Raw genomic sequence first — 113,098 nt, 5'->3', positions numbered from 1 at the left:
GGCGCACGACATGTGCAGTCCGACGCGGCACCCGTGCCGCTGCTCGACACGGTGCTCGCACCGGGCGACATGCTGCTGCTGCCTGCGGGCTATCGTCATCACTGCATGGTGGCGGGCGAGCGGTCGCTCCATATTGGGCTGCTCTTCTATCCGCTGACCGCGCCGCGCGTGCTGGACCTGATGATGCGCGATATGTTCGACTCAGCCTTGGCTCGACGCCCGATCCGCGGGGACGCTGAGAGGGAGCCCGACCAGGAAGCAGCGCTCAAGCGCCTGCTGCTGGAGCGGATCGAGCGGCTGTCGCTGGCCGAACTGCGCACCGCGCACCGGACGGTGGCTTTGCCCGCGGGACTGGCCTGAGGGCGGCCGGTCTCAGAGATAGCCGAAGCGGCGCATCACCGCTGCGTGGTCGCGCTCGATCGTCGCAGCCTGCTCGGCCGTCAATATGTCGCGCCAGCCACCCGCCCGACCCGACACGAAGAACTGCGATGCCGTGTCGGGGATCTCGGAAAAGCTGGTCTGCCGCTCTTGCGCTGCCAGGCGATCGAAGCGCGACGCCTCGATCGCGCCGGCGATCGCCTCGGGCGAAGTCGTCCAGCCGATATGCGCTGCCATACGCGCCAGGGTACCGGCGAGGTCGGCATGCATATCTTCATAGCGCACGACCAGCGGGGCCAGACCCGAATCGTCGACCCAGCCGGTGACATGCGCCGACCAATGGCCCAGCCGCTGGGCGATGCTGCTGACGCTTTTCGTACGACTGCTGGCCATTTTCGACGTCGCATCGGCGAGGTTGCCGATGCTCCAGTCAATCGACCTGCTGTTGAAGCGCGCCCAGGAAATGGCGACATCGCGGGGATCGCGGATGATGTAGATCGCGCCCCGCGTGTGGGAGCGATCGAAGATCGGACGCCCCGCGCTGTTGCGAAACCAGCAATCATGGACCTTGAGCAACTGGGGCTCGTCGCCCAGCGCGGCGATGGCATCGTGCAGGGCCGGGCGCAGGAACTCGAGCTCGTCGAGTGTCAGATTACCCGCCTCGACTTCGAGAACCTTGTCGAACATCAGGCGCGTGGTCGGCATCTTGAAAAAACCGACCACCTCGTTGAGATCGAGATGCGCGCCGCCTTCGCGCAGCGAAAGGAGCGCGATGCGCGCCCAGGTGTTGCCGGACTTGGGATAGGAAGCGAGCCAGTGCACGCCACCCCGTCGTCCTGCCGTCATCGCGCGGCCCGCACCGTCATGACGATCTCGTCGATCGATTCGTCGAGGCGGTCGAACGCAATGGGGCGTTCGAGGACGAAATGACCGGGAATGTTGCTCGCAGCGATTGCCGTGCGTGCGAGCGCGCCGGTCGGACCCGCCACGCCCACCAGCGACTTCCAGCGAAACACCTGGCGCTGGAGTTCGTCCACGGCGGGGCGCCCGCGAAGCCGCCGGAAGCGCGCGCCGCCGAGCTTCACCCACTGGCGACGGAGATGGAAGATGGCGCGCGGGGGCAGCGGCTTGACCGCCGGTTCGCCATGCAGCGACCTGCTGAATTTCTCGAGCCCGGCCCGGCAGCGTTCCAGATCGTCGGCATTCCAGCCGGCATTGTCGACAGCATCCTTCCACAAGCGAATGCGGCGCAGGCTCGGCAGGATGAGGGGGCCCTCGGCCGTGATCTGAATGGGCGAAACATCGTCGGAAAGGACGACATGACCACGCCGCGCAAACGCGTCGGCGAGGGTCGACTTGCCTGCGCCCGATGCGCCGGCGAAGATGACCGCTTCGCCGTCGATGTCGACCGTCGCGCCATGGATCGGCAGCACCCCGCGCTGATGGCATAGAAAACCAAGGCCGCTGCCGAGCAGGAACAGCCTGATGTCGGGCGAGTCCTTGGGGAGCACCGGCGCCACGGTAATGCGACAGCCATCTGTCACCAGATAGTCGGCCACCCCGTTGACGCTGAAATGGGCCGAACCGTTCGCATCGATCGAAACCAGGGGGGTGACCATGGTGGGAGAGGCGAGCGGCGCCACGTCTCCGATGTCGATGACGATATCCGCGGCACGATCGTCGCCGGCCCATATCGGCAGATCGGGCAAGGAAATCGCGCTGTCGACCCGCCAGCCGCACAGGTCGTAATCGCCACCACGGTTACTCATTCCCACCCTCATACCAGCGCAGGAACCCGCCAATCGATATGCCCCGCGCCAGCGCATAACCGTATACCTGTTTTTGCGACATCGCCGTCTCCGCGTCCGGCCAATCGTCGAGCAGCGCCTTCATGCGTGGCACGTCGACCACGCGGCTGGCGAGCGGGGAGCGCCCGATCCGTTCGACCGCTGCCGCCAGCCCCTCGCGACGCCGCGATGCCAGTTCGTACCATTCGGGGCATTGCACGCCGCGCCGTCGCTCCGACACCAGCTCCGCCGGCAACCGATCGGCCAGCACACGTCGCGCGAGCCAGCGATCTTCTCCGGCGTTCCAATACTGGCTGTTGGGAACGCCGAGGGTGAACTCGACCAGCCGCCGATCGGCATAGGGATCGACCGTCGCGACATCGCCGGCGCGGCGGTTGGCGGCGCGCTTGTCACGATTGCGCTGGTCCTGAAGCCCACGAAACCGGGCGACCTTGTCGGTGATCTTACCCTGAAACGGCACGTCGTGATCCGTCCCGCGAGTCAGCGCCGCGTAGTCGATCGACGCCAGAAAATCGTCGGAGACCATGCTGTAGAGCGCCCAGGGCGAACGATCCCCCGCCGCGCGCTGCGCGCGCCGAACCATCAGCGAGCGCGGAAGCAGCGGCTTGACGACGTGCCCGGCAAGAAAGCGATGCAAAGGCTGGCGACGCTGCGCCGCCGCCGTCGTCGCGCCACGCCATGCGAGTCCCCAATGTCCGGTCAGCATATCGGCGGCAAAGTGCGGTCGTCCACCCCAGGAGAGCGTCGCATTGCCGCAGCCGCCGGCGAACATCAGCGACACATGCGCTGCCCGCGCAGCTTCCTGGATCGGTTCAAACCAGCTGGCGTTGAGACCGCGCGCCCGCGGCACGACATATTTCGCGGCATCGATTTCCGGCTCGACATCGGCGGCATATTGCCGGTCGCCGTCAATCACGGTCAGCGCGATCGTCGGGTAGCGCGCCACCACCGCATCGACGAGCGCGCGTTCGTCCATCGTCTCGTAGAGATGCGGTGCGCCCGGCGTGCGGTGGTATGCATCGAATCCCGTATCGCCCAGCAGACGCGCAGCGGTCGCTGCCAGGCCCGCCGAATCGAGCCCGCCCGACAATTGCACGCCGAGGCGACCGTCCGTCGGCAGTCGGCACGCGACAGCCCGATCGAGCAGCGCGCGCCCGGCCGCCACATAATCGTCGTCGCGCTTGAAGCGTACCGGCGCGATGTGATCCACCGTCCAGTATAGCGATTTGCGTAACCGCCCGTGCTCGACCACCACCATGCCCCCCGGTGGCACCCGGCGGATGTGGCGATAAATCGTGGTTTCGTTGTCGGGCAACTGGATCGTCAGATATTGCGCCAGGACGACGTCGTCGATCTCGCGCGATACCTCGGGGAGCGCGAGCAACGTCTGCAGCGACGACGCAAAGATCAGATAATGCGGATGCTCGACGTAAAAGAGCGCGCGTGTGCCCAGCCCGTCGCGCGCGAGGACGAGCCGATCCGCGGCTTCGTCCCAATGCGCGAAAGCGAAGCTGCCGTTCAGGCGCTCGGCAGCGGCGAGACCCCAGCGCTCGCATGCTGCCGCCACCACGGAGGCGTCGTCGCGCCGCTGCCCGCCGAGCCCCAGCGCGGCAGCGATCTCGCCCGGCTCATCCAGGCGGCAATCGGCAACGACCAGCGCGTCGCCGCCGATCCGCAGCGGTTGCGTTGCAAGGCGCCGGTCATCGTGTCGCAAGGGCAGATGGCGCAAGGCGATGCCGCCGGAAACGATGCAGCGCCCCGCGCCACCGCCGGCAAGATTGCCCCCGAGACGCGCGATGATCGCGGGGTCTACTGCCCCGCGCCCCCACGGGAGGACCCCGACAAACTCGCTCACTGAACTACCAGAGCTCGACCACGGTCATGGGCGCGCGGGTTTCATCCCACACCGGGCGAAACTCTTTCACCCCATCATTCCCGAACATCGCGCGCTTCCCTGCAAAAAATCAGCGCGCCGGACCCGCATCGCAGGTCCGTGCGATCAGCTTACGCCCGTGGTAGGATGCGTTGGATCGGCGCCGTCGCTGCCGGCCGTCTGGATCGTGCCAAAGGTCACTTCGGAAATTCCCGCGTCGCTCAGGGTCGGCGTGCGCCATACCGGTCGCGGGGCCTGAGCGTCGATCCTTTCACGATTGTCGGTCATTAGTTCCCCCTTGAATCTGGTGCCACGGCTACTTGCGAGGCTTGTTCGAACCTCGCTGATATGGCGGAAAATCTTGCCTGAAACAATCGCAAATTCGCTTTGCGACTACTAGCGAAACGGACCTAATAAATTACTTGACGCGCCCCCCGGGGCGGTGGCTAAATCACCCGGCGCGGACGGTGTGGGGTTTTTCAGGCTCACATGGCGGCGCCTGTTATTCACGTTTTTCGTCATGATGCTTTCGTGCGCATGTTGTCGTTTGTCAGATGCGACGATCAGTGGCGAAGCGAGCCGTGCGAGCCGTCCCGCGGGACGTCAGCACATCTGTTGAAGGGGGAGAGCCGATGTCACAACCGTTTATGGGAGAAATTCGCGCCTTCGGCTTTGGGTTCGCGCCTAAGGCATGGGCAATGTGCAACGGCCAGCTTCTGTCGATTCAACAGAACCAGGCGCTGTTCTCGTTGCTGGGCACCAATTACGGCGGCAACGGCACGACCAACTTCGCGCTGCCCGACCTGCGCGGCCGCGCCGCTCTCTCCTACGGACAGGGCCCGGGTCTGAGCACCTATGTCATCGGCGAGCCGACCGGCACCGAGAATGTGACGTTGCTGTCGACCCAGATCCCGCAGCACACCCATTTATGGACCGCCAATTCGGCGGCGGGCGATGTCGCCACGCCGTTGGGCAATTTCCTCGCCGGCGCGATCGATACGGCAGGGCTGGCGCAAAAGACCTATGGCGCCGCCGGCGGCGCGACTGTGCCGCTCGCGACGGGGATGTTGGCCGCGATCGGCAACAATGTCGGGCACCAGAACATGCAGCCCTATCTCGTGGTGAATTATTGCATTGCGCTGCAGGGCATCTTCCCCTCGCGCAACTGATCGCCCGAAACCGCTTATTCGAAGGATTGGATAATGGCTCAACCTTTTCTTGGCGAGATCAAGCTGTTCGCCGGCAATTTCCAGATTCGCGGCTGGGCATATTGCAACGGCCAGCTGCTCTCGATCGCGCAGAATGATGCGCTCTACACGCTGCTCGGCACGACCTATGGCGGCGACGGCGTCAACACCTTCGCGCTGCCCAACCTGCAGAGCCGCGTCGCGCTGCACCAGGGGACGGGCGGCGGGTTGACCACCCGGGTGCTGGGCGAATCGTCGGGCGTGGAGAATGCCTCGGTGTCGCAGGCCCAGTTGCCGAACCACACGCACCAGACGATCGCGCTGACCGGGGCGGCAACCCTCACGAACCCGGCCAATGCACTGCCGGCGGCACCGGCGGCGCCCGCGCTGCTTTACCTGAGCGGCAGTTCGTCGGGCAACACCGACACGCCGCCGAACGCAGCCTCGGTCACATCGGCCGGCAACAGCGTGCCGCACAACAACATCATGCCCATCCTCGCGTTGAACTATCTCATCGCGCTCGAGGGCGTTTACCCGCAGCAGAACTAGGCTCGTAAGGGGGAGAAAATCCGTGTCTGATCCATATATCGGCGAAATCCGCCCCTTCGGGTTCAACTTCGCACCACGCAACTGGATGTTCTGCCGCGGGCAGCTTCTGGCGATCTCGTCGAACACCGCCTTGTTCTCGATCATCGGGACCTATTATGGCGGCAACGGCACGTCGAATTTCGCGCTGCCCAACCTGCAGAGCCGCCTCGCGCTCGGCATGGGGACGGGTTCAGGGCTGAGCACTTATGTGATCGGCGAGGAGACGGGCGAGGAGAATCATCTCCTGCTGTCGACCGAGATGGCGGCGCACAGCCACACGCCCGACACCAAGGTTCAGCCGCCGGCGGGCGCTGGCACCAACATGCACACCGTTCCGCAGGCCGGCGATTACCTAAGCCGGTACAACGGGGTCGCCACTACCATAAACAAGACCTGGAACAACCCGCCACTGCAAAATGCGACGACGCTGCACCCCAGCTTCATCGGCCTTGCGGGTGGCAACCAGACGCACCCCAACATCCAGCCCGTCCTGGCGATCAACTATTGCATCTGCACCCAGGGTGTCTTCCCGGCGCGCAACTGACGCCTGGCGCCATCACACTGAGACCCGAGACGGCGGAGGACGAAGCGTTCCTCCGCCGTCTTAATATTGCCGTGCGCTGGAACGAATTCGCGGCACTTCCGCTGCCCGCAGACCAGAAGGTCGCGCTGCTTCAACAGCAATATGACGCGCGCCATGCCGGATATCGCGCGGATTACCCCGATGCCGACTTTCAGGTCGTCGAACGCGACGGTGCGCCGATCGGGCGATTCTATGTCCAGCGCGGAAAGCGCGAGCATCGCCTGGTCGATATCGCGATCCTGCCCGAGCATCACGGACAAGGCATCGGTGCTGCCCTGATCGACATCTTGCTGGCAAGCGCTGCGCGCGCGGGGGCGACCGCCACGCTACGCGTCGATCACCGCAACCCGGCCAAGCGTCTCTACCTGCGCAAGGGTTTTGTCGATATCGAGGATCTCGGGCTCGACGCACTGATGCGCTGGACGGCACCCTCGGCTAGTTGAACAGCACCTCATAGCGGAAGCCGCCGGTCGGGCTGTGGCCGAGCGCAGACGGCGTCATCCACTGCGGCCCCATCACCGGGTGATCGAACTCGATGATGTTGGTGATCATCGCGTCGTCGCGAATGCCATCGAAGATCAGACTGAACGCGTGGCGATAGCCTTCGGGCGGCGCGCGGCGCGACGGCGTCGCCTCGACCAACGTCAGCCGGTCCTCGAAGTCGCCGGACCGGGCGATGAACTCGCTCCCGACATGCGGGGCGAAGTCCTCGACCGTCAGCATCACCCGCGGTGCGTTCTCATCATGGCTGGCGGACAATCTGGCCTCCCTTCATTACCCATCGCACCGCCCGGACGGCGGCAATATCACGTGTCGGATCACCTTGTACCGCGATGAGATCGGCGAACAAGCCGGGTTTCACCGCGCCAAGCCGATCGGCCACGTGAAAATAATGCGCATTGCCCGATGTGGCCGCGACCAGAACCTCGGCTGGCGGCATACCGGCCGCGACCATCAGCAGCATCTCGCGGGCATTGTCGCCATGCGCAAACACCCCGACATCGCCGCCCATGCAGATCGGCACCCCGGCCGCACGCGCCAGCGCGAAGCTGCCACGATTCTGCGCCACTGCTTCGGGCACCGGATCGCCGCCCTTCCAGCCGCGATAGCGCGAAACGGCATCCGACGCAGCGAGTGTCGGGCACAAGGCGATATGCTTCGCCGCCATCGCCGCGAAAATCTCGCGCGTGCCGCCATAGCCATGCTCGATGGTGTCGGCACCGGCGGCGATCGCACGGCGCATGCCCTCGGGCGTCGATGTGTGGACCGCGACGATGCGCCCCGCGTCATGCGCCGCCGCCACCGCCGCCTTCACCTCGTCGAGCGAGAGGGTCGGCATGCTCGGCTCACCGGGCCGCCAGCGATAGTCGCCATAGAGCTTTACCACATCCGCGCCTGCCGCAATCTGGCGCCGTACCGCCGCGACGATCGAATCGACTCCGCTGACTTCTTCCGCCCCCTGCGGAATCGCCACACCGGGCTCGAACCCCTTCGGGCCATAGGCACCGAGCGCGACGATGGCACGCGTCGCCACGAGCAAGCGCGGCCCGGGCACGATGCCCTGGTCGATCGCTGCCTTGAGCCCGACATCGGCATAGCCGGCGCCCTCGGTGCCGAGATCGCGTTCGGTGGTGAAGCCCGCCAGCAACGTCGCCCGCGCCTGCGCCACCGCCCGCGCGGTGCGCAGCGCGAGCGGTTCGTGCAGCACCTGGTCGTCCCAGCTGGTCTCGTCATAGGGATGGAGGAACAGATGGCCATGGCCCTCGATCATGCCCGGCATCAGCGTCTCGCCGGCCAGGTCGATCACGCGCGCATCGGCCGGCGCGCTGAGGTTCGGGCCGACCGCCACGATCCTGTCGCCCGCGACCAACACCTGCCAGCCGGGATGTGTCACAGGGTCGATGCCGTCGAACACCGCGGCCGGGCGCAACAGTGTCGCAGGCACCGGGTCGGCGTCGGCCGGCGTGGCGAGCAGCATGGCGAGCAGCGCGCAGATCTTCATGCCGTCATCCCCATGCTTGTCGCCCGCGCCCGCGCCCGATAGCGTCGGTGCCATGGATAGCTGTCACCACGCCGCGCGCAAGCTGCTGCTCGCCCTTGCCCTCACCCTGCCTGCTGCCGCGCGCGCCGACGACATGCCGCGCTGGCGCGCAGAAGCGGCGCGGGTGACCATCACGCGCGACGATTGGGGCATCGCGCATGTCCATGGCAAGAGCGACGCCGATGCCGTGTTCGGCGCGATCTACGCCCAGGCCGAGGACGATTTCGGGCGGATCGAGGCCAATTACCTGACCGCGCTCGGCCGCACCGCCGAGGCCGAGGGGCCGGCTGCGATCTGGAACGATTTGCGCCAGCGGCTCTATGTCGAGCCGGACGAGCTCAAGGCACAGTATCGCGCCAGCCCGGTGTGGTTGCGCGGGCTGATGAATGCCTGGGCCGATGGGCTGAACTTTTATCTCGCCACGCACCCCGCCGTACACCCCAAGGTGCTGACACATTTCGAACCGTGGATGGCACTGTCCTTCACCGAAGGCAGCATCGGCGGTGACATCGAGCGCATCTCGACCGCCGACCTTGCGGCTTTTTACGGCGAGCACATCGCGCTCAGCGATGAGGAAAGCGGACGCCGTCCGCGTGAACCGCGCGGCTCCAACGGCATCGCCATCGCGCCGAAGAACACCGTCGACGGCCGCGCGCTGCTGCTGATCAACCCGCATACCAGCTTCTATTTCCGGTCCGAGCTGCAGATGACCAGCGACGCCGGGCTCAACGCCTATGGCGCCTCGACCTGGGGCCAATTCTTCATCTACCAGGGTTTCAACGAGCGCGCCGGCTGGATGCACACCTCGTCGGGCGTCGACAATGTCGACCAGTTCGCCGAGACGATCGTGCCGCTGGCCGATGGCAAACATGGCTATCGCTATGGTGCGGAGGTGCGCCCCGTGCGCGAGCGCACCATCACCATCGCCTTTCGCCAGCCCGACGGCACGCTGGGCCAGCGAACCTTCACCACCTGGCGTACGCATCACGGCCCGATCGTCGCCACGCGCGGCGCGCAGTGGATCGCCGAGAGCCTGATGTGGAAGCCGATCCCCGCGCTCGAACAAAGCTGGCTGCGCACCCGAGCGCACGATCTCGCTTCCTATCTGCAGGTCGCGGCGCGCCAGGCAAACTCGTCCAACGACACGCTGTTTGCCGACAGCAAGGGCGAGATCGCCTATCTCCACCCGCAATTCGTGCCGATCCGCAGCGACCGCTTCGACTATACCAAACCGGTCGATGGCAGCGACCCGGCGACCGACTGGCACGGGCTGCACGGCGTTGCCAGCCTGCCCAATGCGATCAACCCCGCGATCGGCTGGGCCAAAAACACCAATGACTCGCCGTGGCAGGCCGCCGGGCCGGACAGCCCCAAAGCGAAGGACTTTCCGCGCTATATGGACGTGGCCGGCCCCAATGCGCGCGGGACACATGCCGATCTGATGCTGACGGGGCGCCACGACTTCAACCCCGAGCGCCTGATCGCCGCCGCCTATGACAGCTATCTTCCCGCCTTCGCCGCGCTGATCCCGCAGCTAACCGCCGATTTCGACGCCTTGCCCGCGAACGACCCACGCCGTGCGCGGCTGGCCGGCCCGATCGCCTTGCTCAAGGCGTGGGATTATCGTTGGGGCGTTGCCTCGGAAGCGACCTCGCTCGCGGTCTTCTGGGGCGACGGGCTGTGGCAGGAGGTCGGCAATTTCGCCCGCGACGAGCGGATGAACGTGCCCGACTATATCCTGAAGCGTGCCGGCGCCGATTCGCGACTCGGCGCGCTCGAGGAGGCGGTGGCACGGCTGACGCGCGATTTCGGCGCGTGGCGCGTGCCTTGGGGGCGAATCAACCGCTTCCAGCGACTCGACGATTCGATCACCGCACGTTTCGACGATGCGCAACCGAGCATCCCGGTCGGCTTCACCTCGGCACAATGGGGCAGCCTCGCCTCGTTCGGCGCGCACGCCTATCCCAATACGAAGAACTATTATGGGACCAGCGGCAACAGTTTCGTGGCGGTGGTTGAATTCGGGCCACGACTTAGCGCCTGGGCCGTGACAGCGGGGGGTGAAAGCGGGAACCCGACGGCAAAACACTTCAACGATCAGGCACCGCGCTATGCTACCGGCGCGCTCCGCCCGGTCTATTTCTATCCCGAACAGTTACAAGGTCATACCGAACGGCGTTATCGCCCGGGCGAATAGTTGGCGATACACGCCGAGATGGTCCACGAACCACAGCCCCGCGCTCGGTCGGCGGCGTGTGGCAAGTTTTCCGGAAATGGACCGATGCGCGATGCCCATGCCGCAATGCACCATGAATCACGCCGCTTTGGATTGATACCCGATTAAGCTTGTGTTAGCGCAGACCGGTACAAGGGTGAACCGATTCAAGGGGACTGATCATGGCTTTCGACAAAGACGCTGGCATGACCGCGAATAATTCCGAATCGCCCATCGCCCGCGACGCTTGGGTGAAGCCGGAGATTCTCTCGTTCGAGCCGGTTGCGGCAGCGCAGGGCTCGGGCTCGCTTACCGGCGAAGCGCTCAATAACGCCAGCTGACACTGGACTGTTACATCGTGGTAGAATTGGGCTGGATGCTAGCGCATCCAGCCCTTTTTGTGATGAGACCTTCCGCGATTCGACGCCGTCGAAGCGAGCGCCAGCATGACGAGTGACGTCGCGACCTTTGAAGGCCGCAAACTCTATGATCTTGCGACCGCGCAACATGATTATCCCGCGTGGGACGGCGCGCCGCGCAAAACCGTCCTGATCTGTACGCACCAGCGTTCGGGCAGCACCTTGCTTGGTGAGGCGATCCATTTCGCCGACGGCCTTGGCTGTCCGCTCGAATATTTCCATGGCGGTTTTCGCCCCTCGCTCGCCGATCGCTGGGGCACGCCCGATCTTGAGAGCTACACCCGCGCCGTTACCAGATTCCGCACGGACCCGAGCGGCACGCTGTCGGTCAAGATCTTCTGGCGCGACATGGTCGAACTCGCGAACGAACTGGACCCCATAGGATTTCCCGACCTGGCCGATCGCTCGCCGGCCGATACCGACCCCGAAACCTATCGTGGTCTTGCCGCATTGCTTGCGCCGATCTTCCCGGCACCAACCTACGTCCATCTGGCGCGCCGCGACCGGTTGCGGCAGGCGATCTCCGCCGTGGCGGCGAGCGAATCGGGGCTTTGGCGATCGATACCCAATGTCGGCGAGCAGGAACCGCGCGCCGAACCGCAGTTCGACCTCGACCGAATCGAGCGATTGATCGGCTATTCCGACTATTGCCATGGCCATTGGGACAATTTCTTTGCCGCGCTCGGGGTCGCGCCGCACCGCGTTACCTATGAGCAACTGGCAGCGGATTATCAGCTTACCGTCGCCAATGTGCTGCTTTATCTCGGCAGTGACGCGCCGCCGCCGCCGGTGCGCATGCGTCGCCAAGCCACCGACCGCAATGAAGCGGTCGTGATGCGGTATCTGCGGGAACGGGCGGCGCGCGCGGCCACGGTCCACGCGACCGAATCATGAAGCGCAACGCTATTTCATAGGCTTGCAGTTTTGCCTGTGATGCGCTCGCGAGGCGCACGATAGAGCGATGCGGTAGCGTTTCGATGGTTCGTTCAAAGTCGCTGGCGAGCCGAGGATTTCGGTTGAGCGCGCATGCTTGCCGGTTTGGGCCAGGGCAGCGCTTGTCGCCGGCATGGCCGCGATCGGCCCGCCGTGGCGCGAGCGCTTTTGGCCTGCCTTGCGCCAATTGGCCTGTCGCTCACGTCGATTGACCGCCCCGGCGATATTATGGCACATTAAATGCCAATTTATTGCAGTGTGCGTTATGGGAGTCGGGCATCGTGGCGCCAGTGTTGCCGACGATCGGTTTCGCGAGTTTCGCGCTATGAGCGCATTCCTGCCGCCGAGCACCAACGAGCAATATCGAGGCTCCCGCTTTGCAGCATGGTTCCTCGCGCTTTACGGCCTTGGCTGGATCATTCCGGGGATGATCCACAGCTTCCTTCCTGACGGCGGCGCGGGCGTGATCGCTGGGCTCGATCTCAGTCACAATCGGAACATGATTATCGGCATGTTCGCATGGGCCGGCGCGACGCAGATCGCGCATGGGACCGTGACGCTGATCATCGCCCTCCGCTACCGCGCGCTCGTGCCGCTCTTTCTGCTGGTGGGGCTGGTCGAGCGAGCGTTGCTCAGCTGGTCGGCCTGGGTGCGCAATGATCCGCCGTCCGGGCACCATCCGCCCGAACATTATGGCAGCCTGATCTTGCTGCCGCTGATCATGATCTTCCTCCGGCTCGCGCTTAAGCAGTCGCGCCCGACCGAGGCCGGAGACCTGCGCTGAACGCGCTGACGCGACGCGACGTTCGCGCAATAGTGACTCAAGAGGCACGTGTCGGCAGGGCCTCCGCCGGGCTCGCCGGCGCAGAGCAAGGCACAGCATGAGCGGCTATTGGCCCGGACCGTGGCCGGCCGAAGACGGCGGACCACAAAGGCTGGCGATTCCGGCACAGGGCGCGGGCTTCGCCGTCACGCCCGGCGAGCGGCTCGCCGTTACGACCCGCCGCACCATGATGTCGACGATGACGGTGCTCGGCGACCCCGGCGAGGTTTATCTGCTGACCCATTCGGCGCTGCGCGCGCGGATCGGTCTTTCGACGACGGCGCGGGTCGAACGGATCGATCCGCTGACGCTCAAGACCATCGCGCGATCGGCAAGGTTGCCCGGCGGACCGATGTGGCCCGGCGGTGTCGCCGTGCACGGCAATGGCGATCTTTATGTGGTTTACGGCCGCTGGGCGCATCGGCTCGACCGACATTGCCGGCTGAAGGGCTCGTTCGAGCTTCCCCACGACATGCCCTATAATTCCTTCGTCGTGCTCGACAACGGATTGCTCGTCACCAAGAACCTGTCGGACAGGGTGTGCGCGCGACTGACGGTCATCGATCCCGAAACGATGACCGCGGTGTGCGCCGGGGTCGAATGCCGGGAGCCGTCGATCGCGCGGCTGAGCGCCATCGGCGACCAGGTCTATGTCGTCGGCACGCGCTCGATCTTTCGCTATCGCTGGACCGGCCGGACGCTGGAGATCGATCCCGCGTGGCGCTTCGATTACACGAGCGGGACGCGGCAAAGCTATGGCTGGGACGTCGTGATCGATGGCGCCAATGCCTGGTTTATGGACAATGGCCGTCATCGCTACCGCACGAGCATGATCGGGCGCGGCGTCGTGCCCACGCCCAACCGGCTGATCCGCGTGTCGATGACCGACGCGGCAGATCATGACGCGATCGAGATCAGCGGCATTGCCGGCGGGAGCATCACCAATCCGCCGCTGGTCGATCATGCCAGGCAGATCGTCGTCGGTTACGACTCGGCCAATCGCGTCATGGCAGCGTGGCGGTTTGCCGACGGCCTCACCCCGCTGTGGCGCAAGGAGGGCATCGGCGCTGCAAGCCACATGCTGCTCGACCCTGGATCCGGCCAGATCGTCACCAACGACTTTGCCCGGAATACGGGCGAAGTCGTGGTCGTGCTCGATATCGCGACCGGCGCCGAACTGGCGCGCGCGGCGGTCGGCGGGCTGACGCAAGGCGTCGTCTTCCCCTCGATCGGCTGGGCGCGCGACATCTATTGGTGCTCGATGGGGAAACTCGCGCGAATCTTCATTGCCGATTGAGCACCGCGTTTCACGGCGCAGGCGGTACATGGCCGCGTCGCGTCGCGGCGATAGCCCCGCTCACCGCGCCGTCGTCATCGTCACCCGCAGGTCCGCCAGCCGCGGTAAAGCGGTCCCACACGCCGGGCGGCGCGCCACCATGATCACCGCCGGGCGCGCGGTGGCGATGCCGATCGCGGCGAGCTGGTGCTGGACGAACGCCTCGAGCGTCTTGCGCCGTCCCGGCGGCGTCGCCGACAGCGTGCCGCGATACAGATAGAAAGGTCGCCCGACGTCGCGCGCGACCTCTGCAAAGACGCGGTCGAAGCCCGCGCCGCCATCACCGTCGCGCAACTGCATCACGCAATCGCCCTTCGTCGCGGTCACCACGGCGCCGATAGGGCGGCGCTCGATCGTCGTTGTAAAGCCCGCAGTGCGCGCGCGCGCGTCGAGCGTCGCGACAAGCGTGGCATCATCGGTCGGCTTGAGGTGCCCGCGCACGGCGAATTTCACGCCAAGCGACAGCAGCAGCAGCAGGGCGAACGCGACGCTACGCACGTTCGTCACGCAGCAGCAGCAGGCCGGCCGCGATCACCAGTCCCGCCGCGACAAGGCTTGCCCAGCCGAACAGCTGCGCGCCGCCACCGACATGCAGCCAGTCGAACGACCCGTGATAATGCGCGATCGCCGCGAGCCGCACGCCGTTGACCAGCACCATTGTCGCCATCGCCGCGCCGCACAGCCCGATCAGCCGGGGTGTCACGCGAAAGCCGAGCAGCTGCGTCAGACTCGCCCACAGGATCACCGCCAACGAGACATTATGCACCGACGAGCATGGCACGGCGATGGCGAACAACCCGTCATGGCCGGTAAAGCGCACCGTCGTACCGCTCGACTCGACGCCGGCGAGCATCGCGACGAAGCGCGCGTCGAGCGTCAGCAGCGCCGGGCCCGCAAAGACGAGCAGCAGCTGCCCGACGACCAGCATGCCGCTCAGCGCGAACAGGATGACGGCGATCGGTCGCGCTCGCGGGTCGTCGCGGCGGGCGAGATACAGCGCGCAGATCAATACGCCGACCGCGCCGGCGCGGGCGCTGGGCCATAGCGCCAGCGAAACCACGAGCGCGGCGAGCCATCGATCGGCCGGACGTGCTTGCACCGCTGCGTCTGCGGTTGGCGTCGCACGCGACAGGGTCACCACGGCGTAGAGCGCGAACCAGTACACCGCGCTGACCCCGCTAAGGTCGAGCAACGCGCCGCGCCAGCCGAATCCCTCGAACGAGGCAAAGATCGTCGTCGACACGCCATTGATCGCGGCGAGCACTGCCGCGAAGGCGAGCAACCGGATCGGGTCGGCCGGCAGCGCCTGACGCGCTGCCGTCGCGACGGTCGTCACATCAGCGGTCGAGACGACGCTTCAGCGCGCGATAGCCAATCGCCACCACGGCGAAGGCGCCGATGCCCAGGCCGGCGATCGGGGCGGGGGTGATGGGCGCGCCAGCAAAGGCCGGCGTTGCGGCGAAGCCGATCAGGAGCGTGGTGGCGATGGTATAGAAACGTGCGGTCGTCATGATCTGCGCTCCCTTGACGGATACAGCCCGCCAGCATCGACGTATCGACGCCGTCGCCGCGAATGTAAACGGCCATTGGCAGGCGCGGCGGAATCGGCAACGGTGGCGTTGTGTCCTCTGTCGGTTTCCTTGCGGTGCTGATCGCGCTGTTCGCTCTGCTCGCGCTCGCCGAGGCGCGCTGGGCGGCCCGCCTCGGGCAGGACATTTCAGACCGGCGGCTCGCGTTCAATTTCTCGATCGGGCTGGTCAATCTGACGCTCGGCTCGATCTTGCCGATATCCGCCGTGGCGACCGCTGTCGTTGCCGAGCGGCACGGCTGGGGGCTGCTCGGTTTGCGTGCGGTGCCGCTGCCGCTTGCCGTGCTGGCGATGTACCTCGCACACAGCCTGGCCAATTACGGCCTGCACCGGGCGTCGCACCGCTTTGCGCTGCTTTGGCGTTTCCACCGCCTGCACCATGGCGATCGCGCGCTCGACCTGTCGACCGCGCTGCGCAACCACCCGGTCGAATTGGTGCTCGGCTTATTCGTCGCCAGCGGCACGGTGCTGCTGCTGGGTGTCTCGCCCATCGCGGTGGCGATAGCCGATACCATCCTGTTCGCGCAGAACATGTGTACCCACGTCAATGTCCGCTTGCCGGCCGAGCTGTCGCGGCGGCTCGAATGGGTCTTCGTCACCCCCGGCGCGCACTGCGTGCATCATTCCGACGAGCGCGCGCTGACCGACAGCAACTATGGCGAGAGCGTGTCGTGGTGGGACCGGTTGTTCGGCACATGGCGCGGCACGCAGCCGGTAGCACGGATCGGACTGGATACCGGCGCGCGGTAAGGTTCAGCGCGCCGGGCGCGCGACCCAGCGCAGCACCGCATACCCCGCGAGCGCCGACAGGCCCGATCCGATCAGCACGCCGATCTTGACCGCATTCATCTGCGCATCGTCGGCAAAGGCGAGCCCGCCGATGAACAGGCTCATCGTGAAGCCGATTCCCGCGAGCAGCAGCACGCCGTAAAGCTGCGTCCAGCTGACGCCGCGCGGGCGCGGCGCAATGCCGAACCGGTCGGCCAGCGCGATCCCGCCGAGCATCCCGGCCTGCTTGCCGACGAACAGTCCGGCGGCGACCGCGACAACCAGCGGCTCGCCCAGCGCATGCAGGCCGAGCCCAGCGAGCGACACCCCGGCATTGGCCAGCGCAAACAAGGGCACGATGGCGAAGGCGACCCACGGGCTCAGCGCATGTTCGAGCCGGTGGAGCGGCGAGGTCTTCTCGTCCGCGCCGACCGGGATCAGCGTGGCGGCCAGCACCCCGGCGACGGTTGCATGCACCCCCGACAGCAACAGCAACCACCACAACAGCGCGAAGCAGAGCAGATAGGGCGTCAGCGCGGTCACGCCGCGCCGGCCGAGCGCCCACATCACCGCCAGCATGCCGGTCGCGGCAAGCAACGCGCCCCCATCGAGCCCCTTGCTGTAGACCAGCGCGATGATCGCCACCGCGCCCATATCGTCGACGATCGCGACGGTGGTGAGGAAGAGTTTGAGCTGCGTGGGCACGCGCTTGCCGAGCAGCGCCAGCACGCCGACCGCAAAGGCGATGTCAGTCGCCGCAGGAATTGCCCAGCCGCCGCGCAGCGCCGGATGGTCCCAGGTCACGGCGAGATAGACCAGGGCCGGCGCCGCCATCCCTGCCGCGGCGGTGAGCAGCGGCAACCGGCGGTCGGCCGGGCGCGACAGTTCGCCGGCGACGATCTCGCGCTTGATCTCCAGTCCGACGAGCAGGAAGAAAATCGCCATCAGGCCGTCGTTGATCCACAGATGGACGGTCATCGGCCCAACCGCCGGCGCGAGCGTTGGGCCGGTCACGGCGTGCAGCAGGTGGAAATAATCCACGGCGAGCGGCGAGTTGGCGGCGAGCATCGCCAGCGCGGCGGCGGCGATCAGGACGATTCCGCCGGCGGCTTCGTCGGCGAGGAAACGGCGCAGGGCGGAGCGGGTACGGCGCATCATGCCTATTGGCACCAATCTGCCGCGCGCGTCACCTCGCTTCGCAACCAAATGCTGGGAATGGTTCCGAAATCGTGGCGGGCGAGGGAATCCGGGGTCAGTGCAGCGCCACTCCCGGCGGCGCGCACCGAGCGGGTATCAGGAAGCGGTGGCGAGCGGGGCTTGGCCGTCGACGCGCGGCACGACCCGGCTTTCGCGTTCGATCCGCGCCTTGGCGGTGCGCTCCTGGCGGTCAGCGATTTCTTCCCACGCCTGGGCGGCGCGCTCGCAGCGTGCCTTGACATTGTCGAGCGTCGAGGCGGCGCCGATGGCGCGCTCGGCGGCGGCGCGGGCGCGGCTGATGTCCGGTGTGTCCATAAGGGAGGCTCCTTCCGGTCTGAAGCGTGGTGGTCGACAGGCATTTCCCCGCGATCGACGATGCCAGAGCGCGGGGTAAAGGGTAGAAGGCGGCGCGGGCCCGAGGACCCACGCCGCCGCAATCCGATATTATTCGGCGTGCTGCAGGTTGACGGCGCTCATCTTGCCGCGCTTGTCCTGCTCCAACTCGTACGACACGCGGTCGTTCTGGGCCAGCGGGCCCATGCCCGAACGCTCGAGCGAAGAGATGTGCACGAAGGCGTCGTTCCCGCCGCCATCCGGCGAGATGAAGCCGAAGCCCTTTTCGGTGTTGAAGAATTTGACGGTGCCGATGGTCATGATGATTTCCTTCTTTCTGGGGGGACGCCCGAACGCCGGACGGCCCGGTGCCGTGGCAGCAGGGAAAGAAGGAGAAAGGAGCCGCAAAGCGCCGAAGACCGTCGATATGCGACTGAAGCATGCCCTATATAGCAGTTCGCGCGGAAATTGTAACCCACGCGGCATTTCACCACCGCGCGGGTCGTGCCGGCTACTTCGCCGCGAGCAGCGCCTCGACTGCCGCGAGGCCTTCGTCGCTTGCCACCGCGAGGTCGAGCGGGCGCCCGCCGAGCTTGGGGTGATCGTTGTTGAGGAACGCCGTCGCCGCGCCGGGCGCGGTCAGCATCTTGAGCGCGAGCTTGACCACCAGGCCCTGGCGCTCGGCGGCACGCGGGGTCAGCTTGACGCCGATGAAGCGGTTGCGTGGGCTTTCCGGCAATGGGCGCGGCGCGACGGTGACGACGGTCGGCTCGACCGGCTCATGCGGCTGGATCGCGGCGCGAACACGCTCGCTGGCTTTTCCGCCGCGGCTCAGACGCATCGGTCGATCCGGCAAAGGTCGCGATAGGGGCGGGTCATGCGCGCAACTCCGACTCGTAAGCGGGAGCACGCGTCTCTCAGCCGTCGACGCTTACATGCAGACTGTCGACGATCCGCGCATCCTAGGCGATCCGGGCCCGAATGGAAAGCGTAGCGTCTCCCGCGCGGCCCCGGCCCGGCTGTCGCAACCATCGCGGCGCCGGGGGGTTGTAGCCCGATCGATGACCAAGCCCTGCGCGTCACCGGCTGAGAGACACCGCGCTCCCGCTCGATCCCGGGAGCCGCCATGTCCCCTCTTCACATCCTGATCGTCGAGGACGAGGCGATCATCGCGCTCGGCCTCGAACTTGCCGCGCTCGATCTCGGCGCGATCGTCGCCGGCTCGGTCGGCAGCGCGGCGGCGGCGATGCAACTGCTCGACAGCACGCGGATCGATGCCGCGATCCTCGATGCCAATCTCGAGGACGGCGAGGCCAGCCCCGTCGCCGAACGGCTGATGGCGCAGTCGACCCCGTTCATCTTCCACTCCGCGACCGGCATCCCGGCTGCCTTGCGTGCCGGCTATCCCGACCTGACGATCGTGCGCAAGCCGGCCCGGCCCGAATGGGTGCTGTCGCGACTGCTTCAGGAAATCGCCGGTGCACGGCACTGACGCGCCGCGCTTTCGCGCCGGCTACGGGATTCACCGCTTGCGTTGGGCCGGTGATCGACACATCCATGTAACAAATCTCCGAACGAGACGGCGTGGCGTGCGGTGGTCGCGTCACGGGCTGGTGACAGAAGAGGCGGCGACGTGAGCGTGCTGACAATTCCCCATGCGATGCTGCTGGCGATGGCGCCGCTGCCGGCGGGCGCCGTGCCGATGGTCGTCGCGGACACGCAGGTAGCGCCGGCCGGGCAGCCGGTCCCGGCCGCCACGCCCCAGCAGACCGTCGATGCGCCAGCCTCGCCCGTACAGACGACCCCGCCGACGCCGAGGCCTGCCGACCCCGACAATCCCGAAAACGACGTCGTCGTTACCGCGCCGAAGCGTCCGCTGGCGCCAGACCCCTTTTCGAAGATCAACGAGGCCGGCTTTGCCGTCACCGACGCGGTCGACAAGGCATTCATCGGCCCGGTCGCGCTGGCCTATAAGCACAATGTGCCGGAGCAGATGCGCAGCGGCGTCCACAATTTCCTGTACAATCTGCGCGAGCCGGTCGTGTTCGTGAACTTCCTGCTCCAGCTCAAGATCGGCAAGGCGGTCGAGACGGTCGGCCGTTTCACGATCAATTCGACCGTCGGCGTCGCGGGGGTGATGGACATCGCCCGGCGCAAGCCGTTCCACTGGCGGCGGCGCGGCAACGGCTTTGCCGATACGCTCGGCTTTTACGGCGTGCCCAACGGCCCGTTCATGTTCCTGCCGATCGTCGGCCCGACCACGGTGCGCGACCTGTTTGGCGGGTTCGTCGATCGCCTGATCCTGCCGTTCGGCGTCGGCGCGCCGTTCAACAGCCTTACCTTCGGCGCGCCTTCCGGCGTGCTCGGCGCGCTCGATCACCGCGCGGATTTCGACGCGGAACTGCACATCCTGCACGACAATGTGCCCAGCCCCTATGAATCGTCGCGCGACTTCTACCTGCGTCGCCGCCAGGCCGAGATCGATTATCTCAAGGGCAGGACGACGATGGAGGCCGCGCCAATGTCGGAAAATCCGCTCGGTTACATCGCGCCGTCGCGGCCCGCGCCGACGGTCGCCCCGCCCGTCGGGCCGACGCTGCCCGCGCCAGGTACAGCCGCCCCGGTGGCGCCGGCCGAGTCCGCGCCAAGGCCCTAGCATCGCCCCCCAGATCCATCCGCTTCGCTATTGTTAATTGCCGCCGATGCGGCACTCTTCTGCCCTGAAAGCTCGTCCGGCGCGCGTCGCCGGCGGGTGCTGCGGGGGCGCGGCACAGGGGAGACGGATCATGACATCACGCCTGCACCATGACGGTGGTCGCGCCATGGCCACGCTGCTTGGCCTGTCGCTCGCCATGACCGGGCTCGCCGGCTGCAAGCCCGGTGCGCCGTCCGGCAACACCATTGCGGTGCAGACCCCGGTCGCCAATCCCTGCGGCACCTTCGCGCCGACCCAGACGCCGGTGCTGCCGGTCAACCCCGGCGGCAGCCAGACCGAGGTCGATTGCGCCGCCTGGGGTGCGTTCATCGCGCTCAACTGGCGCGCAGACCCTGCCAAACCCGGCTTCCCCGATCCTGCCGCGAGCTGGGACAGCTTCGGCACGCCGCGCGACACCCGCCCGATGGTATGGGAAAGCTATCTCGAGGCCGCCAATGTGTTCGGCGACAAGGCGCCGCTCAAGGGTCTCTGGCAGGCGAAGCGACCGGCGATCAAGCCGCTCAGCCGCATCTCGAAGCTCGGCAGCCTCGATTTGTCGGACATCGCCCAGGCCGGCGGCGGCGCGCATTGGCTGACCAACCAGCGCGGCGACGTTACCTATTACGAAGTGCTGATGAACCAGGACGAGTTCGAGTTCATCACGCAGGCCGGGTTTGACCTGACCACCGCCGCCGGCCAACTCGCCTGCGCGACGCAACCCGGCAAGCCGGTTTCTGATGGCGGCAAGCCGATCAAGCCGCGTTACCCCAAGGGCACGGTACTGCGCGGCGGGATCAACTTCCCCGCCGGCGAAGCCAATGGCTGGGACGATACCGACTGCACCGGCAGCACGCATGCGTTCGGCCAGGGCGTCGGCGCGATCGAGATCAAGGCGTCATGGACGCCGCTGCCGGCCGACCATAAACTCGATTATCGCTACAAGACCGCCCAGGCCGAGATCCTCGACCCGACCACCAAGAAGGTCCGCACCGTCACCGTCGGGCTGACCGGGCTGCACATCATCCGCAAGCGCTTCCCGCGCCTGCCCTGGGTGTGGGCGACCTTCGAGCAGATCGACAACAGCCCCGATGAGGCAAGCGGCGGCGGCTACAGCGCGCCGACATTGCCAGCCAATGCCAACCAGCAGCCCACGCCGGGCTACACCTTCTTCAACGCGGGCTGCACCGCGGGCAAGGACCCGGCCTATGGCTGCAAGCACAATGCCCCGCCGACGCCCTGCACCAAGCCCGGCGTGGCGTGCGACCCATATAACGCGCCGATGCAGATCACGCGCATCAACCCCGTCGGCACCACCGCCAACGGCGTCACCGCCTTTGTCTGGGGTATGCTGCCGGCCAAATCGGTGTTCAATTACTACCGGCTGGTCGATGTCCAATGGCCGCAGACCGGCATCGCCGACCCGACGCCTGGCCCGGGGCTCAAGGTGCCGCTGACGATGGGCAATCCGATGCCCAAGGGCAATGCCGGCGGCCCGACGCAGATCGTCGCCAACACCACGATGGAAAGCTTCCAGCAGACCTCGAACAGCTGCATGGACTGCCACGTCTTCGCCTCGATCGCGACAGCGCCTGCGGCGCACGGACTGCGCAAGGTGACCAAGCCGGGGGCGGGCGCGCCGGCGGCCTATGCGGCGGACTATTCGTTCCTCTTCCTTGCCGAGACCAAGCGCTAGACGCCGGTCCTGCGCCGCCACAAAAAGTCATGGGCCGCTTCTTGCGAAGTGACCCATGTCTCGTGATGCGATGTTACGACGACATCAGAAGCGGAAGCGGACGCCGGCGCGGCCGCCATAGCCCTCATAATCGCCGCCATTGGCATAACGGCCTTCGAAGAAGCCGCTGATCTTGCCCTGCTGCGACCCGATGTTCACGCCCAGCGTGCCTTCGCCATAATCGCGCAGCCGCTGGTTGGCGAAGGTCACGACCTGGCCGCCGCTGGTGAAGACGACCTGGTCCTGGCCCTTGAACTCATGAACATAGTTGCCGCCGCCATAGAAGGTCACCTTGGCGGTGCCGATCTCGCGGGTGTAGCCCAGCCGCGCGCCGCCCCGGCCACGAACGCCGTCCTGGTCGTTGAAGTTGAAGGTTCCCGACGACACCGCGAAATCATGGAAGTCGGAGTGGGTGTAGGACACGCTCGCCGCCGGCTCGATCCACAGGCTGTTGCCGAAGCGGAAGCCGGCCTCGGCCTTGCCGCCATAGACCGAACCCTTCAGCTTCTGCGTGTAGCGACCCGAGACGCTGACATTGTCGCCCCAATAATAGTCGTACTTGCCCAGCGCGTTGATGAAGAAGATCCCGGCATTGTAGCTGGCATAGACCCCGCCATTGACCGCGTCGAAGTTGATCCGGTCGGGCGAGTTGGCGAAGCTCAGGTCGGAATTGAGATAGCCGCCGGTGATGCCGAACGCGAACGCCCCGCTCCCCGCCGGACCACCAAAGTCGATTCCCATCTGACCGCCGAAATAATCCTGCTTATAGCCCATGTTGACCGGCGTGGTGACGCCGTTGAAGGCAAAGCTGCGGCTTCCGGTGCGCTGCTCAACCTGGCCGATTGCCTGGCCCCAGACGCGACCGCCGGCACCGCCCGGACCATTGGCCGCGACGTTGTCACGCAGTTCGCGCATATGGGCCGACCAGGCATCGCCCGACTGCAGCCACAAATTGCGCGCCCCTTCGGCGAACAACGCGGTGCGGTAGACGCCGGCACCCGGCGTGCCGACCAGGCTGAAGGCGAAGGTCGTCGGGTTGTAGACGATGCCGTACTGGATCAGCCCCTGGTCGACATTCGCGCCGTTGAGCGTGAAGGCCGAGGCGGTCGAGGCGGCGCCCGCCTGCACCAGCACCGTGCCCGCGCTGGTGCTGAGCACCGCCGGCGTGGTGTTGAGCGGGGTGATCGACACGACAGTCGCGCCGGTCGCCGCGCCGCCGATGCGCAGCTGGTCGCCGGTGAAGGTCGCGCTGCCGAGGTTGACGTCGAGCCCGAGCTGCGCCGTACCGCTGCCGGTATAGCTGCCCGGCAGGACCAGCACGTCGCCGACATGGCCGTTGCGCAGATCGACCAGGCCGCTGTTGTTGAACGCCTCCAGCCCGGTCAGCGTGACCGTGCCCGCCGTCGTCGCGGTGCCGAGGACACGTAGCGTGCCGCTGTTGTTGAACAGATCGTTGCCGGCGCCGAAATCGCTGCTGCTGTTGGCGTTGAAGGTGCCGCTGTTGTTCAGCGTGTCGCCATTGGCGGTCAGCAGGATGCGGCCGGTGATCGTGCCGCTATTGGCGATGGTCGCCGCGCCGCCGGTGATGGCGAGCGCGTAGTTGGCGCCATTGATGGTGCCGGCGTTGGTCACCGTCGTGCCGGTGCCCGAGACGATCGTCGCACCATTGTTGGTGCCGGCGAGCGTGCCCGAGGTGAGCGTGAGGTTGGCGGTGGTTGCCGCCGCGATGTTCGCGCCGTCGAGGCTGACCGAGTTGTTGGTGCCGCTCAGCGTGACGCCGACCGATCCGCCGGTGCTGGTCGCCGAGATAGCGTTGGCGTTGATGCCCGTGGTGGTCACGCCCGTTGCCGCGACGGTGACCGCGCCGCCGCCGTTGGCGACGATGCCGCGGCTGTTGGCGCCGGTCGTGGCGACCTGCCCGCCGCTGATGGCGATGCTGCCGGTCGTCGCGACGTTGATGCCATCGCTATTGGCGCCGGTGGTGGTGATCGTCCCCGTATTGGCGACGGTCACCGGGCCAGTGCCGGTGACGAGCACCGCCGTGCCCACCCCCGTCGTCGCCGCGCCGGCCAGCGTGGCGTTGATCGTGCCGGCACCGCCGGTGATGCGCAGCGCGTTCGCGCCATTGGCTGTCTGCTTGCCACCGGTGAAGGTGACCGCGCCGGTCGTGTTGACGACCGTGCCGGTCGCGCCGGCCTCGGTCGCGGTGACCGCGCCGGTCGTCAGCGTAACGGCATTGGTGCCGGCATTGACGATCACACCGTTGCCCGTCGTCGCGACGGTGCCGATGGTCAGGTTGACCGGTGCGGTCGAGGTGATGATCGCGCCCTGCGCGCCCAGCCCGGTCGTCGTGACATTGCCGAGATTGCCGGTGACGCCCGCGCCGGTGATGATCGCCGCGGTCGTGCCGGCGCCATTGGTGCGCAGCGTCGCGCCGCTGCCGCGCAGGTTGATCGTGCCAGTCGAGGCGAGGTCGAGCGCGCTGGCGCTGTTACCACCGACCGCGATACCCGAGGTCGTGATGTTGCCGTAACCCGCGTCGATCGCGCCCGTCCCGGCGCGGCTGAACAGGCCGGTCGCGCCGTTGCCCGTGGTGGTGATCACCCCGGCATTGGTCGTCACCGTGCCGGTGCCACCGGTGTTGGCGGTGACACCATAGGATCCGAGGCCCGACGTCGTCGCCGAGGTGATGTTGACGACCATGTTGCCGCCGGCGGACGTGGCGAACACGCCATTGCTGTTCCCGCCGGTGGTGGAAAGCGCCCCGCAATTGATCGTTACCGATCCCGTGCCCTGGGTCTGGGCGAAGATGGCGGTGGCATTGTCGCCGGTGGTGCTGACACTGGGGCAACCGCCGATGTCCGCCGAGCCGGTCGCATTGAAGACCTGCGCAAAGATGCCGTTGTTGTTGGTGCTCGTGACCGCACCCGTCTTGATGACGGCGGAACCAGTTGCGCCCAGAATGTTCGCCCCGACACCTGCGCCGTTGACCGAATTCACCGCGCCGGTCGTGACCGTTGCGTCGCCGCTGAAGGTTTGCGCAATGACGCCGTAACCGCCGGGGGTCGTGCCGCCATTGGTAGAGGTGGTGACGTTGCCGGCCGTGATCGACACCGTGCCGCCATTGGCGAGGATACCGCGGTCGCCGGTCACGAGATTGCCGACGACGGTGGTGTTGCTGCCGTTGGTGACCGAGTTGGTGCGGATGCCGCGGCCGGTCGAGGTGATGTCGCCCGCGACGATCGAGATGTTGCCGGTCTGGTTGCCCGCGTCAATCGCCGTGCTGCCCGCGCCGGTCGTCGTGATGTTGCCGGTGCGCAGCGTCAGGTCGCCGCCCGCGGTTGACAGCACACCGAACGAATTGGTGCCGCTGGTGGCAATGTTGCCGACCGTGACAGTGGCCGCCTGGCCGAGGGTGTTGAGCGTCAGCGCGTTGGCGGCGTTGCCGCCGGTCGTGGCGATGTTCAGCGCCGCGCCGCTGCCGGCGGGGGTGAAGCTCAGCGCGCCGCCGGTGGAGGTCATGGTGACCGCGCGTACGCCGGTCGTCGCGATCGTGCCGGTCGCGCTATAGGTCGTCGCCGCCGGGCCCGTCGTATCGACGGTGACCAGGCCTGCGCCGGGGACGGTCGCGTTGCTCGGCGTCGTCGTCGCGGTCAGCACCGTAGCGGCGCCATCGACGCAGGTGATGGTGGTGCCGGCCTGCGAACAGGTCGTCGCCTGGGCGGCGGCGCTGCCCGGCAGAAGGAAGATCGCTGCTGCGGTCGAGACGCTGCCGAGCAGCATCGCGCGTCGAATCGTCGAGTTAGTCATCGTTGAATTTCCCTGTCGTGGCTGCGCGCGCGGAGGCGCGCGGCTGCCTTATGGTGGCTTTCGCCGAGGTTGAGATGGGCGCCTGGAGGTTGGGACGGCTGGTGCCGTCAGGCGAAACGCAAATAGGAACCGGACTCCTGAAACAGGCCCCCCCGGTATATTTTCGCGACTAGATGGATCCTTTGGCCTAGGCTACTCGTATGAATACCAGTCGGAAATCAATGATTTCGGTGGCGTAATTAAAATGGCGTGCGCGACGCGCGGGGGGACGGAGCGGAATGATCGACGAGTTGGCCGAAGCGTCAGTGCCGGCGGAATTGCTTTGCGCGGCAGTCACGGAATCATCGATCGCCCTTGCCGTTTGCGATCACGACTTCGCCGTAATATTCTTCAACCCGGCCATTGCCCGGTTGCTCGTTTCCGTCGCGGGCGATTCGTCCGCTAACCGGCATGGTGTAGCGCTGCTGCAAGCGCTCGGCGTCTCCGTCGATGGCGCTTTGGCCGGCATCGCTGAACAAGGCACCTGGCAGGGCGTTGCCCGCCAGGCCCTGGATGGTGACTCGGCGTCGCGCCGTGACTTGCACGTCGTGGTCGAACCCTTTGGCGATTCCGGCACTGCGGCAGGCTGGTTGATTACCGCGCGCGAACAACCCGGTCGGATCGTCGCGCCATCATTGAGCGAACGCGATCTGATCGCGCGCTGCGCCCGGCTGACACCGCGCGAGCGTGAGGTGATGCTCGCGCTCCATGCCGGCTCGACCAACAAGGCCATCGCCCAGGCGCTGAAGATCAGCCCGCGCACCGTCGAATTCCACCGCGCCCGCATCATGCAACGCTTCGCCGCGACCTCGCTGGTCGATCTGGTGCGCAAGGTCGCGGCGGATGCTACCGCCCCAACGCCCCCTTGATCAGCCCGCGCGTATTCTCCGCCACGTACAGCGCGATGAAGCTCCCGGTCGAGTTCGGGGAAGCGCTCCGGCGTCGCATCGGTCACATAATTGCCGAGATAGCCCCACACCTGCTCCTTGGTTGCCTCGCCCATCACCCCGACCAGGTTGAGCACCAGGCCGAAGGTCATCCGCAGCTCGCCCGTCGGCAGCTTGCCGCGATGGATATGGTGCTCCGCGTTGCCGAGCTTCTTCTGCAGCTCCTGCCCGGCATAATTGCTGCGGAGCTGCCAATACTCGCTCGATCGCGCGCGGGATCACGCCCATGTGCAGCGACTTGGCCTTTTTCAGCTCGGGTTACGGTGCCTCGCGCAGAAACACCTAAACTCAAGGTGGTCTCGCGATGATTCAACGCTCACCAATTCATGCGACGATATGCCCTCGCGCATCGCGCCGCTGTTTCTCATCGTCGATCAAGATGTAATGCGCTCGCGGCGTGGCCATGCCCTGCTCCGCGCTGGAGCAGGACCTGCTGGCAGGCGGTCGGCCTCCTGCTCCACACCTGTTAAGTTGGATATCCGGAAGCGACATTTCTACCGGCAAGTCATTGCAACACCGCGAAACAGGCGCCTTGGAAATCCATCGCGCGCCGGCTGAAAAAAATGTTGCAGGCGGAACAGGTGGAGCAGGTGGCGCGGGATAGCCCGACGGGGCATCCCGGCTGGCGGGGGAGGGGTGAGCTTGCTTCCGCCCCTACCGCCCCAACGCCGCCTTGATCAGCCCGCGTGTATTCTCCACCCCGTACAGCGCGATGAAGCTCCCCATGCGCGGCCCCTGGCTCGTTCCCAGCAGCGTCTCGTACAGCGCCTTGAACCAGTCGCGCAGGCTCTCGAAGCCGCCAAGATCCCCGAACTGACTCTTGCCGATCTCATAGACGATGTTCTGGATCGTCTCGGCATCGGCATCCGCCGGCAGCGCGGCCAGTTCGGCATCGAGCTTCTCCAGCGCCGCCACCTCGACACCCTCGGGCGCGCGGCGCTTGAGCGTGGGGGTGACGAAGTCGCGGCCATAGGCCAGCGCGCGGTCGATCAGCCGGTCGAGTTCGGGGAAGCGCTCCGGCGTCGCATCGGCGACATAATTGCCGAGATAACCCCACACCTGTTCCTTGGTCGCCTCGCCCATCACTCCGACCAGGTTGAGCAGCAGGCCGAACGTCACCGGCAGCTCGCCCGTCGGCAGCTTGCCGTCATGGATATGGTGGACCGGGTTGCCGAGCTTTTCCTTCAGCTCCTGGGCCCCATAGCTGGCGCGAAACTGCCAGTAATCGTCCACCGCGCGCGGGATCACGCCCATGTGCAGCGACTTGGCCTTTTTCGGCTCGCGATAGGCGTAGAAGGCCAGGCTCTCCTCGGGGCCATAAGTGAGCCATTGCTCGAGGCTCAGCCCGTTGCCCTTCGACTTGGAGATCTTCTCGCCCCGTTCGTCGAGGAACATCTCATAGGTCAGCCCCTCGGGCGGGCGGGCGCCGAGCACGCGCGTGATCTTGGTTGCCTGGATGACGCTGTCGATCAAATCCTTGCCCGACATCTCGTAATCGACGCCGAGCGCGGTCCAGCGCATCGCCCAGTCGACCTTCCATTGCAGCTTGGCCAGCCCGCCAAAGACGCTCTGCTCGATCCGCTCGCCCTCATCCATGAAGGCGATCATGCCCGTCGCGGCATCGACCACCTGGACCGGCACCTGCAGCACGATCCCCGACTTGGGGCTCACCGGCAGCACCGGCGAATAGGTCGCGGCGCGCTCGGCGCGCAGCGTCGGCAGCATGACGTCCATGATCGCGGCGTAGCGTTCGAGGATCAGCCGCAGCGTGTCGTCGAACCGGCCCGAGGCATATTCGGTGGTCGAGGACAGGAACTCGTAGTCGAAGCCATAGCGATCGAGAAAGTCGCGCAGCACCGCATTGTTGTGCGCGGCAAAGCTCTCGAACTTGCCGAACGGGTCGGGGATGCGGCTCAGCGGCTTGCCGAGATGCTCGGTCAGCATCGCCTTGTTGGGGACATTGTCGGGCACCTTGCGCAACCCGTCCATATCGTCGCTGAACGCGATCAGCCGCGTCGGCGTGTCGCTCAGCGCATGATAGGCGTTGCGCACCATCGTCGTGCGCAGCACCTCGTTGAAGGTGCCGATATGCGGCAGCCCCGATGGGCCATAGCCGGTCTCGAAGATGATCGGCGCGCCGCCCGGCTTGCCGTCCGGGTAACGCTTCAACAGCTTGCGCGCCTCCTCATAAGGCCAGGCCTTGGAGTCGAGGGCGGCGGCGCGGAGGGTCGATGCGTCTTCCATGGGTGCTCGGGTCGATGCTGCTGGTTGGCGGATGCGATGCGACTGCGCGAAGGCGGGCGCATTTGCAACCTTGCACGCTTCTCCGCCCGATCATTGCGACCGGCGCGGGGTCAGGCGAAGGCGGGGGCCTTGCGCAGTTGCTGATAGGCGGCGATGACCTTTTGCAGCATCGCCTCATGGCTGCGGTCGCCGCCGTTGCGATCGGGGTGATAACGCCGCACCAGCTCGCTGTAACGCCGGCGCAAGGCTGCGCGATCGGCATCGTTGTCGAGCCCGAGCACACCGAGCGAGCGGCGGTCCTCGCCCGACAGCGGCTTGCCGTCCTTGCGTTCAGTCGCAGTGCGTTTGCCGAAACGCCCGGATATGGCGTCGAGCGGGTCGTTGAAATCGGCCCAGCGCGGCGGGCGATCGCCGGCCTGCGCGGTAAAGGCGCGCGTCTCGCGCTCCCATCCGGCAAGCGGGCGCTGCGCCGCGTTGATCTCGTCGATGCTCATGCCCGAGAAGAAATTGTAGCGCGCGTTGAAGGCGCGGACATGGTCGAGGCAGAACCAGCGATAGGGGCGCGGCCCCTCGCCGTCGAAGCCGACGCCTTCTTCGGGCGGCGCGCGGAATTCACCGGGTTCCTCGCACCCGGGTTCCGTGCACGCACGGCCCGCACCTTCGATGCGGCCGTGGAAGCGCGCATTGGGCCGGTCTTTCCTGTCATATTCCCGCGCCACGCGGCTCCCCGTTCTAGGGTTCGGACCTCATTTAAAGGGGGTCTGAACCCGGGCAAAGCGCGCTATATAGGCGCGATGACGCTCCCCGCCACCGCCCCGCTCGCCGATATCATCACCGCTCGCCTCAACGCGGCGCTCGCCCCGTCGCGGCTGGAGGTGATCAACGAGAGCCACCTCCATGCCGGGCATGGCGGCGACCCGGGCACGGGCGAATCGCATTTCGCGGTGACCGTGGAGAGCGCGGCGTTCGCCGGCATCAACCGCGTCCGGCGGCAGCGGCTGGTCAACAAGGCGCTGGCCGACCTGCTCGCGACGCGCATCCACGCGCTGTCGATCCGCGCGACGGCACCGGGAGAGGCATGATGCCCTATCATTTATGGTATTGGCCGACGATCCAGGGGCGCGGCGAGTTCGTCCGCCTGGCGCTCGAGGCGGCGGGCATCGCGTACGAGGATTGCGCGCGCAATGTCGGCGCGGGCGCGATGATCGCCGACATGAAGGCGCGCGGTGCCACGGGCCCCTTTGCGCCGCCCTATATCGAGGCCGAAGGCGGGACGATCGCGCAGGTCGCCAACATCCTGCTCTATCTCGGCGACAAGCATGGCCTCGCGCCGTCCGACCCGGCGGGGCGTTACTGGGTCAACCAGCTGCAGCTGACCGTGACCGACATGGTTGCCGAGGTGCATAATGTGCACCACCCGGTCGGCGGGTCGGATTATTATGAGGACCAGAAGCCCGAGGCAGCCCGCGCCGCCCGGCAGTTCCGCGAGGAGCGCATGCCCAAATTCCTCGGTTATTTCGAGGCGGCAACGACGGCGCATGACGGCGACTGGCTGGCCGGCGCGGACTGGAGCCATGCCGATACCTCGCTGTTCCAGATCGTCGCGGGGCTGCGCTACATGTTCCCGCAGCGCATGGCGGCGATCGAGCGCGACTATCCCGGCGTCATCGCGCTGCACGACCGCGTCGGTTTGCTGCCGGGGCTCATCGACTATCTCGCCAGCGACCGCCGGCTCGGCTTCAATGAGGAAGGCATCTTCCGCCATTATCCCGAGCTCGACGCGGCATGACGCGGGCGCAGCGCCCGGCGGCGCGGATCCTGCTGGTCGACGAGCGGAACCGCGTGCTGCTGTTCCGCTTCACCGCCGGCGACCGCCCGCCCTTCTGGGCGACGCCGGGCGGCGCGGTCGACCCCGGCGAAAGCTTCGAAGCCGCGGCGCGGCGCGAGCTGCGCGAGGAGACCGGGCTCGACCGGGATTGCGGCGCGGAGGTCCATGCCCGCACCGTGCGCTTCACCACGCTGGAGGATGTGCGGGTGATCGCCGACGAGCGCTATTTCCTCGTCCGCACCGCGGGATTCGATCTCGACACCAGCGCGCATACCGAACTCGAACGCCGCGTGATGCAGACGCATCGCTGGTTCGACCGCGGCGAGCTGGGCGGCTGGCCCGAACTGATCTTTCCCGAGGATATCGTCGACATCCTCGCGCTGGCGGAGGCCGAATATGCCTGACGACGTCGTGCTGCAGACCCTCACCCCGTCGACCCACGATCTCGGCGGGTTCAAGGTCCATCGCACCCTGCCCTCGAAACCGCGCACGATGGTCGGGCCGTTCCTGTTCTTCGACCAGATGGGACCGGCGCATCTCGCGGTCGGGGCCGGGATCGACGTGCGGCCGCACCCGCATATCAACCTCGCCACCGTCACCTATCTGTTCGAGGGCGCGATCGACCATCGCGATTCGCTCGGCACACTGGCGACGATCGAGCCCGGCGCGGTCAATTTGATGACCGCCGGCCACGGCATCGTCCATTCCGAGCGCTCGCCGTCCAGCCAGCGCGCGCAGGGCCCCGATCTGTCGGGCATCCAGACCTGGCTCGCCTTGCCCGAAGCGGACGAGGAAATGGACCCGGCGTTCGAGCATGTCGCGCGCGCCGACCTGCCGGTGATCGAAGCGCATGGTGCGCGCGCGCGGATCATCATGGGCAGGCTGTGGGGCGCGACCGCGCCGACCACGACCTATGCCGGGACGATCTATGCCGACATCGTGCTCGACCCCGGCGCCAGCGTGCCGATCGACGCGGCGGCCGAGGAGCGCGCGGTGTATCTCGCGATCGGCGAGGCGACGCTCGACGGCGTGCCGCTCGAACTGCACACGCTCTATGTGCTCAAGCCCGGCGTCGCGACCTCGCTGACATCGGGCAAGGGCGGCCGCGCGATGCTGTGCGGCGGCGACGCCTTCACCACGCCGCGCCATGTCTGGTGGAACTTCGTGTCGTCGCGCCGCGAGCGCATCCAGGAAGCCAAGCGCGCGTGGAAGGCGGGCGCGTTCCCGACCGTGCCGGGCGACGACAAGGAGTTCATCCCGCTGCCCGAGGTGCCGCTGACGGTGAGTTATCCGTAAAAATTGTTCCCCTCCCGCTCGCGGGAGGGGTTAGGGGTGGGCGCCCGCCAACTGCGAGCGATACCGCCGGGGGAGAACGGGAGCCCACCCCCGACCCCTCCCGCGAGCGGGAGGGGAGTAGAAATGAACGCCTTCACGCTGGAACCGATCGCCCTGCCCACCGGCGTCACGCTCGACGTCGCCGTCGCGGGCGACCCGGCCAATCCGCCAATCATCCTGCTCCACGGCTTTCCCGAATCGCACCGCACCTGGCGGCACATCATTCCCGATCTGGCGAAGGATCATTTCGTGCTCGCGCCCGACCAGCGCGGTTATGCGAAGTCGTCAAAGCCCGAAGGCGTGGCGAACTACACCCCCGACAAGATCGTCGGCGACCTGCTCGCGCTGGCCGACCATTTCGACATCAACCGCTTCACGCTGGTCGGGCATGACTGGGGCGGCGCGGTGGCGTGGATGGCGGCGCTGCAGCACCCCAACCGCGTGCGCAAGCTCGTCATCATCAACGCGCCGCACCCGTTCATCTTCCAGAAAACGATGTTCGACGACCCCGCGCAGCGCGAGGCGAGCCAGTATATCCGTGCCTTCCGCAACCCCGATCTCGAAAAGCATATCGCGGAGATCGGCCTGTCGAGCTTCTTCGACGGCAGCTTCCTGCGCCACACCGACTTCTCCAAGATCGCCGACGAAAAGCCGGTCTATCTCGAACAATGGGGCCAGCCCGGCGCGATGACCGCGATGCTCAACTGGTACCGCGCGAGCGCGATCCAGGTGCCGGCGATGGACGAGGCGCCGGCGCGCCCGGCCTTTCTCGACGCGCCCTTCCCCGCGCTGCACGTGCCGACTTTGGTCATCTGGGGGCTGGGCGACGCGGCGCTGCTGCCGAGCCAGCTCGACGGTCTCGACGCGCTGGTCCCCGGTGTGCGGATCGACAAGGTCGATGCCGGGCATTTCGTGCCGTGGGAAAATCCGGCGGCGGTGATCGCTGCGATGCGCGACTGGGGCGCCTGAGCCCCCGCAGGCGGGAGGTGCGGCGACCGGGCGGACCCGATCGCCGCGCCGGTCAGAACTTGTAGCCGATTTCCAGCCCGTAGGCGCGCCGTGCACCCGGCGAGTTGAACGACCCGCCGAACTCGATCGCCGGGATCACCTCGTTGAGGTAGCGCTTGTCGAGCGCATTGTTGGCGAACACAGCCGCCTTCCAGTTATGCCCCTCGAGCCCGAGCCGCAGGTCGAGCACGCCGAAGGCATCGCGCCGCGTGACGCTGTAATCGGCATTGCCGACAAAGGCCGGCAGGCCGAGCGCGGAAATCGGCAGCAGCGCGCTGAAGATCGTCGCCTTGGTCTGGTTCTGCACGGTATGGAACCAGGTCGGGCCGGTGATGCGGTAATTGGCACGGAACAGCAGGTTGATGCCGTTGGCGACGGGGAATTCCTGCTGCGACCCGAGGTTGATGGTATATTCCGGCGTGTAGGGCGACTTGTTGCCGACCGTGTCGGGGCGCGAGCTGTTCTTCTTGATCTTGGAATCGGTGTAGTTGAAGCCGCCGAACAGCGTCCAGCCCTGCACCAGCCGGACGTCGGTGTTGAACTCGACGCCCTTGAGATCGACCCGGTCGATGTTCGACACGACGCGCAGCAGGCCGAAGCTGCCGACGAAGAATTCGAAGAACTGCATGTCGCGGACTTGGGTATAATAACCGGCGAGATTATAGTTGATCGGGCCGAGCTTGCCCTTGATGCCGACCTCGTACGCGCTCGACCGTTCCTTGCGGAAATCGTCGGTGATCAGCACGCCGGCATTGATCGGCGCGACGTTGAAGTTCTGGTTGACGATCGCCGCCGAGCCCTGGTTGTTGAACCCGCCCGACTTGAAGCCGACGCCCCAGTTGGCGAACAGGTTGGTGTTCTCCGCGATCGTCCAGCGCGCGCTGATCTTGGGTTCGAGCTGCTTGAAGGTACGGCTCTTCGACGGGATCGCGCCGCCGACCTGGCCGGGGTTGATCGGCCCGCCGGTGAACGGGTCGGTCGCCACCGGGACCTGGTTGTCGACGTGGCGCTCTTCGACGTCATAGCGCAGCGCGACCGTGAGATCGATCGCCGGGGTCGGCTTCCAGTCGACCGACCCGAAACCGGCAAAGACGTTGGTGCGGAACTTGTCGGCGAACAACTGCGAGGTCGGGTTGGACGAGTTGGGCGCGTTGTAGATCTGGTGCGTCACCCCCGCGCCGGTGTCGCCGCCGAGGCTGACCGCGGTAAAACGATCGATATGCAGATAATAGCCGCCGACCTGCCAGCTGATCGGCCCGGCGCCGGTCGAGGCGAGGCGGATCTCGGTACTGAAATCCTTCTGGTTGCGGACCTGGTACTGCGTGCCGTCGCAGGTCGTCGGCGAATAGGCACCGAAGGTCGAGCCGGTGGCGGGCACGAAGATGAACGGCACCGGGATCTGGCCGATGAAGGTCGGCGGGTTGGTCTTGAAGCCGGTGAGCTTGGCGGTCGAGGCGAAGCAGGCATTGACCACCGACGCCGCCGCCGGGTTCGCCGCCGAGATATAGCGCGCGAAATCGGCCGAGGTGCCATCGGCGGTCAGATCGTTCTTGACGTTGCTGTACAGCGCCCAGGCGGTGAGCTTGACCCCGTCGAACTCGTGATCGAGCTTGAATGACCCTTCCAGCGTCTTCTGGTCGTTGGTCGGCACGATGTTCGAATAATAGTTGAACGGGTGGGCGTTGACGTTCTCGTAGAAGGCGCCGCCGAACGCCGGCAGATGGAACACCGAATTGAAGTTGATCGAGGCGCCGTGATATTCGCCGTAGCGCAGCTTGGCGTCGATTTCGGTGGCGTCGCCCAGCGCCGCGACGATACGGCCATTGACCGCCCATTCCTCATGATTGTCGATCGTGTAGTTGTTGAGATAGATGTTGCGGTAGAAACCGTTGGTGCGATCGTAATTGCCCGACAGGACGAAGCCGATGCCCGGCGCGAGCGGCCCGGCGACATAGGCGTTGAACGCGCCGGTCTTCTGGCTGCCATAGCTGCCGGTGAAGCCGCCTTCGAGATGATCCCCCGGCTTCATCGTCTGCATGACGATCGCGCCGGCGGCGGCGTTGCGGCCGTAGAGCGCGCCCTGCGGGCCTTTCAGCACCTCGATCTGGCGCAGCGTGCCCTGGTCCTGGTTGAGCACCGCAGTATTGGTCTTGAGGATGCCGTCGACCACCAGCGCGACCGAGCTCTCGGCGTCGCGCGCGCCGTTGAGGCCGCGGATGTTGATCTGGTTGTCGCCGGCCTCGGCGGTCGCCGAGACGATGCTGACGCCCGGGGTCAACTTGGTGAAGTCGGTCGCGCGGTGGATGTCGGCCTTTTCGATCGATTCGGCGTTGAACGCAGTGATCGAGGCGGGAACCTGCGACAGCTTCTCACTGGTGCGCCGCGCGGTGACGACGATCTCGCCGGTGTCGGCCGGCGCCTGCGCGGTGGTGTCCGCCGCCGGCGCGGTTTGCGCGCCTGCGGGAAGTGCGGTGATGGCGGCGGTGGCGGCGCCGCACAGAAGCCAGGCGATATTCTTGACGCTCATGCCATTTCCCCCTTTGGTTGACCGCGCGGCGGCCACCATCGTGATTATTGTATACAAATCTGCTGTATACAAAGCGACTCGTCAACCGTTATCGTGACGCAGGAGAAACATCAGACATGTCGAAGGCCGCCGATCGCGCTTACCAGTTCATTCGCGGCGAGATTCTCGCCGGAACGATGCCGCCGGGCGAGCAGTTGCGCGAGGAAGCGCTGGCCGACGCCTGCGGCGTGTCGCGCACCCCGGTGCGCGAGGCGCTGCGCAAGCTCGAGGCGGAACATCTCATCCAGCGCAGCGATTCGCAGCGCAGCTTCGTCGCGACGCTGTCGCTCGACGACATTGCCGAATCCTTCGCGCTGCGCGCGATGCTCGAGGGCCATGCCGCGGCGCGCGCGACCGAACGGATCAAGCCCGACCAGCTTGCCGCGCTGACCGAGCACAACCTCGCGATCCGCGCGACAATCGCCGGTGAAACGCCTGATGTCGCCTTGTTTATCGACCATAATCGCGGATTCCACGCGATCGTCACCGATGCCGCGGGGTCGGAGCGATTGACCCGTTTGCTCGCCTCGATCGTCGAACAGCCGGTCGTGCTGCGCACCGCGCGGCGCTATGATCGCGCCCAGCTCGAACGCTCGGTCGCGGAGCATGAGGAACTGGTCGTTGCTTTCCGGCACCGCGACCCCGAATGGGCCAAGGCGGTGATGATCGGGCACATTCGCCGCGCCTTCCACGTCTATAGCGACGCGCTGACCGCCACGCCGCGCGACAAGCGCGTGCCTTGACCGCGCGACCATCCAGTCGCTAAGTTGTATACAATCTGGCGGAGGGTCGTGGTGCAACGCAGTGTCGAAATCGTCGAGGTGGGTCCGCGTGATGGCCTGCAGAACGAGTCGATCCATGTCGCGACCGCCGACAAGGTCGCGCTGGTCGCGCGCGCGCTGGCCTATGGCATCCGCCGCATCGAGGTGGCGAGCTTCGTCAATCCGCGGCGCGTGCCGCAAATGGCCGATGCCGAGGCGGTCGTCGCAGCACTGCCCGAGCGCGACGACGCCACATGGATCGGCCTGGTGCTCAACGAACGCGGCGCGGAGCGCGCGCTGGCGACGCGGATCGACCAGCTCGGCGCGGTTACGGTGTCGACCGACAGCTTCGCGATGCGCAACCAGGGCCAGACCAGCGACGAATCGGTGGCGGTCGCGATACGCATCGCCGCGCTGGCGCACGCCGCGGGCCGCACCGCACAGGCAACCATTGCCAGTTCGTTCGGCTGCCCGTTCGAGGGCGAGGTCGACCCGGACCATGTCGTCGCGATGGCCGTCAGGATGGCCGAGGCCGGCATGGTCGAGATCGCGCTGGCCGACACGATCGGCGTCGCGGTGCCGGCACAGGTATCGTCGCTCGTCGCACGCGTCGCGGCGGCGATCGCGCCGCTGCCGGTGCGCGTCCATCTCCACGATACCCGCAACACCGGCATCGCCAATGTCTGGGCGGCGGTCGAGGCCGGCGCCGCGACGATCGACGCCGCGCTGGGCGGGCTTGGCGGCTGTCCCTTCGCACCGGGCGCGGCGGGCAACGTCGCGACCGAGGACACGGTCTACATGCTGGAGCGATCGGGCGTCGCGACGGGGCTCGACCTCGACGCGGTGATCGGTGCCAGCAACTGGCTTTCGGGCATCATGGGCAAGCCCTTGCCCGGACGGCTCGCCCGCACGGGCGGCTTTCCGAAACCGGCATGACAACGGCTTTACAGGAGCAAGCGCAGCGTATGAGCTATCGTCTCGGCGTCGATGTCGGCGGCACGTTCACCGACCTCCTGCTGCTCGACGCGGCATCGGGCCGCTTCTGGCGCCACAAGACGCCCTCCACCCCGGCCGACAGTTCGATCGGCATCCTGACGGGCGTCGCCGCGATCTGCGCCGATGCCGCGGTCGATCCGGCCGGGATCGAGATCTTCCTCCACGGCACCACGGTCGCGACCAACGCCGTGCTCGAGGGCAAGGGCGCGCGCGTCGGGCTGATCGTTACCGAGGGTTATCGCGACGTGATGCAGATCGCGCGCAGCTTCGTCCCGGGCGGCCTGGCGGGCTGGATCATCTGGCCCAAGCCCAAGCCGCTCGCCGCGCTGGAGGACACCATCGCGGTCGGCGGTCGCATGGCGGCGGACGGCAGCGAGGTGCGCCCACTCGACGAGGCCGGCGCACGCGCCGCACTCGAAGCGCTCAAGGCGCGCGGCGTCGAGACCGTCACGATCGCGCTGATCAACAGCTATGTGAACGGCGACCACGAGACGCGGATCGGCGCGCTCGCCGCCGAGATCATGCCCGACGTGCCCGTGTCGCTGAGCCATGTCGTGCTGCCCGAAATGCAGGAATATGAGCGCACGCTGACCACCGTCGCCAACGCCGCGGTGCGCCCGGTGGTCGGGCGTTATGTCCGCAGCCTGCGCAGCAAGCTGCGCGACACCGGCATGGCCGGCAAGATCGCGCTGCTGCGTTCCGACGGCGGGTTGATGTCATCCGAAAAGGCCGAGGAGCATCCCGTCTCGCTGCTGATGTCGGGCCCGGCCGGCGGCGTGACCGGCGCCTTGTGGGTCGCGAAGAATGCCGGGCTGGACAATATCCTGACGCTCGATGTCGGCGGGACCTCGACCGATGTCGCGCTGATCGAGCATGGCGAGCCGCGCCGCGTGCGCACCACCGAGGTCGGCCATCTGTCGGTCCGCGCGTCGTCGCTCGACGTCAAGACCGTTGGTGCGGGCGGCGGGTCGATCGCCTATGTCCCCGAGCTGACCCGGGCGCTGCGCGTCGGGCCGCAGAGCGCCGGTGCGGTGCCGGGGCCGGCGGCCTATGGCAAGGGCGGCACCGCCCCGACCGTGACCGATGCCAATGTCGTGCTCGGTTACCTTCCCGAGAACCTGCTCGGCGGCACCTTCAAGCTCGACCGGCCGGCGGCGCAGGCCGCGGTACAGACCATCGCCGACGCGCTGGGCATCGGCTTGATGGAGGCGGCGCGCGGCATCATCGACATCGTCAACGAGAACATGTTCGGCGCGTTGCGCATGATCTCGGTGCAGCAGGGTTATGATCCGCGCGACTTCGCGCTGATGGGCTTTGGCGGCGCCGGGCCGCTCCACGTCAATGCGGTCGCGCGGCTGATGGGCAGCTATCCGGCGGTCTCGCCGGTCTCGCCGGGCGTGCTGTGCGCGCTGGGCGACGCGACGACGCGGATGCGCACCGAGACCGCGCGCTCCTTCTCGCGGCTGGCGCGCAATACCGACGAGGCGCAGCTCCACGCAATCCTCGACGAGATGGCGACGCAGACGCGCGGCGAGCTCGCCGCCGACGGCATCGCCGACAGCGACATCACCAGCCTGTTCGAGATCGACCTGCGCTATGAAGGCCAGGCGTTCGAGGTCGCGCTGACGATCGACCCCGAGGTGCTGCGCCGCGACGGCATCGCCGGGCTGACCAGCCGCTTCGACGCCGAGCATCTGCGGCTGTTCACCTTCAACATGGAGAGCGCGCACGAGATCGTGAACCTGCGCGCCGTCGCGCTCGGCCAGGCGCTCGACCTGCCCGCCGCGCGGCTGGCCGAGGGCAATGGCGACCCGTCCGCCGCCAAGCTGCGCGACCATGTGCTGTGGATGGACGGCGCCGAGCAGGCGGCGGTGATCTACGACCGCGCGAAGCTGCGCGCCGGGGATCGCATCACCGGTCCCGCCATCGTCATCGAAATGGATTCGACCACGCTGATCGAGACCCGCCACGTCGCGGTCGTCGATGCGGTCGGCAACATCATGATCAACCCGGCCTGAGGAGCAGCGACCATGCCCGCGACCATCGTCGAGACCAATCCCCAGCCCTTCGCCCCCACCCCGGTCGACCCAGTCACGCTCGACATTATCGAGAACGCGCTGCGCAATGCGCGTGTCGAGATGGATGCGACGCTGGTGCGCACGGCCATGTCACCCGGCATCCGCGAGCAGGGCGACGCCTTCCCGTTGATCGCCGACCATCAGGGCCGCATGATCGTCGGCCAGTTCGGCTCGTTCATCGGCGGTTTTCTCGACGGCTATCACGGCACCGTCGAGGAGGGTGACATGTTCCTGATGTCCGATCCCTATTCGGTCGGCGGCGCGATCAGCCATTCGAACGACTGGCTGGTGCTGTTGCCGGTGTTCAAGAACGGCCGGCTGATCGCCTATACCGCGATGTTCGGCCATCAGAGCGACATCGGCGGCAAGGTCGCCGGCAGCATGCCAATCACCGCGCGCTCGATCTTCGAGGAGGGCGTGCGCATCCCGCCGGTCAAGCTCTATGCCGCGGGCGTGCACAATACCGACCTGATCCGGCTGATCATGTGCCAGACGCGCAAGCCCGACTGGTGCACCGCCGATCTCAACGCGCTGGTCGCCTCGTGCCGCGTCGCCGCGCGGCGCGTGGTCGAGATGGCCGGCCGCTTCGGCGACGACCTCTATGTCGCGGCGACCGGCGAATTGCTGGCGCGCAACCACCGCGCGATGAAGCAGCTGATCGCCAGCTCAATCGGCGAGGCGCCGGTGAGCTTCGAGGATTATCTGTGCGACGACGGGCTCGGCTATGGCCCGTACAAGATCAAGTGCACGATGTGGCGCGAGGGCGAGCGCGTGATCCTCGATTTCGCCGGCACCGACCCGCAATCGCACGCCTCGATCAATTTCTTCCTCAACGAAAACATGTTCCGCATGTTCTTCGGCATCTACATGATCATGGTGTTCGATCCCCAGATCCTGTTCAACGACGGCTTCTACGACCTGATCGACGTGCGCATCCCCGAAGGCTCGCTGCTCAAGCCGAAATTCCCCGCCGCGCTGTCGGGCCGGACGCACGCGCTGGGCCGGATCTTCGACATTCTCGGCGGGCTGCTCGGCCAGAAGACGCCCGAATTCCTCAACGCCGCCGGCTTCTCGTCGTCGCCGCACCTGTTCTATTCGGGGCGCGACGCCAAGGGCGCGTGGTTTCAGCTGTTCCAGATCGGCTTTGGCGGCATCCCGGGCCGGCCGCTCGGCGACGGGCCCGACGGGCACTCGCTGTGGCCGGGCTTCACCAACGTGCCCAACGAGTTTCTCGAGCGCTATTTCCCGCTGCGTATCGAACGCTACGAGACCGAGCCGGATTCAGGCGGCGCCGGGCTGCACCGCGGCGGCAACGGCATCCACATGACCTATCGTTTCCTCGAACCCGGCATGATCGCGATCCATGACGATCGCTGGTTCACCCGCCCCTGGGGCGTGAACGGCGGCAAGCCCGGCGCGCGCGCGCGCAAGCTGCTCGAACGCGCCGACGGGACGATCAGCGTCGTCGGCAACAAGGTCGAGGATGTCGAGGTCGCGGCCGGCGACCAGCTGCACTTCATCACCTGGGGCGGCGGCGGCTGGGGCGACCCGCTGGCGCGCGACCCCGATCTCGTCGCGCTCGAGGTGCGCGAGGGACTGGTCAGCGTGACGGGCGCGCTCGCTTATGGCGTGGTGGTGCGCGACGGCACCGCCGATGGCGCCGCCACGGCGGCACTGCGCCAGCGCATGGCGGAGGAGCGCGGGACGAGCGACGCGCTGTTCGACTTCGGCCCCGACATCGCGACGCTGCGCACGACCTGTCTCGCCGAAACCGGCCTGCCCGCGCCGCGCCAGCCGGTGTGGCAGCACGACCATGTCGCGGCCTGAGCCGATGACGGAGAACAAGGGCGCGCTGCGCGGGATCCGCGTGATCGAACTCGGCCAGCTGATCGCCGGGCCGTTTTGCGGGCAGTTGCTCGGCGACATGGGCGCCGAGGTGATCAAGGTCGAGCCGCCCGGCGCGGGCGACCCGATGCGGCAATGGGGGCGCGGCGAGGACAAATTGTGGTGGGAAGTCGTCGCGCGCAACAAGCTGACCGTTTCGGCCAATCTGCGCGTGCCCGAAGGCCAGGCGCTGGTCCGCCAGCTCGCCGAGACAGCCGATATCCTGATCGAGAATTTCAAGCCCGGCACGATGGAGAAATGGGGCCTCGGCCCCGATGCGCTGCACGCGATCAACCCGCGGCTGATCATCGTGCGCGTCTCGGGCTATGGCCAGACCGGCCCCTATAGCGAGCGCGCCGGTTTCGGCGGGATCGGCGAGGCGATGGGCGGCTGGCGCTATATCGTCGGTGACCCCGACCGGCCGCCGAGCCGGATGGGCATCTCGATCGGCGACAGCCTGGCGGCGACCTATGGCTGCATGGGCGCGCTCGCCGCGCTGCATGCGCGCGAGCGCACCGGGCGCGGGCAAGTCGTCGACAGTGCGCTGTACGAAGCCGTACTGCAGGTGATGGAGAGCCTCGTCCCCGAATATGAGGTGTCGGGCTATATCCGCGAGCGCTCGGGGTCGGTGCTGCCGGGGATCGCGCCGTCCAACGTCTACCCCTGCGCCGATGGCGAATTCCTGATCGGCGGCAACCAGGATGCGGTGTTCGCGCGGCTGTGCAAGGCGATGGGCCAGCCCGAACTGGCGCGCAACCCGCGCTATGTCGACCATATCGCGCGCGGCGCGCACCAGGAGGAACTCGACGGCCTGATCGCCGACTGGACGCGCGTGCGCACCGTCGCCGAGGTCGAGGCGGCGATGCTCGACCATTCGGTGCCGGCGGGCACCATATTCCGCGCGCCCGAGATGCTCGCCGACCCGCATTTCGCGGCACGCGAGGCACTGGTGCCGGTCGAGACCGAGCGCTGGGGCACGCTGCACATGCAGAACTGCTTCCCCAAGCTGTCGGAGACGCCGGGCTCGATCCGCAGCCCGGCCTCGCCGACGGTGGGGCGCGACAATGATGCGGTCTATGGTGCGCTCGGCCTCGCGCGCGAGGAAATCGAACGCATGACAGAAGCCGGCATCATATGAGCGAAGCGACGGGCGAGCCGTTCGATGGCCACCTCGCCTTCGGTGCGCGTCCCGCGCTGATCGTCATCGATGTCGTCCGTGCCTATGTCGATCCGACCTCACCGCTCTGCGCGCCGGCCTTCGTCGCCGCGCTGCCGGTCATCGCGCGGCTGGTCGAGGCGGCGCGCGCGCGCGGCGTGCCGGTGATCTTCACCAATGTCGTCTATCAGCAGGGCGGCGCGGATGGCGGGCTGTTCTACCGCAAGGTGCCGGCGCTGCGCGTGTTCGACCAGGGCTCGGCACTCGGCGCTTTCCCGGCCGAACTCGGCCCGGCGCCCGACGAGATCGTCGTCACCAAGCAATATGCCTCGGCCTTTTTCGGCACCTCGCTCGCCGCGACGCTCCACACCATGCGCGTGGATACGGCGATCCTGTGCGGTTATTCGACCTCGGGCTGCGTCCGCGCCTCGGCGCTCGACGCGCTGCAGAACGGCTTCCGCCCGTTCGTCGCCAGCGACGCCTGCGCCGATCGCACGCCGGCACCGCACGACGCCAACCTGTTCGACCTGCAGGCCAAATATGCCGAGGTCGTCGATAGCGACACGATCATCGCGCTGCTCGGGCAACCGCCCGCCTGACCGCGCGCCCGGGTCATGGCGCCATGCCATTGTTCGGCTTGACCCTGCGCCGCGCGAGTGTCTGATGGCGCCATAGATCTTGCCGCGGACGACACGCCATGACCACGCTCGCCACCCCTTCCCGCCACGACACGCTGGCCGCGCTGGAAGCGCTCGACACGCGGCTGCGCTGGCTGTCGGCCTGGACGATCCACAATGCCAACCATCTGCGCGAGAAGCGCGACGGGCTGAAGGTCGGCGGGCATCAGGCGAGCTGTGCCTCGATGACCGCGATCATGGCCGCGCTCTATTTCCATGCGCTGCGGCCGCAGGACAAGGTCGCGGTCAAGCCGCATGCCGGGCCGGTGTTGCACGCGATCCATTATCTGCTCGGCAGCCAGAGCCTCGACCAGCTGCAGCGCTTTCGCGGGCTGGGCGGCGCGCAAAGCTATCCGTCGCGCACCAAGGACAAGATCCCGGTCGACTTCTCGACCGGGTCGGTCGGGCTCGGCGTCGCGGTCACCGCCTTTTCGAGCCTGGTACAGGACTATCTCATCGCGCATGGCGCGCTGGCCGAGGCAGATGCCGGGCGGATGATCGCGCTGATGGGCGATGCCGAACTCGACGAGGGCAATATCTACGAGTGCCTGATCGAGGGCTACAAGCACGACCTGCGCAATTGCTGGTGGGTGGTCGATTACAATCGCCAGTCGCTCGACCACACCACGGCCGACCGCATGTTCCGGCGCTTCGACGACATCTTCGAGACGTGCGGCTGGCGCGTGCTGACGCTGAAGCACGGCGCGCTGCAGCGCGCGGCGTTCAAGCGCCCCGGCGGCAAGACGCTCGAGGACTGGATCGATAACTGCCCCAATGCCGATTATGCCGTGCTGACCTATCAGGGCGGCGCCGCCTGGCGCGCGCGCCTGATGGCCGATATCGGCGGCAAGCCCAATGTCGCGAAGCTGCTCGATGCTCATGACGACGACGCGCTCGCCGCGCTGATGACCAATCTCGGCGGACATTGCATGGAGACGCTGACCCAGGCGTTCGACAGCGCCAATGACGATCGGCCGACCCTGTTCATCGCATACACCATCAAGGGTTATGGCCTGCCGCTCGCCGGGCATAAGGACAACCATTCGGGCATGATGAACCCGCCGCAGATCACGGCGCTGCGCGCCAGCCTAGGGATCGCCGAGGGCGACGAATGGGAACCCTATGGCGGGCTCGGCGACAATGTCGCGGCCGATCTGAAGGCGTTCGTCGGGCGTAGCGCGCTGGCGCGCAAGGCGCCGGAGCCGCGCGCGCCGGCGGTGCCGGTCCCCGCTCGCCTCGCGGTGCCCGATGGCGACGAACAATCCACCCAGAGTGCGTTCGGCCGCATCCTGCTCGACCTGGCCAAGTCGGGCGAGCAACTCGGCGACCGCATCGTCACCACCGCGCCCGACGTGACGCAGACCACCAATCTCGGCGGCTTCGTCAACCAGCGCGGGCTGTTCCGTCGCCAGGAACTGAAGGACGTGTTCCGCGCGGCGAAGATCCCGTCGGCGCAGAAATGGTCGGGCGGCGGTGCCGGCCAGCATATCGAGCTGGGCATCGCCGAGAACAACTTCTTCCTGATGCTCGCGTCGCTGGGCCTTGCCGCGCAGCATTTTGGCACGCGGCTGATCCCGGTCGGGACGGTCTATGATCCGTTCATCGCGCGCGGCCTCGATGCGCTCAACTATGCCTGTTACCAGGATGCGCGCTTCCTGCTCGTCGGCACGCCCTCGGGGCTGACGCTTGCGGCCGAGGGCGGCGCGCACCAGTCGATCAACACCCCGCTGATCGGCATGGGGCAGCCCGGCCTGACCTATTACGAGCCGAGCTGGGCCGACGAACTGACGCTGATGATGCGCCATGCCTTCGAACATATCCAGGCCGATGACGGCGGCTCGGTCTATCTCCGTCTCAGCACGCGCTCGATACCACAAGTCGTGCGCGACGATGACGATTGGGAGGCCGGTGCGCTCAAGGGCGGTTACTGGCTGCGCAAGCCCGGCGCACGCACCGACGCGGCATTGGTGTTCACCGGGGCGATCGCGCCTGAAGTGCTCGATGCGCATGCCCAGCTGCTCGACGATATCCCCGGACTCGGCCTGCTCAACGTGACCTCGCCCGACCTGCTGCACCGCGGCTGGTCGGCCCGCCGCGCCGCGCGCTGGACCGGCACGCCGCCAGCGCCATCGCATGTCGAGAATCTGCTTGCCGCGCTATCGCCCGGCGCCGGCCTCGTCACAATCCTCGACGGTTCGCCCGGCGCGCTGTCGTGGCTCGGCGGGGTGCGCGGGATGCGGGTCAGCCCACTCGGCGTCGACCGGTTCGGCCAGACCGGCGACCTGCCCGACCTCTACCGCACCTATCGGCTCGATGCCGAGGCGATCATCGATGCGGCGGCGGAGCTGTTCCTGTCATAAGTCCTTGGCCGCTGCTGATTCCGATTCGGGGCACGCTGCTCTAGGCAAGGTAACGCTGCACCGGTACCATCCCGTCGACGGGAAGAGGAGATCGTGATGCATCGACGCGACGCTATCGCGGCCATCATGCTGACGGCGGCACTTCCGGCATCCGCGCGCGCCCGCCGCATCGGGCCGGTCGCGACATCGCTCGCCATCAACCGGTCGCGGATCGACGCGGCACTGCGTCGCATGGTCGCCGATAGCCGCGCGGCGGGCGTTTCGGCGCTGTTGTGGCAGCACGGTAGCGAGCGTTATTTCGGCGCAGCGGGCCATGCCGATCGCGAGGCGCGCCGGCCAATGGCACGCGATACGCTGGTGCAGATCTATTCGATGACCAAGCCGGTCACCGGCGTCGCGCTGATGCAGTTGTGGGAGCAGGGTCGCTTCGGACTCGACGACCCGCTCGAGCACTATATGCCGGCGTTCGGCATGGTCCCGGTCCTTGCCGGCAAGGGACCCGACGGCAAACCGATCCTGCGCGCACCGAAGCGCCCGATGACGATCCGCGACCTGATGCGCCATACCGCCGGCCTGCCCTACGGCATGCGCGATACCGCAGCCGATGCCGACTTCCACGCGATCGACCCGCTGGCGCTGGACAACAGCCTGGCCGAGGCGATCGACAAGCTCGCGCGCGTCCCGCTGCTGTTCGATCCCGGCAGCGAGTGGAGCTACAGCGCGGCGGTCGATGTCCAGGCGCGGCTGGTCGAACAATTCAGCGGCGCGCCGTTCGAGGAACATGTCCGGCGCACGATCCTCGATCCGCTCGGCATGCACGAGACCGGCTGGACCCAGCCGCCGGCGCGGCGCGCGCGCCTCGCGGCAAGTTATACCAAACAGGCCGGCGCGCTCGTCCGCGTCCCCGACCAGCGCAACGCGGCGCTCAATTTCGGGCCGCGCCGGCTGACCATGGGCGGCGCGGGGCTCGCCTCAACGCTCGACGACTATATGCGCTTCGCGCGCATGCTGGTCGGGCATGGCACGCTTAACGGCGTGCGCATCCTCGCACCCTCGACGCTGCGGCTGATGGCGACCGACCAGCTCGATCCGCGCATCGTGCGACGCTTCTTCCTGCCGACCAAGGGCTCGGTCGGTTTCGGGCTGGACTTTGCGGTGCGGACGGCGCGACCGCACGACGCGCGCGAGAATCGCGGCGCGGTCGGCGAGTTCTTCTGGGACGGGGCCGAATCGACCTTGTTCTGGGTCGATCCGGCCAATGATCTCGCGGCGGTGTTCTTTGCCCAGGTGACGCCGTTCGACGGCACGCTGCATCACGACTTCCGCGCCGCCGTTTATGGCGCGGACTATCTCGGCCCGCCCGGCGACTGAGCCAGCGAGGCGAGCGCGTTACGCCGCCTTGTCGAAGTCGATGACGATGCGGCCCTCGATCTCGCCGCGATGCATGCGGCCGAAAATGTCGTTGATGTTCTCTAGCCGGTCGGTGGTGACGGTCGCATGGACCTTGCCGGCGGCGGCGAAGTCGAGCGCTTCCTGCAGGTCGAGCCGCGTGCCGACGATCGAGCCGCGCACCGTGATGCCGTTAAGCACGGTGTCGAAGATCGACAGCGGGAAGTCGCCCGGCGGCAGCCCGTTGAGCGACACGGTGCCGCCACGCCGGACCATGCCCATCGCCTGCTGGAAGGCGGCCGGGCTGACGGCGGTGACGAGCACGCCCTGCGCGCCGCCAATCTCCTTTTTGATGAAGGCGGCGGGGTCGGTATCGCGCGCATTGACGGTGAGCGCCGCGCCCAGTTCCCGTGCCAGCGCCAGTTTCGCATCGTCGATATCGACCGCGACGACGTTGAGCCCCATCGCCTTCGCATATTGCACCGCCATATGGCCGAGCCCACCGATCCCGGAGATCGCCACCCAGTCGCCCGGCTTGGTATCGGTGACCTTGAGGCCCTTGTAGACAGTCACGCCGGCGCACAGCACCGGTGCGATCTCGACGAAGCCGACATTGTCGGGCAGGTGGCCGACATAATTCGGGTCGGCCAGGACATATTCGGCGAAGCTGCCATTGACCGAATAGCCGGTGTTCTGCTGGGTTTCGCACAGCGTCTCCCAGCCGCCCAGGCAGTGCCCGCAATGGCCGCACGCGGTATAGAGCCACGGCACGCCGACGCGGTCGCCCTCCTTCACATGCGTGACGCCGGCACCCACCGCCACGACATGGCCGACGCCCTCATGGCCGGGAATGAACGGCGGATTGGGTTTGACCGGCCAGTCGCCCTGGGCGGCATGGAGATCGGTATGGCACACGCCGGTCGCGGCGATCCTGACGAGGATCTGACCCGGGCCCGGCATTGGCACCGTCACTTCCTCGATCACGAGCGGCTGGCCGAATGCGCGGACGACCGCCGCCTTCATTGTCTTTTCCATCGTTTTGCCTCGTATTTTCGCAGGGATTGGGTGCGGGGACCGGGTGCGGGGAATCGGGTCAACGGTGTCGGCAAGAGCCGGGCTGGTGCGGACGGCCGAACCCTGCCCGCCGATGGCGGGAATCCCAATCCGCAAAGTTACCTATGCTTCAGCGCAGCGTGGCCAGCAGCCGGTCGAGCGGTACCGAGGCGAAGGCGGTGACGGAGTCGGCGACGCCATAGGGGAGCAGCAAGGTGCGCCCGATCACCATCGCCCCGCAGCTATAGACGACATTGGGCACATAGCCGTCGCGGGTGTCGTCGCCGGGGCGCAGCAGCGGCTCGGTCGAGCGCGCGATCACCTTGGCGGGATCGCGTTTGTCGAGCAGGCAGGCACCGAGACAATAGTTGCGGATCGGCCCGACGCCATGGGTGATGACGAGCCAGCCCTCGTCGATCTCGATCGGCGAGCCGCAATTGCCCATCTGGACGAATTCCCACTCCTAGCGCGGCGACACGATGATTGCGCCGCTGTCCCATTGGTAGAGGTCGTTCGACTGGAGCAGCCAGATATTCTCATGGTCCTGTCGGCCGAGCATCGCGTAGCGCCCGTCGATCCGGCGCGGAAAGAGCGCCATCCCCTTGGTGCCACTGAGCGAGCCGCGCAGCGCGTTGAGTTCGAAGGTGACGAAATCGTCGGTCCGCAACAGTTCCTGGCGAACCGTCTCGCCGCCGAACGCGGTATAGGTCCCGAAATAGCTGACATGCCCGTCATCGTCGGTGAAGCGGACGAGCCGGAGATCCTCGACGCCGTGACGCTGGTCGAAGGTCACCGGGAAGATGACGATCTGCGACAGGTCGCCTTGATCGCCGTAGAACAGCCTGACCCCGGGGTCGCCGGGCGCGCCGCCGGGGATATTCTCGATCGTCGGCGATGTCGCCCAGGGGCTCGGCGGATTGACGCATAACGCGCCCTCGGCGGTGAACTCGCCGGTGCGGAAGATCATCGAGGAAATATGTCCCTCGCCGACGCCGCGCAGCGACAGCACGAAACGCACCGCGCCGGGTGACAGGCCCGACTGATCGGGATGGGCGACGATGCTCGGGTTGAACAAGGCCGCGGCCTCGAACGAATATTCCTCGGCGAAATAGGCGCCGATCAGCAACACCTGCTCGGCGCTGACCTTGCGGCCGCGCGCAAAGGGTTCGGCCATATCGTAATAGCGCCGCTCCAGCACGCGCTCGACGTCGCGGTGGCGATCGGCGAGGCTGGTGGTGACGCGGGCGAGGTCGCTGTGGAGCGCGGCATCGCTCAGTCCCAACACACGGTCGACGATCCGCTCGACGCGCGAGCCAGAAGGTCCTGTGTCACCATTTTCGGCCGGCACGAACGGCCGCAGCACGACGCGCGCGGGCTCCGGGCGCAGCAACAGCTGCAGATCGGTGACCGGGTCATCGATTGCCCGATCAACCAGCGGGGTTGATGGTTCATCGGGGCGTGGGGGCAAATCGGTTTCCCTGCCTGGTCTCGCATCGCGTGCCGGCCACGGTACCGCGCCTCTACACGGCGCGCTTCCGGTGTGCCCGAACGCGTCGGCCTAGTCGAGCACCGAGATCACCATCGAAGGAAGCCCGCCCGATCTGACGCGCTTCGTCTAGGCTTCGGCCGCGATGCTGCGCAGCGCGCGCTCGAAGGCCGCGGCCGGCTGGCCGCCCGAGATGATATATTTGCGGTCGATGATGACGGCGGGCACGGCGCTGATCCCTTCCGCCTGCCATAGCCGTTCTGCCGCGCGCACCTCCTCGGCGTAGCGCCCCGAAGTGATCACGTCGTGCGCCGCATCGCGATCGAGACCGGCCTGGCCGGCGGCATCGACGAGAACAGCGATGTCGCCCGGATTGTGTCCGGCGGTGAAATAGGCCGTGAACAGCGCGTGTTTCAGCGCGCGTTGCCGGCCGGCGTCTATCAGGCCGGCCCAGTGCAGAAGGCGATGCGCGTCGAAGGTGTTGTAGATCCGGCTGCCCGGCGCCATCGTCATGGTGAAGCCAAGCTCGGCGGCGCGCTCGCGGATCACCGTGCGGTTGGCGGCCGATTGTTCCGGGGTCGCGCCATATTTCTCCCGGATATGCTCGCCGATCTCCTGTCCCTCGGCCGGCATTTGCGGGTTGAGTTCGAACGGCTGGAAGCGAATCTCCGCATCGACCAGATCGCCGACCGCGGCGAGCGCCTGTTCCAGACCGCGCAGCCCGATCACGCACCATGGGCAGGCAATGTCGGAAACGAAATCGATCTGCATCTGTCGGGTCATATCGCGGGCCTCTTTGCTGCTTTGGGTCGCATATAAGGCGTCCGCCGGCACTTGCATCGGTTCCGTCGGCGCGCTTTGCCTTGTCGTGATGCGGAACAATAAGAGACGTGCCGGGTTGGGCGACGGGACAGGGTACGCCCGGCCGCGCTCGGCGGCAGGGCCCGCCTGACTGTCGTTACATCCCGGGCTCGGGGCACCGGCGCTCGCACTAGGGGTTGATGCACATGAACAAGAAAATGATCCTTGCCGCAGGAACGTGCCTGCTCGTTCTGTCCGCTTGCGGCCACAAGACCGACGCTGCCGACAATGTTGCCGCGATGGCCGACAATAGTGCCGACATGATCGAGGAAAATGCGGCGATGGTGCGCAACGAAGGCGATCAGATGAGCGCCAACACCGAAGCGATGATGGACAACAAGGCCGACCGCATGGAAAACCGCGCCGACGCCGTGCGTGCGGCAGGCGAGAACCGCGCCGATGCAATGGACGACAGGACCAAGAAGTAGGTCTCGGCGTTCAAACCGATGGCATGAAAAAAGGCCCCGCCATTTCGGGCGGGGCCAGTTCTTCCATCCGGCACCTCGTTCAACGCACGAGTACGGGATTATATCCCGTCCCGGCTAAGCCGGGCGCGTCGGATCGATCAGATATTTCTCGCCCGTGGCCTTGCGCTCATAGGCCCTCAGCACATCGGGGCTGAGCGCCTCGGCCAGACCGATCGTCGCGCTATAATGGCTGGCAAAGGTCGTGGTCAGTTCATCGAGAACGCGCTGGCGCATCGCGGCGACGATCTCCTTGGGCGCTTTTTGCAGGAACGGTGTCAGCAGGAATCCGCCCACCGCCCATTGGAAGCCGAAAGCGAGTCGGTTGAGCACCGTCGGCGACAGGTCGAGCGCGCCATAGATGTAGAGCTGCTTGAACGTGTTGGACCCGTAGCGGCTATATTCGCCCGGTGCGCGGCTTGCGGCCTGTTCCATCGCCTGGACGATGTCGCTGCCGAGCGATCCGCCGCCGATCGCGTCGAAGGCGATCGTGGCGCCGGTCTCGGCAATCGCGTCGACCAGACGGGCGCGGAAATCGGGCGCGCTGCTGTCGAGCACATGGGTGGCACCGATCTTGGTCAGGATTGCCGCCTGCGCGGCGCTGCGCACGATGTTGACCAGCGGCACGCCGTCGGCGAGGCAGATCTTCTGCAGCATCTGGCCGAGGTTGGACGCCGCGGCGGTGTGGACGATCGCCTTGTGACCTTCCATCCGCATCGTCTCGACGAAGCTCAGCGCGGTCAGCGGATTGACGAACAGTGCGGCGCCATCGGCCGCGCTGGCGCCTTCGGGCAACGGCACCACGTCGCGCGTCTTCAGCTTGCGAAACTGGGTGTACATCGCACCGCCGAGCATGCCGACCTTGCGGCCGATCAGCGCCTTGGCGCCCTCGCCGGCGGCGATGACCGTGCCGGCGCCCTCATTGCCGACCGGCAAGGACTGACCGATCCGTCCGCGCACACCGCCGAGCCGCTCGCGCGGGATGGCGAAGGTAACCGTCGGACGCGCGGCGCTGCCTGTGCTGGCCATGGTCGAAACATCGGCCGGACCCAGCAGCAGCCCGAGATCGGACGGGTTGATCGGCGCCGCCTCGACCCGGACGATCACCTCATCATCGGCCGGCGCGGTCAGCGTGACCTCCTCCAGGCTCAGGGTCAGCGTACCGGCATCATCCACCGTCGACCGCAGCTCAAGTCCCGTCACGTCGCTCATCCTCGCCTCCTGATCGTCTTGTCGGGGCAGAGATGGCGATGCGCGACGTGGTGGTCAAATGCGTTCGCGCGAATTTTCGCGGAAATGACGGCGCTGATGCGCGGTCGGCGGGCGGGGGGTTAGATCTTCGGTTCGGCGACCAGCACGCGGTTTCGTCCACCCTGCTTGGCCGCGTAAAGCGCCTTGTCGGCCCGCTTCAGCGCAACGGTGCCGCCGTCCAACGGATCGAGTTCCGCGATCCCGGCCGAGAAGGTGACATGCCCGATCGGCTGGTGCGTGGCCTGGTTGATCAGTCGGCGCGCGGCCAGCGCGCCGCGCAGGTCATCAACGATCGCCACTGCCGCCGCCACGGTGCAATCCTCGAAGATCAATGCGAATTCCTCGCCGCCATGGCGCGCGACATAGAAGGTGTCGCCGGCGGCTTTCTTTAGCGACGATGCTACCAGGATCAGCACACGGTCACCGGTGTCGTGGCCGTGTGCGTCATTGACCGCCTTGAAATGGTCGATGTCGCACAAGGCGACCACGGCGGGTCGGCCCTCGCGGGCGGCGGTTTCGGCGACCGTCCGCAGGCGCGCATCAAAGTCGCGCCGGTTGGGCAGGCCGGTCAGATGGTCGACATGCGCCTCGCGCTGGGCGCTTTGCAGCGTGGTGCGCAACTGCGTCGTCTCGATCGCGCGCTGTCGCAGCTCTTCCTGGATGTCGCGGGTCTGGTCGAGCATCGCCTGGGTCAGGCCGATCAGCCGCTCGACCGCCGGCAGCGCCTCGGCCGATGTCAGTTCCTCGGCCTCGGCCTGGAGCGCGTTGCTATAGACATGCGCCGAACCACGCGACCGTTCGACCAGTTCGACGCACTGCGTCAGTACGACCTCGACCTGCTCGGTCGTCGAAGCGATCGACGCGGCGCGGCGTTCGGTCACCGGGCAGGCAGCATAGAATGTCTCGACCCACGCGTTCGACAAGGGCGTGCGGCTGGCCAGCGCTTCCTCGATCGCCAGCACGAGCTTGCGGTTCGAGCGCGACAGATAATCGTGCGCGCACATCAGGTTCAGCGCGGTCAGGTCAAGCTCATTGGAAAACAGGAAGGTCCCGATCTCGTCGAACAACGACTGCGACTGGCCCGCCCGCGCGCCCGCCTCGATGATGGCGGCGCCCGGCGTGAATCCACGCGCGCCGCGCCCGGCGACGGCCTGCGCAACCCGCGTGCTTTCAAAGGACTGGTGCATCGCCGCCCTTCGTCGCCAGGATGGGAGTGCGGGCACCTGTCAGCCGGCTGTGACCGGAGCGGCAGGGCAAGGTGTTCGATCCGACAACGACAAACAAGATCAACCCTCCCCATCGACGGCATATCGGTAGCGGGTAAATATTGCCCTTACCCTATCGGCAAGAACGCGTTCATTCACCCACGCTGCAATAATACGACCGAATTCCGATATCCTTGCGGGTCCGCCGACAGGGAGGCTCGGGTTATTGGTCCGCGCCTGCTCATTTCGGGTAATTTGGCGGCAATGAGGGGACTCAGTGACCCTTGGCCGCGAGAATTGCCTGCAACGGATTGGCGAGCGCGTCACCGACCCGCACCAGCCGGTTCTCATCGCGATGCGCGAAGGGCGCCTCCTGGCCGCGCACGGTCAGCACCGTATCGGTGACATAATGCCACGATCCGCGCGATGCCGCGCGACAATGCCGAGCGCGTCGTCGCCGGTGCCCGTGCGCTCTCCCCGCATCTCGGCGAGCGGATGGTCGCGGCGCGACTGCTGGGCCGCGCGGTCGTGCTGCGCGAACTGAAACCGCAGGACCTCAAGATCGAGATCGGGCAATTCTCGCACCGCGACGCCGTCCGTGCGGCGCGTTATCTCGCTCATGTCGTGGGCGCGGCCCATGCGCGGCAGCTGAACAAGGATGGTCGGACGGCGTGGCAGACTTTGTTTAGCCGTCGCGGCGACGCGGCGCTCGACGCGCCGTCATGGCTGTGGCGCGCGGTGGTCGATCTCGCCGGCAACCATGAGGCCGCCTATCTCGAGCATTGCCGGCGCTACGCGTTGAGCGACTGAGCGCGGCGCGGTCAGGCTTCGCCCGGCGCCGAGGCGCGCCATAGCTGGCCGAGTGCGTCGTCCAGCACCGGCGGATCGAACGGGTCGAGGCCCGATCCCGGGTAGAAGGTCATCTCGCTGAAGCGCGGCGTGGTGCCGGTGTCGTAGAAATCGACCCGCACGAAGTCGAATCCGCGCGCCAGCGTCTCTGCCCCTGCAATCATGCGGTCGAGTGCCGCTGGCGGCGCGGGATCGGGCTCTGCCGTCGGCGACGACAGCCGCCGCCAGGTGGGATCGAACAGCATCCAGCGATGGCCATGTTCGCGGTCGAGATGGACCTGCACTGCCGCGACGCGGCCGTGAAAGACATAGCATTTATAATCGATCGGCAGCGTGGCGCCGTCGCCGACGAACGGCTCGACCAGCACGCCGCGCGTCACGCCGCGATACCCCCATTCGTCGAGCCAGCGGCCATAATCGCTCCGCATCCACCCTGCAGCGGCGGCGCGGATGGCGGGCCAGTCGGCGTGAGCGTCGCGCACGAAGTGGCGCTGGTTGCAGCCGTGGCGCGACTTGACGACGAAGGGATAGGGCCAGGAGGGGGCATCGGGCAGCGCATCGCCCGACCACAGCGTCGGCGTCACCCAATCGTCACCGAGCACCTCGGCGACGAAGCGTTTCACCGCAACCTTGTCGATCAGGTGCGGCAGTCGCTGGTCGCGATCGCGCAGCTTTCGGCGCTGGATAAGTTCGGTGAAGCGCATCGGCCGGTCCAGCGACAACCGACGGCGATGCCGCCACCAATAGGTCAGGTGCAGTCGAAGCCAGGGGCCAAGCGGCGTTGCGGGGGCAGCGGGCGCCAGGGCGCGCACCACCGAAGAACGAAGCTGCGACCCCTTCACGCGCAGGAAGGCAATGCGGAGATGGCGGGCGACGGCATCGCGGCACTACGCGCCACCCCGATCGTTCGTTCCGTCGCGAGATCGGCCCGGTCCGACTTGCCTTGGGTTAAGGTGATTCTTGGGAACGTTCGCCGCGCCTTGTTCGTCCTTTCGCCATGTCCGACCTGTCCTCCCCCCTGTTCCGCTGGCCACACCGTTCGCAGGACGAACTGCGCACGATGCTGCACGATCATGTCGCCGCGCGCGATTTTCCCTGCGTCGGCGCCAAGTCGGCGCTTGCCCGCAACAGCCTCGAGGTGTTGGCCTGCAACAGTATCGACAGCGCATGGGACGATCTTCGGATCCACGATGCCTTGCTGCAATGGGCAGCGGCGTATCGCGAGGATCCGGGTGCGCTGCGCAGTTTTGCGGTCGTGTTCGAGGGTCCCGTCGGGCTCTGCGAAGCCAGCTTCGAATCCGCTATGTGGGCGCGGATCCAGTCCTTGTCCGACAAGGATTTGTGGCGCGGACAGAATTACGACGCGCGGGTCAGCCCCGATCCCGATGACCAGCATTTTTCGCTCAGTTTCGGCGGCGAGGCGTTCTTCGTCGTCGGCCTTCACCCGCAGGCCAGCCGCCCGGCGCGGCGCCTGCCGCGGCCGGCGATGATCTTCAACCTGCACGACCAGTTCACCCAGCTGCGCGCGGCGGGCAAATATGAAGGCATGCGCGAGAAAATCCTTGCGCGCGACGAGGCGATTGCCGGCAGCATCAATCCGATGCTCGCACGCCACGGCGACGCGAGCGAAGCGCGGCAATATTCCGGCCGCGCGGTCGACGGGGAATGGCGCTGCCCGTTCCGTTACAAGGGAGACGAGGAATGACGCCGGTAACGATTCCGCCGCGCAGCGGCACAGCCCTCCGGCTTGCCGCCGGTGAGACGTTGATCGTCATCGACCCGCAGGGTTGCCAGGTCGCCGACCTGCTCGCCTTCAACGCCGACGATATTGGCGAGGTGCTGTCGTCGGGTCGTACGCTCGACTATCAATCGACCATCCGCCTGACCACCGGCGACCGGCTATGGTCGAACCGCAGTCGCGTCATGCTCGACATCGTCGAAGATTCGGTTGGCATGCATGATTTCCTGCTCACGCCCTGTTCGCGCGATACCTTCCGGATCTGCTATGATGATCACGATCCGCACCCGGGATGCTTCGGCAATCTCGCGGCTGCGCTGGCGCCCTATGGGGTATTGCCCGACGCTATCCCCAGCGCGTTCAACTGCTTCATGAATGTGCCCGTCGACGGCGCGACCGGCCGGTTGCAGGTGTTGCCGCCGACCAGCAAGGCTGGCGACCACATCGCTTTCCGCGCGGCGATGGACCTGATCATCGGGCTCACCGCCTGTTCGGCGCGCGATTCGAACGGGGGGAGCTTCAAGCCGATCGACTATCGCATCGAACAGGCGACCGACGCCGAACGCGAAGCGGTCATGACGGGCTGCCTGGCGCACGGCTGAGCCGCGCGTTCATCAAAAACGATTGTCATAAGCCGGATGGTTATATATCCATTTGGTTATGTATGAATCGCTCGATAGCAAATTCGCCGCGCTGGCCGATCCGACGCGCCGCGCGATCATCGCCCGGCTCGCGCTAGGCGAGGCGACGGTCGCGGAATTGCGCGCACCGTTCGCGATAAGCCAGCCGGCGATATCGAAACACCTCAAGGTGCTCGAAAAGGCCGGGCTGATCGATTCCGGGCGGGCGGCGCAATCGCGCCCGCGTCGTCTCAACGTCGCGGCGCTGCGCGAGACGACCGACTGGATCGCCTATGTCGGCGACCTGTGGTCCGACAGCTTCGATCGCCTGGATGCCTTCCTCGCCGCCAACCCCGAAAGTACGACCAAGGAGGGATAAGTCATGACCACCGACGCCACGGCACAGACCACGCCGGAATTCGTCATTTCGCGCCACTTCGCCGCACCCCCTGAACGACTATGGGAGGCGTGGACCGACCCGGCACAGATGGCGCAATGGCTCGGTCCCAAGGGCACGACCGGCACGACGCTCGCGGCCGATGTGCGGCCCGGTGGCTTGCTCCATTGGCGCATGGACGGTGCCGAGGGCAGCATGTGGGGCCGGGCGGTCTATCGCGAGGTGATCGCGCCTTCGCGACTGGTCTATGTCCAGTCTTTTTCCGATGACGCGGGCGCCATCACCCGCGCGCCGTTTTTTGAGGGCCGGTGGCCGCTCGAGATGCTGACCATTGTGACATTCGAACTGGACGGCGATGGTACGCGCGTCACGCTCACATGGCGTCCGCTCGACGCCGCCGCCGACGAGCTGGCCAATTTCGTCTCGAACATCCCGTCGATGCACGGCGGCTGGGGCAACAGCTTCGATCAACTGGCGGCGCTGATCGATCAGGGTTGAGACGGGTCGGGCGGCGCTGTGACGCGCCGCCCGACATTCGCTTCAGGCCAGCGTGCGCAGCGCGGGTTCGCGCGCATAGAAGCGCTTTGCCGCCGCCGTGACGAAGCTGCCGTCGAGCGCGGTAATGCCGTCGTCCGGCGTCACCCCCGCCTTGTCGAGCAACGGCTTGGCGGCATCGCTGGCGCCGATCGCCTTGAGGTGGCCGAAGGCGTTCATCACCCATTCGACCGCCGCGGCTTCCTTGAGCAGCGCCGCGCAGCCATCGTCGGACAGCACGACCGCGACGGCGTCGAACAGCTGTGATGGCATGCCGGCGAGCTGGCCGTCGGCCTTTTGCACGCTGCCGTCCGACAGCGTCGCGCCGCCGACCTTGGGGGCGACCAATACCGCTTTCGCCTTGGCCTTGGTGATGGCGGCGACGACCGACTTGAGCTGGGCAGCATCGCTGCCGTCGGCGATCAGCACGCCGATCGCGCGGCCCTCGATCGTGTCCTTCATGTTCTTGTGGATCGACAGCGCATCGGATGGCGCCATGTCGACCGGCTCGCGCGCGGCCTTGGCCTTTTTGGGCAGGGAAATGCCAAGGCCGTCGGCGACGCGCTGGGCAAAGGCCTCGTCGACGTTGCGCAGATTGGCGACCATCCGCCCCGGCACCTGATCGAGCTGGCCCACCTTGGACAGTTCGAACACGAAGGACGAGGCGATATGGGCCTGCTCGCTCTCGGTCTGCGAGGCGAGGAACAGCCGCGCCTGACTATAATGGTCGGCGAAGGTTTCGCTGCGGACGCGAAGTTTTTCGCCGCTTTCGTCCGGACCGGTCGGCGCCGTGGTGGTGACGAAGCCGCCGGCCGGGCTTTCGCGCGGGCCGCCTTCCTCGCCATGCGCGGCCAGGCTGTTGGGTTCGTAATTGGCGCGCCCCTTGGGCACCGCCATCTGCATCATGCCGTCGCGCTGAAAATTGGCCATCGGACAACGCGGCGCATTGACCGGGATCTGGTGGAAGTTGCTCGTGCCGAGGCGCGACTTCTGGGTGTCGAGATAGCTGAACAGGCGGCCCTGAAGCAGCGGATCGTTGGAGAAGTCGATCCCCGGCACGATATTGCCCGGGCAGAAGGCGACCTGTTCGGTCTCGGCGAAGAAATTGTCGACATTGCGGTCGAGCACCATCCGCCCGATGATCCGCACCGGAATGTCGTCCTCGGGGATCAGCTTGGTCGAGTCGAGCACGTCATAGGGCTGCGCGTCGGCGAATTTCTGGTCGAACACCTGGATGCCGAGCTCCCATTCCGGGAAATTGCCGCTGTCGATCGCCTCGAACAGGTCGCGGCGATGATAGTCGTTGTCGGCGGCCTGAAGCTTCAGCGCCTCGTCCCAGATCGTCGACTGGATCCCCAGCTTGGGTTTCCAGTGGAACTTGACGAAACTCGCCTTGCCCGCCGCATTGACGAGCAAAAAGGTGTGGATGCCGAAGCCTTCCATCATGCGCAGCGAGCGCGGCAGGGTGCGGTCCGACATCGCCCAGAACAGCATATGCGTCGTCTCGGGCGACAACGAGGCGAAGTCCCAGAAGGTGTCGTGCGCGCTGCCCGCCTGGGGATAGCCGGTGTTGGCTTCCATCTTCACCGCATGGATCAGATCGGGGAATTTGATCGCGTCCTGGATGAAGAACACCGGAATGTTGTTGCCGACCAGATCCCAATTGCCCTCGCGGGTATAGAATTTTACCGCGAAGCCGCGCACGTCGCGCGGCGTATCGACCGATCCCGCGCCGCCGGCGACGGTCGAGAAGCGCGCGAACACCTCGGTCTTCTCGCCCTTGGTGAACAGCGCCGCCTTGGTCAGATCGGAAATGTCGTCGGTCGCCTCGAAATAACCATGCGCGCCCGAGCCGCGCGCATGGACGATGCGTTCCGGAATGCGCTCATGGTCGAAATGGAAGATCTTTTCGCGCAGCACGAAATCCTCGAGCAGCGTCGGCCCGCGCGCGCCAGCCTTGAGGCTGTTCTGGTTGTCGGAAACCGCGATGCCCTGGTTGGTGGTGAGCACATTGTCGCTCCCGGCCTGTTGGTGGGTTTCGCCGCCCTTGCCCGTGACTTGCTTGAGATCCTCGGCCATGCGCAATTCTCCGTGCCGCAAATTCGGCGTCGCGCTGCTCAACGCGCCTTGGCGACGGCGGGTCCCTGCCCGGGAAAATTTTAGGCCGTGCTCGCGTGACACCCGCTGCGCCGCCGCGATCATTTGCCAAGCCGCGCCGGACTTGCGACAACTGCCAGCAACGAGAGAGGGGCCGGGCAATGACCTATATCCTGGGCGGGTGGCAGAGCGATTTCGCGCAGGTGTGGAGCCGGCAGGGCACGGACCTCGCCGATGCCTTTGCCGAGGCGGTGAACCACGGCCTTGCCGCGACCGCGCTCGACCCCGCCGAGATCGAGACCGGCCATGTCGGCAATTTCGCCGCCGAACTGTTCGCCGGGCAGGGCTTGCTCGGCGGCTTTTTCGGCCTGACCGATCCCGCCTTCGACGGCATGCCGGCGGTGCGCCACGAGGCGGCCTGCGCCTCGGGCAGCGTCGCGCTGCTTGCCGCGACCGCGGAAATCGAGGCGGGCCGCTACGACCTCGCCTGCGTGATCGGGATCGAGCAGATGCGCAACGTGCCGGGGAAGACCGCCGCGGAACATCTCGGCGCGGCGGTGTGGCATGGCCATGAATATGCCGATGCGGCGTTCGTCTGGCCCGCCGCTTTCTCCGATCTCGCCGAGGAATATGACCAGCGCTATGGCCTGCGCTACGAGCATCTGATGCGCATCTCCGAGATCAATTTCGGCAATGCGCGCCGCAACCCCAACGCCCAGACGCGCGGCCATCGCTTCACGCCCGAGAGTTTTACCGCCGATAACGACGCCAACCCGGTGGTTGCGGGACGCACGCGCAAGATGGATTGCGGCCAGGTCACCGACGGTACGGCGGTCGTGTTCCTCGCCTCGCCGCGGCGCGCGAAGGAATATGCCGACAAACGCGGTATCCCGGTCGAGAAGCTCGCCCGAATCAACGGATGGGGGCATCGCAACGCGCCCTTGCCCTACGCAAGCAAGATCGCGAGCAGCGCCGGCGGACCCTATGTCTTCCCGCAGGTACGCCACGCGATCGACGATGCGCGCCGCCGCGCCGGGGTGGCGGACATCGCCCAGCTCGACGCGGTCGAGACACACGACTGCTTCACCGCGACCGAATATATGGCGATCGACCATCTCGGGCTGACCGCGCCGGGCCAGTCATGGCAGGCGATCGAGGACGGGTCGATCGAACAGGGCGGACGCTTGCCGATCAACCCCTCGGGCGGACTGATCGGCGCGGGCCATCCGGTCGGCGCGACGGGGGTGCGCATGCTGCTCGACGGCTACAAGCAGGTCACCGATCAGGCCGGCGACTATCAGGTCGAGGGTGCCGAGCGCGTCCAGACGCTCAACATCGGCGGATCGACCACCACGACGGTCAGCTTCATCGTCGAGCGCGCCGCATGAGTGTCGGCGTGGTGCTGGTGACCAATGCGGCGGTGCTGGTCGCGCTGTTCGTCGCGATGTGGCTGCTGTGCCTCAAGACGCGCGACGTGACGCCGGTCGACAGCCTGTGGGCGCTCGGCATGGTGGTGATGGCCGCCTCGACCTTCGCGCAGACCAGCGGCGATCCGACGCGCAAGGCATTGCTGCTCGGGCTTTGCGCACTGTGGGGCGTGCGGCTCGGCGGTTATCTGCTGTGGCGCTGGCGCGATCATGGGCCGGACCGGCGTTACCAGACGATGTTCGCCCGGGCGAAGGAGGCAAAGGGCTGGGGCTTCGCGACGGCCTCGTTGCTGCTGGTGTTCGCGATCCAGGCGCCCCTGCTGTTCATCGTCTGCCTGCCGGTGCAACTCGGCCAGATCGATGCGGCGCAGGGGCTCGGCGCGATCGGCTGGGCCGGGGCGGCGCTGGCGTTGATCGGTATCGCGTTCGAAAGCATCGGCGATGCGCAACTTGTCCGTTTCCGCCGCGACCCCGCCAATGCCGGCCAGGTGATGGATCGCGGCCTGTGGCGCTACACGCGCCACCCCAATTATTTCGGCGACGCCTGCACCTGGTGGGGCCTGTATTTGATCGCCGCCGAGACACGCATCGGCCTGCTCGCGCTGCCGGGCCCGGTGCTGCTGACCTGGACGCTGATGAAATGGTCGGGCGCACCGACGATCGAAGGGCGGCTCAAGCGCAAGAAACCGGGCTATGACGACTATATGCGGCGGACGAGCGGGTTCGTGCCCTGGTGGCCGAAACGCGCCTGAATCCGGCAGTGCGGCAGTCTACAGCAGCGATCCGCGCTCTACCCAGTGCGCATGCGTCCCGCTGCAGATCTTGTGCGGCAGCGCGATGCGGCACACCGGGCCGGCGGCAAAATTCTTGCAGTCGATCAGCACGCACTCGCTCGTGCCCTGCAACTCGTCGATGATGAAGCTGACGAGATAGCCGTCATCCTCGTCGACCGCGTTCGTTCGCGGCGCGAAGGGCGCCTCGCTGGCATAACGTCCCTCCGGCAGCATCATCTCCCAGGATTCGCCCGTGTCGAGGTCATGCTTGACGAAGCCGTTGAACAGGAACCAGCCGGGCTTGGCCGTGGTCGAATAGACGTAGCGGTGCTTGTGGCCCGCGACGCGCTGGTTGATCATGCCGAATTCGAGGATGCGGTCGTCGAGCCGTTCCTCGCGCGTCGTGCCGTCGGCCAGGTTGAAGCGCCAGCGATGCAGCTTGGGGCGGAAGCTGTGCTCGTCGACATAGGCCATCAGATGGCCATAGCCGTCGGGATTCTCCAGCGGGGCGGGGGTGGGATCTTCCTGGAAATAACCGTCCATCACCACCTCGTCGCCCTCCTCATAGGCGTTGAGGAAGTGCAGGACATAGGTCGGCGCGGCCTCGAACCAGCGGATCTCGTCCGGCCCGCCATGGCGCGGGATCAGCGCGAAACGCGCTGGCACGCCCTCGTGCAGCCGCGCGGCGTGGATGTCGCGCTTGAGCAGTTCGGCATCCCAGAACACCGGCAGGTCGTTGACGATCGACCAATGCTCGCTGAACGTCATGTCGTGTGGCAGGCGCGGCCCGGACAGCGGCACCGGGATGTAATGGGTCAGCGTGCCGCTGCGATCGACCACGCCATAATGCATGTAGGGCGCGTGCTTGGCATAGTTGAAGAACAGCAGCTCGCCGGTGTGCTCATCGACCTTGGGGTGGGCCGAGATGCCGTCGAGCGGCACCCAGGGCGCCAGGCCGAGCGGCTCCAGCGTCACGGGATCGAGCATATAGCCCTCGCCGCATTGATAGAAGGTCGAGATCGCCTTGCCGGCATGGACGATGATGTCGGTGCTCGACGAATCCTTGAGGCTGCCATGCGCCCCGAACCCCGGGCGCTTCGAGGTGCCGGGGCGATCGGCCAGCCCACCCCACAGCGACTCGCCGGCCTCCTGCTCGGCCTGGAAGCAGCGCGTGCGTACCCAGCGATTGCGGTATGAGGCGGTGCCGTTCCGGAAATCGATCTGGTGGATCATCCCGTCGCCGTCGAACGGGTGATAGCGGCCGAGCGGCTGGTGCAGCTGGTTCTCGGTGTTGCGCAGATAGATGCCGTCGATGTCGTCGGGGATCGTGCCCTCGATCACCTTGAGGTCTGTCGCCGTGACCTCCTCGTGGAGCGGCGTCCACGCGCCGTTGAGATAGGGGTGGTTGCTGGGGCGCAAAGACGAGACGACGGGGGGAAGGCGGTCGATCTGCACATGAACTCTCCCGAGGCGGCTTTTGCGGGGAGATTAGGACGACATGCGCGAAACCGCCATGCCCCGCGACACCACGACGAGATCGCGCACGGTGTCGAGGGTCACGCCATCATCGAGATCGCGCCGCACCAACGCCGCGCCCTTAAAATCTTCATGGTGGGTATAGTGCGACGGTGTCACCAGCGTCGCGATCCCGGCACCGCGTGCGGCCTCGAGACCATTGCGCGAATCCTCGATCGCGACGCATGCCGATGCCGGCAGGCCCAGGTCGACCAACGCCAGTTCATAGGCCTCGGGATCGGGCTTCTTCACCGCGACCATCTCGCCCGTCACGATTGCCGCGAACCATCCTGCCGCGCCGCGACCGATGACATGGTCGAGCAAGGTGGCGAGGTTGGTAGCGCTCGTCGTCGTCGCGATCGCCAGCGCGATGTCCTGCCGGCTTGCGTCCTCGATCAAGCGCCGTACGCCAGGTCGCGCGAGAACCGCGCCCTCTGCGACGAGATCGGCATAGAGCGCGTTCTTGCGCGCATGCAGTGCGGCGACGAGCGCGGGGTCGGGCGCCATCCCCAGTTCATCGAGATAGCGCGCGATGCGCTCCTTGCCGCCGGTCGTCGTCAGCAGCGCCCGGTAATCGTCCTGCGACCACGACCATGGCTTGCCCGCTTCGGCAAAAGCGCGGTTGAACGCGGTGCGGTGCGCCTCCTCGGTTTCCGCCAGCGTCCCGTCGACGTCGAAGATGATCGCGCGAAGCGCCACGCGCTACGTCGCCGCTTCCGCCGGCGCGAAGACGCGGCTGGCGCGGATATCCTCGGGCTCGATGGTCGAAAGCTGCTCGGTCGTCACCGGTGCGGCGGCATCGAACAGCCGGGTGGCCTGGCGCAGCCGTGCGCGATCGAGCGCGTTGCGGATCGAGCGGGCATTGGCGAAATGCGGCTGGGCGCGGCGCAGCGCGACATAGTCGCCGAGCGTCGCGCGCGCCGCGTCCGACAAGGTGTAGCCCTGTGCCGCGAGCAGGTTGTCGGCGATCTTCACCAGCTCGTCATCGCCATAATCGGGGAAATCGATATGGTGCGCGATGCGGCTGCGAAAGCCGGGGTTGGACATGAAGAAGGTGTCCATCCGCGCGGCATAGCCGGCGAGGATCACGACGAGATCGTCGCGCTGGTTCTCCATCACCTGGAGCAGGATCTCGATCGCCTCCTGGCCATAGTCGCGCTCATTTTCGGGGCGATAGAGATAATAGGCCTCGTCGATGAACAGCACGCCGCCCATTGCCTTTTTGAGCACGTCCTTGGTCTTGGGCGCAGTATGACCGATATATTGCCCGACCAGATCGTCGCGCGTCACCGAGACGAGATGGCCCTTTCGCACATAGCCGAGCTTGTGGAGAATGCCGGCCATGCGCAGCGCGACCGTGGTCTTGCCGGTGCCGGGGTTGCCGGTGAAACTCATGTGCAGTGTCGGCGGCTGGCTGACCAGCCCGAGCCGCTGGCGCACGCGATCGACCAGCAGCAACGCCGCGATCTCGCGGATGCGCTGCTTGACCGGCGCGAGGCCGACCAGTTCGCGGCCGAGTTGGTCGAGATCCTCGGCCAGCCCGGACTCGGCGAACTCGCGCTGCAGGTCGATCGCGGTGTCGGTCACCTAGGCACCGTAACGCTGGCCTTCGGGCCGCGCCGCGGCATAACCACGCGTCGTGTAGGACACGCGCTGGCCGGCCTGTTCCTGTCGTTCGAGCGCAAAGCCCGGTTCCTCGGCCGGCCGGTCGGTAATGAACGACAGCCGCAGCGACTCCCAGCCATGGCTGGCATCGAACGCCGAGAGGCGGATATAATGCGTTCCGCCATGCGCCTTGCGGCACGCCGCCAGCTCCAGCATCACGCCGGCCGCATCGGGCACGTCGAACATCGGGATGCCCCACATCTCCCAATAGGTGTTCCGCGGGTGCGGGTCGTCGCTATATTCGATGTTCACCGCCCAACCATGGTCGAGGCAATATTGCACCTGGGCGACGATCTGCTCGTCGGTGAAGTCGGGCAGGAACGAGAAGGTGCCCTGGGTAATACGCATGACGGTGCTCCTCAGGCGGCGGTCAAAGTGGGGACGAAATCGGCGGTGTCGGTCGAGGCATAGTTGAAGGACACGTCCTTCCACGTCTCGATCGCCGCCCGGAGCGGCGAGCACCAGCGCGCCGCCGCGGCAAGGATGTCGGGGCCCTCGGCGAGATAATCGCGGCCCTCGTTGCGCGCCTGGATCATCGCCTCCAGCGCGACGCGGTTGGCGGTCGCGCCGGCCTGGATGCCCATCGGATGGCCGATCGTCCCGCCGCCGAACTGCAGGATGACGTCCTCGCCGAGATAATGGATCAACTGGTGCATCTGCCCGGCATGGATGCCGCCCGACGCCACCGGCATGACCTTGTTGAGCGAGGCCCAGTCCTGGTCGAAAAAGATGCCATGTTCGAGATTCTGCGCGACATGGTCCTCGCGCAGCGTGTCGTAGAAGCCGGCGATCATCAGCGGATCGCCCTCCAGCTTGCCGACCACCGTGCCGGCATGGATGTGGTCGACGCCTGCCATGCGCATCCATTTGCAGATCACGCGGAAGTTCATCCCGTGATTCTTCTGGCGCGAATAGGTCGAGTTGCCGGCGCGGTGGAGGTGCAGGATCATGTCGTTGCGCCGCGCCCATTTGGCCATCGACTGGATCGCGGTGTAGCCGATCACCAGGTCGATCATGATGATGCACGAGCCGAGATCGCGGGCGAATTCGGCGCGCTCGTACATCTCCTCCATCGTGCCGGCGGTGACGTTCATATAGTGGCCCTTGACCTCGCCGGTCGCGGCCTGCGCCTTGTTCACCGCCTCCATGCAATAGAGGAAGCGGTCGCGCCAATGCATGAAGGGCTGCGAGTTGATGTTCTCGTCGTCCTTGACGAAATCGAGCCCGCCTTTCAGCGCCTCATACACCACGCGACCATAGTTGCGGCCCGACAGGCCGAGCTTGGGCTTGGTCGTCGCGCCGAGCAGCGGCCGGCCGAACTTGTCCATCCGCTCGCGCTCGACGACGATGCCCGTGGCGGGTCCCTGAAAGGTCTTGAGATAGGCGACCGGGATACGCATGTCCTCGAGCCGCAGCGCCTTCAGCGCCTTGAAGCCGAACACATTGCCGATGATCGATGCCGTCAGATTGGCGATCGAACCGCCCTCGAACAGGTCGAGATCATAGGCGATATAGGCGAAATGCTGGTTCTCGCTGTTGGGCACGGCATCGACGCGATAGGCCTTGGCACGGTATTTCTCGCAGGCGGTCAGCCGGTCGGTCCACACCACCGTCCAGGTCGCGGTCGAGCTTTCGCCCGCCACCGCCGCCGCCGCCTCGATCGCATCGACGCCGTCCTGCGGCGTGATGCGGAACAGCGCGATGACGTCGGTGTCCTTCGGGACGTAATCGGGCTCCCAATAGCCCATCTTGGCATATTCCATGACGCCGGCGGCGTAGCGCTCCTTGCCGGTGACGGTGCTGTGCTCGTTCATCCTGCTTACTCCTCAAGCGGCGGCGTGGGCGATGGTGCGGTGCGAATCGAGTGACCCGGCGGCGTAGCGGCGCGCCATGTCGGCCATCGGCACGACCTTGATCTTGCCGGCCTGGCCGGCGGTGCCGAACGCCTCGAAGCGTGCGCGGCAGATCGAGGCCATCGCGTCCATCGAGGGTTTCAGGAACTTGCGCGGATCGAACTCGGCCGGCTGGGTCTGCGCGATACGGCGGAATTCGGCTGCCGCGACGAGCCGCAGGTCGGTGTCGATATTGACCTTGCGCACGCCCATCCTGATGCCGCGCACGATCTCGTCGACCGGCACGCCATAGGTCTCGCGCATTTCGCCGCCATGGCGGTTGAAGATTTCCTGCCATTCCTCGGGGACCGAGGAGGATCCGTGCATCACGATATGCGTGTTGGGCAGGCGGGCGTGGATGCGCTCGATCACCTCCATCGCCAGGATGTCACCGGTTGGCTTGCGGCTGAACTTGTAGGCGCCGTGACTGGTGCCGAGCGCGACGGCGAGCGCATCGACCTGCGTCTCGGCGACGAAGCGCGCGGCCTCGTCCGGATCGGTCAGCAGCATGGCGTGATCGAGCGCGCCTTCGAAGCCATGCCCGTCCTCGGCCTCGCCCTTGCCGGTTTCGAGGCTGCCGAGACAGCCCAGCTCGCCCTCGACCGAGGCGCCGACCATATGCGCCAGCCGCGACACCTCGGCGGTGATCGCGACATTATAGTCGTAATCGGCCGGGGTCCTGGCGTCTTCCTCGAGCGACCCGTCCATCATCACGCTGGTGAAGCCGTGCTGGATCGCGGTCATGCAGGTCGCGACATTGTTGCCGTGATCCTGATGGATGACGATCGGGATCTGCGGGAACATCTGCTCCAGCGCTTCCATCATCTTGGCCAGCATGATGTCGCCGGCATAGGAGCGCGCGCCGCGGCTCGCCTGCAGGATGACCGGCGCGTCGCACGCCGCCGCCGCCTGGCAGATCGCCAGTCCCTGCTCCATATTGTTGATGTTGAATGCCGGCACGCCATAACCCTGTTCGGCGGCGTGATCGAGCAACTGGCGCAGCGTGATGCGGGCCATCGGGTCAGTCCTCCATCATCATGACATGCGTCGCTTGCGCTCGATGAGCTGCAGGATCAGCGGGGTGAGGATCAGCTGCATCGCGAGATCGAGCTTGTTGCCCGGCATCACGATCGAGTTGGGCCGTGACATGAAGGACTGCGGCACCATCGACAGCAGATAGGGAAAGTCGATCCCGCGCGGGTTGGCGAAGCGGATCACCAGCATCGATTCGTCAGGGGTCGGGATCCATCGTGCGACGAACGGATTCGACGTGTCGACGATCGGCACGCGCTGGAAATTGATGTTGGTCTCGGAGAATTGCGGGGTGATGTAGCGGACATAGTCGGGCATCCGCCGCAGGATCACGTCCATCACCGCCTCGGCCGAATAGCCGCGCGTCGCACGGTCGCGGTGGATCTTCTGGATCCATTCGAGGTTGATCACCGGCACGACGCCGATCCTGAGGTCGGCATGCCGGGCGACATTGACCGTCTCGGTCACCGCGCAGCCGTGCAGCCCTTCGTAGAACAGCAGGTCGCTCGGCGCGAAATCGACCCACGGCGTGAAGGTGCCCGGCGCCGCGCCGCGCGCCTCGGCCTCATCATCGTCATGGATATAGGTCCGCGTCTGCCCGGTGCCGCTCTCGCCATATTGGGCGAACACCGCCTCCAGCCGCTCGAGCTCGTTGGCGTCGGGGTGGAAATGGGTGAAATTGGGGTTGCCGGCCTCGCGCTCCGCAGCGACCTTTGCGGCCATGTCGGCGCGGTTGTAGCGGTGGAAGGCGTCGCCCTCGATGAACGCCGCCTCGACCTTTTCGCGGCGGAAGATCTGCTCGAAGATGCGCTTGACCGAGGTCGTCCCCGCGCCTGACGAGCCGGTGATCGAGATGATCGGATGGCGTGCCGACATCGCGCTACCCCTCAGGCCCGGAACAGGCCGCGCTTGCCGAACAACGGCGCGCGGTCTGCCATCTGGCTCGGCATGCTGTGATAACGGCCGATCCGCGTGACCTCGGCGGTCGAGCCGAACACCAAAGGCGTGCGCTGGTGCAACTCGGTCGCGGCGATGTCGAGGATCGGGTCGAGCGTGTCGGTCGCCATGCCGCCGGCCTGCTCGACCAGCATGGCGATCGGATGCGCTTCATAGACCAGCCGCAACCGGCCCTGCGCATAGCCGCGTCGCCGGTCGCCGGGATAGAGAAACGCGCCGCCGCGCGTCATGATGCGATAGGCCTCGGCGACCAATGAAGCGAGCCAACGCATGTTGAACTCGGACTCGCGCGGACCATGGCCGCCCTTGATGCAATCGTCGAAATAGAGCCGCACCGCCTCGTCCCAATGGCGATAGTTCGAGGCATTGATGGCAAATTCGCGCGTCTTGGGCGGGATCTGCTGGTCGGCGCGGGCAAGCCTGAACAGCGCGTCGCGCCGCGAATAGATGAACAGATGCGTGCCGGCACCGACCGTCACGACCAGCGCGGTCTGCGGGCCATAGATGAGAAAGCCGGCGGCGAGCTGCTCGCGCCCGGGTTGCAGGAAGCTCGCCAGCGGATCGATCGTCGGGTCGCCGCGCACCGCGCGGAGCGAAAAGATCGTGCCGATCGAGACATTGGTGTCGATGTTCGATGAGCCGTCGAGCGGGTCGATCGCCAGCGCCAGAGGACGGTCGGCGGCGATCAGCACCGGCTCGGCCAACTCCTCCGACGCGTAAAGCGCCACCGGCGAATCCGCGATCACGCCGAGAAAGCGTTCGTCGGCCAGAATGTCGAGCCCGCGCTGTTCGTCACCGTCGCTGTTCGCGCTGCCGCCGGTTTCGGCGAAGGTTGCGCCCAGCGGGCCCTCGGCGATCGTCGCGGCGATGCCGACACCCGCCTCGGCGATCAGCCCGATGGTGGTCGCGACCGCGGCGGCATGTGGTGCAGATGCCGCAGCATGCTGCGACAGCCAGCTGTCGAGGTCATGTCCGGCCATGGCGGTCGCGCTCGGTCATGCCACTCTCCCTGCGGTGTGCGCCGGTTTCGGCGTCGCGGCCGGACAAGAAGGCCAGGAGAACGGGATTTAGTAAAGTTCGTTATATTTACAGATTGCGTAAGTTTTGCTTACTCTATGCGGTGCGCAATCTTACCCTTCGCCAGCTTCATGCGATGACCACGGTCGATCGGCTCGGCAAGATCACGCTCGCCGCGCGCGAGATCGGGCTGACCGCGCCGGCGGTGACGCTGCAGATTCAGCAGGCCGAAGCCGAGGCCGGTACCGTGTTGTTCGACCGCACCGCCGACGGGCTGCGCGCGACCGATGCCGGCCGCGCGGTCATCGCCGCCGCGCAGACGATCGAGGAGCGGCTTTCCCAGCTGCGCGACGAATTGACCGCGATCCGTGGCGCTGGACGCGGCACGCTGCGCCTCGGCGCGGTATCGACCGCGAAATATTTCGCGCCCAAGATGGTCGCCGCGTTCATGGCGGCATTGCCGGGGATCGAGGTGCGGCTGATCATTGGCAACCGCGCGGCGACGATTGCCGCGATCGAGAACCATGAGGTCGATTTCGCGCTGATGGGGCGTCCGCCGCGCCAGGTGCCGCTGCGCTCCTATTTGATCGGCGACCACCCGCTGGTGATCATCGCCGCGCCCGATCATCCCCTCGCGCGCGTGCGCCGCATAACGCGCAGCCGCATTGCCGACGAAACCTTCCTGGTGCGTGAGCCCGGTTCGGGCACGCGCATGTCGCTCGAACTGTTTCTCGGCGAGATCCCCGGGCGCCTCGACAATCTCGGGGTCGAATTCGGTTCGAACGAATCGATCAAGCAGGCGGTGATGGCCGGGCTCGGCGTCGGCTTCATCTCGGCACACACCATCGCGATGGAGGTCGAATTGGGCAGACTGGCGATCCTCGACGTGGTCGACACGCCGATCCAGCGGCATTGGTTCGCGGTCAGCCGCAGCGATCGTTCGCTGTCGCCGGCGATGGCGGCGTTCAAGGATTTCATCATCGGGCAGGGCCGTGCCTTCCTCCCCGATCTTGCGGGCATGACCGCATGACGACACTTCGCTTCAGGACGATTGCCTTCGATCTCGACGGCACGCTGGCCGACACCGCGCCCGATCTCGCCGCAGCGCTCAACCACACCTTGGCGTTTCTCGGCCGCCGTACCGTCGCGCTTGCCGAGGTGCGCGGGATGATCGGGCATGGTGTCCGCGCCCTGCTCCGCAACGGCCTCGCCGCGACGGGTGGGGCGGATGAAGCGTCACTCGACGCGGGGCTTCCTGAGATGATGCGCTTCTACGAAGCGCACCTCTGCGACCTCACCACCCCCTATCCCGGCGTATCGGAAACACTCGATGCCCTCAGCGATCGCGGCATCGTGCTGGCATTGTGCACCAACAAGCCCGAGCTGCTCGCGCTGGGCCTCGTCGAGCAACTGGGCTGGCGGCACCGTTTTGCCGCGATCGTCGGCGGTGACACGCTCGCCGTGAGCAAGCCCGACGCAGCGCCCCTGCACGAGGCGGTCAAACGCGCCGGCGGTGGTCCCGCCGCGTTCGTCGGCGATTCGATCGTCGACGTCCAGACAGCACGCGCGGCCGGCGTACCGTGCATTGCGGTCAGCTTCGGCTTCGCCGACCGCCCTGCCGACCAACTCGGTGCCGATGCGGTGATCGATCGCTTCGATGCGCTGTTGTCGGCCCTTGGCGCCTTGTAATCGTCACACCGAATTCACGACGCCTCCATCACCGCTGCATCGACCGCGCGCAGCTTCCCGCCGCCAGGGGGAGTGATCGGATTGAAGCGTTTGATGGTGGCGGGCGGGCTGCTCGTGGCGCTGGCAGGACTCACTTTGTGGTGCTGGTCGGGGGCGTACGGCGTCAACGTCGTCGCGCGTAACGGCGGCTCCTATTGGGTCGATATGACGCCGGACGATCCTCGATTGTCGCCGGCGATGCGCCTCGCGCTTACCGTCCCGGCACCGGAAGCGGTGCCGGGACGGCTCGTCTGGCATCAGGAAGCGCCCGGTTTCGAGGTCGCGACGCTGGCGGTGATGGTGCGCGGGCGAAAGGTCGACGCGTTGTTGCTCAACCGCATCGATCCGGCGCGCTATCGTTTCGTGGTGCGCAACGCACCGCGCGGCGACAGGGGAATCGATGAATGGGAACGTACCCTCCCTTCGGCCGCGTTGATCGTCAACGGCAGCTATTTCGACGTCACCGGTCGTCCCGACACGCCGTTTCTCAGCGAAGGCGTCGCCATGGGCCCGGGACAATATGACGCGCGGGCCGGGGCATTCGTCGCGGGCGACGGCCGCGCCGATATCAGGGATTTGTCGAAAGCGGACTGGCGGCAGGCCTTTGCCGGCGCGCGCAACGCGATGGTGTCCTATCCGCTGTTGATCGGCGCCGATGGCCAGACCCATGTCATGGTCAAGAGCCGCTGGCTGGCCAATCGCAGCTTTGTCGGGCGCGATGGAAGGGGGCGAATCATCATCGGCTCGACCCGCGAAGCCTTTTTTCCGCTCGACCGTCTCGCGACCTTCCTGCAGCGCGCACCGCTCGACCTGAAGCTAGCGCTCAACCTCGATGGCGGGCCAGTGGCGTGCCAGAGCGTCCGGCTAAAGGGGTTCCGCCGTAAATTCTACGCGCGTTGGGAGGCGCAGGTGTCGGGCGACAAGGTGACGCTGCTGCGCTGGCCGTTCACCGGCACCAGCGTCGCGATGCCGATCGTGCTGACTGTCGAACCACGCTAGATCGTGCTGCGCACAGGTCGAATCCGGCTATTCGAGATCAAGCACGCGACCTCGAAAATCTGGGGCGGGCTGCGTTTCCATCGAAGCGCAGCTCGCTCTGGACGCTGGCATCGTCGAATGGTGCGGTGCAAGGAGCCACGGCAACCATTGCGGGATACCCAGACATGAGCTTCACCCTATACGACGCGTCTGTTCCGGTCTTCACCAACATCCTGGGCAATATGCGCGCCTGGCTCGACAAGGCCGCAGCCGAAAAATCCGAGGCCGAACTGCTCGAAGCGCGTCTAGCGCCCGACATGCGGCCGCTGCCGGCGCAATATCAGATGGCGTCGGACAGCGCGAAGAACGCGCTCGCGCGGCTGCGCGGGATCGACGCGCCCTCGATGCCCGATACCGAGGCGAGCTTTGCCGAGCTGCAAGCGCGCTGCGACAAGACCATCGCCTTCTTGCAAGAGTGCGATGCCGCGTCGCTGGCCGGTGCCGAAGATCGCACCGTCGAGCTGCGCTTCCCCAATGGCATGGGCTATCGCTTTACCGGTGCCGACTATCTGACGGGGTTCGCACTACCCAACTTCTTCTTCCACGCGACCACCGCCTACGCGATCCTGCGCGCCAGTGGCGTGGCGCTGGGCAAGCCCGATTTCCTCCAGCATCTCGGCGCGCCGAACCTGTCGGCCAACGCCTGAGCCGAGCGAGAACGCAAGAAACCCCGGCGGCCATGTGGCCACCGGGGTCCCGTGCGCCCATCCCGCGAGGGCGGACTATTCGGCCCCGACACCCTTGGGGGGGCGGTGCCAGGGCCGTATCCCCGGCCCTTACTTCAGCAGCGAGAGAACGCTCTGCTGGCTCTGGTTCGCCTGGGCGAGCATCGCGGTCGATGCCTGGCTCAGAATCTGGGCCTTGGCGAGGTTCGCCGTTTCGGCGGAGAAGTCGGCATCCTGGATGCCACTGCGTGCCTGGCTGAGATTTTCGACATTGTTGGTCAGGTTATTGACCGCCGACTGCAGCTGGCTCGACGCCGCACCGAAGGTGGCGCGTGCCGTGTTGACCGTCGTCAGCGCGGTATCGATCGTGCCGAGCGCGCTCGTCGCACCCGATGCGGACGAAAGATCGACCGACGTTGCGGAAGACAGATCGATCGAACCGAAGCTGATGTCCACGGTGTCGGCCGAGGTCGAGCCGGTCTGGATCGTCACCGTGCCGCTGGTGCCGGCCGAGCCGTCGAACAGCGCCACATCGTTGAACTTGGTGTTGTTCAGGATGCTGGTGATCTGGCCGGTCAGCGCGGTGACTTCGGTCTGCAGGTTGGTGCGGTCTGAGTCGCTATAGGTGCCCGAAGCCGACTGGACAGCAAGCTCGCGAACGCGCTGCAGCATGTTGGTGACTTCGTTCAGCGCGCCGTCGGCGGTCTGGGCCATCGCCATGCCGTCATTGGCGTTGCGGATGCCCTGGTTCATGCCGCGGATCGACGAGGTCATCGACGAGGCGATGGCGATGCCGGCGGCATCGTCCTTCGACGAGTTGATGCGCGAGCCGGTCGACAGGCGCTGCATGGCCTGCTGCAACATGCCACTGGCCGCGGTCGAGGCGTTGCCCGCCCGCAGCGATGCGATATTTGTTCCGATAACAGTCATCTGTGTATCTCCGTTCTGCTCCGACGATCCCCGCCGCCCCCAAGCGGAGGGCTGAGCCGTCACCAGCACTGAACGGCAGAGTCTTTCCGGGCTTAAGCATTTTTGTTGAGCACGCTTCGCGGCCCTTACGCGCGCGCGGGGAACGCGCGCCCGGAAATAATTTGCCGGGGGCGGCAATGCTTAACCGTTGGTTTACCCTCTTTGCCGCATTTCCCACATGTCCAAGGGGGAAGTTCATGCGCACCATCGTTCCGTCGGCCGCTCTGCTCCGTGATCGCTATGCGCTGGTGTCGCATCTGCGCGCCCAGGGCTTCGCCATCGGCACCGCCAGCAACCGTCCACAGGCCGGCGAGCTCTATCTCGTCGCCGAGGGCGAGACGCCGCCGGCCGCCGCCCGCACGATCATTATCGGGGATGCCGGTCGTCGCATCGCCCCGTCGCGCGACGGCAGCCCGGCATGCGTCGATTTCGACCGCGACGACAATGCCGTCGGTCATGGCTTCGTCGCGGCGCTCGCCGCCGAGCCCGGCGCACCGACCGCCGCCGACCCTGAGAGCCTTGCCCTGCTCGCGCTCGCCGAGCGTGTCGCCCAGGCCGACATCACCGTGCTGATCAACGGCCCGACCGGCACCGGCAAGGAAGTGCTGGCGCGCGCGATCCATCAAGGGTCGAGCCGGCGTGACGGCCCGTTCATCGCGATCAACTGCGCGGCACTCCCCGAGACGATGCTCGAGGCGATGCTGTTCGGCCACCAGAAGGGCGCCTTCACCGGCGCATCGTCCGGCGGCGAAGGTTTCTTTCGCGCCGCCAATGGCGGCACGCTGCTGCTCGACGAGATTGCCGAGATGCCGCTGGGCCTCCAGGCCAAGCTGCTCCGCGCGTTGCAGGAGCGCGAGGTCATCCCGATCGGCGCGACCAGCGCCGAAAAGATCGACGTTCGCATCATCGCCTGCGCCAACCGCGACCTTCAGGACGAAGTCGCCGCCGGCCGGTTCCGCGCCGATCTTTATTACCGGCTGTCGGTCTTTCCGCTGACCACCCGCCCGCTCGCCGAGCGCCGCCAGGACATTCCGGTGCTCGCCGCGACGCTGATCCTGCGCCACGCCGGCAATCGCGCGATCGTGCCCTGGCCGGATCGCAGCGCGATCGATGCGCTGATGGCGCATGACTGGCCGGGCAATGTCCGCGAGATGGAAAATGTCCTCCAGCGTGCCCTGCTGTTCGCCGCCGGCGACACGATTTCCGCCGAACACATCGTGTTCGATCGCCCGGCGCCGACGATGTCCAATCACTTTGCCGCCGCCAACGACCAGCCATCGACGCTCGGCAACATCGTGCAGATGAGCGAGTTCGCCGCGATCCGCGAGACGCTGCGCCAGTGCGGCGGCAGCCGGATCGAAACCGCGCGGCGGCTCGGCATTTCCGAGCGTACGCTGCGCTACCGCCTCGCCAAGGCGCGCGAGCAGGGTGACGATATCGGCCGGGCGATGTCGGCATGAGCGGCATCGGCGATATCGGCGGCGCGATGAGCGTCGATCGGGTGATGCAGCTTCGCGCGCAGATCCTCGAACGCAACCAGGCGCTGAGCCGTGCCAGCGAGGGAGCAGGCGTCGCGGCGCCGGCAACCACCGGCACCCAGCCCAACAGCTTCGCCAAATCGATGACCGACGCGTTGAACGCGGTCAACGCCGGCCAGCAAAAGGCCGCCGACCTTTCCGCCTCCTACGAGCGCGGCGAGACGATCGACATCGCCAAGGTTATGCTTGCCCGCCAGGAAGCCTCGGTCGGCTTCGAGGCGACGCTGCAGGTCCGCAACAAGATCCTGTCCGCCTACAAGGACATCATGAGCATGCCGGTGTAATGCGATGAGCAACGCCCTCACGCCCACCACGCCCGTGCAATTGCCCGAGCGTTTCGCCAACCCGCTGCGCCAGATCGGCGATCTGCTGGGTCAGCCCGCGGTGCGCCGCGCGCTGCCCATGGTGCTGATGATCGGCCTGATCGCCGCCGCCGCCTTCGCCTGGATGGCGCTGTCGACGCCGACGCAGAAGATCCTCTTCGCCAACCTGCCCGACAGCGACAAGGCGGCGGTCAGCGCCGCGCTCGAGCAGGGCAACATCAAGGCGCGGATCGACAGCGGCACCGGTGCGCTGACGGTCGGCGAGGACGACTACTCCCGCGCGCGCATCCTGCTGGCGGGGCAGGGCCTGCCCAAGGGCACGCCGGCCGGCTACCAGATTCTCGATCAGCTGCCGATGGGCGTGTCCCGCGCGGTCGAAGGGGAACGTCTGCGCCAGGCACGCGAGACCGAACTCGCCCGCTCGATCGAGGAAATCGATGCGGTCGCCGAAGCGCGCGTCCATCTCGCCGTGCCCGAGGCCAGTGTGTTCGTACGCGACAATGCTTCGCCCTCGGCCTCGGTGATCCTCAAGCTGCAGGGCGGGCGCTCGTTGAGCGACGCGCAGGTCTCGTCGATCGTCAATCTCGTTGCCTCGTCGGTGCCGGGGATGAAGCCCGATGCCGTCACCATCGTCGATCAACTCGGCGGGCTGTTAAGCAAGGCCGGCGGCCAATCGGGGCTCGGCGCGTCGGGTGACCAGCGCATCGCCTTTCAGCGCCAGATCGAAAGCAAATATCGCGCGCAGATCATGCAGTTGCTCACGCCGTTGGTCGGCGCGGGCAATTTCTCGACCGAGATCCAGGCCGACGTCAATCTCGACGAGACCCAGGCGACGCGCGAGACCTATGACAAGCAGGGTACGTTGCGCGCCGAACAGGGCAACTGGACCGGCAACCAGCCGGCCGGCCAGGCTGGCGCGCCCGGCGGCATTCCCGGTGCGCTGTCCAACACGCCGCCCGCCGCCTCGACGCTGAGTGCGCCGAAGCCGACCGCGACGCCCGCCCCCGGTGCGACGCCGACTCCCGGCTCGACCGCCGGCGCGGTAGCTGCCGTTGCCGGCGCGGTGGGCGATGCGATGAAGCAGAGCGACCAGTTCGCGCGGGCCTATGACACCGGCAAGGAAGTGTCGGTCACGCGCAATGCGCCGGGCTCGATCAAGCGGCTGTCGGTCGCCGTGCTGCTGCGCGACCCGGAAACCGGCAAGCCGCGCAGCCCGGTCGAGATCCAGCAGATCACCCAGCTCGTCCAGTCGGCAGTCGGCTACGACCCGAGCCGCAACGACCAGGTGACGGTGATCAGCCGCAAATTCGCCGCCGCGAGCCTCGCCGACGACAAGCAGCCCTGGTACGAATCGGGCTGGGTCGCGGTCATTGCGCGCAACGTCACTGCGGTGGTAATCGCACTGCTGGTGCTGATGATGGGGGTCCGCCCGCTCGCCAGGGCCTTGATGAAGCGTCGCGAGGATGCCGGTCCGCGCCTCGCGCTGGGCCGCGAGATGGGCGGCGGCGTCGCTGGCGGCAACCCAGGTGACCCGCCGGTGAGCGTCGACGCGATGGCCGGCGCGCGCAACTATGACGACCGCATCGGCATGGTGCGTGGCTTCACCCGCGATAACCCGGCGCGCGCCGCGCTGGCGGTTCGCGACATGATCAAGGCCGACGCCAAGTGAACGCCCCCCCGCGCAACTATACCGGCGTCGAACGCGCCGCCGTGCTGATGATGCTGGTCGGTGAGGAGGAAGCCGCCGCGATCCTGCAGAAGCTCGACCCCGAAGAGGTGCGCCAGCTCGGCAAGGCGATGTTCGCCGTCGCCGATGTCAGCGAGAGCGATGTCGAGTTCGTGCTCGACGATTTCGTCGGCCGGGCGCGTGAACGCACCGGCATCACCTTCGACCCGCGGCCGCAGATCGAGGCGGTGATGACGCGCGCCCTTGGCCAGGAAAAGGCCGATTCGGTGCTCGCGCGCATCGTGCCCGCGCAGGATTCGTGTCAGATCGAGCTGCTCGACTGGCTCGAACCCGAAGAGATTGCGGGGCTGATCGAGAAGGAACATCCGCAGATCGCGGCGGTGATGATCGCCAATCTCGATCCGGCGGTCGGCAGCAAGGTGCTCGAGCTGTTGCCCGACGGCACCCAACCCGACATCCTGCATCGCATCGCGCGGCTCGGGCCGGTCACGCCCGAGGCGATCGAGACGCTGCGCACCGTGCTCGCCGGCCGCGTCAACAAGCCGCAAAAGCCGGCCGGCGTGACGATGGGCGGCACACGCGAGGCAGCCAAGATCCTGTCGGGCGCGCGCAAGTCGACCGAACAGCGCGTCATGCCCAAATTGTTCAAGATCGACCGCGAGACCGCCAAGGCGATCGAGGAAGCGATGTTCGTGTTCGACAATCTGCTCGACCTCGACGACAAGAATCTCGGCACGCTGATCCGCAATGTCGACAGCGACATCCTCGTGCGCTCGCTCAAGGGCGTCGACGAGAGCGTGCGCGGCCGCTTCCTCGGCTGCATGTCGAGCCGCGCGGCCGACGGCATCCGCGACGAGATGGAATCGCGCGGCCCGATGAAGCTGAGCGAAGTGCTCGAGGCGCAGAAGGTGATGATCCAGATTGCCCGCAACCTCGCCAAGGATGGCACGATCGTGCTCGGCGGTGGCGGGGGCGACGACGATTATGTCTGATTTCGTCGTCGGCTTCACCACCAGGAACGAGGGCGTCGCGCAGGCCTTGCAGGCCGCTTTCGCCATCACGCCGCAGGCGTTCGCGCCGGCCGATCTCATCGAGCGGGTGACCGCGCGACCGACTTCCTATGCGCCGCAAACGAGCGAGCCGCGGCATTTTCACCCGGCCGACCCGGCGAGCAACCCGACCGCCGGCTGGGATCCGTTCACCGCGACCGCCGATACCGCGCCGGGCTTTGCCGATCCGGTCAGTGCCGCGCATGCCCGTGGCTTTGCCGAGGGCCGCGCCGCAGGCCTCGCCGAGGCCGGCGACGAGTCAGGGCGTGACGCGGCCCTGCTGACACGCCTCGCCGAGGCGCTGCGCGCCGACGATCGGCTCGACCGTGCGGACCTCGCGCGGCAGCTGCGCCAGACGGTGTTGTATCTCGTCACCAAACTGGTCGGCGAATCGGGTATCGCGCCCGATCTGCTTGCCCGGCGCATCGACGCCGCCACCGCGATCCTTGCCGACAGTGCCGAATCGGCGATGTTGCGCGTGCATCCCGATGACGTTGCGTTGCTCGAGGACAAGCTGCCCAAAACGGTGTTTGCCGTCGGCGACGCCAGTGTCGCGCGCGGTAGTTTCGTGCTCGAATCCGCCTCGACGATCATCGAGGACGGCCCGCATCTGTGGCTCGAGCAGCTCGCCCAGGCGATCGACCGCGTCGCATTGCCACAAGGCTGACCCGCGCCATGCTCAACCGCTTCACCGGTGACTATCTCGAATCGCTGGGCCGCTTCGACTTCGCGCCCAAACCCAAGGTGTCGGGCCGGCTCGCCTCTTTCGACGGGCTGCTGATGGAGGCGATCGGGCTGACCCTGCCGGTCGGCACCGTCTGCCAGGTCGGTAGCGGCGACGGCAAAGTGGAGGCCGAGGTGATCGGCTTCCGCAACGGCCGCACCTTGCTGATGAATCTCGGCGGTCCCGCGCCGCTGCTGCCGCGCGCGCCGGTGCGTCCGCTGGGTCCCCCGGGCGAGGCGGAGGTCGGCGCGGCGCTGCTCGGCCGGGTCGTCGATGGCGCAGGCAAGCCGATCGACGGGCTCGGCCCGATCCGCGGCGCCGGGCGCTGGCCGCTCGCCGGCAAGTTGCAGTCGCCGCTCGATCGCGGTCGCGTGCGCGAGCCGCTCGATGTCGGCGTGCGGGCGATCAACGGACTGCTGACCGTCGGCCAGGGCCAGCGGATCGGCATCATGGCCGGCTCGGGCGTCGGCAAATCGGTGCTGCTCGGCATGATCGTCCGCGCGGCGCAGGCCGACGTCATCGTCATCGGGCTGATCGGCGAGCGCAGTCGCGAGGTCGCCGACTTTCTCGAAACCAAGGTTGCCGGCGCGGCACGCGCGCGCTCGGTCGTGGTCGCGGTGCCGGCCAATCATTCTCCCGTGCTGCGCATCCGCGGTGCGCTGCGCGCCACCGCCATTGCCGAAGGTTTCCGTGCCGAAGGCAAGAAGGTGCTGCTGATCATGGACAGCCTGACGCGCGTCGCCCATGCCGGCCGCGAAATCGGCCTCGCGCTGGGTGAGCCCGCCTCCGCGCGCGGCTATCCGCCGTCCGCCATCGCGATGCTGCCCAATCTGATCGAGCGCGCCGGTACCTGCGTCTCCTCGGGCGGTTCGATCACCGCCATCTATACCGTGCTCGCCGATGGCGATGACGGCAACGATCCCGTGGTCGATTCGGCGCGCTCGATCCTCGACGGGCATATCGTGCTCAGCCGCCAGCTCGCCGAACGCGGCGTCTATCCGGCGATCGATCTCGGCCCGTCGGTCAGCCGCGTGATGACCGACATCGTCGGCAAGCCGCACATCCAGGCCGCGCAGATTCTCCGCCGTCACCTCGCTACCTATGAAGAGAATCGCGATCTCGTCCTGATGGGTGCTTATCGCCCGGGCGCCGACCCCGCGATCGACGCGGCGATCGCGTGCCACCCGGCTGTACTCGAATATATCCGCCAGGATGCCGATGCGATGGTCTCGCTCGACGATGCCGTGGCCGAGCTGATCGGCGTGTTCGGCCCGCAACCGCATGGCGGGTAACCGCGACAAGACGCTCGCACGGCTGCTCCGCGTGCGCACCTTGCAACTCGGCCTGAGCCGCGCCGAGGAGGTGCGGGCACATGATCGTTTCGCCGGCGAGGCTGCGCTCAGGAGCCGCATCGGCCAGCTTGCCGAGGCAGTCGCACCCGCATCGACCGAAACCGCCGCCTTCTCGCTCGTTGCCGCAGCGCATTTCCGCGACCGGCTCCAGCAGTCTGCCGAGGCGGCCGAGGCACGGCTCAATGCCGCCCGGGCGGTGGTCGACCGCGCTGCCGAGGCAACGCGCTCCGCGAAGCGTGACCAGAGCGCGATCGAGAAGCTGATCGAACGCGCCGATGCCGACGCCGCGATCAAGGCGATCCGCGAACTCGAAAAGGCACCCCCGGTTCGAAAAATTCGGCACGATCCTTGCTGATCGCCTGACGGGCGCAAGCGCCTGGAGTGCGGGGGCCAATGATCGAACTGTCCATCACGGCAAAATCTGCGACGATCGCCTCGCCTGCCACGCCTGTGTCTGGCAGGGCGGCGGGAGACTTCGCGCGCGCGCTGGGTACGCTGCTGGTCGCGCCGCCTGACACCAAATCGGCCCCACCCGATACCGGCGACGCGCGGCAGCGCGATGCCGTGGGCGGCAACAATTTGCCGGCATCAGGCGACGCGCCGGCGCTGGATCCGGTCACGATTTCTTCGGTACCCATCGCGAAATCGCCGATATTGCGCCGCCTGCCCAAAGCGGACGGCAACCTGGTGCATATCTTGAACATGCCCGGCATCGTGCCGTCGACCGAAGCGCCCATATCGGATGACGCCGTTCCGGCAAGCGATACCACCGAGATCAAGACGACCGACGACGACACGACGCCGCCATCGTCGGCCATCACCTTTTTCGCGCCGGCGTGGCCCATCGCGATCGAGCCGGCGCTTTTGCCGGCGTCGGCAGAGGCCGCGCGGGGCCAGAGCGGGGCCGCCTCCGGGGTGAAGGCGCTCGCACCGACGGGCACCTCGCTCGCAGCGGCCGCAACGCCGGCGACTGCGCTCAACACCCCCGCAGAACTCGATACTGCCTCGACTGCCTCGACTGCCTCGACTGCCTCGACTGCCTCGACCGCCTCGACCGCCTCGACCGCCTCGACCGCCTCGACCGCCTCGACCGCCTCGACCGCCTCGACCGCCTCGACCGCCTCGACCGCCTCGACCGCCTCGGCCGCGCCGACAAGCGGCGCGACCGCCTTGCCGAACTCCGTCCAGCTGCTTGATCGGGGGTCGGACACGCTGGTCGTCACGGCGAAGGCCGATAAATCGAGCGTCGTGATCGACCCGCGCATTGCTGCGTCGGCCGGGACGCCGCGCTTCAGCATCGCGGCCGCGATGACCCCGTCCGCCGCCGCTGCAGCTGTTACGATACTCCCGGCGCGGCAGGCATTCGCAGCGGCGCTCAATGCGCTGTCGGCGCGCTCTCTGACGCGTGACGACGATTCGCGCGACTCGCAGGATAATCTTGGCACCGTCGCCGTCCTCGCCGCGCTGACCGGCGACACGCGGATTGCAGCCGCCGTGCCGCAGGTCGCCGACGGCCAGGGGGCAGCGCTCGACCTGCGCCACGATCACGGTCTGCGCGGCATGATCGGCCATATCGAGACGCTGCGCGACGACGCCAATGCGCGTGACACGCGCATCCGCCTGGTGCCCGACGCGCTCGGCACGGTCGATGTCGCGGTCCGGCGGGACGGCGAGGCAGTACATGTCCGCTTCTCCTCCGCCAGTGAAGCGACCCGCGCGGTGCTCAACGATGCCCAGCCGCGCCTTGCCCAGCTCGCCGAGGCGAGCGGCCTGCGCATTGCCGGCAGCAGCGTCGATGGCGGCGCCGGCGGCGGGCAGTCGCGGCCGCAGACACCGACCCCTGCCCCACGTTCGAACCGCGCGCCGCACGCCGGCACGCCGGGCGAAATCAACGCCACGACCGATCAACGACTCGCATGACATCTGAAGGAGCCAGCCGATGAGTGACCTGCTCGAAGACGACGACGCCCCCAAGAAAAAGGGCAAGAAGAAGAAGAAGGGCAAGGGCAAGATGATCCTGTTCATCCTGCTCGGCCTGATCCTGGTCGGCGGCGGCACCGCCGGCGGGCTCTATGCCGCCGGGGTCGGCCCGTTCGCCCATCCCGGGGAAGCCGTGGCGGGGTTCGTCGGGCCACGCCTCGTGCCCAAGAGCGAGCAGAAGCGGGTCGGCCTCGGCAGCGGCGAAGGCGGCGGCGCAGGCGTCAAGGGCAGCACGACCGGGGTCGGCGGCGAGAAATACGCCTCCAACTATTATGCGATGGACAAGGAGTTCACCTCCAACCTGCAGGACAGCGTCCACTTCATTCAGGTCGGCATCGCCATCTCGACGCCCTATGACGATACCGTCATCGAGAACATCAAGACCAACGAGATCGCGGTGCGCTCGGCGGTGCTGCTGGCGCTCAGCGACACGACCGAGGAGCAGGTGTTTTCGACCGACGGGAAGAAGCAATTGCAGGCCCGTCTGGTCAAGGCCGTCAACGACGTGTTGAAGGAAAAAGAAGGTTTTGGCGGCGTTGGTAACGTCTACTTTACCAATTTCATCGTTCAGTGACCGGGCATGGTTAACGGCCCTTCATCTGATGCGCTCGAACGGCGCGAGCGAACCCGGCAGGCGGAACACGTCGCGCTGGGCGTCGCCAATCTCAACCCGTTCGGTGATCTGCATACCGTGCAGCATCTCTCGGCACGCCTCGCCCGCTCGCTGCGCGGCGTGTTCGAGCCGTTGCTGCGCCAGGAGGTCCGTACCTTTGCCGAGCCGCTCGCGGTGCAACGCTTCGCCGATTATCGCGCCGAGCGCGCGGATACGCTGACCGCCTGGCTCCCGCTCGCGATCACGCCCGGCAATGGCGTGGCGCTGGCGGTGTTCGACGGGCGCTTCGTGATGGAGATGCTCGACCTGTTCTTTGGCGGCACCGGCGCTGCGCCGCATGACCTGCCGAGCGAATTCTCACCCTCGGCCGAGGCCGTCGCCAACCGGCTAGGCGGCATGCTGGTCGAGCCGATGCGCGTTGCCTGGGAGCCGCTCGCGCGGCTCAAATTCGCCGCCGGGCGGGTCGAATCGAACCCGGCGATGCTCAGCGGGCTCGATGGCGACGATGCCCTGGTCGTGACCCGCATCGGCATCGCCGCAGGTAATGCCAAGCCGATCTTCCTCGACCTGGTTTATCCGGTCGCCGCGCTCAAGCCCTATGCCCCGTCGCTCACCGGCAAGGTGCTCGCCAAGTCGGCCGAGCAGGACCCGGCGTGGCGCACCGGCCTCACCCGCGCGGTGATGGGCGTGCGCTTCCCGATCCGTTCGGTGCTCGCCGAGCCGGTCATCCCGCTCGCCATGCTGATGGAGCTCAAGGCCGGCGACGTCATTCCGATCAGCGTCGACAAGGACGTGCCGGTGATGGTCGGCGGCGACCGGCTCGGCGCGGGCACGGTCGGCACATCGAACGGCAAGGCCGCGATCCGTCTCACTTCGATTACCGCTTTCGGCGCCCGAGAAACTGGGGATTTTCAATGAACGACATGACCGGCGGATTCCCCGTCGATGCCAGCCTGGCGGCGAATTTTCGTCTGTTGCAGGACGTCGACGTCAAGCTGACCGTCGAGATCGGCTCGACCAGCCTGACGCTGCGCGAACTGCTCGCGCTGGGCGAATCGAGCGTCATCGAGCTCGACCGGCTGGCCAATGAACTGCTCGACGTGCTGGTCAACGGCACGCTGATCGGCCGCGGCGAGGTGGTGATGGTCGGCGAGCGCTTCGGCGTGCGCATGACCGAGCTCGTCTCGCCCGACAAGCGGGCCTGACGCCATGATGTGGTCCTATGTCCTCAAGCTCGTCGTGCTGCTGCCGCTGGTCTGCGGGCTGATGATCGGCTGCCTGTGGCTGTGGCGCAAGCTTGAGAGCCGCATGCCCGGCCAGCCCGCCAACCGCATGCTCAAAGTCGTCGAGACGATGATGATCTCGCCCGGCCTGCGCCTCGCGGTGCTCGAGTTCGAGGGGCGCAAGCTGCTCGTCTCGGTCGGTCGTGGCGGGGTGACGCTGGTCGACAAGCAGGATCTGCCGAAATGATCTTCACCGTGACGCGCAAGGGCACCGGTCCCGCGCTGATCAAGGCGCCGACGGCGAAACGGCTGCCCTGGGGCAAAATCGCGCTGGTCGTGCTGGCGCTCGTCCTCGCGCTGATCGTCGCGCATCCCGCGCTGGCCCAGGCCGCCCCGACCGCTGCCCCAACCGCTGCGACGTCTGCCCCGGCGGTTGCACCTGCCGGCGCGGGCGACGCGGTCGATCGCGCGCTCGGCGATCTCGGTGGCGGCAAGGCCCCGCTCGCGCTGTCGTTGCAGATCCTCATCATCATGGGGCTGCTGACGATCCTGCCCGGCATCCTGCTGATGATGACCAGCTTCACGCGGATCATCATCGTGCTGTCGATCGTCCGCCAGGCACTGGGCTTGCAGAATTCGCCGCCCAACCAGGTGCTGATCGGCCTGTCGCTGTTCCTGTCCTTCTTCGTGATGGCGCCGGTGATCAACCAGATCAACACCCAGGCGATCCAGCCCTATGCCGCCGGCAAGATGCCCGCGACCGACATGATCAAGACCGCCGCTGTGCCGCTGCACAGCTTCATGGCCAAGCAGACGCGCAAGGCCGACATCACGCTGTTCGCCGGGCTCGCCAAGAGCGGCCCCTATGCCAAGGCCGACGACATTCCCTTCTCGGTGCTGCTGCCGGCGTTCGTCACCAGCGAGCTCAAGACCGCCTTCCAGATCGGATTTCTGGTGTTCCTGCCGTTCATCGTAATCGATCTCGTCGTGGCGACGGTGCTGATGTCGCTCGGCATGATGATGATGTCGCCGACGATCATATCCTTGCCGTTCAAATTGCTGCTGTTCGTGCTGGTCGATGGCTGGGCGCTGACCATGGGCAGCCTCGCCAACAGTTTCGTGAGTTAGCGCGGCATGGACGCGGATTATTTCCTGACCATCGCCAACCAGACGATGTGGGTGCTGGCGCTCGCCGCCGCGCCGATACTGATCCCGGCACTGCTGTCGGGGCTGATCATCGGCATGATCCAGGCGGCGACCTCGATCAACGAGCAGACGCTGTCGTTCATTCCCAAGCTGATCGTCGTGGCGATCTCGATCATGGTGTTCGGCGGCATGATCCTCGGCCTGCTCAGCGACTTCACGCTGAGCATCTTCGAGCGCATTCCCGACCTGGTTCGATGAACGGTCAGGTGAAGAAGGGCGTTCGCGCGGAGGCGCGGAGGCGCGGAGGTGTCACGCTCGTGGATGCCGTCTCGCGCCCCTCGCAAAACCCCGTCATGCTGAACTCGTTTCAGCATCCATGCGCGTTCAGAATGTACAAGAGCGTCACGCGTGGCGCGAATGAGCGCGCAAATGTTCGTGCGAGATCGTGCTCCCCGAATATGAACGTGGTTGGCCGGGGGCCGGCCAAAGTTCCAGCACTGAAACAAGCTCAGGGTGACGAGCGATTTTTTGTGATGAAGGCGTACGTTAGCAACGGCCGCACCACCTCCGCGCCTCCGCGCCTCCGCGCGAACCAGGTCTTTCTCTTCGCTACCTCAAGCTCAGACCCGGGCAGAAGCTGATGCTCGGCTTCGGCCTGTCGATCGAGCCGAAGCTCTGGGCGCTGGTCTTCGTCATGGTGCGGATCAGCGCGGCGTTCATCGCCGCGCCGGTGTTCAGCCAGGTGTCGGTGCCGGTGACGGTGCGCGTCGCACTGTCGGGCGCGATCGGCGTGCTCGTGCTGACAGTCCACCCGATCGTCCCGCCGGCGCAGATTTTCTCGCTCGAAACCTTCCTGTCGGTCGCCGCCGAGGCGCTGGTCGGCTTTGCGATCGGCTTCGTGCTGCAGATCGCCTTTGCCGCGCCGCTGTTGGCGAGCGAGGTGATCGGCACCTCGATGGGTATCGGCTTCGCCTCGGCGATCGACCCGCAGAACGGGCATAGCTCGACCGCGCTGGGCCAGTTCTTCTCGATGCTGCTGACCCTGCTGTTCCTCAGTGTCAACGGCCATCTGATGCTCGTCGAGATGATCGTCAAAAGCTATGACGCGCTGCCGCCGGGCCAGGCCTGGCTCGGCGCGACCAAGCTCGAGAACATCGCGTTGTTCGGCGGTTATACCTTCCTTGCCGGGCTGTTGCTGGCGTTGCCGGTCGGCTTCCTGCTGCTGTGCCTCAACATCGTCGTCGGCATGATCTCGCGCGCCGCGCCCGCGCTCAACCTGTTCGCGGTCGGCCTGCCGGTCAGCCTCGCGGTCGGCGTGGTCGCGCTCGCCGTCTCGTTCCCGGCGATGGGCGATTACATGCTCGTCATCATCAATGAGGGGCTCCAGGCCACCCAGCGGCTGGTGCTCGGCTGATGGCAGACGAATTCGGCGAACGGACAGAAGCCCCAACACCCAAGCGGCGCAAGGACGCCGCCGAAAAGGGCGATATCCTTCGCAGCCGCGAGTTCGCGACGGCATTGGTGGTGATGGCCGGGTGCGGCTGGATGGCGCTATTTGGGCCATCGCTGATGGCGGCGTGCAAGGCGGTGATGGCGGCGGGCTTCCAGTTCGATCGCCGCGACATCGAAAATTTCGCGCCCTTCCGTCCGCTCGCCGAAGCCGGGTGGAAGCTCGTCACGCCGATCGCCTCCTTGTTCGTGGTGGCGATCGTCGCCGCGATTCTCAGCCAGGCCGGGCTCGGCGCACTCCAGTTCAACGGGTCGCTGCTCGCGCCCAAGGCCTCGCGCATCAATCCCGGATCGGGCCTGAAGCGCATCTTCGGGCCGCAGGGCTGGATCGAGCTCGGCAAGTCGCTGCTCAAGGTCATGCTGCTCGGCTGCATCGGCAGTTACATGCTATGGACCACCTCGCGCAGCACGCTCGGGCTGATGTCGTCGGACATCAACAGCGTCGTCGGCGCGCTCGGCGGTACGTTGATCGGGATCGTCTTTGCGATGGCGTTCGGCCTGATGCTGATCGCTGGCATCGACGTGCCGGTGCAGATCCTCCGCCTGCTCGCCAAGCTGCGCATGTCGAAGCAGGAGATCAAGGACGAGCACAAGGAAAGCGAGGGCTCGCCCGAGGCCAAGGGCGCGATGCGCGCGCGCCAGCACGCCATGGCCAAGCGCAACATGCGCAAGGCGGTGGCCGAGGCGCATGTCATCCTCACCAACCCGACGCATTTCGCCGTCGCGCTGCGCTACGATCGCGACAACGACCAGGTGCCGGTGGTCGTCGCCAAGGGCCGCGGCGTCGTCGCCGAGGCGATCCGCGAACTGGCGGGGGAGAGCCGCGTGCCAATCCTCGAATATCCCGCCATCGCCCGCGCGCTCTACTATACCAGCCGCGAAGGGCAGGAGATTCGCGACGACCTTTACGTCGCGATCGCGACGATCCTTGCCTTCGTCTTCGGCCTCAATGCCGAGGCCGGTGGCACGGCGCCCGAGGTGCCGGTGCCGGCAAGCGCGCGCTTCGACGAAAACGGCGTGAAGGGGTAAAGATCATGCGCCTGCGGCCGTTCTATAGCATGACACCATCGCCGGGACTCAGGGCATGACGACGACGAGCTCGACCACGGCAACCTCCGCCTCGCAGATCGCGCTCGCGCTCGGTGCCGGTTCGGGCATCGACACGGCGGCGATCGTGACGTCGCTGGTCAACGCCCAGTTCGCCGGCAAGACCGCCGCGCTGACCAGCAAGACCAGCGAAGTTACCGCGCAGATTTCCGAAGTTGCCAAGCTGCAGAGCGGGATCACCGGCTTCGCCTCGGCGCTGACCTCGCTGATCAAGGGCGGCACGCTGCTCAACCAGCCGACCAGCTCCAACAGCGCGGTCGCCGGCGTGACGACGGCGCTCAGCGGCAAGGTCGGCGCGCTCAACGCGACGCTGACCGTGTCGCATCTCGCTGCGGCGCAGACCGCGACCACCGCCACCCCCGTTGCCAGCCGCACCACCGCAATCGGCACGGGCACTCTCTCGCTCACCTTCGGCACCGCGACGGTGGCGAACGGCGCGATGACCGACTTTACCGCCGGCAGCGCCACGCCGGTATCGATCACGATCGATTCGACGCATCAGTCGCTCGACGGCATCGCCAGCGCGATCAACGCCGCCAAGGCCGGCGTGACCGCATCGGTCGTCACCGATGTCGACGGCACGGCGCGGCTGACGCTCAAGGGCGCGACCGGGAGCGCCCAGGCCTTCACCTTGACGGGCAGCACGCCGGAACTCGCCGCGCTCAACATCGGCGTCGGCGAGAGCGCGACGACGATCGGCACGGCTGCGACCAACGCCGCGCTGAGCCTCGACGGCGTGGCGGTCGAGCGCGCCAGCAACAGCTTTTCCGATCTCGTCGATGGGGTGAAGTTCACCCTTACCGGCACGGGCACCACGACGCTCGGATCGAGCCGCCCGACCGGCGCGTTGACCCAGGCGGTCAGTGATTATGTCGATACCTATAACCAGCTGCACGCGATCGTCGCCGAGGCGACCGACCCGGTCAAGGGCACGCTCAAGCAGGACAGCGCCACCGCCGTCCTGGCGCATTCGCTGACCACGCTATCGCTGACCAATCTCGTGACCGGCGGGGACACCGGCGCGCCGACAACGCTAGCCGAGATCGGCGTAGCGACCAATCGCGACGGCACGCTTAGCGTCCGTGCTGACGTGCTGCAAAAGGCACTTGCGACCTGGCCCGACGCGGTCGAGGCGATGTTTGCCGACGGTACCGGGGCGAGCGGCAAGGGCATCGGCGCCGCGCTGAGCGCGATTTCGACCAGCGCGACTAGCGCCAAGACCGGCCTCGCCGCCAGCACCAGCCGCTATACCAAGGTGCAGTCGGATATTGCCGACCAGCAGGACAAGCTCAGCACGCTGGAAGACGCCGCCAAGACACGGTTGACGCAGCAATATTCGGCGATGGATTCGCAGGTCGCGGCGTACAAGTCGACGCAGAGCTTCCTGACGGCGCAGATTGCCGCCTGGAACAAGCCGACCAATTGATCATGGCCGCTTATGCCACCGCGCTCGGGCGCAACGCCGAAGAAACCTACCGTCAGATCGACGCCAGCGGCCGCACCGCCGAGGCCGACGGCCCGGCGCTGGTGCAGCTGCTTTATGAGGAAGCGATCCGCGCGCTGCGCACCGCCGCCTGGGCGACCGAGAATCGCAATTATGCGCTCAAGAGCGACAAGCTGACTCGCGCCACGGCGATTCTCTTTGCGCTCGAGGCGGGACTCGACTTCGAGGCCGGCGGCGACGTCGCCGTCACGCTCGCGCGGCTTTACGCCGGCGCGCGTAACACCATCGTCGCGGCGAGCATCGGCGACGACCCGGCCCCCTTCCGCGACGTCGCGGCGACGCTGGCGGAGATCGCCGAAGCGTGGCGGACGGTCCGCGCCGCCTGAACGCGCGCGGCATGGTTGCCGTCGCGTTAACCTTTCGGTGACGGTGATCGGACTAGATTAGCCGACGTGAACGACACGGGATCTGACGTGATGGAGCTTTTCGGCGAGCAAAGCCTGGTCATGCCGCGACAGGGGCCGGTGCGCACCATCCTCGTCGTAGACGACAGCCGCACCAATCTTGCGGTGCTCGGCAAGCGGCTCGGCCATCTCGGCTACCTCGCCGTGTTGTGCGACAATGGCGCCGAGGCGCTCGATCTGATCGCGGCGCGCGGCTTCGATCTCGTGCTGCTCGACATGGTCATGCCGATGATGTCGGGCATGCACGTGCTGCGCGAGATTCGCGGCAGCCGCGAAACTTCCGATTTGCCCGTGATCATGCTGACCGGGCGCAGCGACCCCGCCGCGGCGGTCGAGGCGCTCGCCGCCGGCGCGGACGATCATGTCGCCAAGCCGTTCGCCTTCGAGGTGCTCCATGCGCGGATCGAACGCGTGCTGGCGCGCGCGCGCCGCATTGCCGATCTCCAGCGTTCCAACGCCACGCTCGACGCGCGCATCGCCACCCGCGCGATGGAACTCGGCGAGGCGAGGACCGAACTCGCAGCGACGCGGGCCGATCGCCAGCGTCTCGTCGCCTCGATCCAGGCGCTCAACGATCAGATCGAGCGGCTCAGCCCCGAAACCAGCGGCGCTGCATGAAATAGACGATGATGCCGACGGTGGTGAGCAGGCAGATGCCGGCGATCGCGTCGAACGCCCATGGCTCCTCGGCATAAGGGAGCCCCTTGACGTTCATGCCGTAGAGACCGGTAAGAAAGGTCAGCGGCAGGAAGATCATCGCCACGATCGAGATCAGCAGCGCGCGTGAATCGATCTGCTCGGCGCGCAGATCGGTCAGCGCTTCATGCGCCAGCGCCGAGCGTTCGCGGATGCTCTCCAACTCCTCGGCCATGCGCGCGGCGCGGTCGGCCGCCGAATTGAGATGCAACCGGTCGTCGTCCTGCAACCAGTCGCACGGCAGCGCGGCCAGCTTTTCGAGCGCCGCGCGCTGCGGGGTGAGAAAGCGGCGATAGCCGATCGCCGCGACGCGTACTGCCGTCACGTTGCGGCGCAGTTCGAACACCTTGTCGGCGTTGAGCTCGGCCTCGCAATCGTCGAGCCGGTCGCCGAGATCGGCCACTTCGGGGTCGAGATCGGCGGTGATCGCGCTGGCGAACTCGGCGATCAGGTCACCCGGATCGAGAATATTCCCCTGCTCGATCGCCTTGGCGACGACGTCGATCGCGACGAGCGGCTTGCGCGTCACCGAGATCACCCGCCCGGCCTGCGCCCAGATTCGCACCGAGGCGAGCGGGTCGGACGAGGTCATCGCCTCGCTCGATCGCCCGCGCAGGTTGAGATAGGCGCCGTCGCCCAGCGCGTCGCAGCGCGGCCGCGTCTCGGTCGCGGTCAGCGGCTCGACGATATGGTCGGGCAGCTTGGCCTCTTCGGTCAGCCACGCCTGGGCCTGTTCGTTGTTGGTGGTGAGATGGACCCAGACGAGCGCCGCGCCGCAGCCCAGCGCGCCCTCGATCGCGACGCGTTCGGCGTGGCCCTTGTCCACGCGATAGGCAAATCCGCTCATGCCATCTCCATATAGAGCGTCAGTCCCGGTGAAAGGGTAACGGGCGGCGCGTCGCAGACAACCCGCATCGCATCGGCACGCGCGCGATCGAGCAGCGATGCCGGTACCGTAGCACCGTGCAGGATGCGGTCGGCCTGCGACAGCAAGCGCGCCTCACGCAACGTCAGGTCGTCCGGATCGGCCGAACGTGGCCGGATCGTTACCAGCATGTCGCCCGGGGCGTTGTCGGCGCCGGCGAGCCAGGCCGCCACGTCATGGCGCGCGGCAAGCGGATCGAGCGTGCCGCCCGGCGCCAGCGCTGCACCGATCGCGCGCCGCCGGTCGACACCGTCGGGGAAGCGCGTCCGGATCGCCGCGCGCGCGGCGTGCAGCGCGCGGGCCAGCGCGCCAAGCGTATCGGGCAGCAATCCCTCCAGCCGCTGGCGCAGCGCCGCGGCTAACCCGGCCGACGCGCCGCCGGTGCCGATCGCGACCAGCACGGGGTCGCGATCGATGATCGCCGGCACGGTAAAATCGCACAGTGCCGGGCGATCGACCGCATTGACCAGCACGCCGCGGGCCTTGAGCCGTGCCACCGCCGCCAGCGCCTCCGCTTCGTCGTCGAGCGCGACGATCGCCAGCGCCGCCGCCGCATCCTCGCCGACGATCACCGCGCCGGCGCGCTCGAGCAGGCGGCGCTTGGCCTCGGCGGCTTCGCCCTCGCCGAGCAGGATCACCGGCCGGCCCGCCACCGTCATGAACAGCGGCAGGCTGTGCCAGGTCACGCAGCCAGCCAGTCGGGCAGCCGCTCCGCCGCGAGGATCGTCGCCGGGTCGATACGGTCGGCGACCACCGCATAGCGGTCGCCATCGACCAGCACCTCGGGCACCAGCGCCCGGCTGTTATAGGTCGAGGCCATCGTCGCGCCATAGGCGCCGGCGGTGCGGAAGATCGCAAGATCGCCCGATTTCACCGCGTCGATGTCGCGCCCCATCGCGAAGGTGTCGCCGCTCTCGCACACCGGGCCCGCGATATTGGCGATCATGCGCTCGCCCGAGGGCCGCACGGCGACGAAATCATGCCACGCATCATACAGCGCCGGCCGCGCCAGATCGTTCATCGCCGCATCGACGATGACATAGGGGTTCACCGCACCCGGCTTGACCCAGATCACCCGCGTCAGCAGCACCCCGGCATTGCCGGCGATGAAGCGGCCGGGTTCGAACATCAGCTGGACGTTCCAGCCCCTGGTCACCCGCGCGACCATCGCGCCATAGGCCTGGGTACTCGGCGGCACATCGCCGGCCTTATAGGGTACGCCGAGCCCGCCGCCGAGATCGACGCGCTCGATCGTGTGGCCCGCCGCGCGCAACTCGGCGACGAGCTGACCGATCCGCGTATAGGCCGCTTCGAGCGGGGCGAGGTCGAGCAACTGGCTGCCGATATGGATCGCCACGCCGCGCATGTTTAGCCCGGGCAGCGCGGCGAGCCGGCCATACATCGCCACCGACTGGTCGATCGCGACGCCGAACTTGTTCTCTTTCTTGCCGGTCGAGATCTTGGCATGCGTGCCGGCATCGACGTCCGGATTCACCCGCAACGTCGCATCGGCGCGCTTGCCGCCGGCCGCGGCGATCGCCGCGAGCACTTCGCCCTCTTCCTCGAGCTCGAGATTGAACTGGCCGATCCCGACATCGAGCGCGCCGGCAAGTTCGTCGCGCGTCTTGCCGACGCCCGAAAAGACGATGTCGCGCGCCGGCATGCCCGCCGCCAACGCGCGCTGCATCTCGCCACCCGAGACGACGTCGGCGCCGTAACCGCGCTTCGCCAGCACCGCGAGCACCGCGCGGTTGGGATTGGCCTTGATCGCATAGGCGAAATGCGCGTCGTCGATCCCGGCATCGACCAGCCCGGCGCGAAACGCATCGGCCTGATGCTCGAACATCGCGCGCGAATAGACATAGACCGGGGTGCCGACATCGGCGGCAATCCGTTCCAGCGGGACGCTCTCGGCGTGGAACGCCCCGTCAATCAGCGTGAAATGATCCATCAGCGGCTGGGGGGCAGGTCGAATTCGTCGCTGCGGCGCTGCTCGGAGTTGGTCAACAACTCGTCGCTGCGCGCCGGTCGCGCCTGGTTCGACGGCATCAGCAACTGCGTCGCGCTCGGCGTCGCGCGCGCGCCATAGGGTGCGACGGGCAGCGATTCGCCCTTGGCCGGTTTGAGGCCCGACATCGATCCGCATGCCGCCAGCAGCAGCGCCAGGGCCAGTCCGATCACCGCTTTCATCGCCCGTCTCCTTCGCGCGCGGCACGGATCGCCGCACGCACATTGGCCGGCGCCGTGCCGCCAAAGCTGGTCCTGCTGGCGACCGACGCATCGACCGTCAACACACCATAGACGCGTTGGTCGATTCGCGCATCGATAGCAATCAGGTCGTCGAGCGGCACCTTGTCGAGCGAAACGCCCAGTTCCTCGGCGCGCTTCACTGCGCGGCCGGTGATGTGATGCGCCTCGCGGAACGGGATGCCGCCCTCGCGCACCAGCCAGTCAGCCAGGTCGGTCGCGGTGGCGAAGCCGGCCTCCGCCGCGCCGCGCATCCGCTCGGTGCGGAAGGTCGCGCTCGCCACCATCCCGGTCATCGCCGCGATCGACAGGCCGAGCAGGTCGTGCGCCTCGAACACCGGCGGCTTGTCGTCCTGCATGTCCTTGGAATAGGCCAGCGGCAGCCCCTTCATCGTGATCATCAGCGCGGTGAGGCAGCCGATGATCCGCCCCGAATGGCCGCGTACCAGTTCGGCCGCGTCGGGGTTGCGTTTCTGCGGCATGATCGACGAGCCGGTCGACCATTGGTCCGACAGCGAGACGAAACCGAAGGGCTGCGACGCCCACAGGATGAACTCCTCGGCCAGCCGGCTGAGATGCAGCGCGCACTGCGCGGCGGCGGTGAGATATTCGATCGCGAAGTCGCGGTCCGACACGCCGTCGAGCGAGTTGCGCGTCGGCCCGTCGAAACCCAGCGCCGCGGCCGTCGCATCGCGATCGATCGGAAAGCCCGTCCCGGCCAGCGCGGCCGAGCCAAGCGGACAGCGATTTAGCCGCACGCGCGCATCGGCGAAGCGCCCGCGGTCGCGCGCGATCATCTCGTGATAGGCCATCAGATGATGGCCGAGCGTCACCGGCTGCGCGCTCTGCAGATGCGTGAAGCCCGGCATCACGCTGTCGGCATGCTCTTCGGCACGCGTCAGCAGCGCGTCCTGGAAGGCGACGAGCGCCGCCGCGACCTGGTCGATCGCGTCGCGCACCCACAGCTTGAAATCGGTCGCGACCTGGTCGTTGCGCGAGCGTGCGGTGTGCAGCCGCCCGGCGACCGGGCCGATCTTCTCGGCCAGCCGCGCCTCGGTCTGCATATGAATGTCTTCGAGGGTCAGATCCTCGGTCACGCCATGCGCCGCATAGTCCGCCGCGACCTGCGCCAGCCCGGCGCCGATCGTCGCCGAATCCTCGGGCGAGACGATGCCCTGCGCGCCGAGCATCGCGACATGCGCCTGCGAGCCCGCCACGTCCTGTTGCCACAAGCGCTTGTCGAACGGGATCGAGGCATTTATCTCGCGCATCACCGCTGCCGGACCCTCGGCGAAGCGTCCGCCCCACATCGCATTGGATGCGTGCCCCATGGCTTCCTTCTCGTCCTTACGCTCGGTGATCGTGCCGCTCCTGTTGCTGGGCGCTGTCGCGGGGTGCGATAAGCAGAACGCGGGCGCCCCGCAAGCGATGCCGAGCAAGCTGCCGGTCGAGAATAGCGGCACCCCGGCCGATGCGCCGCCGGCCAAGGGCGACAAGGTCGCGGTCGATGTGATCGGCACGCTCGATCGCAGCCACAAGGGCGAGTTGGCGCCGGCAGTCGGCTTCACCGATTCCGCCGGCAAACCGAGTTCGATCAAGGCGTTCGCTGGCAAGCCCGTGCTGCTCAACCTGTGGGCGACCTGGTGCGCGCCGTGCGTCGCCGAAATGCCGACGCTCGACAAGGCGGCGGCGACCATGACGATCGTCGCGGTAAGCCAGGATATCGGTGCCGATGGCTCGGCCAAGGCGGCGACGTTCCTGCGCGATCACGGTGTCACGCATCTGCAATCCTATGCCGACCCCGAGACCAAACTGAGCGTCGCGTACAATGCCAGCCTGCCGACCAGCATCCTCTATGATTCGACCGGTCACGAAGTGTGGCGCATGACTGGCGGGATGGACTGGACGAGCGAAACCGCGAAGCAGCTGCTGGCCGAGGCGAAATGAGCATGACCATGAACGACAGCGCGCCGATCCTCGCCAGCCGCGATGGCGCGATCCTCACCGTCACGCTCAACCTGCCCGAGAAGCGCAATCCGGTCTCCGACAACGGCCTGATCGACGCGCTGATCGCGACGATGCTCGAGGCCGATGCCGATATCGGCGTGCGCTGCGTCATCCTGACCGGCGCGGGCAGTGCCTTTTCGGCCGGGGGCGATCTCAAGGCGATGAAGGCCGGCAGCGGTCTGCGCGCCAGCCTGCCGGCACAAACGCGGCGCAATTACCGCGAAGGCATCCAGCGCCTGCCGCTGATGTTCCATGCGCTGGAAGTGCCGGTGATCGCGGCGATCAACGGCCCGGCGATCGGCGCGGGGCTCGACCTCGCCTGTATGTGCGACATTCGCGTCGCCGCCGAGACGGCAGTGTTCGCCGAGAGTTTCGTCAAGCTCGGCATCGTCCCCGGCGATGGCGGCGCATGGTTGCTGCCACGCGTGATCGGCTTCAGCCGCGCGGTCGAGCTGACGCTGACCGGCGAGACGATCGACGCCGCGACCGCGCTTCAGATCGGCCTCGTCAGCCACGTCGTGCCGGCGGCCGATCTGCTCTCCACCGCGCGCGGCATCGCCGACAAGATCGCCGCCAACCCGCCGCATGCCGTGCGCATGACGCGCCGCCTGCTGCGCGAGGCGCAGACCGCGACGCTCGCCGCCACGCTCGAACTGTCGGCCGCGATGCAGAGCCTCGCCCATGCGACGCGCGACAATGAAGAAGCGATCGACGCCTTCATCGAACGTCGCGCGCCGAACTTCTCGGGCGAATAAGCGGGAGTACGCGGCGCGATTCAACTTTGCTCGCGCCGGGTGCAACGGGGCCGGTCGTCCACCGCGCCACCGTCGGCGCCCGCGAAGATCGCCGAGGCTTCTGTTATGCCGCTTGTCAGCTCTGATATCGCGTCGGCTCTTCTCTGTTCCGAGGCCGTCGCGCCGCTGTTCCGTTGGGAACCGATATCTCAGCAAATAACTGATTTAACAAAGAACATTACGCGGCGAAGACCGATTCGGCCGCGAAAATTCATTTTCTCCCCTGTTATTTGCGCGGAACAGAGAGAAATGGCGCGGCGAGGCGCGTCAGCGCTTCAGGCGGTGCAGCTTGTGCCACACGAAGAAGGCCACGCCCGCGAGCAGCACGACCGCCACCGCCACATCGGCCGAATGGAACGCCGCCTTGATCCGCGGGTCGCTGTTCCACTTGTCGCCCAGCTTCATCCCGACCCAGGCCAGCCCGAAGCACCACGGCCACGATCCGATGAAGGTATAGAGGTGGAACGGCACCAGCTTCATCCGCGCCACGCCGGCGGGGAAGGCGATGAACGAGCGGATCACCGGCAGCAAGCGGCCGATCAGCACCGCGATGCCACCGAAGCGCGCGAAGAAGCGGTCGGCCATGTCGAGTTCGCCCGGCCCGACCAGCACGTACCGTCCCCAGCGCTCCGCCAGCGGGCGGCCACCGCGCTTGCCGATCTCATAGGCGACGATCGAGCCGAGATTGCAGCCGATCGCCCCCGCGGTCGCAGCGAGATACAGGTCGAAGCGGCCGGTCGAGACGAGATAGCCGGCAAACGGCATGATGATCTCCGACGGCAGCGGGATACACGCGCTCTCGATCGCCATCAGCAGGGCGATGCCAAGATAGCCGCCACCGGAAATGACCGCGATGGTGAAGCTGGCGAGCAGGGTGAGCAGTTTCTCGATCATGCCGCGCCCTTGCCCCGAAGCCGCCGCCTCTCGCCAGCGAAATATGCTAGGTGCACAGAATGACCACAGACGACGACAAGCGCCTCGCGGCCGAGACCGCGGTCGAGGAGGTACGACCCGGCATGCTGGTCGGGCTCGGCACCGGCTCGACCGCCGCGCATGCCATCGCCCGGCTCGGCGAAAAGGTGCGCGCCGGGCTCGATGTCCGCGCGGTCGTCACCTCGCTGGCGAGCGAGGCGCTGGCGCGCGCCGCCGGCATCCCGCTGCTCGACTTTGCCGATTTGGCGACGCTCGACCTGGCGATCGACGGCGCCGACGAGATCGATCCCGATCTGCGCGCGATCAAGGGCGCGGGCGGGGCGATGCTGCGCGAGAAGATCGTCGCCACCGCCGCGCGGCGCATGATCGTCATCGCGGACGGGTCGAAGCAAGTCGCCCGGCTCGGCGCGGCGAAGGTGCCGGTCGAGGTGCTGCCCTTCGCGCGGAGCTTCGTTGCGGCGCGGCTGACCGCGCTCGGCGCGCAGGTCGTGCCGCGCGACGGCGGCGCCTATCGCACCGATCAGGGCAATATGGTGCTCGACTGCCATTTCGCCGCGCTCGACCCCGTCGCCGAGGCAGGGCGGATCGCCGCGATTCCCGGCATACTCGGCCATGGCCTGTTCCTCGACGAAGTCGATATTGCCTATATTGCCGCGCGCGGCGTCGTTACGCGGCTGGAACGCAAGGCCATGTGCGACTAAAGCGCCCGAGTCACCGAAACCCGATCGGATGCGCGCGCGTTCGGTCGATCTCCCAGCAAGGCGATCTCTCCGATGTCCGACACCGCAACCCCGCTTCCCGCAGACGTTCATGAGGACGGCTCGCTCGCGCGTCTGACGATCGACACGATCCGGACGCTTTCGATGGATGCGGTGCAGGCCGCCAATTCGGGTCACCCCGGCACGCCGATGGCGCTCGCCCCGGTCGGTTATGCCTTGTGGGCGAAGTTCCTGCGCACCGATCCGGCCAGGCCCGACTGGCCCAATCGCGACCGCTTCGTGCTGTCGGTCGGCCATGCCTCGATGCTGCTCTACAGCCTGCTGCACCTTGCCGGCGTGCGCGAGATCGATCGCGACGGCAAGCCGACGGGCAACGCGGCGGTGAGCCTCCACGACATCGAGCAATTCCGCCAGCTCGGCTCGAAGACCCCGGGCCACCCCGAATATCGTCACACCACCGGCGTCGAGACGACCACCGGCCCGCTCGGTGCGGGGTGCAGCAACTCGGTCGGCATGGCGATGGCCGAGCGCTGGCTCGCCGCGCGCTACAACCGCGACGGCTTCGAGCTGTTCGACCATGACGTCTATGCGCTCGCCGGCGACGGCGACATGATGGAAGGCGTATCGGCCGAAGCCGCCAGCATGGCCGGCCACCTCAAACTGTCCAACCTGTGCTGGATCTACGACAGCAACCACATCTCGATCGAGGGCGACACCGCGCTCGCCTTTGACGAGGATGTCGGCATGCGCTTCCAGGCCTATGGCTGGAACGTCATCCATGTCGACGACGCCAATGACGTCGCCGCTTTGTCTGCCGCCTTCGATACCTTCCGCGCGACCACCGACAAGCCGACCTTCATCGTCGTCCATTCGATCATCGGCTGGGGCTCGCCCCGCGCCGGCAGCGAAAAGGCGCATGGCGAGCCGCTCGGCGTCGACAATGTCAAGGCGACCAAGCGCGCTTATGGCTGGCCCGAGGACGAGAATTTCCGCGTCCCCGACGGCGTACTCGACCATTTCCATGGCGAGATCGCCGGACGCGGCGCACCCTTGCGCGAAGCATGGGAAGCGAAATACGCCGAATATCGCAGTGCCTATCCCGATCTCGCCGCGCAGATCGACGCGATGCTGACCGGCAAGCTGCCCGATGGCTGGGACGCCGACATCCCGGTGTTCGATGCCGACCCCAAGGGAATCGCCTCGCGCGATGCCGGCGGCAAGGTGCTCAACGCCATTGCGGCGAAGGTGCCGTGGCTGCTCGGCGGTTCGGCCGATCTCTCGCCCTCGACCAAGACCGACATCAAGGGCGCGGGTTCGTTCGAGCCGAACAATTATGGTGGTTCGAACATCCATTTCGGCGTGCGCGAACATGGCATGGGCGGCGTCGTCAACGGCATGACGCTGTCGCATCTGCGCGGTTACGGTTCGACCTTCCTGGTCTTCGCCGATTACATGCGCGCGCCGATCCGCCTCTCGGCGATCATGGAGCTGCCCGCGACCTGGGTTTTCACGCACGATTCGATCGGCGTCGGCGAGGACGGCCCGACGCATCAGCCGATCGAGCATCTTGCCACGCTGCGCGCGATCCCCGGCCTCGACACGATCCGCCCGTGTGACGCCAATGAGGTCGCCGCCGCCTGGCGTGCGATCGTCGCCGAGCCGACCCACCCGACCGCGCTGATCCTGTCGCGCCAGGCGCTACCGACACTTGACCGCACCGTCTATGCCTCGGCGGACGGCGTCGCCAAGGGCGGCTACGTGCTTGCCGACAGCGAGAACCCGCAGGTCATCCTGATCGCGACCGGCAGCGAAGTGTCGCTTGCCATCGCGGCCTATGAGCAGCTCAAGGCCGAAGGCATCGCCGCCCGCGTCGTCTCGCTGCCGAGCTGGTATCGCTACGAGCTGCAATCGGATGCCTATAAGGAATCGGTGCTGCCGAAAGCGATCCCGGCGCGTTTGGCGATCGAGATGGGCGGGGAGATCGGCTGGGATCGTTATGTCGGGCTTTCGGGCCGGACGATCACCATGGCGACCTTCGGGGCGTCGGCGCCGATCGCCAAGCTGCAGGACAAGTTCGGTTTCACCGTCGACAATGTGGTGAAGCAGGCCAAGGCAATGCTGGAGACGAAGTGATGGGTCGGTTGAATGATCTCGCAGGCGCGGGCCAGGCGGTATGGCTCGATTTCGTCGATCGCAAGTTCCTCGCGGATGGCGGGTTGCAGAAGCTGGTCGACGAGGACGGGCTGACCGGCGTCACCTCCAACCCGTCGATCTTCGAAAAGGCGATGGGGCATGGCGACGCCTATGACGAAGCGCTCGCCGCGTTCGACCAGGCGCATCCCGATGCCTCGACCATGGCGCGCTACGAGCATCTCGCGATCCAGGACATCCAGACCGCCGCCGACACGCTGCGCCCGGTCTATGACAAGCTCGACGGCAAGGACGGTTATGTCAGCCTCGAGGTCTCGCCCTATCTCGCCAACGACACCGACGAGACGATCGTCGAGGCGGCGAAGTTATGGGGCGAGGTCGATCGCCCCAATCTGATGATCAAGATCCCCGGCACACCGGCGGGCATCCCCGCCATTGCAGCGACGATCGACGCCGGGATCAACGTCAACGTCACGCTGCTCTTCTCGATCGAGGCCTATAAGGCCGTCGCGCTGGCGCATGCCGCTGGCCTCGAAAAGCGCGCCGCACGCGGCGAGCCGATCGATCGCATCGCCAGCGTGGCGAGTTTCTTCGTCAGCCGTATCGACAGCAAGATCGACGACAAGATCGACGCCGGCGTTGGCGGCGACGCGGCCAAGCCGCTTAAGGGCAAGGTCGCCATCGCCAATGCCAAGCTGGCCTATGCCTGGTATGAGGAGTTCGTCGCGAGCGAGCGCTGGCAGGCACTCGCCGCCAAGGGCGCGATGCCGCAGCGCCTGCTCTGGGCATCGACCGGCACCAAGAACCCAGCCTATCCCGACACGCTCTATCTCGACACGCTGATCGGCCCGAACACCGTCAACACCGTCCCGCCCAAGACGCTCGACGCGTTCCGCGAGCGCGGCACCGTGGCGCAGACGCTGGGCGCCGATGTCGATGCGGCGCGCCATGTCATGGCCGAGGCCGACCGGCTCGGGCTCGACCTGCCGGGCGTCACCGATACCCTGGTCGAGGAAGGCGTCGCCTCCTTCGCCAAGGCGTTCGACGACCTGCTCGGCGCGATCGCCGCCAAGCATCCGGTGGCTGCTTGATGCGTTGTACTCCTGCGAACGCAGGAGCCCAGGGCCACAAGCGTCGGCTCTCGTAAGACGGACTTCAGACAAGCGAGCGGAGTTTAGCCATGAAGATCGGCATCATCGGCATGGGCCGGATGGGCGCGAACATCGCGCGGCGGCTGATGCGCGCCGGGCATGAGACGGTGGTCTATGACCGTTCCGCCGATGCGGTCGCCGCCGTCGTCAAGGACGGTGCCATTGCGGCGAGCGACCTCGCCGACCTCAAGGCGAAGCTCGCCAGCCCCGCCATCTACTGGGTGATGCTCCCGGCCGGCGACCCCACCGAGCAGACCATCGCCACGCTCGCCCAAGGTTGCGCGGCGGGCGACATCATCATTGATGGCGGCAACACCTTCTACAAGGACGACATCCGCCGCGCGAAGAAGCTCGCCGAGACGGGCGTCAACTATATCGATGTCGGCACCTCGGGCGGCGTATGGGGGCTGGAGCGCGGCTTCTGCATGATGGTAGGCGGCGACAAACCCTCGGTCGAACATATCGACCCGATCCTCGCGGCGCTTGCCCCCGGTATCGGTACCATTCCACGAACGCCAAATCGGATGGAAGACGAGGGCGAGGATCCGCGCGCCGAGCAGGGTTATATCCATGCCGGCCCCGCCGGGTCGGGCCATTTCGTCAAGATGGTCCATAACGGCATCGAGTACGGCCTGATGCAGGCCTATGCCGAAGGCTTCGACATCCTCGCCTCGAAGAACTCCGACAAGCTTCCCGAGGATGAGCGCTTCGACCTCAACCTGACCGATATTGCCGAGGTCTGGCGGCGCGGCAGCGTGATCTCGTCGTGGCTGCTCGACCTGTCGGCGATCGCACTGGCCAAGGACATGAAGCTCGAGGCGTTCACCGGCAAGGTCGCCGATTCGGGCGAGGGCCACTGGACGATCGAGGCAGCGATGGAAGAATCGGTGCCGGTCAACGTCCTGTCCGCCGCGCTGTTCGCGCGCTACCGCAGCCGGGTCGACCATACCTTTGGCGACAAGCTGCTGTCGGCGATGCGCTTCGGCTTTGGCGGCCATGTCGAGATGCCGCAATGACCATCCGCCTGCTGGTCTGCGACGTCGACGGCACTTTGGTCGACAAGCAGAAGAAGCTGACCCCGGCGACGATCGCCGCGGTGAAGCGCTTGCACGATGCGGGGATGGGCTTCACCATCATCAGCGCGCGGCCCTGCTCGGGCATGCTGCCGATCGCGGAAGCGCTCGGCATCGACGCACCGATGGCGGCATTCAACGGCGGCATCGTCTTTCGCCGCGACGGCAGCGTCGCGTCGCATGCGACGATCGATGAGGATGTGGCGCGCGGCGTGTTCGATCTGATCGGCGATGCTGCGGTCGATCGCTGGGTGTTCGTCGACGATCGCTGGTATGCCAGCACCGACCAGGGCGCGCATGTCGCGAGCGAGCGCGTCGCCGCGAACCAGGCGCCGATCGTGACGGACGACTTCGCGCCCCTGCTCGACCGCGCCGACAAGATCACGCTGGTCAGCGACGATCCCGCGCTGCTCGTGGGCCTGACCGAGCGGGCCGTGGCCGCCTTTGGCGAGCGGGCGACGATCGCCCAGTCGCAGACCTATTATCTCGACGTCACCGCGCCCGCCGCCAACAAGGGCGACGGCGTCACCGCGCTCGCCGCAGCGTTCGACGTGCCGCTCGCACAGGTCGCGGCGATCGGCGATCAGGCCAACGACCTGCCGATGCTGGCGCGGGTCGGCCTGTCGGTGGCGATGGGCAATGGCCCCGAGGCGGTGCGCCACGCTGCGCAGCACGTCACGCTCGGCAACGACCAGGACGGCGTCGCCCACGCCATCGACACGCTGATCGCGCCGCGTTTCTAACCTTCTCCCCTCCCTGGACAAGGGAGGGGTCGGGGGTGGGTCGCTATCGTGGGACCGTTTCGCTCACCTCACGCCGACCCACCCCCAGCCCCTCCCTTGTCCAGGGAGGGGGGTAGGATCGTCAGCGCCACATGCGCTGGAGGCCGCGATGGCCTTCCAGCTGGTGTTTGAGCGCGCCCGCGACATGAAGCGCAACGAGCCCATAGACCAGCTTCGCGATCAGCTCATGCGCTTCGCCGAACAGGGTATGCATGTGCTCGCGCGTGTCGGCCGGCAGGTTCATGACGAACCCGAGGCGCGGCCATTCGAACAGGCCGAACAGCTGCATCGGGTGCGTGGCGGCATCCTTCCACGCCGAGTCCATGATCCAGCCGGTCAGCGGCATGGCGAAGATCACGCCATAGAGCAGCCAGTGAACGATGTGCGAGGTGCGCGCCTCCCACGGCTTATAGGCTTGCGGCAGCGCCGGCGGCTTGTGCGAGAGACGCCACAGGATCCGCATGATCGCGAGGCCGAGGATGGTGATGCCGAGCGACTTGTGCAGGTCGATCATCGGCCGCACCTGCTCGTCGGCGACGAGCGGCCAGATCCACGCCAGCGCGATATTGCCGATGATGCCGATCGCGATCAGCCAGTGCAGCACGATCGCGGTGCGGGTGTAGCGGTCGCTCATCGTCGTTCTTTCGTCGTTCGTCGGCCATGCCCTAGCGTGCAGCTTGCACAACCGCTAGGCGGCGCGCAATCGCAGGTTCATCTCGATCCGGTAACGAACTCCCCCGCACCATGACCTCTCTCGAGCAAACCTTCGTGGCCGAGTCGCCACGGCTGACACCGCGCCCGATCCCGGCCGCCAGCCGCGTGATCGGGCTGGTCGCGCCGCTGCTGTTCATCGTGCTGACCGCGCAGGCCTTCTTCCGCCAGGGGTTGGTCGTGTGGTCGATCGGCATTGCCTACATCCTCTACGATACGGTGCTGCTCGGCTTTACCGCGTGGAATATCCGCCACCTGCGTGCCGCGCCGCGCGATGCGCCGGTCGATGGCGTGACCTTCGGGGTGATCGTCGCGGCGCATAACGAGGCGCGGGTGATCGCCAGCGCGATCGACCGGCTCGCGGCGCAGGATACCCCGCCCGACGTCATCCTGATCGCCGATGACGGATCGAGCGACGACACCGCCGCCGTGCTCGCGCGGCGCTACGGGCTCGACCTGCCCGCGCTCGGCGCGATGGCGACCGGCTCGACCAACCTGCCGTCGCTACGCTGGCTGCGACTGCCGCATGGCGGCAAGGCGGTCGCGCTCAACGCCGCGATCGCGGCGATCGATACCGAGGTGGTGCTGACGGTCGACGCCGACACGTTGCTCGAACCCGGCGCGATCCGCGCGATGCGCGCCGCCTTCGCCGCCGAGCCCGAGCTGGTCGCGGCGACCGGCGTGCTGGCACCGATCTGCGGACCGAACCTGCAGGCGCGGCTGTTCCAGTGGTTCCAGTCCTACGAATATGTCCGCAACTTCCTGTCGCGCCATGCCTGGGAACAGGTCCACAGCCTGCTGCTCATCTCGGGCGCATTCGCCGCGTTCCGCCGCGCGCCGGTTATCGAGGTCGGCGGCTTCGACCCCGATTGCATGGTCGAGGATTATGAACTGATCCACCGGCTCTACCGCCACGCCGCCGATCATGGCCGCGACTGGCGCGTGCGCGTCGTCGGCGGGGCGCTGGCCAGCACCGATGCGCCGGCGAGCCCGCTCGCCTTTCTCAAGCAGCGGCGGCGCTGGTTCGGCGGCTTCCTCCAGACGCAATATTGGAACCGCGACATGGTCGGCAACGGCCGCTTCGGGATGCTCGGGCGCTGGATGCTGCCGGTCAAGGCGCTCGACACGCTCCAGCCGGTCTATGGTCTCGCCGCCTTCGTCATCCTGATCGTCATCGTCGCGACCGGGCGTTTCTTCATCGCGCTGCCGATCCTGCTGGTGATGGTCGCCAAGATCGTCATCGACCTGAGCTTCCATCTCTGGTCGCTCGGCATCTACAAGCGCTGGACCGGGCAGCGCGAAGGGCTCGGCATCGGGCCGGCGATCGTCGCCGCGATCGCCGAGCCGTTCACCTTTCAGCTGCTGCGCCACACCGGCGCACTATGGGGCTGGGTCGCCTTCCTCACCGGGCGCGGCAGCTGGGGGCGGCAGCACCGCACCGCGATTCCCGACATCTCACAGGTCCAGCCGGGGCTCTGAATCGCCGGGCGGGTCGAAGGTCGACAGCGTCACCCCGAGCAGGCGGATCGGCGCGCGCAGCGGGAACAGCGTGCGGACCAGCGCCAGCGCCAGCCCGTCGAGCGTCGCGCGATCCTCGATCAGCCCGCCGGGCGTGCGGCTGCGCGTCACGGTGCGAAAGTCATCGTAGCGCGCCTTGACCGTGACGGTGCGGCCGCGCCCGCCGGTCTTGTCGCACCACGCCCAGACATCGCCGGCGAGCGGCAGCAACGCCGCCTCGACCGCCTCGGGCGTGGCGAGGTCGATCGCGAAGGTCGTCTCCGACCCCGATGACTTGCGCGGCTGGTTGGGCTCGACCGGGCGATCGTCCTGTCCGCGCGCCAGGCCATGATACCAGGCGCCGGCCTTGCCGAAGGCGCGTTGCAGCGCCGGCAGCTCCCAGCCGCGCAGGTCGGCGCCGGTCATGATGCCGAGCCGGTTCATCTTCTCCGCGGTCTTGGGGCCGATGCCGTGGAAACGCCCGACCGGCAGCGCGGCAACGAACGCCTCGCCCTGTTCGGGGGTGATGACGCACTGGCCGTTGGGCTTGTTCTGGTCCGAGGCGAGCTTGGCGAGAAACTTGTTGTAGGAGATGCCGGCCGACGCGGTGAGCTGCGTCTCGTCATGAATGCGCTGGCGGATCTCGCGCGCCGTCGCGGTCGCCGAGGGCAGGCCGCGCAGATTGGCGGTGACGTCGAGATAGGCCTCGTCGAGCGACAGCGGCTCGACCAGCGGGGTATAGTCGCGGAAGATCGCGCGGATCTGCTGCGACACGGCGCGATAGACGTCGAAGCGATGCGGCACGAAGATCAGGTCGGGGCAGCGCCTGAGCGCGGTGACCGAGGGGATCGCCGAGCGCACGCCGAAGGTGCGGGCCTCATAGCTCGCCGCCGCGACCACGCCGCGCCCGCTCGCGCTGCCGACCGCGACCGGCTTGCCGCGCAGCGCCGGATTGTCGCGCTGTTCGACCGCCGCGAAGAACGCGTCCATGTCGATATGGATGATCTTGCGCGTCATCTTGCGTGGTGTAGCGCGATGATGCGATGAGGGGAACGATGAGGGAACAGATTTCGTCCGCCGAGGCACGTCGCATCGCGCTGGCGGCACAGGGTTTCGGCGCGCGATTGCCCGCGACGGTGACGGCGCGGCACCTCGACCGCACGCTCGATGCGCTCGCGCTGCACCAGATCGACAGCGTCAACGTCTTGTCGCGCGCGCATTATCTCCCGGCCTTCTCACGCCTCGGCGGCTATGATCGGGCGTTGTTCGACCATGCCGCCTGGGGACCGAAGCGCGCGCGGCGGCGCTTCGAATATTGGGCGCACGAGGCGTCGCTGCTGCCGCTCGACCTCCATCCGCTGTTGCGCTGGCGCATGGCGCAGGCCGATCGTGGCGAGCGTGGCTGGACCAGCCTCAGGCGCTTCGCGACCGAGCGCCGGAGCGAGGCGACGGCGCTGCTCGATCGCATCCGTGGCGAAGGGCCGCTCGCCGCGTCGGATTTCGACGGCAGCAAGGGCAATGGCGGCTGGTGGGGCTGGAGCGACACCAAGGCGACGCTCGAATGGCTGTTCTGGGCCGGGCATGTCACGACCGCGACGCGTCGCAACAGTTTCGAGCGCGTCTACGACCTGCCCGAGCGCGTCATCCCGCCGACGATCCTCGCGCTGCCGACGCCCGCCGCGGCGACGGCGCAGCGCGCGCTGGTCGAGCGTTCGGCGCGGGCGATGGGTGTCGCGACCGCGATCGAGCTGCGCGACTATTTCCGGCTCGCGCCGGACGAGACGCGCGTTGCGATCGAGGCGCTGGTCGAGGAAGGCGTGCTGCTGCCGGTGACGGTGAAGGGCTGGGACAGGCCGGCCTGGTTGCACCGCGATGCCCGAATCCCGCGCCGCGTGCAGGGTGCCGCGCTGCTCGCGCCTTTCGACCCGCTGATCTGGGAGCGCGCGCGGACCGAACGGATCTTCGGCATTCGCTACCGGATCGAGATCTATGTGCCGGCCGAAAAGCGCGTGCATGGCTATTATGTGCTGCCGTTGCTGCTCGACGACCGGATCGTCGCGCGGGTCGATCTCAAGGCCGACCGGCAAAGCGGGCGCTTGCTGGTGCAGCGCTGCCATCTCGAGCCCGGCGCGCCGGGGGAGACGCAAGAGCGGCTGGCGGGGGAGTTGCGGCGGATGGCGGACTGGCTGGGGTTGGGCGAGGTTGTTGGGTTTTCTTAGCCCTCCCCTTCAGGGGAGGGGTTGGGGTGGGGGGGTGCCGCAATAGCCGCGATCATTGTATTCGTGGAGGGCCCCCACCCCCAACCCCTCCCCTGAAGGGGAGGGGCTAATAGGGGTTAGCCCCCCGCATAACCGCCGATGATCGGCAGCACCTCGCCGGTAATGTAGCTCGAGCATTGCTTCGAGGCGAGGAAGACATAGGCCGGGGCGATTTCCTCGGGCTGGGCCGGGCGCTTCATCGGCGTGTCGGCGCCGAACTGCGCGACGTCGCCGGCTTCCTTGTCGCTGGGGTTGAGCGGCGTCCATACCGGTCCGGGCGCGACCGCGTTGACGCGGATGCCTTTGGGAATGAGATGCGTCGACAGGCTCTTGGTGAAGGCGTGGATGCCGCCCTTGGTCATCGAATAGTCGAGCAGGTCCTTGTTGCCGACCAGGCCGGTGATCGACCCGGTGTTGATGATCGCGCTGCCCGGCTGGAGATGCGGCACCGCCGCCTGCGCCATGAAGAAATAGCCGTAGAGATTGGTCTTGAGCGTCTGGTCGAAATGCTCGGGGGTTAGTTCCGCGAAGCTCGGCGCATGGACCTGGAAGGCGGCGTTGTTGACGAGGATGTCGAGCTTGCCGAATTTCTTCACCGTCTGCTCCACGGCTGCGATGCAGAAGTCGCGGTCGCGCACGTCGCCGGCGATGAGCAGGCAGTGCCGGCCTTCCGCCTCGACCGCCTTGCGCGTGTCCTCGGCATCGCGCTGTTCCTCGCCGAGATAGACGATCGCGACATCGGCACCCTCGCGCGCGAACAGCACCGCGACCGAGCGGCCGATGCCCGAATCGCCGCCGGTGATGATCGCCGCGCAACCGTCGAGCTTGCCCGACCCCTTGTAGAAGGGTGCGTCATACATCGGCGCCGGGTCGAGCGCCGCTTCGTCGCCGGGCTTGGCCTGGTGTTGCTGCGGGAGGGGCGGCTCGGGATAGCGCCGTGCGCCGGCCTGCATCGCGCCGCCTTTCGCCTCGGGCGCCTTCTCGTCGGCCTCGGCGACCTGCGCCTGGATTGCGCGCTGCTCGTCCTCGGCCCTGGTTACGGTGTCGGTCTGGTCGGTCATGCTCGCCTCGCTGTGTCAGGCTAGACATAACCCCGCCAGACGTTCGGCGTTCCGTGTTGGCGGTGTCCGGCGGCCCCCGAACCATTGCGGCGGCGGTGCGTGGGCTCTAAGCGCGGGCGATGCCGAGCCGGGAAGTCGATCGTTGAGCGCCATTGCCGGCATCCTGCACGTCGACGGCCGCAGCGTATCCGACCGCATGCTTGACGCGATGCAGGCCGCAGCGCCGCCGCGCGGTTTCGACGGCACGACGCGCTGGCATGACGGGCCGGTCGGTTTCATCCGTACCGCACATGCCACCACGCGCGAGGCCGTCGGCGAGGTCCAGCCGCTGATCGGCGCTGAATCGGGCATTGCCATCCTGTTCGACGGGCGGCTCGACAACCGCGCCGAGCTGCTCGACCTGCTCGGCTGGCACGGCGCGGCGCTGGCGGCGGCGCCCGATCCGGCGATCGCGCTGGCGTTGTTCGAACGCCTCGGCGACGGCTTCGTGCGCCGGCTGGTCGGCGACTTCGCCATCGCGCTGTGGCAACCGCGCGAGCAGCGCCTGCTGCTGCTGCGCTCGCCGTTCGGCTGGCGGCCGCTGCTATGGACCTTCGACGGCAAGACCTTCGGCTTCTCCACCGAGCCACGCGGGCTGGTTCTCGGGCTGGGGCTGCCGCGCCGGCTCAACGAAGCCGCGATCGGCGAGTTCATCAGTGCGCGCTTCTCGACCCAGGAAGAGACCTTCTGGCAGGACATCAAGCGGCTCCAGCCGGGATCGGCGCTGGCGGTCGAGCAGGGCCGCACGCGGCAATGGTATTGGCATGACGAGCCGTATGACGATCTGTCGCATCTCTCGGTCGCCGAGCATGTCGCGCGCTTTCGCGATCTGTTCGACCAGGCGCTGATCGCCACCACGCGCAGCAACGGGCCGATCGCCGGGCATCTGTCGGGCGGGCATGATTCCTCATCGGTGATTGCGCGCGCGACCGAACTTCATCGCGCCGGACGGATCGATCGGCAGATCGAGGCGATCAGCGCGCGCTTCCCAGGCGAACCGCAGGACGAAACCGAATTTAGCAGCGCGGTCGAGGCGCATCTCGGCATCACCGCAACGGTGATCGGCGCGCGGCGCTTCGACCTCGAAACCGCCCGCGCCTGGTGCGCCGCGACCTATCAATTGCCGTTGCGGCCCAATGTGCTCGATACTTTGCCCAATGCCTGTGCGCATCTCGAGGCGGGCAACGGCCGCGTCCTGCTGACCGGTGAGGGCGGCGATGACTGGCTCAATGGCTCGCAGGCGCACTGGCCCGACCTGCTGCTGCAGGGGCGCTGGCTGGCGCTGCTGCGCGACGGGCTACAGCGCTGGCCCGACCGGCCCGGCTATGTCGCCGCGCGCCGCGTCTTCTATCACAGCGGTATGCCGCTGGTCAGCCGGCGCTATCGTGCGCAGTTGTTCCATCCCCAGCTTGCCTATGGTGCCGAGGCACCGCCCTGGGTGCGCGCCGATTGGGCGGAGCGCATCGGCCTGCGCGATCGCTGGCAGGACGACCATATCCCCGTCCGGCTGAAGGGGTTTGCCCAGAAGAATCGCTTCGCCGTGTTCACGACCGCGCGTCGCCACGTCAACGCCGACAACATGCTGGCCTATGCCGAGAGTCGCGGGGTCGAAATCCGCCACCCGCTGCACGATCTACGCCTCACGCGATTCTATATGGGCGCAGACGGCACCACGATGCGCGCCGATGGCGAACGGAAATATCTGTTGCGCGAGGCGATGCGCGGCACCTTGCCCGAAAAGGTGCGTCTGCGCCGCGACAAGGCGGTCTTTGCGACGCACCTGGTCGACGCGATCAGCGACATCCTGCGCGAGCGGCCGATCGAACGGATGCGCTGCGTCGAACTCGGCTGGGTCGAGCCCGCCGTGCTGCGGCAGCTGCTCGAACCGCACCTCGCCTGGCGCGCCGCCGGTGCGCGCGACCCGTTGCCATCGTCGCTGAGCCCGTTGTGGTTCGCGCTGGCGAGCGATATCTGGCTCGAAAATGCGTTCCAACTCTAATGCGCGCCGCGGCGCCAAGGCAGTATCGCAGCATGGCTGACAGCGCGACGATCATGGACGAATCGATCCTGCACCGCCGCACGGATATGATCGCCGCGGAATCCGACGGCGAGATGGTCGTGCTCGATGCCGAGCGCGGCGATTTCCTGCAGTTGAACAGCAGTGCCGCGCGTATCTGGAGCCTGTTGGAACAGCCGCAAACCCTGGCCGCACTTTGTGCGACCCTCGCGGAGCAGTTCGCGACCGATGCGGCCGAATGTCGCGACGAGGTGATCGCCTTCATCGTCACGCTGCGCGACCGGGGCATGATCGAGATTCGCTGAGCCGGTCGCGGCAAGGCCTGGCAGGTCCAGCAACCGCAAGCGGCCGCTTGCAGAAAGCGCCGCATTCTCAAATCTTTCCTTCAGGCACAATGCCCTGGAAAGAATGGTGCCAGAAGAGAACTCACACTTTTGAACCAAGATTTTGATATCAAATTCAATATCTTGAGTCATAATTTCGGTGGCCCGAATTATGGCCCGACATTTCGACCGTAGCGACGGTTCGAGTGTCGCTGTGCCCATCCTTTCCGGGCACCAAATCATACCAATTCGTCGCGAATGGCTCAAGACGTATCGCGAGATCTCATGCTGGCGCCGCTCACCCTGAGTCCGACGGCAAGGCGGCGGAGGCACCAATTAAGGGAGCAGGTCACTCACGATCAGCTGAATCATTACGCGTTCGAGGCGCGGACGGCCGCTTGTGCCGGAACGCGCCATTCGCCACGGTTGACCCGCCAAGCGGCTCTGCGCCCAGTTGCGGTCGTTCAATCGAAGTGGCGTCGATCCTGAAGCAGTCCTCGTTCAATCTGCGCGGATACCGCCCATGGACCAAAGCGCTCGTTCGTCAGCAGGGTGCCGCTGTTGCATGAAGCGAACAACCGCTAGAGCGTGCTCCATTTAGACGGAAGCATATCCGGAGTTTCGCAGATGGTTCGCGCATTCGTTCGGTGAGACGATGTCGAGGAGTTGACCGACGCGCCGCCATGTAGCGTCGTGGCTACGTTCCTGGGCGTTGCGCATCCAGTGTTTGACCTTGGCGAACAGCTG

General features: G+C 66.9%; 111 protein-coding genes and 3 pseudogenes (1 of these 114 cut by a window edge). 70 read left to right on the top strand and 44 right to left on the bottom strand.

Annotated elements, in window-relative coordinates:
• Window positions 1-360, top strand: the end of a protein-coding gene (locus U1839_RS05885; RefSeq protein WP_332802725.1) for a JmjC domain-containing protein. 477 nt of this gene lie to the left of the window's left edge; 360 of the gene's 837 nt are visible here — the last part of the coding sequence; the start codon falls outside the window, past its left edge; its stop codon occupies window positions 358-360.
• A 12-nt stretch (window positions 361-372) separates the two neighbouring features.
• Here the strand turns inward: U1839_RS05885 and U1839_RS05880 are convergent, their stop codons facing one another.
• The 4 genes from U1839_RS05880 to U1839_RS05865 all read right to left on the bottom strand — a co-directional run bounded on the left by U1839_RS05880 (window position 373) and on the right by U1839_RS05865 (window position 4,347).
• Window positions 373-1,224: a sulfotransferase domain-containing protein gene (locus tag U1839_RS05880; RefSeq protein ID WP_332802724.1), complete on the bottom strand. Its 852-nt coding sequence runs from the start codon at window positions 1,222-1,224 to the stop codon at window positions 373-375.
• On the bottom strand, window positions 1,221-2,204 hold the full coding sequence (locus tag U1839_RS05875) for a hypothetical protein (protein ID WP_332802723.1): 984 nt from the start codon (window positions 2,202-2,204) through the stop codon (window positions 1,221-1,223). Before U1839_RS05875 ends, U1839_RS05880 begins: the two co-directional genes overlap by 4 nt.
• A complete protein-coding gene (locus U1839_RS05870; RefSeq protein WP_332802722.1) occupies window positions 2,140-4,041 on the bottom strand; it encodes an asparagine synthetase B family protein in 1,902 nt (633 codons plus the stop codon). The genes U1839_RS05875 and U1839_RS05870 overlap by 65 nt, the downstream gene beginning before the upstream one ends.
• A gap of 144 nt (window positions 4,042-4,185) precedes the next feature.
• Complete coding sequence (locus U1839_RS05865; RefSeq protein WP_332802721.1) at window positions 4,186-4,347, bottom strand: hypothetical protein; 162 nt, start codon at window positions 4,345-4,347, stop codon at window positions 4,186-4,188.
• A gap of 344 nt (window positions 4,348-4,691) precedes the next feature.
• Between U1839_RS05865 and U1839_RS05860 the strand changes: the two genes are divergently transcribed.
• The 4 genes from U1839_RS05860 (at window position 4,692) to U1839_RS05845 (ending at window position 6,860) form a co-directional block, all read left to right on the top strand.
• On the top strand, window positions 4,692-5,228 hold the full coding sequence (locus U1839_RS05860; protein WP_332802720.1) for a phage tail protein: 537 nt from the start codon (window positions 4,692-4,694) through the stop codon (window positions 5,226-5,228).
• A gap of 33 nt (window positions 5,229-5,261) precedes the next feature.
• Window positions 5,262-5,795 (top strand): phage tail protein, encoded by a 534-nt coding sequence (locus U1839_RS05855; RefSeq protein ID WP_332802719.1) that lies wholly within the window; start codon window positions 5,262-5,264, stop codon window positions 5,793-5,795.
• A gap of 22 nt (window positions 5,796-5,817) precedes the next feature.
• Window positions 5,818-6,378, top strand: coding sequence for a phage tail protein (locus U1839_RS05850; RefSeq protein ID WP_332802718.1), 561 nt, complete (start codon window positions 5,818-5,820; stop codon window positions 6,376-6,378).
• 71 nt (window positions 6,379-6,449) lie between these two features.
• Window positions 6,450-6,860, top strand: coding sequence for a GNAT family N-acetyltransferase (locus U1839_RS05845; RefSeq protein WP_332802717.1), 411 nt, complete (start codon window positions 6,450-6,452; stop codon window positions 6,858-6,860).
• Here U1839_RS05845 and U1839_RS05840 read toward each other — a convergent pair.
• Together U1839_RS05840 and U1839_RS05835 are read right to left on the bottom strand one after the other, a co-directional pair.
• Window positions 6,853-7,176, bottom strand: a complete 324-nt coding sequence (locus U1839_RS05840; RefSeq protein WP_332802716.1) for a DUF6916 family protein — start codon at window positions 7,174-7,176, stop codon at window positions 6,853-6,855. The genes U1839_RS05845 and U1839_RS05840 overlap by 8 nt on opposite strands.
• Window positions 7,160-8,419 (bottom strand): metal-dependent hydrolase family protein, encoded by a 1,260-nt coding sequence (locus U1839_RS05835; protein WP_332802882.1) that lies wholly within the window; start codon window positions 8,417-8,419, stop codon window positions 7,160-7,162. The genes U1839_RS05840 and U1839_RS05835 overlap by 17 nt, the downstream gene beginning before the upstream one ends.
• Window positions 8,420-8,471: 52 nt before the next feature.
• On the opposite strand from U1839_RS05835, the gene U1839_RS05830 reads away from it, so the two are divergent.
• The 5 genes from U1839_RS05830 (at window position 8,472) to U1839_RS05810 (ending at window position 14,145) form a co-directional block, all read left to right on the top strand.
• Complete coding sequence (locus U1839_RS05830; protein WP_443030575.1) at window positions 8,472-10,655, top strand: penicillin acylase family protein; 2,184 nt, start codon at window positions 8,472-8,474, stop codon at window positions 10,653-10,655.
• Window positions 10,656-10,855: 200 nt separating this feature from the next.
• Window positions 10,856-11,014 carry a hypothetical protein gene (locus U1839_RS05825; protein WP_281126410.1) on the top strand — a complete coding sequence of 53 codons (159 nt, stop codon included), beginning with the start codon at window positions 10,856-10,858 and terminating at the stop codon, window positions 11,012-11,014.
• Window positions 11,015-11,119: 105 nt separating this feature from the next.
• Entirely contained in the window at window positions 11,120-11,986 is an 867-nt protein-coding gene (locus U1839_RS05820) for a Stf0 family sulfotransferase (protein ID WP_332802715.1), read from the top strand.
• Between the two features lie 172 nt (window positions 11,987-12,158).
• Window positions 12,159-12,809 carry a hypothetical protein gene (locus U1839_RS05815; RefSeq protein WP_332802714.1) on the top strand — a complete coding sequence of 217 codons (651 nt, stop codon included), beginning with the start codon at window positions 12,159-12,161 and terminating at the stop codon, window positions 12,807-12,809.
• Between the two features lie 97 nt (window positions 12,810-12,906).
• Window positions 12,907-14,145, top strand: a complete 1,239-nt coding sequence (locus U1839_RS05810) for a hypothetical protein (RefSeq protein WP_332802713.1) — start codon at window positions 12,907-12,909, stop codon at window positions 14,143-14,145.
• A 60-nt stretch (window positions 14,146-14,205) separates the two neighbouring features.
• Here U1839_RS05810 and U1839_RS05805 read toward each other — a convergent pair whose 3' ends face one another.
• Genes U1839_RS05805 through U1839_RS05795 form a run of 3 tightly spaced genes read right to left on the bottom strand, consistent with a single transcriptional unit; the run spans window position 14,206 to window position 15,695 of the window.
• Window positions 14,206-14,691 carry a hypothetical protein gene (locus U1839_RS05805; RefSeq protein WP_332802712.1) on the bottom strand — a complete coding sequence of 162 codons (486 nt, stop codon included), beginning with the start codon at window positions 14,689-14,691 and terminating at the stop codon, window positions 14,206-14,208.
• On the bottom strand, window positions 14,675-15,520 hold the full coding sequence (locus tag U1839_RS05800; protein WP_332802711.1) for a hypothetical protein: 846 nt from the start codon (window positions 15,518-15,520) through the stop codon (window positions 14,675-14,677). The genes U1839_RS05805 and U1839_RS05800 overlap by 17 nt, the downstream gene beginning before the upstream one ends.
• Before the next feature lies 1 nt (window position 15,521).
• The gene (locus U1839_RS05795) at window positions 15,522-15,695 is read right to left on the bottom strand and encodes a hypothetical protein (RefSeq protein WP_332802710.1); all 174 of its coding nucleotides are present in this window, start codon (window positions 15,693-15,695) and stop codon (window positions 15,522-15,524) included.
• 110 nt (window positions 15,696-15,805) lie between these two features.
• Between U1839_RS05795 and U1839_RS05790 the strand changes: the two genes are divergently transcribed.
• Window positions 15,806-16,522 carry a sterol desaturase family protein gene (locus U1839_RS05790; protein ID WP_332802709.1) on the top strand — a complete coding sequence of 239 codons (717 nt, stop codon included), beginning with the start codon at window positions 15,806-15,808 and terminating at the stop codon, window positions 16,520-16,522.
• Window positions 16,523-16,525: 3 nt separating this feature from the next.
• On the opposite strand, the gene nhaA is transcribed toward U1839_RS05790, so the two are convergent.
• The 4 genes from nhaA to U1839_RS05770 all read right to left on the bottom strand — a co-directional run bounded on the left by nhaA (window position 16,526) and on the right by U1839_RS05770 (window position 18,911).
• Window positions 16,526-17,698, bottom strand: coding sequence for a Na+/H+ antiporter NhaA (gene nhaA, locus U1839_RS05785; RefSeq protein WP_332802708.1), 1,173 nt, complete (start codon window positions 17,696-17,698; stop codon window positions 16,526-16,528).
• Window positions 17,699-17,833: 135 nt separating this feature from the next.
• Window positions 17,834-18,052, bottom strand: a complete 219-nt coding sequence (locus U1839_RS05780) for a hypothetical protein (protein ID WP_281126419.1) — start codon at window positions 18,050-18,052, stop codon at window positions 17,834-17,836.
• Window positions 18,053-18,181: 129 nt separating this feature from the next.
• A complete protein-coding gene (locus U1839_RS05775) occupies window positions 18,182-18,391 on the bottom strand; it encodes a cold-shock protein (RefSeq protein ID WP_281126420.1) in 210 nt (69 codons plus the stop codon).
• A gap of 190 nt (window positions 18,392-18,581) precedes the next feature.
• Window positions 18,582-18,911 carry an antitoxin Xre/MbcA/ParS toxin-binding domain-containing protein gene (locus tag U1839_RS05770; protein ID WP_332802707.1) on the bottom strand — a complete coding sequence of 110 codons (330 nt, stop codon included), beginning with the start codon at window positions 18,909-18,911 and terminating at the stop codon, window positions 18,582-18,584.
• 285 nt (window positions 18,912-19,196) lie between these two features.
• On the opposite strand from U1839_RS05770, the gene U1839_RS05765 reads away from it, so the two are divergent.
• The 3 genes from U1839_RS05765 (at window position 19,197) to U1839_RS05755 (ending at window position 22,458) form a co-directional block, all read left to right on the top strand.
• A complete protein-coding gene (locus U1839_RS05765; protein WP_332802706.1) occupies window positions 19,197-19,562 on the top strand; it encodes a response regulator in 366 nt (121 codons plus the stop codon).
• A 141-nt stretch (window positions 19,563-19,703) separates the two neighbouring features.
• Window positions 19,704-20,726: an MlaA family lipoprotein gene (locus U1839_RS05760; protein ID WP_332802705.1), complete on the top strand. Its 1,023-nt coding sequence runs from the start codon at window positions 19,704-19,706 to the stop codon at window positions 20,724-20,726.
• Between the two features lie 130 nt (window positions 20,727-20,856).
• Complete coding sequence (locus U1839_RS05755; RefSeq protein ID WP_332802704.1) at window positions 20,857-22,458, top strand: hypothetical protein; 1,602 nt, start codon at window positions 20,857-20,859, stop codon at window positions 22,456-22,458.
• A gap of 84 nt (window positions 22,459-22,542) precedes the next feature.
• On the opposite strand, the gene U1839_RS05750 is transcribed toward U1839_RS05755, so the two are convergent.
• Window positions 22,543-26,307, bottom strand: a complete 3,765-nt coding sequence (locus U1839_RS05750; protein WP_332802703.1) for an autotransporter outer membrane beta-barrel domain-containing protein — start codon at window positions 26,305-26,307, stop codon at window positions 22,543-22,545.
• 278 nt (window positions 26,308-26,585) lie between these two features.
• On the opposite strand from U1839_RS05750, the gene U1839_RS05745 reads away from it, so the two are divergent.
• The gene (locus tag U1839_RS05745; RefSeq protein ID WP_332802702.1) at window positions 26,586-27,215 is read left to right on the top strand and encodes a LuxR C-terminal-related transcriptional regulator; all 630 of its coding nucleotides are present in this window, start codon (window positions 26,586-26,588) and stop codon (window positions 27,213-27,215) included.
• A 26-nt stretch (window positions 27,216-27,241) separates the two neighbouring features.
• Here U1839_RS05745 and lysK read toward each other — a convergent pair.
• The 3 genes and pseudogenes from lysK to U1839_RS05730 all read right to left on the bottom strand — a co-directional run.
• Window positions 27,242-27,548, bottom strand: a pseudogene (gene lysK, locus U1839_RS05740) (lysine--tRNA ligase); the annotation flags it as partial.
• Window positions 27,549-27,947: 399 nt separating this feature from the next.
• Window positions 27,948-29,537, bottom strand: coding sequence for a lysine--tRNA ligase (locus U1839_RS05735; protein WP_332802701.1), 1,590 nt, complete (start codon window positions 29,535-29,537; stop codon window positions 27,948-27,950).
• 110 nt (window positions 29,538-29,647) lie between these two features.
• A complete protein-coding gene (locus tag U1839_RS05730) occupies window positions 29,648-30,256 on the bottom strand; it encodes a J domain-containing protein (RefSeq protein WP_332802700.1) in 609 nt (202 codons plus the stop codon).
• Between the two features lie 75 nt (window positions 30,257-30,331).
• Here U1839_RS05730 and U1839_RS05725 point away from each other — a divergent pair, with 75 nt between their 5' ends.
• From U1839_RS05725 to U1839_RS05705, 5 genes are all read left to right on the top strand, one after another.
• A complete protein-coding gene (locus tag U1839_RS05725; protein ID WP_332802699.1) occupies window positions 30,332-30,619 on the top strand; it encodes a BolA family protein in 288 nt (95 codons plus the stop codon).
• Complete coding sequence (locus tag U1839_RS05720) at window positions 30,619-31,326, top strand: glutathione S-transferase (RefSeq protein ID WP_332802880.1); 708 nt, start codon at window positions 30,619-30,621, stop codon at window positions 31,324-31,326. The genes U1839_RS05725 and U1839_RS05720 overlap by 1 nt, the downstream gene beginning before the upstream one ends.
• The gene (locus U1839_RS05715) at window positions 31,323-31,769 is read left to right on the top strand and encodes an NUDIX hydrolase (protein WP_332802698.1); all 447 of its coding nucleotides are present in this window, start codon (window positions 31,323-31,325) and stop codon (window positions 31,767-31,769) included. Before U1839_RS05720 ends, U1839_RS05715 begins: the two co-directional genes overlap by 4 nt.
• Window positions 31,762-32,661: a pirin family protein gene (locus U1839_RS05710; protein ID WP_332802697.1), complete on the top strand. Its 900-nt coding sequence runs from the start codon at window positions 31,762-31,764 to the stop codon at window positions 32,659-32,661. The genes U1839_RS05715 and U1839_RS05710 overlap by 8 nt, the downstream gene beginning before the upstream one ends.
• 123 nt (window positions 32,662-32,784) lie before the next feature.
• Entirely contained in the window at window positions 32,785-33,669 is an 885-nt protein-coding gene (locus U1839_RS05705; RefSeq protein ID WP_332802696.1) for an alpha/beta fold hydrolase, read from the top strand.
• A 52-nt stretch (window positions 33,670-33,721) separates the two neighbouring features.
• Here U1839_RS05705 and U1839_RS05700 read toward each other — a convergent pair whose 3' ends face one another.
• Window positions 33,722-36,235: a TonB-dependent receptor gene (locus U1839_RS05700; protein ID WP_332802695.1), complete on the bottom strand. Its 2,514-nt coding sequence runs from the start codon at window positions 36,233-36,235 to the stop codon at window positions 33,722-33,724.
• 116 nt (window positions 36,236-36,351) lie between these two features.
• On the opposite strand from U1839_RS05700, the gene U1839_RS05695 reads away from it, so the two are divergent.
• The 8 genes from U1839_RS05695 (at window position 36,352) to U1839_RS05660 (ending at window position 47,557) form a co-directional block, all read left to right on the top strand.
• Window positions 36,352-37,017 carry a GntR family transcriptional regulator gene (locus U1839_RS05695; protein ID WP_332802694.1) on the top strand — a complete coding sequence of 222 codons (666 nt, stop codon included), beginning with the start codon at window positions 36,352-36,354 and terminating at the stop codon, window positions 37,015-37,017.
• A 51-nt stretch (window positions 37,018-37,068) separates the two neighbouring features.
• On the top strand, window positions 37,069-37,971 hold the full coding sequence (locus U1839_RS05690; protein WP_443030574.1) for a hydroxymethylglutaryl-CoA lyase: 903 nt from the start codon (window positions 37,069-37,071) through the stop codon (window positions 37,969-37,971).
• Window positions 37,972-38,000: 29 nt separating this feature from the next.
• Window positions 38,001-40,049: a hydantoinase/oxoprolinase family protein gene (locus U1839_RS05685; RefSeq protein ID WP_332802879.1), complete on the top strand. Its 2,049-nt coding sequence runs from the start codon at window positions 38,001-38,003 to the stop codon at window positions 40,047-40,049.
• A 12-nt stretch (window positions 40,050-40,061) separates the two neighbouring features.
• A complete protein-coding gene (locus U1839_RS05680; protein WP_332802692.1) occupies window positions 40,062-41,936 on the top strand; it encodes a hydantoinase B/oxoprolinase family protein in 1,875 nt (624 codons plus the stop codon).
• Between the two features lie 4 nt (window positions 41,937-41,940).
• Complete coding sequence (locus tag U1839_RS05675; RefSeq protein WP_332802691.1) at window positions 41,941-43,131, top strand: CaiB/BaiF CoA transferase family protein; 1,191 nt, start codon at window positions 41,941-41,943, stop codon at window positions 43,129-43,131.
• Window positions 43,128-43,748: an isochorismatase family protein gene (locus U1839_RS05670; protein ID WP_332802690.1), complete on the top strand. Its 621-nt coding sequence runs from the start codon at window positions 43,128-43,130 to the stop codon at window positions 43,746-43,748. Before U1839_RS05675 ends, U1839_RS05670 begins: the two co-directional genes overlap by 4 nt.
• A gap of 98 nt (window positions 43,749-43,846) precedes the next feature.
• On the top strand, window positions 43,847-46,186 hold the full coding sequence (locus U1839_RS05665; RefSeq protein ID WP_332802689.1) for a thiamine pyrophosphate-binding protein: 2,340 nt from the start codon (window positions 43,847-43,849) through the stop codon (window positions 46,184-46,186).
• Window positions 46,187-46,282: 96 nt separating this feature from the next.
• Window positions 46,283-47,557 (top strand): serine hydrolase domain-containing protein, encoded by a 1,275-nt coding sequence (locus U1839_RS05660; RefSeq protein WP_332802688.1) that lies wholly within the window; start codon window positions 46,283-46,285, stop codon window positions 47,555-47,557.
• Window positions 47,558-47,575: 18 nt separating this feature from the next.
• On the opposite strand, the gene adhP is transcribed toward U1839_RS05660, so the two are convergent.
• From adhP to U1839_RS05645, 3 genes and pseudogenes are all read right to left on the bottom strand, one after another.
• The gene (gene adhP, locus U1839_RS05655; protein ID WP_332802687.1) at window positions 47,576-48,610 is read right to left on the bottom strand and encodes an alcohol dehydrogenase AdhP; all 1,035 of its coding nucleotides are present in this window, start codon (window positions 48,608-48,610) and stop codon (window positions 47,576-47,578) included.
• Between the two features lie 148 nt (window positions 48,611-48,758).
• Window positions 48,759-49,802 (bottom strand): annotated as a pseudogene (locus U1839_RS05650) (glycoside hydrolase family 130 protein).
• A gap of 441 nt (window positions 49,803-50,243) precedes the next feature.
• Window positions 50,244-50,897, bottom strand: coding sequence for a DsbA family oxidoreductase (locus U1839_RS05645; RefSeq protein ID WP_332802686.1), 654 nt, complete (start codon window positions 50,895-50,897; stop codon window positions 50,244-50,246).
• 224 nt (window positions 50,898-51,121) lie between these two features.
• Between U1839_RS05645 and U1839_RS05640 the strand changes: the two genes are divergently transcribed.
• Window positions 51,122-51,403 carry a hypothetical protein gene (locus U1839_RS05640; RefSeq protein ID WP_332802685.1) on the top strand — a complete coding sequence of 94 codons (282 nt, stop codon included), beginning with the start codon at window positions 51,122-51,124 and terminating at the stop codon, window positions 51,401-51,403.
• 114 nt (window positions 51,404-51,517) lie between these two features.
• Here the strand turns inward: U1839_RS05640 and U1839_RS05635 are convergent, their stop codons facing one another.
• A complete protein-coding gene (locus U1839_RS05635) occupies window positions 51,518-52,651 on the bottom strand; it encodes a zinc-binding dehydrogenase (RefSeq protein ID WP_332802684.1) in 1,134 nt (377 codons plus the stop codon).
• A gap of 119 nt (window positions 52,652-52,770) precedes the next feature.
• Window positions 52,771-53,877 carry a GGDEF domain-containing protein gene (locus U1839_RS05630; protein ID WP_332802683.1) on the bottom strand — a complete coding sequence of 369 codons (1,107 nt, stop codon included), beginning with the start codon at window positions 53,875-53,877 and terminating at the stop codon, window positions 52,771-52,773.
• Window positions 53,878-54,321: 444 nt separating this feature from the next.
• Between U1839_RS05630 and U1839_RS05625 the strand changes: the two genes are divergently transcribed.
• Window positions 54,322-54,705: a DUF2252 family protein gene (locus U1839_RS05625; protein WP_332802682.1), complete on the top strand. Its 384-nt coding sequence runs from the start codon at window positions 54,322-54,324 to the stop codon at window positions 54,703-54,705.
• Between the two features lie 11 nt (window positions 54,706-54,716).
• Here the strand turns inward: U1839_RS05625 and U1839_RS05620 are convergent, their stop codons facing one another.
• Window positions 54,717-55,586, bottom strand: a complete 870-nt coding sequence (locus U1839_RS05620) for an ATP-grasp fold amidoligase family protein (protein WP_332802681.1) — start codon at window positions 55,584-55,586, stop codon at window positions 54,717-54,719.
• A 155-nt stretch (window positions 55,587-55,741) separates the two neighbouring features.
• Here U1839_RS05620 and gntA point away from each other — a divergent pair, with 155 nt between their 5' ends.
• Genes gntA through U1839_RS05600 form a run of 4 tightly spaced genes read left to right on the top strand, consistent with a single transcriptional unit; the run spans window position 55,742 to window position 57,997 of the window.
• Window positions 55,742-56,449, top strand: coding sequence for a guanitoxin biosynthesis heme-dependent pre-guanitoxin N-hydroxylase GntA (gene gntA, locus U1839_RS05615; protein ID WP_332802680.1), 708 nt, complete (start codon window positions 55,742-55,744; stop codon window positions 56,447-56,449).
• On the top strand, window positions 56,446-57,084 hold the full coding sequence (locus U1839_RS05610) for a DUF1989 domain-containing protein (RefSeq protein WP_332802679.1): 639 nt from the start codon (window positions 56,446-56,448) through the stop codon (window positions 57,082-57,084). Before gntA ends, U1839_RS05610 begins: the two co-directional genes overlap by 4 nt.
• Before the next feature lie 58 nt (window positions 57,085-57,142).
• On the top strand, window positions 57,143-57,481 hold the full coding sequence (locus U1839_RS05605; RefSeq protein WP_332802678.1) for an ArsR/SmtB family transcription factor: 339 nt from the start codon (window positions 57,143-57,145) through the stop codon (window positions 57,479-57,481).
• A gap of 3 nt (window positions 57,482-57,484) precedes the next feature.
• Window positions 57,485-57,997 (top strand): SRPBCC family protein, encoded by a 513-nt coding sequence (locus U1839_RS05600; protein ID WP_332802677.1) that lies wholly within the window; start codon window positions 57,485-57,487, stop codon window positions 57,995-57,997.
• Window positions 57,998-58,039: 42 nt separating this feature from the next.
• Here the strand turns inward: U1839_RS05600 and U1839_RS05595 are convergent, their stop codons facing one another.
• On the bottom strand, window positions 58,040-60,112 hold the full coding sequence (locus U1839_RS05595) for a catalase (RefSeq protein ID WP_332802676.1): 2,073 nt from the start codon (window positions 60,110-60,112) through the stop codon (window positions 58,040-58,042).
• Between the two features lie 179 nt (window positions 60,113-60,291).
• Here U1839_RS05595 and U1839_RS05590 point away from each other — a divergent pair, with 179 nt between their 5' ends.
• Together U1839_RS05590 and U1839_RS05585 are read left to right on the top strand one after the other, a co-directional pair.
• Window positions 60,292-61,518, top strand: coding sequence for an acetyl-CoA acetyltransferase (locus U1839_RS05590; protein WP_332802675.1), 1,227 nt, complete (start codon window positions 60,292-60,294; stop codon window positions 61,516-61,518).
• A complete protein-coding gene (locus tag U1839_RS05585) occupies window positions 61,515-62,309 on the top strand; it encodes a DUF1295 domain-containing protein (protein WP_332802674.1) in 795 nt (264 codons plus the stop codon). Before U1839_RS05590 ends, U1839_RS05585 begins: the two co-directional genes overlap by 4 nt.
• Before the next feature lie 18 nt (window positions 62,310-62,327).
• On the opposite strand, the gene U1839_RS05580 is transcribed toward U1839_RS05585, so the two are convergent.
• From U1839_RS05580 to U1839_RS05545, 8 genes are read right to left on the bottom strand one after another with little or no spacing between them, the layout of a single operon-like run.
• Window positions 62,328-63,785, bottom strand: a complete 1,458-nt coding sequence (locus U1839_RS05580) for a carotenoid oxygenase family protein (RefSeq protein ID WP_332802673.1) — start codon at window positions 63,783-63,785, stop codon at window positions 62,328-62,330.
• A 33-nt stretch (window positions 63,786-63,818) separates the two neighbouring features.
• Window positions 63,819-64,544, bottom strand: a complete 726-nt coding sequence (locus tag U1839_RS05575; protein ID WP_332802672.1) for an HAD-IA family hydrolase — start codon at window positions 64,542-64,544, stop codon at window positions 63,819-63,821.
• A gap of 3 nt (window positions 64,545-64,547) precedes the next feature.
• Window positions 64,548-65,432 (bottom strand): CbbX protein, encoded by an 885-nt coding sequence (gene cbbX, locus U1839_RS05570; RefSeq protein ID WP_332802671.1) that lies wholly within the window; start codon window positions 65,430-65,432, stop codon window positions 64,548-64,550.
• Complete coding sequence (locus tag U1839_RS05565) at window positions 65,433-65,858, bottom strand: ribulose bisphosphate carboxylase small subunit (protein ID WP_332802670.1); 426 nt, start codon at window positions 65,856-65,858, stop codon at window positions 65,433-65,435.
• A gap of 11 nt (window positions 65,859-65,869) precedes the next feature.
• Window positions 65,870-67,324 (bottom strand): ribulose-bisphosphate carboxylase large subunit, encoded by a 1,455-nt coding sequence (locus U1839_RS05560; RefSeq protein WP_332802669.1) that lies wholly within the window; start codon window positions 67,322-67,324, stop codon window positions 65,870-65,872.
• 12 nt (window positions 67,325-67,336) lie between these two features.
• Window positions 67,337-68,419 carry a class II fructose-bisphosphate aldolase gene (fba, locus tag U1839_RS05555; RefSeq protein ID WP_332802668.1) on the bottom strand — a complete coding sequence of 361 codons (1,083 nt, stop codon included), beginning with the start codon at window positions 68,417-68,419 and terminating at the stop codon, window positions 67,337-67,339.
• Window positions 68,420-68,437: 18 nt separating this feature from the next.
• The gene (locus U1839_RS05550) at window positions 68,438-69,310 is read right to left on the bottom strand and encodes a phosphoribulokinase (protein ID WP_332802667.1); all 873 of its coding nucleotides are present in this window, start codon (window positions 69,308-69,310) and stop codon (window positions 68,438-68,440) included.
• Window positions 69,311-69,321: 11 nt separating this feature from the next.
• Complete coding sequence (locus U1839_RS05545; RefSeq protein WP_332802666.1) at window positions 69,322-70,371, bottom strand: class 1 fructose-bisphosphatase; 1,050 nt, start codon at window positions 70,369-70,371, stop codon at window positions 69,322-69,324.
• A gap of 140 nt (window positions 70,372-70,511) precedes the next feature.
• Here U1839_RS05545 and U1839_RS05540 point away from each other — a divergent pair, with 140 nt between their 5' ends.
• From U1839_RS05540 to U1839_RS05525, 4 genes are all read left to right on the top strand, one after another.
• Window positions 70,512-71,438, top strand: coding sequence for a LysR family transcriptional regulator (locus U1839_RS05540; protein ID WP_332802665.1), 927 nt, complete (start codon window positions 70,512-70,514; stop codon window positions 71,436-71,438).
• A complete protein-coding gene (gene gph / locus U1839_RS05535) occupies window positions 71,435-72,097 on the top strand; it encodes a phosphoglycolate phosphatase (RefSeq protein ID WP_332802664.1) in 663 nt (220 codons plus the stop codon). Before U1839_RS05540 ends, gph begins: the two co-directional genes overlap by 4 nt.
• A gap of 81 nt (window positions 72,098-72,178) precedes the next feature.
• Entirely contained in the window at window positions 72,179-73,135 is a 957-nt protein-coding gene (locus tag U1839_RS05530; RefSeq protein WP_332802663.1) for a phosphodiester glycosidase family protein, read from the top strand.
• A 164-nt stretch (window positions 73,136-73,299) separates the two neighbouring features.
• The gene (locus tag U1839_RS05525) at window positions 73,300-73,821 is read left to right on the top strand and encodes a DUF1993 domain-containing protein (RefSeq protein WP_332802662.1); all 522 of its coding nucleotides are present in this window, start codon (window positions 73,300-73,302) and stop codon (window positions 73,819-73,821) included.
• A 129-nt stretch (window positions 73,822-73,950) separates the two neighbouring features.
• On the opposite strand, the gene U1839_RS05520 is transcribed toward U1839_RS05525, so the two are convergent.
• The gene (locus tag U1839_RS05520) at window positions 73,951-74,769 is read right to left on the bottom strand and encodes a flagellin N-terminal helical domain-containing protein (protein WP_332802661.1); all 819 of its coding nucleotides are present in this window, start codon (window positions 74,767-74,769) and stop codon (window positions 73,951-73,953) included.
• Window positions 74,770-75,005: 236 nt separating this feature from the next.
• On the opposite strand from U1839_RS05520, the gene U1839_RS05515 reads away from it, so the two are divergent.
• From U1839_RS05515 to U1839_RS05425, 19 genes are all read left to right on the top strand, one after another.
• Window positions 75,006-76,268 carry a sigma-54 interaction domain-containing protein gene (locus tag U1839_RS05515; RefSeq protein ID WP_332802660.1) on the top strand — a complete coding sequence of 421 codons (1,263 nt, stop codon included), beginning with the start codon at window positions 75,006-75,008 and terminating at the stop codon, window positions 76,266-76,268.
• Window positions 76,265-76,630, top strand: coding sequence for a flagellar hook-basal body complex protein FliE (fliE, locus tag U1839_RS05510; protein WP_332802659.1), 366 nt, complete (start codon window positions 76,265-76,267; stop codon window positions 76,628-76,630). Before U1839_RS05515 ends, fliE begins: the two co-directional genes overlap by 4 nt.
• 4 nt (window positions 76,631-76,634) lie before the next feature.
• Window positions 76,635-78,338: a flagellar basal-body MS-ring/collar protein FliF gene (gene fliF / locus U1839_RS05505; RefSeq protein ID WP_332802658.1), complete on the top strand. Its 1,704-nt coding sequence runs from the start codon at window positions 76,635-76,637 to the stop codon at window positions 78,336-78,338.
• Window positions 78,335-79,348 (top strand): flagellar motor switch protein FliG, encoded by a 1,014-nt coding sequence (fliG, locus tag U1839_RS05500; RefSeq protein WP_332802657.1) that lies wholly within the window; start codon window positions 78,335-78,337, stop codon window positions 79,346-79,348. The genes fliF and fliG overlap by 4 nt, the downstream gene beginning before the upstream one ends.
• Window positions 79,341-80,072 (top strand): FliH/SctL family protein, encoded by a 732-nt coding sequence (locus U1839_RS05495; RefSeq protein ID WP_332802656.1) that lies wholly within the window; start codon window positions 79,341-79,343, stop codon window positions 80,070-80,072. The genes fliG and U1839_RS05495 overlap by 8 nt, the downstream gene beginning before the upstream one ends.
• Before the next feature lie 8 nt (window positions 80,073-80,080).
• A complete protein-coding gene (locus U1839_RS05490) occupies window positions 80,081-81,421 on the top strand; it encodes a FliI/YscN family ATPase (RefSeq protein WP_332802655.1) in 1,341 nt (446 codons plus the stop codon).
• A complete protein-coding gene (locus U1839_RS05485; protein ID WP_332802654.1) occupies window positions 81,411-81,836 on the top strand; it encodes a hypothetical protein in 426 nt (141 codons plus the stop codon). Before U1839_RS05490 ends, U1839_RS05485 begins: the two co-directional genes overlap by 11 nt.
• Before the next feature lie 38 nt (window positions 81,837-81,874).
• Window positions 81,875-83,401 carry a flagellar hook-length control protein FliK gene (locus U1839_RS05480; RefSeq protein WP_332802653.1) on the top strand — a complete coding sequence of 509 codons (1,527 nt, stop codon included), beginning with the start codon at window positions 81,875-81,877 and terminating at the stop codon, window positions 83,399-83,401.
• Between the two features lie 19 nt (window positions 83,402-83,420).
• On the top strand, window positions 83,421-84,035 hold the full coding sequence (locus U1839_RS05475) for a flagellar basal body-associated FliL family protein (RefSeq protein ID WP_332802652.1): 615 nt from the start codon (window positions 83,421-83,423) through the stop codon (window positions 84,033-84,035).
• Between the two features lie 6 nt (window positions 84,036-84,041).
• Window positions 84,042-84,992 (top strand): flagellar motor switch protein FliM, encoded by a 951-nt coding sequence (locus tag U1839_RS05470; protein WP_332802651.1) that lies wholly within the window; start codon window positions 84,042-84,044, stop codon window positions 84,990-84,992.
• Window positions 84,989-85,279 (top strand): flagellar motor switch protein FliN, encoded by a 291-nt coding sequence (gene fliN / locus U1839_RS05465; RefSeq protein ID WP_281125974.1) that lies wholly within the window; start codon window positions 84,989-84,991, stop codon window positions 85,277-85,279. The genes U1839_RS05470 and fliN overlap by 4 nt, the downstream gene beginning before the upstream one ends.
• Before the next feature lie 4 nt (window positions 85,280-85,283).
• Complete coding sequence (locus tag U1839_RS05460) at window positions 85,284-85,544, top strand: flagellar biosynthetic protein FliO (RefSeq protein WP_332802650.1); 261 nt, start codon at window positions 85,284-85,286, stop codon at window positions 85,542-85,544.
• Complete coding sequence (gene fliP, locus U1839_RS05455; RefSeq protein ID WP_332802649.1) at window positions 85,541-86,425, top strand: flagellar type III secretion system pore protein FliP; 885 nt, start codon at window positions 85,541-85,543, stop codon at window positions 86,423-86,425. The genes U1839_RS05460 and fliP overlap by 4 nt, the downstream gene beginning before the upstream one ends.
• 6 nt (window positions 86,426-86,431) lie before the next feature.
• A complete protein-coding gene (gene fliQ / locus U1839_RS05450) occupies window positions 86,432-86,701 on the top strand; it encodes a flagellar biosynthesis protein FliQ (RefSeq protein ID WP_332802648.1) in 270 nt (89 codons plus the stop codon).
• A gap of 382 nt (window positions 86,702-87,083) precedes the next feature.
• Window positions 87,084-87,857: a flagellar biosynthetic protein FliR gene (gene fliR / locus U1839_RS05445; protein WP_332802647.1), complete on the top strand. Its 774-nt coding sequence runs from the start codon at window positions 87,084-87,086 to the stop codon at window positions 87,855-87,857.
• Window positions 87,857-88,981, top strand: a complete 1,125-nt coding sequence (locus U1839_RS05440) for an EscU/YscU/HrcU family type III secretion system export apparatus switch protein (RefSeq protein ID WP_332802646.1) — start codon at window positions 87,857-87,859, stop codon at window positions 88,979-88,981. Before fliR ends, U1839_RS05440 begins: the two co-directional genes overlap by 1 nt.
• A gap of 55 nt (window positions 88,982-89,036) precedes the next feature.
• Window positions 89,037-90,485, top strand: coding sequence for a flagellar filament capping protein FliD (gene fliD, locus U1839_RS05435; RefSeq protein ID WP_332802645.1), 1,449 nt, complete (start codon window positions 89,037-89,039; stop codon window positions 90,483-90,485).
• Window positions 90,485-90,889 carry a flagellar export chaperone FliS gene (gene fliS / locus U1839_RS05430; RefSeq protein ID WP_332802878.1) on the top strand — a complete coding sequence of 135 codons (405 nt, stop codon included), beginning with the start codon at window positions 90,485-90,487 and terminating at the stop codon, window positions 90,887-90,889. The genes fliD and fliS overlap by 1 nt, the downstream gene beginning before the upstream one ends.
• A 66-nt stretch (window positions 90,890-90,955) precedes the next feature.
• The gene (locus tag U1839_RS05425) at window positions 90,956-91,585 is read left to right on the top strand and encodes a response regulator (RefSeq protein ID WP_332802644.1); all 630 of its coding nucleotides are present in this window, start codon (window positions 90,956-90,958) and stop codon (window positions 91,583-91,585) included.
• Here U1839_RS05425 and U1839_RS05420 read toward each other — a convergent pair.
• From U1839_RS05420 to argH, 5 genes are read right to left on the bottom strand one after another with little or no spacing between them, the layout of a single operon-like run.
• Window positions 91,557-92,510, bottom strand: a complete 954-nt coding sequence (locus tag U1839_RS05420; protein WP_332802643.1) for a zinc transporter ZntB — start codon at window positions 92,508-92,510, stop codon at window positions 91,557-91,559. The two genes, U1839_RS05425 and U1839_RS05420, sit on opposite strands and share 29 nt — an antisense overlap.
• On the bottom strand, window positions 92,507-93,274 hold the full coding sequence (locus tag U1839_RS05415; protein ID WP_332802642.1) for an NAD(P)-dependent oxidoreductase: 768 nt from the start codon (window positions 93,272-93,274) through the stop codon (window positions 92,507-92,509). Before U1839_RS05415 ends, U1839_RS05420 begins: the two co-directional genes overlap by 4 nt.
• On the bottom strand, window positions 93,271-94,539 hold the full coding sequence (gene lysA, locus U1839_RS05410; RefSeq protein ID WP_332802641.1) for a diaminopimelate decarboxylase: 1,269 nt from the start codon (window positions 94,537-94,539) through the stop codon (window positions 93,271-93,273). The genes U1839_RS05415 and lysA overlap by 4 nt, the downstream gene beginning before the upstream one ends.
• Window positions 94,539-94,778 carry a hypothetical protein gene (locus tag U1839_RS05405; protein WP_332802640.1) on the bottom strand — a complete coding sequence of 80 codons (240 nt, stop codon included), beginning with the start codon at window positions 94,776-94,778 and terminating at the stop codon, window positions 94,539-94,541. Before U1839_RS05405 ends, lysA begins: the two co-directional genes overlap by 1 nt.
• Window positions 94,775-96,145 (bottom strand): argininosuccinate lyase, encoded by a 1,371-nt coding sequence (argH, locus tag U1839_RS05400; protein ID WP_332802877.1) that lies wholly within the window; start codon window positions 96,143-96,145, stop codon window positions 94,775-94,777. The genes U1839_RS05405 and argH overlap by 4 nt, the downstream gene beginning before the upstream one ends.
• A gap of 46 nt (window positions 96,146-96,191) precedes the next feature.
• Between argH and U1839_RS05395 the strand changes: the two genes are divergently transcribed.
• Window positions 96,192-96,782, top strand: a complete 591-nt coding sequence (locus tag U1839_RS05395; RefSeq protein ID WP_332802639.1) for a TlpA family protein disulfide reductase — start codon at window positions 96,192-96,194, stop codon at window positions 96,780-96,782.
• A gap of 8 nt (window positions 96,783-96,790) precedes the next feature.
• Window positions 96,791-97,597, top strand: a complete 807-nt coding sequence (locus U1839_RS05390) for a crotonase/enoyl-CoA hydratase family protein (RefSeq protein ID WP_332802638.1) — start codon at window positions 96,791-96,793, stop codon at window positions 97,595-97,597.
• Window positions 97,598-97,903: 306 nt separating this feature from the next.
• On the opposite strand, the gene U1839_RS05385 is transcribed toward U1839_RS05390, so the two are convergent.
• Complete coding sequence (locus U1839_RS05385) at window positions 97,904-98,530, bottom strand: DedA family protein (protein WP_332802637.1); 627 nt, start codon at window positions 98,528-98,530, stop codon at window positions 97,904-97,906.
• Between the two features lie 59 nt (window positions 98,531-98,589).
• Here U1839_RS05385 and rpiA point away from each other — a divergent pair, with 59 nt between their 5' ends.
• The 5 genes from rpiA (at window position 98,590) to U1839_RS05360 (ending at window position 104,406) form a co-directional block, all read left to right on the top strand.
• Complete coding sequence (gene rpiA, locus U1839_RS05380; protein WP_332802636.1) at window positions 98,590-99,270, top strand: ribose-5-phosphate isomerase RpiA; 681 nt, start codon at window positions 98,590-98,592, stop codon at window positions 99,268-99,270.
• Between the two features lie 72 nt (window positions 99,271-99,342).
• On the top strand, window positions 99,343-101,421 hold the full coding sequence (tkt, locus tag U1839_RS05375; RefSeq protein ID WP_332802635.1) for a transketolase: 2,079 nt from the start codon (window positions 99,343-99,345) through the stop codon (window positions 101,419-101,421).
• Window positions 101,421-102,530 (top strand): transaldolase, encoded by a 1,110-nt coding sequence (gene tal / locus U1839_RS05370; protein WP_332802634.1) that lies wholly within the window; start codon window positions 101,421-101,423, stop codon window positions 102,528-102,530. Before tkt ends, tal begins: the two co-directional genes overlap by 1 nt.
• A gap of 89 nt (window positions 102,531-102,619) precedes the next feature.
• Complete coding sequence (gene gnd, locus U1839_RS05365) at window positions 102,620-103,606, top strand: phosphogluconate dehydrogenase (NAD(+)-dependent, decarboxylating) (RefSeq protein ID WP_332802633.1); 987 nt, start codon at window positions 102,620-102,622, stop codon at window positions 103,604-103,606.
• A complete protein-coding gene (locus U1839_RS05360; protein WP_332802632.1) occupies window positions 103,603-104,406 on the top strand; it encodes a Cof-type HAD-IIB family hydrolase in 804 nt (267 codons plus the stop codon). Before gnd ends, U1839_RS05360 begins: the two co-directional genes overlap by 4 nt.
• A gap of 121 nt (window positions 104,407-104,527) precedes the next feature.
• Here U1839_RS05360 and U1839_RS05355 read toward each other — a convergent pair whose 3' ends face one another.
• Window positions 104,528-105,079: a cytochrome b gene (locus U1839_RS05355; RefSeq protein WP_332802631.1), complete on the bottom strand. Its 552-nt coding sequence runs from the start codon at window positions 105,077-105,079 to the stop codon at window positions 104,528-104,530.
• 110 nt (window positions 105,080-105,189) lie between these two features.
• Here U1839_RS05355 and U1839_RS05350 point away from each other — a divergent pair, with 110 nt between their 5' ends.
• Window positions 105,190-106,635, top strand: a complete 1,446-nt coding sequence (locus tag U1839_RS05350; RefSeq protein ID WP_332802630.1) for a glycosyltransferase family 2 protein — start codon at window positions 105,190-105,192, stop codon at window positions 106,633-106,635.
• Here the strand turns inward: U1839_RS05350 and dinB are convergent.
• Window positions 106,612-107,670, bottom strand: coding sequence for a DNA polymerase IV (gene dinB / locus U1839_RS05345; RefSeq protein WP_332802629.1), 1,059 nt, complete (start codon window positions 107,668-107,670; stop codon window positions 106,612-106,614). The genes U1839_RS05350 and dinB overlap by 24 nt on opposite strands.
• A 38-nt stretch (window positions 107,671-107,708) precedes the next feature.
• Here dinB and U1839_RS05340 point away from each other — a divergent pair, with 38 nt between their 5' ends.
• Window positions 107,709-108,872 (top strand): winged helix-turn-helix domain-containing protein, encoded by a 1,164-nt coding sequence (locus tag U1839_RS05340; RefSeq protein ID WP_332802628.1) that lies wholly within the window; start codon window positions 107,709-107,711, stop codon window positions 108,870-108,872.
• Window positions 108,873-108,988: 116 nt separating this feature from the next.
• On the opposite strand, the gene U1839_RS05335 is transcribed toward U1839_RS05340, so the two are convergent.
• Window positions 108,989-109,972 carry an SDR family oxidoreductase gene (locus tag U1839_RS05335; RefSeq protein WP_443030573.1) on the bottom strand — a complete coding sequence of 328 codons (984 nt, stop codon included), beginning with the start codon at window positions 109,970-109,972 and terminating at the stop codon, window positions 108,989-108,991.
• 142 nt (window positions 109,973-110,114) lie between these two features.
• Between U1839_RS05335 and U1839_RS05330 the strand changes: the two genes are divergently transcribed.
• Together U1839_RS05330 and U1839_RS05325 are read left to right on the top strand one after the other, a co-directional pair.
• Window positions 110,115-112,010, top strand: coding sequence for an asparagine synthetase B family protein (locus U1839_RS05330; RefSeq protein WP_332802627.1), 1,896 nt, complete (start codon window positions 110,115-110,117; stop codon window positions 112,008-112,010).
• Between the two features lie 53 nt (window positions 112,011-112,063).
• Window positions 112,064-112,333, top strand: a complete 270-nt coding sequence (locus U1839_RS05325) for an HPr-rel-A system PqqD family peptide chaperone (protein WP_332802626.1) — start codon at window positions 112,064-112,066, stop codon at window positions 112,331-112,333.
• A 615-nt stretch (window positions 112,334-112,948) separates the two neighbouring features.
• Here U1839_RS05325 and U1839_RS05320 read toward each other — a convergent pair.
• A pseudogene (locus U1839_RS05320) lies at window positions 112,949-113,098 on the bottom strand (IS630 family transposase); the annotation flags it as partial.

The organism is Parasphingomonas halimpatiens, from assembly GCF_036663795.1.
Lineage (GTDB): Bacteria > Pseudomonadota > Alphaproteobacteria > Sphingomonadales > Sphingomonadaceae > Sphingomonas.
The sequence above is the reverse complement of the archived record's forward strand: the minus strand, read 5'-3'. Positions and strand labels throughout refer to the sequence as shown.

Bases quoted from the DNA above. Each gene is read 5' to 3' on its own strand.
- U1839_RS05880 (WP_332802724.1), bottom strand. From the start codon at position 1,224: ATGACGGCAGGACGACGGGGTGGCGTGCACTGGCTCGCTTCCTATCCC.
- U1839_RS05875 (WP_332802723.1), bottom strand. From the start codon at position 2,204: ATGCGCTGGCGCGGGGCATATCGATTGGCGGGTTCCTGCGCTGGTATG.
- U1839_RS05865 (WP_332802721.1), bottom strand. From the start codon at position 4,347: ATGACCGACAATCGTGAAAGGATCGACGCTCAGGCCCCGCGACCGGTA.
- U1839_RS05860 (WP_332802720.1), top strand. From the start codon at position 4,692: ATGTCACAACCGTTTATGGGAGAAATTCGCGCCTTCGGCTTTGGGTTC.
- U1839_RS05855 (WP_332802719.1), top strand. From the start codon at position 5,262: ATGGCTCAACCTTTTCTTGGCGAGATCAAGCTGTTCGCCGGCAATTTC.
- U1839_RS05835 (WP_332802882.1), bottom strand. From the start codon at position 8,419: ATGAAGATCTGCGCGCTGCTCGCCATGCTGCTCGCCACGCCGGCCGAC.
- U1839_RS05830 (WP_443030575.1), top strand. From the start codon at position 8,472: ATGGATAGCTGTCACCACGCCGCGCGCAAGCTGCTGCTCGCCCTTGCC.
- U1839_RS05825 (WP_281126410.1), top strand. From the start codon at position 10,856: ATGGCTTTCGACAAAGACGCTGGCATGACCGCGAATAATTCCGAATCG.
- U1839_RS05820 (WP_332802715.1), top strand. From the start codon at position 11,120: ATGACGAGTGACGTCGCGACCTTTGAAGGCCGCAAACTCTATGATCTT.
- U1839_RS05815 (WP_332802714.1), top strand. From the start codon at position 12,159: ATGGCCGCGATCGGCCCGCCGTGGCGCGAGCGCTTTTGGCCTGCCTTG.
- U1839_RS05810 (WP_332802713.1), top strand. From the start codon at position 12,907: ATGAGCGGCTATTGGCCCGGACCGTGGCCGGCCGAAGACGGCGGACCA.
- U1839_RS05795 (WP_332802710.1), bottom strand. From the start codon at position 15,695: ATGACGACCGCACGTTTCTATACCATCGCCACCACGCTCCTGATCGGC.
- nhaA (WP_332802708.1), bottom strand. From the start codon at position 17,698: ATGATGCGCCGTACCCGCTCCGCCCTGCGCCGTTTCCTCGCCGACGAA.
- U1839_RS05780 (WP_281126419.1), bottom strand. From the start codon at position 18,052: ATGGACACACCGGACATCAGCCGCGCCCGCGCCGCCGCCGAGCGCGCC.
- U1839_RS05775 (WP_281126420.1), bottom strand. From the start codon at position 18,391: ATGACCATCGGCACCGTCAAATTCTTCAACACCGAAAAGGGCTTCGGC.
- U1839_RS05770 (WP_332802707.1), bottom strand. From the start codon at position 18,911: ATGCGTCTGAGCCGCGGCGGAAAAGCCAGCGAGCGTGTTCGCGCCGCG.
- U1839_RS05765 (WP_332802706.1), top strand. From the start codon at position 19,197: ATGTCCCCTCTTCACATCCTGATCGTCGAGGACGAGGCGATCATCGCG.
- U1839_RS05755 (WP_332802704.1), top strand. From the start codon at position 20,857: ATGACATCACGCCTGCACCATGACGGTGGTCGCGCCATGGCCACGCTG.
- U1839_RS05750 (WP_332802703.1), bottom strand. From the start codon at position 26,307: ATGACTAACTCGACGATTCGACGCGCGATGCTGCTCGGCAGCGTCTCG.
- U1839_RS05745 (WP_332802702.1), top strand. From the start codon at position 26,586: ATGATCGACGAGTTGGCCGAAGCGTCAGTGCCGGCGGAATTGCTTTGC.
- U1839_RS05735 (WP_332802701.1), bottom strand. From the start codon at position 29,537: ATGGAAGACGCATCGACCCTCCGCGCCGCCGCCCTCGACTCCAAGGCC.
- U1839_RS05725 (WP_332802699.1), top strand. From the start codon at position 30,332: ATGACGCTCCCCGCCACCGCCCCGCTCGCCGATATCATCACCGCTCGC.
- U1839_RS05720 (WP_332802880.1), top strand. From the start codon at position 30,619: ATGCCCTATCATTTATGGTATTGGCCGACGATCCAGGGGCGCGGCGAG.
- U1839_RS05715 (WP_332802698.1), top strand. From the start codon at position 31,323: ATGACGCGGGCGCAGCGCCCGGCGGCGCGGATCCTGCTGGTCGACGAG.
- U1839_RS05710 (WP_332802697.1), top strand. From the start codon at position 31,762: ATGCCTGACGACGTCGTGCTGCAGACCCTCACCCCGTCGACCCACGAT.
- U1839_RS05705 (WP_332802696.1), top strand. From the start codon at position 32,785: ATGAACGCCTTCACGCTGGAACCGATCGCCCTGCCCACCGGCGTCACG.
- U1839_RS05700 (WP_332802695.1), bottom strand. From the start codon at position 36,235: ATGAGCGTCAAGAATATCGCCTGGCTTCTGTGCGGCGCCGCCACCGCC.
- U1839_RS05695 (WP_332802694.1), top strand. From the start codon at position 36,352: ATGTCGAAGGCCGCCGATCGCGCTTACCAGTTCATTCGCGGCGAGATT.
- U1839_RS05685 (WP_332802879.1), top strand. From the start codon at position 38,001: ATGAGCTATCGTCTCGGCGTCGATGTCGGCGGCACGTTCACCGACCTC.
- U1839_RS05680 (WP_332802692.1), top strand. From the start codon at position 40,062: ATGCCCGCGACCATCGTCGAGACCAATCCCCAGCCCTTCGCCCCCACC.
- U1839_RS05675 (WP_332802691.1), top strand. From the start codon at position 41,941: ATGACGGAGAACAAGGGCGCGCTGCGCGGGATCCGCGTGATCGAACTC.
- U1839_RS05670 (WP_332802690.1), top strand. From the start codon at position 43,128: ATGAGCGAAGCGACGGGCGAGCCGTTCGATGGCCACCTCGCCTTCGGT.
- U1839_RS05665 (WP_332802689.1), top strand. From the start codon at position 43,847: ATGACCACGCTCGCCACCCCTTCCCGCCACGACACGCTGGCCGCGCTG.
- U1839_RS05660 (WP_332802688.1), top strand. From the start codon at position 46,283: ATGCATCGACGCGACGCTATCGCGGCCATCATGCTGACGGCGGCACTT.
- adhP (WP_332802687.1), bottom strand. From the start codon at position 48,610: ATGGAAAAGACAATGAAGGCGGCGGTCGTCCGCGCATTCGGCCAGCCG.
- U1839_RS05645 (WP_332802686.1), bottom strand. From the start codon at position 50,897: ATGACCCGACAGATGCAGATCGATTTCGTTTCCGACATTGCCTGCCCA.
- U1839_RS05640 (WP_332802685.1), top strand. From the start codon at position 51,122: ATGAACAAGAAAATGATCCTTGCCGCAGGAACGTGCCTGCTCGTTCTG.
- U1839_RS05635 (WP_332802684.1), bottom strand. From the start codon at position 52,651: ATGAGCGACGTGACGGGACTTGAGCTGCGGTCGACGGTGGATGATGCC.
- U1839_RS05630 (WP_332802683.1), bottom strand. From the start codon at position 53,877: ATGCACCAGTCCTTTGAAAGCACGCGGGTTGCGCAGGCCGTCGCCGGG.
- U1839_RS05625 (WP_332802682.1), top strand. From the start codon at position 54,322: ATGCCGCGCGACAATGCCGAGCGCGTCGTCGCCGGTGCCCGTGCGCTC.
- gntA (WP_332802680.1), top strand. From the start codon at position 55,742: ATGTCCGACCTGTCCTCCCCCCTGTTCCGCTGGCCACACCGTTCGCAG.
- U1839_RS05610 (WP_332802679.1), top strand. From the start codon at position 56,446: ATGACGCCGGTAACGATTCCGCCGCGCAGCGGCACAGCCCTCCGGCTT.
- U1839_RS05605 (WP_332802678.1), top strand. From the start codon at position 57,143: ATGTATGAATCGCTCGATAGCAAATTCGCCGCGCTGGCCGATCCGACG.
- U1839_RS05600 (WP_332802677.1), top strand. From the start codon at position 57,485: ATGACCACCGACGCCACGGCACAGACCACGCCGGAATTCGTCATTTCG.
- U1839_RS05595 (WP_332802676.1), bottom strand. From the start codon at position 60,112: ATGGCCGAGGATCTCAAGCAAGTCACGGGCAAGGGCGGCGAAACCCAC.
- U1839_RS05590 (WP_332802675.1), top strand. From the start codon at position 60,292: ATGACCTATATCCTGGGCGGGTGGCAGAGCGATTTCGCGCAGGTGTGG.
- U1839_RS05585 (WP_332802674.1), top strand. From the start codon at position 61,515: ATGAGTGTCGGCGTGGTGCTGGTGACCAATGCGGCGGTGCTGGTCGCG.
- U1839_RS05565 (WP_332802670.1), bottom strand. From the start codon at position 65,858: ATGCGTATTACCCAGGGCACCTTCTCGTTCCTGCCCGACTTCACCGAC.
- U1839_RS05560 (WP_332802669.1), bottom strand. From the start codon at position 67,324: ATGAACGAGCACAGCACCGTCACCGGCAAGGAGCGCTACGCCGCCGGC.
- fba (WP_332802668.1), bottom strand. From the start codon at position 68,419: ATGGCCCGCATCACGCTGCGCCAGTTGCTCGATCACGCCGCCGAACAG.
- U1839_RS05550 (WP_332802667.1), bottom strand. From the start codon at position 69,310: ATGTCGGCACGCCATCCGATCATCTCGATCACCGGCTCGTCAGGCGCG.
- U1839_RS05545 (WP_332802666.1), bottom strand. From the start codon at position 70,371: ATGGCCGGACATGACCTCGACAGCTGGCTGTCGCAGCATGCTGCGGCA.
- gph (WP_332802664.1), top strand. From the start codon at position 71,435: ATGACGACACTTCGCTTCAGGACGATTGCCTTCGATCTCGACGGCACG.
- U1839_RS05525 (WP_332802662.1), top strand. From the start codon at position 73,300: ATGAGCTTCACCCTATACGACGCGTCTGTTCCGGTCTTCACCAACATC.
- U1839_RS05520 (WP_332802661.1), bottom strand. From the start codon at position 74,769: ATGACTGTTATCGGAACAAATATCGCATCGCTGCGGGCGGGCAACGCC.
- U1839_RS05515 (WP_332802660.1), top strand. From the start codon at position 75,006: ATGCGCACCATCGTTCCGTCGGCCGCTCTGCTCCGTGATCGCTATGCG.
- fliE (WP_332802659.1), top strand. From the start codon at position 76,265: ATGAGCGGCATCGGCGATATCGGCGGCGCGATGAGCGTCGATCGGGTG.
- fliF (WP_332802658.1), top strand. From the start codon at position 76,635: ATGAGCAACGCCCTCACGCCCACCACGCCCGTGCAATTGCCCGAGCGT.
- U1839_RS05495 (WP_332802656.1), top strand. From the start codon at position 79,341: ATGTCTGATTTCGTCGTCGGCTTCACCACCAGGAACGAGGGCGTCGCG.
- U1839_RS05490 (WP_332802655.1), top strand. From the start codon at position 80,081: ATGCTCAACCGCTTCACCGGTGACTATCTCGAATCGCTGGGCCGCTTC.
- U1839_RS05485 (WP_332802654.1), top strand. From the start codon at position 81,411: ATGGCGGGTAACCGCGACAAGACGCTCGCACGGCTGCTCCGCGTGCGC.
- U1839_RS05480 (WP_332802653.1), top strand. From the start codon at position 81,875: ATGATCGAACTGTCCATCACGGCAAAATCTGCGACGATCGCCTCGCCT.
- U1839_RS05475 (WP_332802652.1), top strand. From the start codon at position 83,421: ATGAGTGACCTGCTCGAAGACGACGACGCCCCCAAGAAAAAGGGCAAG.
- U1839_RS05470 (WP_332802651.1), top strand. From the start codon at position 84,042: ATGGTTAACGGCCCTTCATCTGATGCGCTCGAACGGCGCGAGCGAACC.
- fliN (WP_281125974.1), top strand. From the start codon at position 84,989: ATGAACGACATGACCGGCGGATTCCCCGTCGATGCCAGCCTGGCGGCG.
- U1839_RS05460 (WP_332802650.1), top strand. From the start codon at position 85,284: ATGATGTGGTCCTATGTCCTCAAGCTCGTCGTGCTGCTGCCGCTGGTC.
- fliP (WP_332802649.1), top strand. From the start codon at position 85,541: ATGATCTTCACCGTGACGCGCAAGGGCACCGGTCCCGCGCTGATCAAG.
- fliQ (WP_332802648.1), top strand. From the start codon at position 86,432: ATGGACGCGGATTATTTCCTGACCATCGCCAACCAGACGATGTGGGTG.
- fliR (WP_332802647.1), top strand. From the start codon at position 87,084: ATGCTCGGCTTCGGCCTGTCGATCGAGCCGAAGCTCTGGGCGCTGGTC.
- U1839_RS05440 (WP_332802646.1), top strand. From the start codon at position 87,857: ATGGCAGACGAATTCGGCGAACGGACAGAAGCCCCAACACCCAAGCGG.
- fliD (WP_332802645.1), top strand. From the start codon at position 89,037: ATGACGACGACGAGCTCGACCACGGCAACCTCCGCCTCGCAGATCGCG.
- U1839_RS05420 (WP_332802643.1), bottom strand. From the start codon at position 92,510: ATGAGCGGATTTGCCTATCGCGTGGACAAGGGCCACGCCGAACGCGTC.
- lysA (WP_332802641.1), bottom strand. From the start codon at position 94,539: ATGGATCATTTCACGCTGATTGACGGGGCGTTCCACGCCGAGAGCGTC.
- U1839_RS05405 (WP_332802640.1), bottom strand. From the start codon at position 94,778: ATGAAAGCGGTGATCGGACTGGCCCTGGCGCTGCTGCTGGCGGCATGC.
- argH (WP_332802877.1), bottom strand. From the start codon at position 96,145: ATGTGGGGCGGACGCTTCGCCGAGGGTCCGGCAGCGGTGATGCGCGAG.
- U1839_RS05390 (WP_332802638.1), top strand. From the start codon at position 96,791: ATGAACGACAGCGCGCCGATCCTCGCCAGCCGCGATGGCGCGATCCTC.
- U1839_RS05385 (WP_332802637.1), bottom strand. From the start codon at position 98,530: ATGATCGAGAAACTGCTCACCCTGCTCGCCAGCTTCACCATCGCGGTC.
- rpiA (WP_332802636.1), top strand. From the start codon at position 98,590: ATGACCACAGACGACGACAAGCGCCTCGCGGCCGAGACCGCGGTCGAG.
- tkt (WP_332802635.1), top strand. From the start codon at position 99,343: ATGTCCGACACCGCAACCCCGCTTCCCGCAGACGTTCATGAGGACGGC.
- tal (WP_332802634.1), top strand. From the start codon at position 101,421: ATGGGTCGGTTGAATGATCTCGCAGGCGCGGGCCAGGCGGTATGGCTC.
- gnd (WP_332802633.1), top strand. From the start codon at position 102,620: ATGAAGATCGGCATCATCGGCATGGGCCGGATGGGCGCGAACATCGCG.
- U1839_RS05360 (WP_332802632.1), top strand. From the start codon at position 103,603: ATGACCATCCGCCTGCTGGTCTGCGACGTCGACGGCACTTTGGTCGAC.
- U1839_RS05355 (WP_332802631.1), bottom strand. From the start codon at position 105,079: ATGAGCGACCGCTACACCCGCACCGCGATCGTGCTGCACTGGCTGATC.
- U1839_RS05350 (WP_332802630.1), top strand. From the start codon at position 105,190: ATGACCTCTCTCGAGCAAACCTTCGTGGCCGAGTCGCCACGGCTGACA.
- dinB (WP_332802629.1), bottom strand. From the start codon at position 107,670: ATGACGCGCAAGATCATCCATATCGACATGGACGCGTTCTTCGCGGCG.
- U1839_RS05340 (WP_332802628.1), top strand. From the start codon at position 107,709: ATGAGGGAACAGATTTCGTCCGCCGAGGCACGTCGCATCGCGCTGGCG.
- U1839_RS05335 (WP_443030573.1), bottom strand. From the start codon at position 109,972: ATGACCGACCAGACCGACACCGTAACCAGGGCCGAGGACGAGCAGCGC.
- U1839_RS05325 (WP_332802626.1), top strand. From the start codon at position 112,064: ATGGACGAATCGATCCTGCACCGCCGCACGGATATGATCGCCGCGGAA.